The 83,887-nt window shown below is 54.3% G+C and carries 68 protein-coding genes; 35 read left to right on the top strand and 33 right to left on the bottom strand.

Annotated features, from left to right (window positions below):
- The first annotated feature begins 917 nt into the window (after positions 1-917).
- The 4 genes from FCN80_RS17265 to spt are packed head-to-tail and all read left to right on the top strand — an operon-like array spanning position 918 to position 5,019.
- Positions 918-2,657: a fatty acyl-AMP ligase gene (locus FCN80_RS17265; protein WP_136991416.1), complete on the top strand. Its 1,740-nt coding sequence runs from the start codon at positions 918-920 to the stop codon at positions 2,655-2,657.
- A gap of 14 nt (positions 2,658-2,671) precedes the next feature.
- Complete coding sequence (locus FCN80_RS17260; RefSeq protein ID WP_230492738.1) at positions 2,672-3,568, top strand: NAD-dependent epimerase/dehydratase family protein; 897 nt, start codon at positions 2,672-2,674, stop codon at positions 3,566-3,568.
- Positions 3,569-3,599: 31 nt separating this feature from the next.
- The gene (locus FCN80_RS17255) at positions 3,600-3,860 is read left to right on the top strand and encodes an acyl carrier protein (protein ID WP_136991414.1); all 261 of its coding nucleotides are present in this window, start codon (positions 3,600-3,602) and stop codon (positions 3,858-3,860) included.
- Positions 3,847-5,019 carry a serine palmitoyltransferase gene (spt, locus tag FCN80_RS17250; protein ID WP_136991413.1) on the top strand — a complete coding sequence of 391 codons (1,173 nt, stop codon included), beginning with the start codon at positions 3,847-3,849 and terminating at the stop codon, positions 5,017-5,019. Before FCN80_RS17255 ends, spt begins: the two co-directional genes overlap by 14 nt.
- Before the next feature lie 233 nt (positions 5,020-5,252).
- Here spt and FCN80_RS17245 read toward each other — a convergent pair whose 3' ends face one another.
- Entirely contained in the window at positions 5,253-5,987 is a 735-nt protein-coding gene (locus FCN80_RS17245) for a nucleoside/nucleotide kinase family protein (protein ID WP_306767893.1), read from the bottom strand.
- A gap of 351 nt (positions 5,988-6,338) precedes the next feature.
- On the opposite strand from FCN80_RS17245, the gene FCN80_RS17240 reads away from it, so the two are divergent.
- The 7 genes from FCN80_RS17240 (at position 6,339) to lptG (ending at position 13,149) form a co-directional block, all read left to right on the top strand.
- Positions 6,339-7,064, top strand: coding sequence for a nucleoside/nucleotide kinase family protein (locus FCN80_RS17240; protein ID WP_170975432.1), 726 nt, complete (start codon positions 6,339-6,341; stop codon positions 7,062-7,064).
- Between the two features lie 30 nt (positions 7,065-7,094).
- Positions 7,095-7,850: a nucleoside/nucleotide kinase family protein gene (locus tag FCN80_RS17235; RefSeq protein ID WP_136991412.1), complete on the top strand. Its 756-nt coding sequence runs from the start codon at positions 7,095-7,097 to the stop codon at positions 7,848-7,850.
- Between the two features lie 86 nt (positions 7,851-7,936).
- Positions 7,937-9,274 carry a lipopolysaccharide biosynthesis protein gene (locus tag FCN80_RS17230; RefSeq protein WP_136991411.1) on the top strand — a complete coding sequence of 446 codons (1,338 nt, stop codon included), beginning with the start codon at positions 7,937-7,939 and terminating at the stop codon, positions 9,272-9,274.
- On the top strand, positions 9,271-10,107 hold the full coding sequence (locus tag FCN80_RS17225) for a hypothetical protein (RefSeq protein ID WP_136991410.1): 837 nt from the start codon (positions 9,271-9,273) through the stop codon (positions 10,105-10,107). The genes FCN80_RS17230 and FCN80_RS17225 overlap by 4 nt, the downstream gene beginning before the upstream one ends.
- A 194-nt stretch (positions 10,108-10,301) precedes the next feature.
- Positions 10,302-10,925 carry a YtfJ family protein gene (locus FCN80_RS17220; protein ID WP_136991409.1) on the top strand — a complete coding sequence of 208 codons (624 nt, stop codon included), beginning with the start codon at positions 10,302-10,304 and terminating at the stop codon, positions 10,923-10,925.
- A gap of 77 nt (positions 10,926-11,002) precedes the next feature.
- Positions 11,003-12,073 (top strand): LPS export ABC transporter permease LptF, encoded by a 1,071-nt coding sequence (gene lptF, locus FCN80_RS17215; protein WP_136991408.1) that lies wholly within the window; start codon positions 11,003-11,005, stop codon positions 12,071-12,073.
- Positions 12,070-13,149: an LPS export ABC transporter permease LptG gene (lptG, locus tag FCN80_RS17210; protein WP_136991407.1), complete on the top strand. Its 1,080-nt coding sequence runs from the start codon at positions 12,070-12,072 to the stop codon at positions 13,147-13,149. Before lptF ends, lptG begins: the two co-directional genes overlap by 4 nt.
- A 44-nt stretch (positions 13,150-13,193) precedes the next feature.
- Here the strand turns inward: lptG and pdxT are convergent, their stop codons facing one another.
- Together pdxT and pdxS are read right to left on the bottom strand one after the other, a co-directional pair.
- Positions 13,194-13,769 carry a pyridoxal 5'-phosphate synthase glutaminase subunit PdxT gene (pdxT, locus tag FCN80_RS17205; RefSeq protein ID WP_136991406.1) on the bottom strand — a complete coding sequence of 192 codons (576 nt, stop codon included), beginning with the start codon at positions 13,767-13,769 and terminating at the stop codon, positions 13,194-13,196.
- Position 13,770: 1 nt separating this feature from the next.
- Complete coding sequence (gene pdxS, locus FCN80_RS17200; protein ID WP_136991405.1) at positions 13,771-14,658, bottom strand: pyridoxal 5'-phosphate synthase lyase subunit PdxS; 888 nt, start codon at positions 14,656-14,658, stop codon at positions 13,771-13,773.
- A 169-nt stretch (positions 14,659-14,827) separates the two neighbouring features.
- Between pdxS and FCN80_RS17195 the strand changes: the two genes are divergently transcribed.
- From FCN80_RS17195 to FCN80_RS17165, 7 genes are all read left to right on the top strand, one after another.
- Positions 14,828-16,243 (top strand): aminotransferase-like domain-containing protein, encoded by a 1,416-nt coding sequence (locus tag FCN80_RS17195; RefSeq protein WP_136991404.1) that lies wholly within the window; start codon positions 14,828-14,830, stop codon positions 16,241-16,243.
- 224 nt (positions 16,244-16,467) lie between these two features.
- Complete coding sequence (locus FCN80_RS17190; RefSeq protein WP_136991403.1) at positions 16,468-17,019, top strand: SIS domain-containing protein; 552 nt, start codon at positions 16,468-16,470, stop codon at positions 17,017-17,019.
- A 71-nt stretch (positions 17,020-17,090) separates the two neighbouring features.
- Positions 17,091-18,050 carry a sugar-binding transcriptional regulator gene (locus FCN80_RS17185; RefSeq protein WP_136991402.1) on the top strand — a complete coding sequence of 320 codons (960 nt, stop codon included), beginning with the start codon at positions 17,091-17,093 and terminating at the stop codon, positions 18,048-18,050.
- Between the two features lie 467 nt (positions 18,051-18,517).
- Entirely contained in the window at positions 18,518-19,468 is a 951-nt protein-coding gene (locus FCN80_RS17180; RefSeq protein ID WP_136991401.1) for a substrate-binding domain-containing protein, read from the top strand.
- A 77-nt stretch (positions 19,469-19,545) separates the two neighbouring features.
- Entirely contained in the window at positions 19,546-21,051 is a 1,506-nt protein-coding gene (locus FCN80_RS17175; RefSeq protein WP_136991400.1) for a sugar ABC transporter ATP-binding protein, read from the top strand.
- Entirely contained in the window at positions 21,041-22,003 is a 963-nt protein-coding gene (locus FCN80_RS17170) for an ABC transporter permease (protein ID WP_136991399.1), read from the top strand. Before FCN80_RS17175 ends, FCN80_RS17170 begins: the two co-directional genes overlap by 11 nt.
- A gap of 84 nt (positions 22,004-22,087) precedes the next feature.
- Positions 22,088-22,972 (top strand): sugar phosphate isomerase/epimerase family protein, encoded by an 885-nt coding sequence (locus FCN80_RS17165; protein WP_136991398.1) that lies wholly within the window; start codon positions 22,088-22,090, stop codon positions 22,970-22,972.
- Between the two features lie 74 nt (positions 22,973-23,046).
- Here FCN80_RS17165 and FCN80_RS17160 read toward each other — a convergent pair whose 3' ends face one another.
- From FCN80_RS17160 to FCN80_RS17120, 9 genes are all read right to left on the bottom strand, one after another.
- The gene (locus tag FCN80_RS17160; RefSeq protein WP_136991397.1) at positions 23,047-28,263 is read right to left on the bottom strand and encodes a WD40 repeat domain-containing protein; all 5,217 of its coding nucleotides are present in this window, start codon (positions 28,261-28,263) and stop codon (positions 23,047-23,049) included.
- Positions 28,264-28,548: 285 nt separating this feature from the next.
- Positions 28,549-29,715 (bottom strand): FAD-dependent oxidoreductase, encoded by a 1,167-nt coding sequence (locus FCN80_RS17155; RefSeq protein WP_136991396.1) that lies wholly within the window; start codon positions 29,713-29,715, stop codon positions 28,549-28,551.
- 71 nt (positions 29,716-29,786) lie between these two features.
- A complete protein-coding gene (locus FCN80_RS17150) occupies positions 29,787-30,758 on the bottom strand; it encodes a DODA-type extradiol aromatic ring-opening family dioxygenase (protein WP_230492736.1) in 972 nt (323 codons plus the stop codon).
- A gap of 191 nt (positions 30,759-30,949) precedes the next feature.
- A complete protein-coding gene (locus FCN80_RS17145; RefSeq protein WP_136991394.1) occupies positions 30,950-31,834 on the bottom strand; it encodes a fumarylacetoacetate hydrolase family protein in 885 nt (294 codons plus the stop codon).
- A gap of 26 nt (positions 31,835-31,860) precedes the next feature.
- Entirely contained in the window at positions 31,861-32,277 is a 417-nt protein-coding gene (locus FCN80_RS17140; RefSeq protein ID WP_136991393.1) for a RidA family protein, read from the bottom strand.
- 271 nt (positions 32,278-32,548) lie between these two features.
- Positions 32,549-33,487 (bottom strand): ABC transporter permease, encoded by a 939-nt coding sequence (locus tag FCN80_RS17135; protein ID WP_170975431.1) that lies wholly within the window; start codon positions 33,485-33,487, stop codon positions 32,549-32,551.
- A 41-nt stretch (positions 33,488-33,528) separates the two neighbouring features.
- A complete protein-coding gene (locus tag FCN80_RS17130; RefSeq protein ID WP_136991391.1) occupies positions 33,529-35,136 on the bottom strand; it encodes a sugar ABC transporter ATP-binding protein in 1,608 nt (535 codons plus the stop codon).
- 21 nt (positions 35,137-35,157) lie between these two features.
- Positions 35,158-36,246 (bottom strand): substrate-binding domain-containing protein, encoded by a 1,089-nt coding sequence (locus FCN80_RS17125; protein ID WP_136991390.1) that lies wholly within the window; start codon positions 36,244-36,246, stop codon positions 35,158-35,160.
- A 202-nt stretch (positions 36,247-36,448) separates the two neighbouring features.
- Positions 36,449-37,264 carry an alpha/beta fold hydrolase gene (locus FCN80_RS17120; RefSeq protein WP_136991389.1) on the bottom strand — a complete coding sequence of 272 codons (816 nt, stop codon included), beginning with the start codon at positions 37,262-37,264 and terminating at the stop codon, positions 36,449-36,451.
- Between the two features lie 201 nt (positions 37,265-37,465).
- On the opposite strand from FCN80_RS17120, the gene FCN80_RS17115 reads away from it, so the two are divergent.
- From FCN80_RS17115 to FCN80_RS26895, 5 genes are all read left to right on the top strand, one after another.
- Positions 37,466-38,173 carry a GntR family transcriptional regulator gene (locus FCN80_RS17115; RefSeq protein WP_136991388.1) on the top strand — a complete coding sequence of 236 codons (708 nt, stop codon included), beginning with the start codon at positions 37,466-37,468 and terminating at the stop codon, positions 38,171-38,173.
- Positions 38,174-38,373: 200 nt separating this feature from the next.
- The gene (locus tag FCN80_RS17110) at positions 38,374-39,666 is read left to right on the top strand and encodes a DUF2254 domain-containing protein (RefSeq protein ID WP_136991387.1); all 1,293 of its coding nucleotides are present in this window, start codon (positions 38,374-38,376) and stop codon (positions 39,664-39,666) included.
- A gap of 154 nt (positions 39,667-39,820) precedes the next feature.
- Positions 39,821-40,195, top strand: a complete 375-nt coding sequence (gene copC, locus FCN80_RS17105; RefSeq protein ID WP_136991386.1) for a copper homeostasis periplasmic binding protein CopC — start codon at positions 39,821-39,823, stop codon at positions 40,193-40,195.
- Between the two features lie 158 nt (positions 40,196-40,353).
- Positions 40,354-40,800 carry a hypothetical protein gene (locus FCN80_RS26900; RefSeq protein ID WP_230492735.1) on the top strand — a complete coding sequence of 149 codons (447 nt, stop codon included), beginning with the start codon at positions 40,354-40,356 and terminating at the stop codon, positions 40,798-40,800.
- Positions 40,775-41,035 carry a TonB-dependent receptor gene (locus FCN80_RS26895; protein WP_230492734.1) on the top strand — a complete coding sequence of 87 codons (261 nt, stop codon included), beginning with the start codon at positions 40,775-40,777 and terminating at the stop codon, positions 41,033-41,035. The genes FCN80_RS26900 and FCN80_RS26895 overlap by 26 nt, the downstream gene beginning before the upstream one ends.
- An 80-nt stretch (positions 41,036-41,115) precedes the next feature.
- On the opposite strand, the gene asrC is transcribed toward FCN80_RS26895, so the two are convergent.
- Genes asrC through asrA form a run of 3 tightly spaced genes read right to left on the bottom strand, consistent with a single transcriptional unit; the run spans position 41,116 to position 44,005 of the window.
- Positions 41,116-42,129, bottom strand: a complete 1,014-nt coding sequence (asrC, locus tag FCN80_RS17095) for a sulfite reductase subunit C (protein WP_136991385.1) — start codon at positions 42,127-42,129, stop codon at positions 41,116-41,118.
- A 10-nt stretch (positions 42,130-42,139) separates the two neighbouring features.
- Positions 42,140-42,958: an anaerobic sulfite reductase subunit AsrB gene (gene asrB / locus FCN80_RS17090; protein WP_136991384.1), complete on the bottom strand. Its 819-nt coding sequence runs from the start codon at positions 42,956-42,958 to the stop codon at positions 42,140-42,142.
- Between the two features lie 3 nt (positions 42,959-42,961).
- Positions 42,962-44,005 carry an anaerobic sulfite reductase subunit AsrA gene (asrA, locus tag FCN80_RS17085; protein WP_136991383.1) on the bottom strand — a complete coding sequence of 348 codons (1,044 nt, stop codon included), beginning with the start codon at positions 44,003-44,005 and terminating at the stop codon, positions 42,962-42,964.
- 418 nt (positions 44,006-44,423) lie between these two features.
- Between asrA and FCN80_RS17080 the strand changes: the two genes are divergently transcribed.
- The 8 genes from FCN80_RS17080 (at position 44,424) to FCN80_RS17045 (ending at position 53,316) form a co-directional block, all read left to right on the top strand.
- A complete protein-coding gene (locus tag FCN80_RS17080) occupies positions 44,424-44,915 on the top strand; it encodes a hypothetical protein (RefSeq protein ID WP_136991382.1) in 492 nt (163 codons plus the stop codon).
- Between the two features lie 447 nt (positions 44,916-45,362).
- The gene (locus FCN80_RS17075; protein ID WP_136991381.1) at positions 45,363-45,959 is read left to right on the top strand and encodes a hypothetical protein; all 597 of its coding nucleotides are present in this window, start codon (positions 45,363-45,365) and stop codon (positions 45,957-45,959) included.
- Between the two features lie 222 nt (positions 45,960-46,181).
- Positions 46,182-47,081, top strand: a complete 900-nt coding sequence (locus tag FCN80_RS17070) for an oxidoreductase (protein ID WP_230492733.1) — start codon at positions 46,182-46,184, stop codon at positions 47,079-47,081.
- A 349-nt stretch (positions 47,082-47,430) separates the two neighbouring features.
- Positions 47,431-48,474 (top strand): sialidase family protein, encoded by a 1,044-nt coding sequence (locus FCN80_RS17065; RefSeq protein WP_136991379.1) that lies wholly within the window; start codon positions 47,431-47,433, stop codon positions 48,472-48,474.
- Between the two features lie 90 nt (positions 48,475-48,564).
- A complete protein-coding gene (locus FCN80_RS17060; RefSeq protein ID WP_136991378.1) occupies positions 48,565-49,914 on the top strand; it encodes an MFS transporter in 1,350 nt (449 codons plus the stop codon).
- A 249-nt stretch (positions 49,915-50,163) separates the two neighbouring features.
- Positions 50,164-50,856: a hypothetical protein gene (locus FCN80_RS17055; RefSeq protein WP_136991377.1), complete on the top strand. Its 693-nt coding sequence runs from the start codon at positions 50,164-50,166 to the stop codon at positions 50,854-50,856.
- 1 nt (position 50,857) lies between these two features.
- Positions 50,858-52,123 (top strand): O-antigen ligase family protein, encoded by a 1,266-nt coding sequence (locus tag FCN80_RS17050; RefSeq protein WP_136991376.1) that lies wholly within the window; start codon positions 50,858-50,860, stop codon positions 52,121-52,123.
- 176 nt (positions 52,124-52,299) lie between these two features.
- Positions 52,300-53,316, top strand: a complete 1,017-nt coding sequence (locus tag FCN80_RS17045) for a LacI family DNA-binding transcriptional regulator (RefSeq protein ID WP_136991375.1) — start codon at positions 52,300-52,302, stop codon at positions 53,314-53,316.
- Between the two features lie 49 nt (positions 53,317-53,365).
- On the opposite strand, the gene FCN80_RS17040 is transcribed toward FCN80_RS17045, so the two are convergent.
- The 6 genes from FCN80_RS17040 to FCN80_RS17015 all read right to left on the bottom strand — a co-directional run bounded on the left by FCN80_RS17040 (position 53,366) and on the right by FCN80_RS17015 (position 61,117).
- The gene (locus FCN80_RS17040; RefSeq protein WP_136991374.1) at positions 53,366-54,457 is read right to left on the bottom strand and encodes an ABC transporter ATP-binding protein; all 1,092 of its coding nucleotides are present in this window, start codon (positions 54,455-54,457) and stop codon (positions 53,366-53,368) included.
- Positions 54,458-54,536: 79 nt separating this feature from the next.
- The gene (locus FCN80_RS17035; RefSeq protein ID WP_170975430.1) at positions 54,537-55,790 is read right to left on the bottom strand and encodes an ABC transporter substrate-binding protein; all 1,254 of its coding nucleotides are present in this window, start codon (positions 55,788-55,790) and stop codon (positions 54,537-54,539) included.
- A 54-nt stretch (positions 55,791-55,844) separates the two neighbouring features.
- Positions 55,845-56,690: a carbohydrate ABC transporter permease gene (locus tag FCN80_RS17030; protein WP_136991372.1), complete on the bottom strand. Its 846-nt coding sequence runs from the start codon at positions 56,688-56,690 to the stop codon at positions 55,845-55,847.
- Positions 56,687-57,616, bottom strand: a complete 930-nt coding sequence (locus FCN80_RS17025; RefSeq protein WP_136991371.1) for a carbohydrate ABC transporter permease — start codon at positions 57,614-57,616, stop codon at positions 56,687-56,689. Before FCN80_RS17025 ends, FCN80_RS17030 begins: the two co-directional genes overlap by 4 nt.
- A gap of 981 nt (positions 57,617-58,597) precedes the next feature.
- The gene (locus FCN80_RS17020) at positions 58,598-59,524 is read right to left on the bottom strand and encodes a DMT family transporter (RefSeq protein ID WP_136991370.1); all 927 of its coding nucleotides are present in this window, start codon (positions 59,522-59,524) and stop codon (positions 58,598-58,600) included.
- On the bottom strand, positions 59,525-61,117 hold the full coding sequence (locus FCN80_RS17015; RefSeq protein WP_136991369.1) for a B12-binding domain-containing radical SAM protein: 1,593 nt from the start codon (positions 61,115-61,117) through the stop codon (positions 59,525-59,527).
- Between the two features lie 136 nt (positions 61,118-61,253).
- Here FCN80_RS17015 and ftrA point away from each other — a divergent pair, with 136 nt between their 5' ends.
- Positions 61,254-62,285, top strand: coding sequence for a transcriptional regulator FtrA (ftrA, locus tag FCN80_RS17010; protein ID WP_136991368.1), 1,032 nt, complete (start codon positions 61,254-61,256; stop codon positions 62,283-62,285).
- Here ftrA and FCN80_RS17005 read toward each other — a convergent pair.
- The 12 genes from FCN80_RS17005 to FCN80_RS16950 all read right to left on the bottom strand — a co-directional run bounded on the left by FCN80_RS17005 (position 62,272) and on the right by FCN80_RS16950 (position 77,978).
- The gene (locus tag FCN80_RS17005; RefSeq protein ID WP_230492732.1) at positions 62,272-63,237 is read right to left on the bottom strand and encodes a D-2-hydroxyacid dehydrogenase family protein; all 966 of its coding nucleotides are present in this window, start codon (positions 63,235-63,237) and stop codon (positions 62,272-62,274) included. The genes ftrA and FCN80_RS17005 overlap by 14 nt on opposite strands.
- 135 nt (positions 63,238-63,372) lie before the next feature.
- Complete coding sequence (locus FCN80_RS17000) at positions 63,373-64,917, bottom strand: methyl-accepting chemotaxis protein (protein ID WP_170975429.1); 1,545 nt, start codon at positions 64,915-64,917, stop codon at positions 63,373-63,375.
- A 288-nt stretch (positions 64,918-65,205) separates the two neighbouring features.
- A complete protein-coding gene (locus FCN80_RS27265; RefSeq protein WP_136991366.1) occupies positions 65,206-66,879 on the bottom strand; it encodes a methyl-accepting chemotaxis protein in 1,674 nt (557 codons plus the stop codon).
- Positions 66,880-68,002: 1,123 nt separating this feature from the next.
- A complete protein-coding gene (locus FCN80_RS16990) occupies positions 68,003-69,052 on the bottom strand; it encodes a DMT family transporter (protein WP_136991365.1) in 1,050 nt (349 codons plus the stop codon).
- A gap of 61 nt (positions 69,053-69,113) precedes the next feature.
- Positions 69,114-69,503, bottom strand: coding sequence for a 4-amino-4-deoxy-L-arabinose-phosphoundecaprenol flippase subunit ArnF (gene arnF / locus FCN80_RS16985; RefSeq protein ID WP_136991364.1), 390 nt, complete (start codon positions 69,501-69,503; stop codon positions 69,114-69,116).
- A complete protein-coding gene (arnE, locus tag FCN80_RS16980) occupies positions 69,500-69,847 on the bottom strand; it encodes a 4-amino-4-deoxy-L-arabinose-phosphoundecaprenol flippase subunit ArnE (RefSeq protein ID WP_136991363.1) in 348 nt (115 codons plus the stop codon). The genes arnF and arnE overlap by 4 nt, the downstream gene beginning before the upstream one ends.
- Positions 69,844-71,523 (bottom strand): lipid IV(A) 4-amino-4-deoxy-L-arabinosyltransferase, encoded by a 1,680-nt coding sequence (gene arnT / locus FCN80_RS16975; protein ID WP_170975428.1) that lies wholly within the window; start codon positions 71,521-71,523, stop codon positions 69,844-69,846. Before arnT ends, arnE begins: the two co-directional genes overlap by 4 nt.
- Positions 71,520-72,425 carry a 4-deoxy-4-formamido-L-arabinose-phosphoundecaprenol deformylase gene (arnD, locus tag FCN80_RS16970; protein WP_136991361.1) on the bottom strand — a complete coding sequence of 302 codons (906 nt, stop codon included), beginning with the start codon at positions 72,423-72,425 and terminating at the stop codon, positions 71,520-71,522. Before arnD ends, arnT begins: the two co-directional genes overlap by 4 nt.
- Positions 72,422-74,404, bottom strand: a complete 1,983-nt coding sequence (gene arnA / locus FCN80_RS16965) for a bifunctional UDP-4-amino-4-deoxy-L-arabinose formyltransferase/UDP-glucuronic acid oxidase ArnA (RefSeq protein ID WP_136991360.1) — start codon at positions 74,402-74,404, stop codon at positions 72,422-72,424. Before arnA ends, arnD begins: the two co-directional genes overlap by 4 nt.
- Positions 74,401-75,384 carry an undecaprenyl-phosphate 4-deoxy-4-formamido-L-arabinose transferase gene (arnC, locus tag FCN80_RS16960; RefSeq protein WP_136991359.1) on the bottom strand — a complete coding sequence of 328 codons (984 nt, stop codon included), beginning with the start codon at positions 75,382-75,384 and terminating at the stop codon, positions 74,401-74,403. The genes arnA and arnC overlap by 4 nt, the downstream gene beginning before the upstream one ends.
- The gene (gene arnB / locus FCN80_RS16955; protein WP_136991358.1) at positions 75,371-76,525 is read right to left on the bottom strand and encodes a UDP-4-amino-4-deoxy-L-arabinose aminotransferase; all 1,155 of its coding nucleotides are present in this window, start codon (positions 76,523-76,525) and stop codon (positions 75,371-75,373) included. The genes arnC and arnB overlap by 14 nt, the downstream gene beginning before the upstream one ends.
- A 559-nt stretch (positions 76,526-77,084) precedes the next feature.
- Positions 77,085-77,978, bottom strand: coding sequence for an NmrA family NAD(P)-binding protein (locus FCN80_RS16950; protein ID WP_136991357.1), 894 nt, complete (start codon positions 77,976-77,978; stop codon positions 77,085-77,087).
- 512 nt (positions 77,979-78,490) lie between these two features.
- Between FCN80_RS16950 and FCN80_RS16945 the strand changes: the two genes are divergently transcribed.
- From FCN80_RS16945 to FCN80_RS16935, 3 genes are all read left to right on the top strand, one after another.
- Positions 78,491-78,778, top strand: coding sequence for a hypothetical protein (locus FCN80_RS16945; protein WP_136991356.1), 288 nt, complete (start codon positions 78,491-78,493; stop codon positions 78,776-78,778).
- A gap of 1,145 nt (positions 78,779-79,923) precedes the next feature.
- Positions 79,924-80,844, top strand: a complete 921-nt coding sequence (locus tag FCN80_RS16940; RefSeq protein WP_170975427.1) for a LysR family transcriptional regulator — start codon at positions 79,924-79,926, stop codon at positions 80,842-80,844.
- A 997-nt stretch (positions 80,845-81,841) separates the two neighbouring features.
- A partial coding sequence (locus tag FCN80_RS16935) for an inverse autotransporter beta domain-containing protein (protein ID WP_230492731.1) occupies positions 81,842-83,887 on the top strand: 2,046 nt, incomplete at its 3' end.

Below are 83,887 nucleotides of genomic sequence, written 5' to 3'. Positions count from 1 at the left end.
GCGATCTTGCGCAAACTAAAGCCATGTTTATTCAACAGTTGAATTTCCACACACACCTCGTTGGGTTTCAAGGCTGCTCCAAAAAGCAGCCATCTTCTCAAAGCGGTGTATCAAGTTTCAATCGCTGGCTGTATCACATTACAACCGCTGCTCACAACGTGCGCCGGTTTTGAACGCACAGTGTTAAAATCCCCCTATGACAAGTCCGGCGCCATGGGCAGGTGATGCCCGTGGTTTATTATGGACTGGCTCTGTTCGCCACTTGGCGCCGTGGGTTACCCACGCCCGAAGTCGCCTGCCCCGCTGAGCGATTCCGGCCGTGGCCTGCCTCCCGCGACCCTGCGTCAGCCGACATATTCCATGGCGAAGTTATCGGCCAAAACCAAGCTATGTAGACGCGGTTTGCCGTGTCAGAGATCACATTATTTGCGAGCAGGATCAAACTTGACCATTTCAGTTTACTGACTTTGATCAGGAGAAGCATGGCTATTTTTTATCACTTAATGCTTTTTTCAGGTTTTGAATGATTCAATCGTTCACTTTTACTGTCTTTCGGCATAGTGTTTATGAAGCGTTTAAGTTCGGAGATAGGTATGCGCAAGATCAGCTTATTCGGACCGGCGATTATTGTCCTTTGAAGGAGGGAGTTCAAAAGACAACGATATCCGGTTCTTACAACGGTATTTATAACCTCAAATATTCATCGTTTTCAGGTGAGGGTAGGTATTGCCCATTGAAAATATCCCGCCTTAGTTTAGCGCAGGAGGGGGATGGGTAACCGTCAAATACATTATTTTGGGATAGAAATGGTCGAATAATTAACTTATTCGAAGGTACTTCTTTATAGAAAATAGTGAATCTCTCGCCAATAATTATCTGTATTTTTGGTGTTTTTTAATCTATGGCTAAGTGTGTATATGTCTGAAACAAGCTCCACGCATTTTCTCCCCATGCGTTACGCGGACTTCTCCACTCTGGTGGAGGCTCTGGATTATGCAGCGCAGGGCAGCACTGGAATGAACTTTTACGATCGCCGTAATCAGCTCATGGCTGTTTTGGAATATCGCGCGCTAAGATCGCGGGCGATATCTGGCGCAAGACGCCTGTTATCCTTGAACCTTAAAAAAGGGGATCGCGTTGCGATTATCGCGGAAACCAGCGCAAGTTTCGTAGAAGCATTTTTCGCTTGCCAATACGCCGGCTTAGTGTCGGTCCCCTTAGCCATTCCCATGGGGGTGGGCCAGCGTGATTCCTATATCGTCAAGCTACAGGGGCTGATCAAAAGTTGTAAACCCGCGGTCATCATCAGCAGTGAAGAGTGGGTACCGCTTATTCGCTCCGCCGCCGTTGACACGTCGCCCATACATATTCTCAGTAACGCTAACTTCGACGCATTGCCTGAGCTGGACATTGAACTGCAAGCGCCTTCGCCTAACGATATTGCCTATCTCCAATACACGTCGGGCAGCACTCGCTTTCCACGGGGCGTGATCATTACCCAGCGCGCGGTGATGGCCAACCTGCACGTGATAAGCCATGACGGGATCAAGCTGCGCGCGGGCGATCGCTGCGTTTCCTGGTTGCCCTTCTATCACGATATGGGCCTGGTTGGATTTTTGCTTACCCCGGTGGCAACCCAATTGTCCGTCGACTATCTGCGCACGCAAGATTTCGCCATGCGCCCGATGCAGTGGTTAAAACTGATCGCTAAAAATCGGGGTACCGTGTCCGTGGCGCCGCCCTTTGGCTACGATTTATGCTTACGCCGCAGCAACGCAAAAGACATCGCCGAACTGGATCTCTCACGTTGGCGCGTGGCCGGTGTGGGAGCGGAGTCTATCCCGGCGGAATTGCTGAACACGTTTGGCGAGCGCTTCAGCGGCAGCAACTTCGACACAAAGGCTTTCATGCCCTGCTATGGTTTAGCGGAAAACACCCTTGCGGTAAGTTTTTCCGATAACGTATCCGGCCCGCAAACCCACGAAATCGACCGGGACATTCTGGAGTATGAGGGTAAAGCGGTTGCGCCCGGTAAAAAAACACGCGTCACGTCTACCTTTGTAAATTGCGGCAAGGCGCTGCCCGGCCATCATATCGAAATTCGCAGCGAAGACGGACTGCCTTTGCCGGAACGTCAGGTCGGCCATATTTACATTTCCGGCCCGAGTCTCATGAACGGCTATTTCTGCGATGATGAATCACAGCAGCAAATCCAGGTGACCGGATGGATGGATACCGGTGATTTGGGTTATCTGTCGGAGGGGGGCCTGTACGTTACGGGTCGCAAAAAGGATTTGATCATCATTCGCGGCCGAAATATCTGGCCACAGGATATTGAGTATGTCGCGGAATCCGAGCCGGAAATTCGCTTTGGCGACGTGATTGCCTTCGTGACCGAAGAGCACGGCGAGGGCGCCAGAATTATTCTGCAAATCCAATGCAGAATCAGCGCCGAGGAGCGACGGACGCAGATCGTCCATTCGTTGAGCGCCCGCATTCAAAGCGAGTTCGGCGTTGCCGTGCATATCGAGCTGTTGCCGCCTCATAGTATCCCCCGCACTTCATCGGGAAAACCCGCGCGCGCGGAGGCCAAGAAGCGTTGGTTAACCGCCTTACATTGTCCGCAAGTGCAACAACTGGCGGGCTTCGCGCAATGACAGGAACGGTGGCAGTGACTGGCGCAACCGGTTTTATTGGCCGGCACATCGTTCAGAATCTGCTTTCCCATGGTTTTACCGTGCGCGCCCTCACCCGGCGCGCGAGGGAAACCTCAACCGATCGCTTGATTTGGATTCCCGGCGAGCTGGAAGATCGGAACTCGCTCGCCGAGTTGGTGCGCGGCGCGGAATTCGTCGTTCATTGCGCGGGCCAGGTTCGCGGGCATTCGGAAGAAACGTTTACCCAATGTAATGTTAACGGCAGCCTGCGCTTGATGCAGGTAACCAGACAAACCGGTGGGTGTAAACGTTTCTTGTATCTGTCTTCTCTTGCCGCCCGCCACCCTGAACTGTCCTGGTACGCGAATTCAAAATATGTCGCCGAACAGCAATTAATCGCGCTGTCCGGAGAGTTTTCTCTGGGGATCTTCCGTCCAACCGCGGTTTATGGACCGGGTGATAAAGAGCTGAAACCGCTATTTAACGGAATGTTACGCGGTATTCTCCCCCGGCTGGGGTCGCCGGAGGCGAAACTGTCTTTTCTCCATGTGAGCGATTTGGCGGACGCGGTCAATCAATGGTTATCGGCCGAGAATCCGCGGTCGGGTATCTATGAGCTTTGCGACGGCGTCAGCGGGGGTTACGACTGGCGGCGTTTACAGGAAATTGGCGCGTCGGTACGCCGGGGTCCCGTGCATTTAGTGGGAATTTCCCCGCGGCTCCTTAATGTCATGGCGGATATCAGTATTCTGTGGAACCGTTTGGCCAAAACGGAACCGATGCTGACGCACAGCAAAATAGGTGAGTTAACACATCAGGACTGGTCCGCCAGCAATCGAAGCCTGTCCGAAAACATCCATTGGTTTCCCAAAGTGAGTTTGGAGCGCGCGCTGCGCGAGGGTTTATTTTAATTGTCTTGAGTAGAGGTTTGCCAACGTACTTATGCTAAATCGCGATACGGTGATGGATGATATTCTTGCCTGCTTACAGGATATCGTCGAAGGCGAATTAGAAATAAAACCTGATAGTGATCTCGTCAATGATCTTGGACTGGAGTCCATCAGAGTATTAAGCCTGTTGATGATGTTAGAGGACAAGCTGGATATTTCCATTCCCATCAATATATTACTCGATGTCAGAACGCCAGAGCAGTTGCTCGACGCGCTACTTCCCCACCTGGAGAATAGCCATGGGTCTTTATGATAAATTCACACGGCTTGCCAACGAGCGTCAGCAATTTCAGGCAACGGGCCTGAATCCATTCGGCGTCTGCATTGACGAGGTGTATTCCTCAACCGCGGGCCGTATCGGCAATCGGGAAATTGTGCTCGCCGGGACAAATAACTACCTTGGCCTGACCTTCGATACACAGGCTATCGCCGCGGGTCAGGCCGCATTGGCCGCACAGGGCACCGGCACGACGGGTTCCCGCATGGCCAATGGCAGTTACCGCGCCCACCTGGCTTTAGAGCAGGAGCTGGCGGAATTTTTTAATAAACCGACCGCTATCGTCTTTTCCACGGGATATACCGCGAATCTGGGCGTGATCAGCACGCTGGCGGGCCCCGGTTCGGTGGTGTTGTTAGACGCGGATAGCCATGCAAGCATTTACGATGCCTGTGCCCTTGGCGGCGCGGATGTTATCCGTTTCCGTCACAACGACGCCAACGATCTGGAGCGCCGTATGGCGCGCCTGGGCGAGCGGGCCCGAGACGCCATCATTATCGTCGAAGGCCTATACAGCATGCTGGGCGATGTCGCTCCCCTGGTTGACATCGTCGACATTAAACGGCGGTTTGGCGGGTATCTGCTCGTGGATGAGGCACACGCTTTCGGCGTTATGGGCGACCACGGCCGGGGCCTCGCTGAAGCGTTGGGCGTCGAGCAAGACGTTGATATCGTATTGGGCACGTTCAGTAAGAGCCTGGCCTCCATTGGCGGATTCGCCATCGGCGGCAAAGCCATGGAGGTGCTGCGTTACAGCAGCCGCCCCTACATTTTTACCGCTTCGCCATCGCCATCATGCATCGCCTCGGTGCGTTCATCCTTACGGAAAATCGCCCATCATCCCGAGTTGCGGGAGAAGCTCTGGAAAAATGCCCATCGACTCTATCACGGACTGGCCAAGCTGGGCTACGAGCTGGGTCCTCACATCAGCCCGGTGGTTCCGGTCATGATTGGCGCGAAGGAGGACGGTCTTCGTTTCTGGCGCGATCTGATAGCAAACGGTGTGTATGTCAATCTGGTGTTACCGCCGGCAGCGCCGTCAGGCATGACGCTTCTGCGTTGCAGCGTCAATGCCGCGCACACAGAGGACGATATCGATGCGATCATTCATGCTTTTGCGGTGCTCAAGAAGTAACGCTTTTCATACGGCCCAGAAGGGAAACGTGGGCCGCGTTCATGGGCGGTCTTTCTTGGCCTGTTGTCCACACTCGGCTGGCCGCGGGTAGCAGCCCAGCTAACGCTGTGACTGGGGTGAGCAAGCGCGGCCGACCAAGCGGCAACGTGCGGTAGGATGTATAATGTGCCGAAAAGCGCTCTCGGCACGGGTATGATGCGTTACTGAATCTTTAACGAAACAGCTATGTCCGGTTAGGAGTTCACCACCGACTCACTCTCGACAACGTAACGATATCCATGGGTTGCCATGAATTTCGCTACGGCCTCCTTTGCGGCGCAAAGCACTTCATCAATGGGTTTATTGGCGTCGATATCCACGATCTCCGCGCCGCCAAACGTCAGCAGCGGTGTTATCGCAATCTTTTTTTCCAACGAAGCTTTGCGGTGATCGGGCTTGCGCGCGCAGGCGACATCCACATCAACATGTAACTTTATAACCAAATCCGGCTTATGCCCGGCCATCCATTGGAAAGCGGCGCGCTCGCGATGGGCCAGCCATAGGACAAGGAAGTTTCCTTTGGCGTTGGCAGGGAATGCCGTGCCATCGTATGCGCCGGGGATTTGCGCCTGTGGGAAACGGTCGGTTAAAACGATGAAACCTTTTCGGCGGAAGGCCAGCATACGATGAAAACGCCGCAGCCGACGCAAAACGAAAGTGATGATCACCAACGCCGGCAGCAAACCAAGGCGGGATTTCGCGGATTTGACCTTTTGTGTATTACGATCGATGGCCTTGCCAAAAACATTGCCCATAAGCGGGAGCCGTGATACGGCGCGCCCGACATTGCCCGCCTGCTTCCCCAGATGCACCCTGACTGCCGGACCATATTTTTTCACATCGACGATCAGATTTTCACAGACAGTTGACTTACCAGAGCCGTCACTGCCAATAACCGCAATGAGCGGCGGTATTTTTGTACTCATCATGAGATTCTCTTCTTAGATATTTGAAAGATATACCCCTTCAAGTGTGAAATCGCTGAGTGTCGTTCTCATATTAGCGAAAACGAATTTTCTATTAGGATACGATTAAGCACAAAATATTAAGTATTGAGTAAAATAGTCGTTCCATAACCCCGGCTGCCACCATGGTTTATTAACATAAAAGGCGAAAATAAAAATCTTGTCAACGATCCGCACAAAAGAACAAGACAAGCATAAAAAATACACGTTCAAAATATTCAACGCAGCCTATTATTATCTTTGTGGCGGATAATAAATATCTTGAACCTAAGATGGATTAGAATACAATAGTTTTTTTACAATGGATCGATTATTATGAGCCAACGCATAAGATCCCTATCTCATCATCCTCCTGTGCGGGTAATTGCAATAACAGGCTGTGATGGTGCGGGAAAATCAACCCTGGCCGCCAGCCTGGTTGAGTGTCTGTCCGCACGAGAACCGACTAAGCTGTTTTATCTCGGCCAGTCTTCGGGACGCATAGGGAGAGGGTTACGGGGTCTGCCCATTATTGGCGCGCCTTTTGGTCGTTATTTGCTGGCCAAGTCCGAACATGTGCATGCGCATCCTTCAATGCCGCCGGACAATATAACGACGCTCGTAATCTTTTTACTGTCTTATTGGCGGGTTTATAAGTTTCGCCGAATGCTGGTGAAAAGCCGTCGGGGTCAATTGCTGGTTACCGATCGTTATCCTCAAGCGGAAGTGGCGGGTTTTCGTTTCGATGGGCCGCAGTTGGCAAAAACCGTCGGCGGTAATCGCTGGGTACGATGGTTGCGGAAACGTGAGAAGGCACTTTATCAGTGGATGGCGTCTTATCCGCCGTTGCTGTTGATTCGTCTCGCTGTCGATGAACAAACGGCGTACTCGCGTAAGCCCGATCACGCGTTGTCCGCTTTGCGTGAAAAGATTGCCGTTATTCCGTATCTGACTTTTAACGGCGCGAAGATACTCGATTTAGATGGCCGGGAGCCGGCGAGCAAAATTCTTGATAAATCACTTCGAGCGATTCAGACCTCGCTGATGACATCAGAAACGTAGTCCTTTGTTTATCGGTTTATATTGTGGCGAATGCAAAAAAATAAATTAACTACAGAACATGATCGATCTTCTGCCTGCGTCGCCGGCCTTATCGCGGTTGTGGGGAGTGACGGCACCGGTAAATCCACGCTTACCGCTGACTTGGTTAAAAATTTGCAAAAATACCGGGCGACGGAAAGACGTTATTTAGGGCTCATTTCCGGGGAAGATGGCGACAAGATTAAACGTTTGCCGTTAATTGGCATATGGCTGGAACGACGTTTGGCGGCCAAATCCGATAAGACTCAACGCATGACGAGTCAATCGCCACCCCTTTGGGCGGCGCTGATTATGTATGGCTTTTCGTTGTGGCGTGTGGCTAATTTACGCAAAGCCCGTCGCCTGGCGCGACGCGGCGTGCTGGTCATTAGCGATCGCTATCCGCAGGCGGAGATTTCGGGTTTTTATTATGACGGGCCTGGTATTGGCGTCGAACGGGCAAGGGGCTGGCTGACGAGGCGTTTGGCCGCGCGTGAGCACCGCTTGTATCAACGAATGGCCGTATATCGCCCTGAACTTATTATTCGTCTTGATATTGATGTAGAGACAGCTTTTTTACGTAAGCCCGATCATCGTTACGACGAGCTGAAGGACAAAATTTCCGCCATGGTCCGCTTACAATACAACGGTTCCAGAATTATTGAGCTTGATGCCAGAGCCCCCTATGATGAGGTCTTAAAAAACGCGCTCAGCGCCATTTGTTCCGTGGTCATGCCCGCTCAGCGGACGAATGTCCACCCCGGGTAGCGATGGGGTGTTATAGGCCTGTCACACTTCAAGTTGCCTCTTTGAGGGCTGCGTGCGCAACCAACAAGCAGGGTTGAGTTTTTACCATGAAATATGGGTTTTCCGATGGCGCTTTTCGTTCCATTCTCCGTAACGCCGCCTATTTAGGCTCCGGTAGCGTGGCAAGCGCTTTACTCGGGCTGCTTGCGCTTTCTTGCGCGGGTAAAGGCATGTCGCCCGAGATGTTCGGCGTGCTTGTCGTCATTCAAGCCTATACCAAAGCAATCAGTGATTTCATCAAGTTCCAGACATGGCAATTTGTCGTGCAATTCGGCACGCCGGCCTTGGAACATCAGAACCTTCAGCGATTCCGTGACGTGATTTCATTTTCATTCGGTTTGGATATCGCGAGCGGGGCCGTTGCCATACTGTGTGGCATGTTGCTGCTTCCTTTTCTTTCCCACGCCCTGGGGCTGAATGCACAAAGTTTTTGGCTTGCCATTCTGTATTGCACGTTGATTCCTTCCATGACCTCGTCCACCCCGACAGGGGTGTTACGGGCGTTTAACCGCTTCGATTTGATTGCCGTTCAACAGGCCATCAAGCCTTTACTGCAAGCATTCGGCAGTGTCCTATCTTATTACTTTAACTTTGGATTCCCGGGATTCATCATAACCTGGTATGCCGCGAACGTGATTGGCGGAACATTGTTCTGGTGGTTCACCGCACGGGAGTTGCGCCGCCGGGATATTCATAACGCGCTCAAGCCGCGTTTATTCAAGACGGCGCGCCGTATCGAAGGCGCCTGGAATTTTGTGTGGACAACCAATTTTGCGCACACGATCTGGGCCGCGCGTAACTCTTGCACCACCGTTTTGGTCGGTGTTGTCCTGGGGCCGGCCGCCGCCGGATTATTTAAAATCGCCATGACCTTCTTTGATGCCACGGGAACGCCGGCCAAGCTGCTGGAGAAGAGTTTCTACCCTGAAGTCATGCGATTGGACCCCCGCACGACCAAACCCTGGCTGCTGGGACTTCGGTCGGCATTGCTGGCCGGCGGCATTGGCGTGGTCGTGGTCCTTCTCGTCATCGTTGTTGGAAGACCGTTAATCTCGCTGGTATTCGGTAGTGCCTACTTACAAGCTTATGATTTAATCGAAATCATGCTGGGGGCCATTATTGTCTCCATGCTGGGCTTTCCTCAGGAGTCTTTACTGTTTATGGCGGGTAAACAACGGGCCTTTTTAATCGCCCAGACGTTTGCCTCGGCATCATATATTGCGCTTTTGGTCCTGATGTCGTCTGTCTTTGGTGTGCAAGGCGCCGCTTTCGCGTATTTAATCGGCCAATGTTTAGACGTTCTTTCGTCTTTCATACCGACAATAAGGGCTTACCGTAATCGCTGTTTATTAGGGTTTAAGGTGCCCAGAGAGAGTAATCAATGATAACTGGCAACAATTGGAAAACTTTTCCGGCTGAAACGACACGATTACTCTTTACCGCAGTAGAAGAAGATGACCGTGTTGAGGCAGATATCAGCCTGCCGCAACATATCGATTTGTGCTGCCCACAGAGAAGCATCGAAGATAATTATGCGCTATGTTTGCAGTTTTGGGAGGAGGGTGTTTCCCGCCTGGAACTATTACAACTGGTAAACGATTTTCTCAGAAACCCGGCATTGCCCGCAACCACGCACATGCGATACAAATATATTCGCGCGCGGTATAAACATTTACGTTTTGCCCAGCGGCTTTACGGCAAAAAACACCATTCCGGTCGTCTTTTCCACAGAACGACTGTTGTGCTCGGGCATTTTCAAGATGCTTATCGTAATGGCAATAAACGCCGTTTGAGATTTTACGGTAATATTCTTCGGGTTTTACTCAGTCATCCGATTTGGTCGCTGGTTCACCATGCACTGCGCCATATTCATCTGGAAACCGAGAACGGTTTTATCGCCTACCGTCAGGAACAAATGCGTTTACTGCAAAGGCTAATCGCTAACCCCGAGCTTACTGGAAAGCAGTTTCACGACGCGCGGAAGATCATCGGCCAGCAGGTTTCTTTCTATGATACGTTGCGATCCCTTGATCCGGACAACCGCGAGGCCCGGCAAATTTCCCGATTTCTGGCCGCCATCAACGGGTTGATGGGGGACCGGCATGATGTGATGGTGGCGGATAAGCTGGCCGGCGGTAATGCCTATGACCGCCCGGCGAGGTTGGATATTGATATCTGTCGGCGTCTGGAGTTATTGCTCAGGCGATATCCAACTTAAATGAAAGGAGCATAGCTCGCTATGTGACTGGGGTGAACGAGCGCAGCCAACAAAGAGGCAACGTGAAGTATGACGAGTATCTACTCTAAATAATTCACGTTGCATCGCGGCGGCAAGCGAGTGAGTCCCCAGGAGCATAGCTCACTATGTGACTGGGGTGAGCGAGCGCAGCCAACAAGGAGGCAACGTGAAGTATGACGAGTAGCGTTAAAAACTCAAGCGGTCAAACCACCCTCCAACATAAACACGGGACGGCTTTACGCGGGTTATTGATGATGTTGCTGCTGCTGTTCCCGTTAATATCATCGGCACATAATTTTATGCTCGGCCAATCCGTCGCGCCGGTTGTCATTACGGCGCGAGGGGAGTTGATTTTGAAGAATGGCCAATTCAGCTATAAGACATGGCGGAGTTCGGAACTGGCGGGCAAGGTTCGCGTTATGCAGTATATCGCCGGGCGCACGTCGGCAAAAAAGAAGAATCAGATGCTGATTACCGCCGTGAAAGAAGCGAATTTTCCAAGGGATCGTTTTCAGCCGACCACCATTGTCAATACTGACGATGCTATCCCCGGTTCGGGCTTTTTCGTGCGCGGTAAGATTGAGAAAAACAAGAAAAATTATCCTTGGGCGCAGTTCATTGTTGATAGTGATGGATTGGCCCGCAAGGCCTGGCGACTGCCTGAAGAAAGTTCAACCATTGTTGTGCTGGATAACTCCGGCCGCGTTCAATGGGCAAAAGATGGCGCCTTGTCGCCGAATGACGTTGATTTGGTGATCGCTTTGCTGCGCAAACTGATAAGCCGTGATCAACCATGAAGGGAAAGAGAAAACGGGCGGACGCCGGCGCCGTTCCGGGCGGGACTATGCTGGGTAACGAGGAGCGCGAGTAGCTTATGTATTTGATTGAGCGCTATATCATGGTTGAAATCCGCCGCTTGGTGATGATTATCGTGGGTTTTCTGATTTTCATGTATGCCAGTTTTTCTGCCCAGCGATACCTGACGGACGCGGCCAACGGGACATTGGCGTTAGCGGTCGTTCTCAAGGTTGTATTCTATAAGATATTAATTTCTCTAGATATTATTATGCCGGCGAGCCTTTATGTCTCGGTCGCGATTGTGCTGGGCCAGCTTTATCACGATTCTGAAATCACCGCCCTTCACGCGTCTGGCTTCAGCCCGTGGCGGCTTTACAAGGCGGTGATGATACTGGCCGCGCCGCTGGCCCTGTTTGCCACCCTGCTTTCCCTGTATGGCAGGCCCTGGGCCTACGCCAATATCTATCAGTTGAAACAACAGTCACAGTCAGTGCTGGACGTGGGCCATTTACAGGCCGATAAGTTCAATGCGAATGGCGGCGGCCGGATGATCCTCGCCAGGCATATTGATCCGGCATCGCAGCACCTTACGGATGTTTTAATCTATTCACGCTCTGAAAATAACACCGACCTCTATAGGGCGCGTTCCGTTGACGTTATCGATCCCTCTCCCACAAACCCCACCGTAATGCTGAAATCAGGCACGGCCTATGTGCTGGATCGCCAGGGCACAGATGACATTATGCAAAATTACACGCATTATCGCATGGCGCTTAAACCACTTAACCAAAGCATCGAAACTACCCATAAATCGGCATCGGTGGAAGCGTTATCCCACTCGTCTGACCCCGCCGATACGGCGGAATTGCAATGGCGGGAAAGCCGCGGAGTGATCACCATTCTTATGGTATTATTGGCTATTCCGTTAAGCCGCGCCAAACCCCGACAGGATCGTTATGCGACATTATTACCGCTGACGGTCTTGTTTACCGCTATTTTTTATGGCGGGAATATCTGCCGCACATTAGTCGCCAACGGTACTCTCCCTATTATTCCCGGCGTCTGGTCAGTTTCTCTACTTATGTTGCTGGGGCTTGCCATTCTGGTTGCGCGCGATCTCTCACTGTTGCGGAAACCCTTTTTATGAATATCTTCAGCCGTTATCTGATTCGGAATGTGTTCATGGGTTTTGCCGCCGCCGCCGGATTGTTAATCCCGCTGTTTACCACATTCAATTTGATAAACGAGCTCGAGGATGTCACTCCCAATGGATACCATTGGACTCAGGCCTTGCTGGTTGTGTTGATGACATTACCCCGAAGTCTTATCGATCTTGGTCCCTTTATTGCGCTACTGGGCAGCATCGCCGGACTTGGCCAATTATCCAAAAGCCTGGAACTGACGGCGATCCGTACCGCCGGATTGTCCATTTTCAGCATTGCGCGGGTTCTTTTTTATGCCGGTTTGCTTATGAACCTGTCATTAGGCATTCTGAATGAATGGGTCGCCTCGCCAATGCAACAATATGCCTTGCAAATCAAGGATACCGCTGTCGCTAAGGCGGGGGATGCCGGCAACACGGGCAACGCGTTGTGGGCAAGGCGCGGTAATGAATTCGTTACGGTAAAGTCCCTGGATGAACATCAGCAGCCCGTCGGAATTGAGATATTTCATTACCGGACCGATCTGTCGCTGGCATCTTATATCTACGCGGGGAAAGCCACTATTATCAATAACGGGGTCTGGATTTTGCATAACGTTATGCAGAAAAATTGGCAGGACAACAAAGAATCGGTACAAACACATGCCGATTTACGCTGGCAATCCCTCTTTTCCGGAATGAGCCTGAAAGCACTGACCCTGCCCGCCGATAGCTTCTCTATCAATCAGCTAAATCATTATATCGATTATCTGAAAAATACCGGGCAGCCCAGCATTGAATATCGAATTGCTTTATGGAAAAAGCTGGGCCAGTCTATTCTGGTTGTGGCCATGATGTTATTAGCAATCCCGTTTACCTTCAGTATTCCCCGCAGGCCCGGACTGGGCAGTCGCTTGGCCGTGGGGGTTATCGTTGGCCTTCTCACCTACATTGTCTACCAGATCATTCTCAACCTGGGGCTGTTATTTTCTCTGAATGTGCCATTAACGGCCCTGATTCCGCCGATTTTGCTTTTGATTATCGCGTTGGCATTGGTTTATCGTTTCGATAAACAACACTAGGTCGACCGGCCACGCGGGATAATGGGAAAACGTGGCCGGCGCGATTACCGGGTTGTTATTTTATTGACGAAATAGTTGAACACCGAATTGTCCGCCGTCAGTTCAGGATGGAAAGCGCACACCAGGATGTTTCCCTGCTCCGCCATCACAATTTTGTCTTCATAATGCGCCAGCGCCGTGACCTGGCTGCCCACCGACTGAATAAAGGGCGCCCGGATAAACACGGCGGGGATAGACTGGCCAAACGCCTCGACCGCAATCAGGGTTTCGAAGCTGTCTATTTGCCTGCCGAACCCGTTGCGGGTGACGCAAATATCAATCAACCCCAGGGGCGTGACCCGATTTTCACTGTCAGGCACTTCCCTGCTGCACATGATCAACCCGGCACATGTCCCCAACACGGGGCGATCGCGGGCAAAATCCTTTATGGGCGCAAAGAGGCCGCCGGTGTGTATCAGGCGGCTGATGGCGGTGGACTCGCCGCCGGGAATGATGAGCGCATCGACATTCCCTAGACCGGCGCGATTTTTCACCGCAACCGCGCTCACCCCCATCCCGCGCAATTTAAGCATGTGTTCGCTGACATCACCCTGCAACGCCAGCACCCCTACCATCGCCATATTACCACCCTCTTTCCTGCATGCGTTGCTCCGCCGTCAGCGCGGCGATATCGATGCCCTTCATCGGGGTGCCCAGACCTTTCGATAATTCGGCCAACAGGGGATAGTCTTCATAATGCGTGGTGGCCTGGACAATCGCCTTGGCAAATTTCGCCGGGTCGTCTGATTTGAATATCCCGGATCCGACAAACACGCCATCCGCGCCCAGCAGCATCATTAATGCGGCGTCCGCGGGGGTGGCCACGCCACCGGCGGCGAAATTCACCACCGGCAATCTGCCCGCTTCCTTGAGCTGTCGCAGCAGTTCATAGGGCGCGCCCAACTCCTTGGCAAGCGACATCAATTCTTCTTCGTTTTTGCCGGCGACAATGCGAATTTGTTCGTTGACTTTACGCATATGCCGGACCGCCTCCACGATATTCCCGGTACCCGGTTCGCCTTTGGTGCGCAACATGGACGCCCCTTCGCCGATACGCCGCAACGCCTCGCCCAAATCCCGGCAGCCGCAGACGAACGGCACGGAAAAGTCGCGTTTTAAAATATGGAACTCTTCATCCGCCGGGGTCAGGACTTCGCTTTCATCAATATAATCCACCCCCAGCGCTTCGAGGATTTTCGCCTCGGCAATATGGCCGATTCGGGCTTTTGCCATCACCGGGATGGTGACGGCCTCCATGACCTGCATAATGATCTGAGGGTCGGCCATCCGCGCCACGCCGCCGGCGGCACGAATATCAGACGGTACCCGCTCCAAGGCCATTACCGCGACCGCCCCCGCATCCTCGGCGATTTTCGCCTGTTCCGCGTTGACGACATCCATGATCACCCCGCCTTTTTGCATTCTGGCCATACCGCGTTTCACTTTCTCAGAACCTGTTGTCTTGTCCATTGCGACTCCCGTCAATTAGAAATAATCCCGTCTATATTTATCCCCGCGAGGAAGCAAAACCACCTCCAATTGGTTGTTATTTTACCATCCAATTTGCTACTATCCGTGCTGGCGTCCGTGGTCGAACGGCGCCGATCGCGACGATTGCGTCAAAAGGTGTCGTAAAGCCATGTGGTCATTACCGAAGGTTGCAGAAGAGAAAAAACCGTTATACCGGCAGATTATCGGGCTGGTGGAAGACGGTATCGTCAACGGTATGCTCAATGCCGGCGATCGCCTGCCCTCGGAGCGCCAGCTCAGCGCGTTGCTGGATGTCAACCGTTCGACGGTCATCGTTGCGCTGGATAAGCTGGTGGACCGGGGCGTCCTGGTCCGTAAGCAAGGCAGCGGCACTTTTGTCAATCCGGAAAAGTGGGGGCTGCAATCCTACCCGGTGCTTAATTGGTCCGCGGCGGGCCGTGACGGCAAACGCCAAAAGCCGGATGATTACGTCATCCGGGCCGACCGGTTAAGAAAAAAAGCCGCCATGGCGCATACCCCCGTGTGGGATTTGGCCAGCGGCAGCATTCCCGCCGACTTGCTGCCGGTTCAGACCTTTCCTGAACTCTCCTGGTATAACTTGTGCGCCCAAGAGCAGGATGCCGAAAATGCCTTGCTGGGGTTGTATTCTTTCCGTGAGACCGTTCGGCGCCATTTACAGAAAAGGCTTAATCTCGGCGTCGAAACGGAGCAGATTCTGATTACGTCCGGCGCCCAGCAGGCATTGTTTCTGATAGCGCAAACATTGCTTAAACCGGGCGATATTATTGGCATTGAGGCGCCGTCCTATTTTTATCTGTTGCCGATTTTCAGATCATCCGGATTGCGCATTTGCCGCTTGCCCGTCGATGAACAAGGCATCATCCCAGATAAGCTCACGCAGATGGCCGAGAAAAACCCGTTGAAGATGGTGTTCCTTAATCCCATCTTCCAGAATCCGACCGGTTATGTCATGGGCGAGGAGCGGAAAAAAACCTTATTGCAAATTTGCCGGATAAAACACATCCCCATTGTTGAGGATGACGCCTACAGCCTATTATCGTTCGATTCGAAAACCGATATCACCCCGTTAAAAAAATATGATCTGCACCAACAGGTTATTTATATCGGCTCGCTGTCAAAATATATCGGCAATAATATCCGTGCCGGCTGGCTGATTGCGCCAAAAACCATTGTGGCGAAATTAGCCGATGTCCGCCAGCAGATAGATGCGGGTCTGAGCGCGCTGCCCCAGCTTTTGGCCGAACACTATCTTTTGAACCATATTGATATGCATACGGCCCATCTCCAGACGCAACTCGCCCGGCGGGCCGAACAGATGCGGCATTGGCTGAAATCGAGCTATCCTAATGATTTTTCGTTAAAAAATGGTCATGGCGGGTTTTATCTTTATGGTAGATTCACCCCGTCGGCCTCTGGCCGAACCTATGATGGGATACTGATTGAGTTACTGGAAAAGAATATCATCGTTGCCCGAGGCAGGGATTTCGGCGATACCGCCGATGCCATCCGCCTCAATTATGCCCATTTTCCCCACCACGGGTAATCCGTGAGATCCCGTTGATCCGTGAAATACCCGGCGTGGCAAAAACGAGACATTGAATCGGGCCAAAATCCCTCGGCTTGTTTCGATAAAACCAAGCGGATCACAGTTACGTTATCGAATCGCTTATATAATTGTAAATATAAATTTACATATGCATATCGACCACAGGTCAAGCGGTCCCTTTAGCGGCGCCAGTGGTCGGCGATTCCGGCGGAGGGGAAGGCATGACCACATTTATTGAGCGGGCGCTGGGTGAACTGGCCGCTGTGCTGGCCAAGGTGGACGATGGCGCGATCGGACAGGCGGTCACGCGTATCCGACAATCGCGGCGCATCGCGCTGTATGGCGTCGGCCGGGAGGGATTACAAATTAAAGGCTTCGCCATGCGCCTTTATCATCTGGGACTGAGTGCCTCAGTGGTGGGGGATATGACCACGCCGCCGCTCGGCAGCGGCGACATGCTGATAGTATCGGCAGGCCCCGGCCGTTTCTCCACCGTGGAGGCACTGCTGGTCACCGCGCGACGGGCCGGCGCCGCCACGCTGTGCCTGACCGCGCAACCGGGCGGCGCATGTGCCGTCATGGCCGACCAGGTGGTGGTCGTGCCGGCCCAGACCATGGCCGACAATCCGGTTGCCGGCGGCTCGGTGCTGCCCATGGGGTCGCTTTACGAGGGCGCGCTCTATTTGCTGTTCGAAAGTATGGTGGCCCGCTTACAGCAAGCGCTCCGCCTTAGCGACACGGCGATGGCCGCCAACCATACCAATCTGGAATGATGGCTGAGGCAGGCCGTCGCGCCGGTGAAATATGCTATAGTGCTCTTCCCAGCGCGAACAAAGGAGCAAATGTGCCAGCCGATTTTAGCGGGGAAACGGAAAACGACCACCTACGGGCGCGTATCGCCTGGTTTTATTTTGTCGGCGGCCAGACACAGCAGCAAATCGCCGACAGACTGAACATCACGCGCCTGAGGGTCAATAAAATCATCGGGCAGGTGCGGGCCGAAGGCGGCGTGGTAGTCGACCTCCGGTTACCACTGGTGGACTGCATTGAGCTTGAGGAACGACTGAAAGGCAAATTCGGTTTGGCGGACGCCATCGTCACGCCCTCGCTGCCGGATTACATCGAACAGCAACGCACCATCGGCGAAGCGGCCGGCGCCATGCTCGACTCGCTGATACACGATTATAAAGGCATCGGCGTCGGTTGGGGGCGCACCCTGAGTTTCAGCGTGCGCCGCATCAGCGCCAAACAGCCCACCGGATCCTGGGTCGTCGGCCTGATGGGCGGCGTGACCCGCGGGTCGGGCACCAATACCTTCGAGGTGTCCACCGCGCTGGCCCAGGCGCTGGATGTGGAATGCCACTATCTTACCGCGCCCATTTATTGCCCTTCCAAGGAAAGCCGGGCCACGCTGCTGATGCACGAGGAATTGGCGGAAGTCATGCACCGGGCCGAGGAGGCTCAGGTTGTGCTGGTCTCCTGCGGTGATTTGTCGCACCGTTCGCCCATTACGCCGATTACCATCGTCCGCCATCATCTTGATGAACTGATAGCCCTCGGCAGTATCGGAGAAATTCTCGGCTGCTTTCTGGATAAAAACGGCAACGTCATCGCCCACCAGCTTAATGAGTCCATTATGGCGTTACCGTTGGCCAGGCTAAAAGAGAAGCCGGTGACGATCCTGGCGTCCGGCGGCGCCAATAAATATCCAATTATTCACGCTATTTTACAGGGCAAATACATTAATCGGCTGGTGACCGATGAAGTGGTGGCCCGACGCCTTCTGGCGGAGCCGGAAAACTAGCGGCCCCGGTCTTTTACGGCATCAAACGGTTCCCCCGCCGGGGGATTCCCCCATCCGAATCCCCGCCATCACGTCTTTTTTCCCAAAATGAGAATATCCATCGTGCCGGCGAAAACGCCTATCGTTTCCGCAAGGGCGAGCATTGGCCTTTTATCGGACAGATAGCCCAAGCGGAAGCGATTCACTTAACATTCTGACCGCTAAGCGGTTTTTGTCCAGCGTCCGAAAGATCTTTTCCTGGTTATCTCCTCCCGACTCAATGCGGTTTCTGTGAGCTCCGCCGCAGATAAAGATGTAAGAAAATGCGAAAAGAACGCCTGAGATAAGTGTATTTTTAATTTTACAAATGTACAGCGGTTATCTCATTGCGACTTGCCTTTGGGTTATGCCGGCGGGATCTGCCGCTTTCCAGCCAGCCTGCACGTGCCGACCCAAGGCGGTAAACGTTCGTATTTTTGGAGCTGATTATGAATAAAATGACTCTGGGCATGATGGTCGCCGCCGCGTTGTTGCTGCCGCTGACGGCGTCCTCGCAGGACAGCAAGGCCGGTCTCACCAAGAAAGACAGCTACCGTTTTGTCATTATTCCCAAGGTGGTCCACCCTTGGTTCGACAAGGTTAATAACGGCGCCAAGCAAGCGGCGGCAGTGATCAAAGCGCAAACCGGATCCGATGTACAAATTATCTATAGCGCGCCGCAACAGGCCGATGTCGTGATTCAAAACCAAATCCTGGAAAGCTCGATAGCCACCCGGCCGGACGGCATCGCTATCGACCTTCTGGATGAAAAAGGCAACCGCGCCTCGCTGGAAGAAGCGGTGTCGCAGAATATACCGGTCACGATTTTCGATTCGGTCCCGCCGAAGGACATGGCATTGACCAGCATCGGCAATGACTTTTGCGAACAGGCGCAAATCGCGTCCGAACGCCTGGCCGAATTGCTTAAGGGCAAAGGCGAGGTCGCCATCATGATGGGCGTGCCCAGCGCGCCCAATCATGCCATTCGCGCCGAATGCCATAAGAAAACCTTCGCCAAATACCCGGGGCTGAAAGTGGTCGCCACGGGCATCGATAACGATGATATCGAAACCGCCCAAAAGCAGGCCGCCGCCATTATGCAGGCCCACCCCAGTCTTAAAGGCTGGGTCGCCTCGGATGCCGCGGGCCCCATCGGTATCGGCCAGGCGATCAAAGAGGCCAATAAGACCCGCCAGGTCATTCTGGTGGGACTGGACGATTTAACGGAAATGCTGCAATTGATCCGCGACGGCGTGGCCGACAGTACCTCATCCACCAAGCCGGAAATGCAGGGCTATTGGGCGGTAATGACCATGTGGCAAAAAGCCATGGGCATTGCGACGCCGAAATATATCGATACCGGTATCGCGGTCATCACCAAGGATAATGTCGGCAAATAGCCGGCCGGCGCGACGACGGGTCAGCGCCGATGGTCCGGCGTGGGCATGAGCACTCTACTATAAAGGAACGTCATAGCATGGCCATTTTGGAAGTTGAACGCCTGGGCCGTGATTTCCCCGGCGTGACCGCGTTGAATAATGTCGACCTGGCGTTTGAACTTGGCCGCGTGCATATTCTGGCCGGCGAAAACGGCGCCGGTAAATCAACGCTGGTCAAGGTGCTTACCGGCGCCTACCCGCCGAGCCGGGGCAGTATCAGAATCGACGGCCAGGATCCGCTGGCCGATCGCCGGCTCTTCGAACTGGTGGCTTATGTGCCGCAGGAGCTAAACCTGTTCAGCCATATGAGCGTGGCGGAAAATCTTTTTATCCCTTACGCGCGTTCGGGGTTTAACGGCGGGATCATCAGCTACCGGGAGATTAATCGCGCGGCGCGACGTTACCTGGAGCAGTTCTCCATCGAGGCCCGGCCGGAGGAATTGGTTCGCAACATCTCGATATCCGATCAGCAATTGCTGCAAATCGCCCGCGCGTCCACCAACCGGCGAATGAAAGTCCTGATCCTGGATGAACCGACCTCCTCGCTGACCCAGACCGAAGTCGATCGGGTGTTTAAGGTCATCGCGGATTTCAAAGCGAGACAGCATGCCATTGTTTTTATTTCGCACAAGCTTGATGAAGTGTTTGCCATCGGCGATGACTACACGGTTTTACGCAATGGCGAAAAAATCGAAAGCGGCCGCATTCCAGACACCACCCCAGGGGGATTGATCAAAGCCATGTCCGGCGCGGCGATGCAACTGAATGCCCATTTCCGGCCAGCACCGACGCACGCTGCCCCGGCGCAACCCCTCATTGAGGTGAATAACCTGAGCGGACGGCGTTTTAGCGCGATCTCTTTTCAGGTCCGACGCGGAGAAATCGTCGGTTTTGCGGGACTGGTCGGCGCAGGACGTAGCGAAGTCATGCAAACCCTGTTCGGTTATCTGCCGGCCAGCGGCGGCGGCGCCACTGTGGGCGGCAAAGCCTGGAAGCTGGGCAGTCCGCCTTTTTCCGTCGCAAACGGCATGTTGTATCTCTCCGAAGAGCGCAAATTGCACGGCATTTTGCCTATGTTAAGCGTGCGGGAGAATATCGGCATTGCCATTTTGCGACACACCCTCTCCTGGTTCGGGATCTCAAAGCGCAAAGAGCAATCCCGCGTGCTGGAGGTGATAAAGGCTTATGACATCAAAACCCATAATATGGAAACCCGTATCGCCCATCTTTCCGGCGGCAATCAGCAAAAGATCATTATCGGCCGCGCCATGGCCACCCGGCCCGCGGTACTGATTTTTGATGAGCCGACCAAGGGCATTGATGTTATGACCAAGGCGGAAATATACAAGATCATGAAATCGTTATGTGAAAGCGGCGTCGGCATTATTCTCGTTTCCTCGGAAATGGAGGAGCTGTACAAATGCGCGAACCGCATTATCACTATGCATAACGGCTCGATAACCGGGAATTTCGTTACCGCGGATACCGATAACGAAACGCTGGTCAGGGCCATATTTGGTACGGAGAATTATAATGCAGCGTAGTCGTTTTTCCCTTCTGGCCTCAAACGCCATGGCCGGCGTTCTTATAGCTCTGGTGATTATTTTCGCGCTGTCATCGCTTATCTCGCCCTATTTTCTCACGCCCTACAACATGTCGGTGGTAGCCCGGACATTGGCCTTTATCGGCATGATTACCGTTGGGCAATCCATGCTGCTGATCCTGGGCGAATTAGACCTGTCACTGGGCGTCATCGGCGGGCTTTGCGGCGTCACCGCTGGTATTTTTATGGTCAACCTCGGCATTCATCCGGCATTGGCGTGTCTGCTGGCGCTGGCGCTCGGCGCCGGGCTGGGGCTGATAAACGGCCTACTGGTGACCAAGTTGCGACTGCATTCACTGGTACTGACCATCGGTACCGCCGGCATTTTTGGCGGCGCCAATCTGGTACTGACCAAAGGCGTGGCCATCACCGGCATACCGGCGAGCATTCAGTATCTCGGCCGCGGCGATGTGCTGGGCCTGCCCCTGCCGTTTATTATCATGGCGGCGATTTTGGCCATCGCCACCTTTATTACCTTAAAAACGCCTTTTGGGCGTTATATGTACGCCATCGGCAACAACGGCGCAGCGGCACGGATGCTGGGCATCAAGGTTGACCGGGTACGTATCCTGGTATTTACCTTTGCCGGTTTTCTGGCGGCGCTGGCGGGTATTCTGATGGTCGCCCGGCTTGGCACCGCCCAGCCCTCCATCGGCGAAAGCTGGGTGCTGCCGCCCATCGCCGCCTCGGTTATCGGCGGCGTGGCCACCACCGGCGGCGTGGGGAATCCGGTGGGCGCCATCGTCGGCGCCAGCATCATCGGCATTATCGAAAACATCATCGTCTTGTTCGGCGTATCGCCTTATTGGCAAGGCATCGTCAGCGGCGTGTTGGTGGTGGTCGCCATTTCGTTTGACGCCATTTCGCGACGCTATATCCGCAAGGAAGAATAATGGCGCCGCGGCGCCGTGGCTACCTTGCCGGCGCGCCGGGCAACGGGATGCGTTCTTGATTATTGCTTCAGGGGGAAGGGGCACATGCAACTGGGATTAAATCTTTCATTCGCCATTAAACGCTGGCTAAACGCGGAACAGTTGGCCGAGATCATAAAACAGGATTTGGCCATCGATCGTATCCAATTCACCTGGGACCTGGTCGATCCCTGGTGGCCGCAAGCGGAGCGGGATGCCGTGGCACGGGAATACGCCGAAGCCTTTCGCGCCGCGGATATCGCCGTTGAAAGCACCTTCGGCGGGCTGGCGTCCTATACCTATAATCACTTTCTCGCGCCCACCGAGACGTTGCGTAAGCTGGGTAAAGCGCACTTCCAGCGCGCCATAGACATGACCGCCGCCATGGGGGTGACGGCCGCCGGAATGCCGCTGGGGTCTTACTCGGCACGGGACGCCCTCAGTACGGCGCGCCGGGAGGCGCTCTACCAGCAGGCGCTGCAGGCGTTGACGGAACTGGCCGGTTACGCCAAACAGCGCGGTCTGACCATGCTGTTAATCGAGCCCGTCCCGCTCACCACCGAGTTTCCGTCATCGGCTGAAGACGCGCTGCGCCTGATGCGGGATCTTGATGGCGCCACCGATATCCCGATACGACTACTGGTGGACTGGGGACATGCGCTGTTTACGCCGATCTTTGGGCAAAATGCCAATATGGAACATTGGTCGCGCCTTTGCGGCGATTATATTGCCGCCTATCATATTCAACAAACCGACGGTGTGCTGGACAGGCATTGGAGCTTTACCCAGCCCGGCATAGTCACGCCGCAACGCCTTCAGACCTTTTGGCGCGACCATCGGCTAACAAGTGAGACGTATTTTCTGGAAATTCTTTATCCCTTTGAACAGCCGGACGCGCATGTGTTTGATGATATGCGCGCGGCAATAGCGCTGCTAAGGGATGCCGGCTGATTGCCGACGGCAGAGGCGCCGCGCAGCGACGGTTTAATCCGGAAAACCGTCTTATCCGGCATCAATGCCGGGCATCAGTCGTCATTTTCGCCGGGAATTTCATCCCATATAGGAGGGTCGGGCAGGTCGAATACCATTTCGGAAACGGCATAGCTGCCATTGCCCGGCTTATGGTTACTGAAAACCCCTTGATCGTGAAATACGATAAGGCGGTTGAAGGCGTTATCGAATTTGATGGCCATTTGCATCGGCTTGGGGTTGGTGAAATCCTCAAAATGCATTGAGCTAATGGGTAAGTGGAGATAACCCAGGGAAGCGGCGACGGGTCCGGCAATGGAACTGTCGATCCGGAAGATTTCGATATAGCCGTCCGAAAATCCCGTAGCGGCCATGATATTCAGCGCGGAGAAAGCCACGCTGGTCAAATAGCCCATGCCATGACCAAGGGTTTGCGGGGGCAGGCTGCGTATTAACCGCTTTGTCGCGCCGCTGCCCAGGTCAAATAACAGGATCTCCGCATCCCACATCCCCTGGCCGCGTTTCGTATAGCCTAGATAGCGTTGATCCAGACTGACGAAATTCGGCTGATAATCGGCCCGATGCAGGCCGGCGGACGCGGTGCGCGCGCCGTCCGGCCAATTGTCCTTTGGCGGGGCCAATAGTTGGCCGGCGTTGGTGACCCACCAGGCATTTTCAAAATGTCTATCGTAAGAAATTAACTGGTCGTCATAGGCGGAAATATTCCCTTGACCCACGCTCAGCCCCATTGACGGCAAGCGGTAAAACAATGCCCGCTGTTGTGAAGGCGCCGGCCTATAAATAAGCACGATAATTCTACCATCAGGCGACACAACGATTCTATCCGCCACGCGCGAAGGCGAATCGGCAGAGGGATTCAACCGTGTTTTATGCCCGTCCGGGGTTTGCGCCCAGAGAATTAGCGCGTTATCTATCCAGATGATAGGGTGAGAATGTCCCGAGAGATCCACTTTTGACACCGTGGTGGGCTGGGAATGCAGTTGATGCGGCAACCAGCGCCGCCACGCTTTCTCTTGCCGGACGGGAATAGCCCGAAGCTCGGTTGAGGTTATCCTGATTTGATAATCGTTATCAAATTCCTCAGACAAGGTATGATGAGTGCTATTCAATATGAATAATGTCTGCCGGTATCCCAGGGTAATAATCATCGGCGAAGGAATGCGCCACTGGCAATTATGTAGCCGCGCGACCTCACGGCACGTCCAATGCCGTTGGCCGGCCTGGCGGGCGAGACAGGCCGCTATCGTATATTCGGCCCTCGCCCATAAGGCCAAGACAGGGAATCCCGATGACCAAAGATAACCGCCGGCACTGTCCAGGGAAAACGTGCGCAGATGAACGCTGGAGGCCAACAGCGCTTCTTTGCGCCGGTCCTCATCCAGCCGTAGCAATAATGCCGCTTGTCGCAGACGGGAAACCATCGCGGGTTCCTGGATGTACTGTTTCGCGCTTTTATCCGCGTATCGGCATAACGCTTTTAAGGTGGGAAAATCCCGATAAGAAAAAATACGCTGGGCGAGACGCTCAAACCAAGAGGTTCCAGCCGGAGGACGCGAAATTTGGAACGAGTCCTCCAGGCCCACAAGCTCAAAACCGCCGGTAAAGAGTTCATAGCGCACCATCCATTCCGTTTGCTGTTCATCGCCAATAATCAATGTGTAATAGATGTCATCAACGGGCACCAGCGTAACGTAACGATCGCCGCTTTTCAGGTATAATCGGTCGCCGTAACGGAATGCGCCGCAAAAAAGCGGCGGAAGCAAGACGTGTGGAAAGTCATGTTCGACGGACCCCGCTTCGAAAGCCAGTTTATGCCGCAACAATTCCCCTAGGCGATGGGCATTCAATGATTCCACCGGCGCCACCAGAACAAAACCATCATTTCCCACCGTATAGGCGAGCCGATAGGCGGGGAAATGCGCTTGATCAGGATGGATTAATAAAAATCGGGAAGAATGGGACTGAGGGCTCAGGCGGTAGTAATCATCGCCGACACGTACCCGTAAGCTAAAATTATCATATAACGCCACCGGATGCTGCTCTCCCTCAGGCGCGGGGAGGATATAACTGGTTATCAGACGCTTCCAGTGCAGGTAATGGTTGGCCGTGTCCGAACGTTTTTTTCGCCGGCGAAAAGCCGTTAAACGCAACCGAAAAGAATGTGGCTCAATACTGGATTCAATCACGGAAATCAATTCACGCTGCCAATGGTGCGCCTCTCGCCATTCATCGGCATTATTGATAATTTTCAATGTACTGGTGCGATGGTCAAACCCCCAGCGCTGACCATTGATATCGAGCACTATCCAGAATTTATCTCTATAGATCAATTGGTTAAATGGATAAATGGTCATCATGTAAATGGGCGTGCGGGTGGTAAAATGCCATACACTGTCCCCTGTCTGGCTTTCATAAACGGTAGAGCCCAACACAGCGCGAAAGCGCGGCCGACGAAAAGCCGTGAAAACGCAAAGTCCATCGTTGTGATAGACGCAAAGAAATTTATTATACAAACCCGTTAAGCTGAGCATGTCGACTTGCGCATAAACCGGGATGCCATCAAATGTCGTCTCGCCGGTTTCAACCGCGACAAGGCTTTGGTTGTTCAAGGTAAAAATGGGAAAAGTGATCCCTTTGATATTCACAGTCAAAGGATTCATCTCCGTTCGCGCATACCCATAGGACACGGTAAAATTAAGCAGATCCATATCGAGCATGAATTTGGGGATCTCTTCGGCAATCTTTTTTAAACTTGGGATCAAAGAACCCGAAGCGAGCAATGCCCGCCCCACCATGGCCCGGTAAACCCCATTGCCAACAACGCCCATCGCATGCAAGGGGACGAAACCGGGATCGCAGGCCATCAGAAATTCTTTACCCACCACATTTAACAGTTGCACCGCCTGATCACGGGAGGTGTAAATTCCACCGGCTATTTGTGATGAGGAGGGAAAGGGTTTTTTGAAAATTTTATCTTCCGACGCCTTCCATGACACATTGACCACGGCTTTAGCCAAATTGATTGTTCCCTGGCGAAATAACGTCAGGCCGGCTTTGACGCCGGCAAAGCCGATAGGTATGCCGACAAATGCCGCGTCGGATAGACAAGAGACAAACAAAGCGGTTTTATCGTTTTCCAGGAGAGCATTGATGCAACCAAAAAACGGAATGACATAATCCGCAATGGTATGCGGTATTTGCCATGGCGATGTGTCGGGGCCGGCATAGCCGCGCGCATAAATTTTCTGGACATAATAGCGGTGATGAAGTTCGGCGAAGTTTTGCAAAAAAGACGCCAAAGCGTCATCATGGTGTTTGGTGATCGCCAATTCAGAAGGGCTTTCAATGACCAGTTGATGAAGCGTCGCGACATCGATTGTCGGCCAGGATTCCATAAATGGCGCTAAGGTCGTCAGATTGCGATCATGGATATCAACCCTTTTTACAAGATAACCTTCTTTGCTGGTGCGCAACACGTAGATATGCTCGGAGGAATGATCGTTCACCCGGAGAAAAACAGTGTCCGCTTTGCCCATATAATAAACGGGGGCATTTGAAAAAAACATTTCCTTCGGCTGGCGAATTTGTACGAGACGTAAGCGGACAATTTCGATCCTGGCGGCGTGGAGTAGCGCGATATCCTTAGATTGCAGGTTATCATCGTCGAAATCACTGGCGGTAAAGGCCACCTGCAACAGCGCCACATCCAGCTTTCTTATGGTATTGGCGAAAGTTTCCACATTCTGGCGATAGGTCAAGTCAAGATCAGGCAGCGCCATCTTGTTGGCGCCGCAATGCTTGCCTTGTGGTGAATGAAGGAAACTTTGTACTGGGTCATGAGTGAAGCTGTACGGATATCCCCTTGAAATAGCGTTTTCCCCCGCCAGGGGAGCGGAGATATTGCCGCAGAAACGCTGCAATAGCGCTTTAGCGGTGTCTTCCCGCGAGTACCAGCGCGAGTTATGGAAATCTTCTTCATATTCCACAAAACAATCATACAGCGTATGGGCAGTTGAATAGCGTATCTTGAGCTCTGTGTTAAACTCGGCAATCATGTTTTTTAATAACTGCGGGTCGTTAATCTCCGCTAAAGTAAACACAGGTTTAGCGCGCAGATAATAAATAATCAAACCCAGATAGAACAAAGATTCAATACCGGCAAGAATTTTACCCTGGATAAACAGTTGAACCAAATTCAAGCCGTATGCCATGACGTCATTCAGCGCAACGGCGCCCAGTTTTTCCGGCTGCTCCAGGGCGATATAGCGCGCACCGAATTGCAGCAACGTCCATGTCAAACTGCCTACCCAGAGCTTGTCCACATCGATATTTTCAATTGGCGCGGATGCGTTTTTTATCGGCCGGCAAGGCCCTCCCCGGTTGCTAAGATACAGAACCGGAATTTCCCATTTTTCATAATGTTTGCGCCACATGTTCTTGATTTTGCCATTGACATGCTCATTAGGCCACGTGTCCACCCATCGCGCTAATTCCCGTTGGGTAATATGGCGCTTGGCGGCAAACAGTTCCGCGATCCGCAGTTCGATGCTTTGCGCCTGAAATAACAGCTGGCAAAGCAACCGGCCGATCAGTCCTTTCTGCTGGGCGGCTGTGAGGGGCTCGCCTTTACGTTCGCCATATAGCCGGCTGCCGCCCAGCGATAAGCGCGCGATGTCCGTTGCCAATGCGGGCTTAGCCTCCAATGCCAGCAAGATGCCCTCAGCCAACTGCGTATCATCCCATTGCGTGGCGCTGATATTGGCTCCCCCTTGGTGATTGAGCAACCAGACAATATTGGTTTTCCAATCTTCATTCATGTCCGGGGGCGATAACGCGGCATCTCGCGGAGTACGTTTACCCCCCCGCGCCCGGTGCGATGACCAGACATGCTCCAGCGAATAAGGGGAAAGAAACGAATCTATAACAGGCCGATATTCCCCGAGGGGAAGTGGCCGGCGTGAAGGCGCCGCCCTCGACGCCGCGTCGACGCCGAGGGAATGCCAGGCCGTCAGGTAATAGAGGAAACGCTGCCAAACGTTGCGGGGCGGTTTTAAGGGCGCGGCCGCGGACGCCGCCAGGTTACGTTCAGACTGCAGGTCCTGCGCTAAAGCGTGAAGCGCCCGCCCCTGAGCGCGAATATGGCGAAGCTGATGCCTTTTGGCCAAACAAAGGCGTCGCCCGAACGCCATGGCACGGCATCCCATCGGGTTATGGGGGTCGCCCGTTATGCGCGATTGGGGAAAGACCGGCATGATCATACCTTCGGCTCCCATAGGCAGAAAGTTTAAGTGGTATGAGATCACGGGATGCAACTCGACGTATTCAGAGTAAGATATCCACTGCCGGTTATTTTAAAAGCAAATAACCTCAATGAACGTAGAATACCCTGGCTTAAAAATCACGCTAAAAATAAATAACACGTTAAATCACGCTTCATTTCGGCAGGGGCCCGGCGTTATTGCCGGTGGGTTTACGTGGTCTCCGGCGGGCAGTCACGCCGCGCCGGTTACGGCAACGGTTCGTTTATTTATCCCGGGTCACACACCGCACTGATAGCCATGCAGCCACGCGTAATGTTGATCGAGGTGATTCAAGGTTTCATTACGCTCCTCGCGCTCAGGGCCCATGGGCAGGTGCAAGCAGGCATTCGCCCGCCGCGATGCCCGCTGGATACGTTCGCCCCGCGCCTTGCGCTCCCCTTCATAGCGCGCGAGCCGCTCGGCCAGCGGAGCATGCGAAGCGTCATTTAAAATGTGGGCAAGCGCGATGGCGTCCTCAAACGAGGAAATCGCGCCCTGGCCGTGATGCGGCAGCATGCCGTGCGCGGCATCACCGATCAATACCGTGCGGCCGCGATGCCAACTGGCCATCGGACTGACCTGGAACAGCCCCCAGCGTTCGGAAAGGTTCACATGTTCAAGGAGTTGCCCCACCGCCGGATGCCAACCGGCGAATTCACCGATAATCTCCGCCCGTTCGGCGGGGATCCGCCAGGATTCATGCCGCCATTCTTCGGGGCCATCCATAAAAACCACGATCGTCGTATATGCGAAATCTTTTCCCACCGGGAAATTCAGCACATGCTTGCCGTCCCCCATCCAATCGGTAAACGATCTGGGTTCCGGCAGCAACGTCAAATCGGCGGTTTTCGCCAGGCCTCGAAACGCGCTGTTGCCGGTAAAGACCGGACCCGCCGTGGGGTTCACCGCCTCGCGCGCCACCGACTTGATGCCGTCGGCACCGACCACCAGGTCCGCGGTATCCGTCGTGCCGTCCGCCCAGTGTAGCGTCGCCTCGTTATCTGAATCATCCAGACGGACCAATTGCTTATTGAGGGTGATTTTACCGCTGCCGATGGACTCCAGCAGGGCCGCTTGCAAATCGGTGCGCAAGGCGCCGAAATAAGGGTGGCCATATTGACCGCGGTACCAGTTATCGCGCGCCAGCAATTGCAGCGCGGCGACGCTGCCATTCTCGTTGCGAAAATACGCCGCTTCGGTTTCGCATGCCCGTTCCGCCATACGCGCGGCGATGCCCATCTCGTCGAACAGACGTGTCCCGTTCGCCCACAGCGAAATTCCCGCGCCAAGTTCGTTCAGCGCTTGTGCCTGCTCATACACCCTGACCTGGTGCTTACTGTTGCGCATAGCGGAGGCGAACGCCAATCCGCCCATCCCCGCCCCAACCACTGCAATACGTGCCATTGTCTTTTCCCCGGTTTGTCTTGGCCTAAGATCGGATCCATGCCATCACGGCTTTGTTATTTCCGGTTGCATCAATGCTGTCCCGGATAGGTCAGATAGCTCATACCGGTTATCCATTCCGGCACGGACTCATAAGCGACATAATCGGGGCGCGTGCCTTTCATCGCGCCCATCAACGCCACCCAGTTCAATGCTTCGTGTCCCCCATGTCCGCCGCGCGTCTCAACCTCATCAAAGGTCAGCGCGCGCATATAGTCGATGTCGCCGATTTCAAAATGATGCAGCATCTCACGGTCCCATTCTTCATTGACCAGCGGATGGCGGTGGCCAATGGGCCATTCCATTTTGCTCATCATGTCGATTTCATACTGGGCGAAATCAGAATAGAGCGTCGGGTCGGTATTCAACGCTTCTTTTCCTATCGTTTGATAGACCTTCATTCGCTGTAGAAAAGTATCTTGTTCCGGGGCGCCCTCGGTCCACACCGGCGGCCAGTGGGAAAGCCCGCCCGTCGCAAGGAAATGCACGCGATACGCATCAGATAGCGAGTCGACGATTTCACGTACTTTCAACCCCAGGTCATAAGCGCGCCAATAAGGCATCAACGGCGGGGAAAAGACATTGATATAAATGGGCACCACCTCGATATCAAATTCAGGGCGGATGAACTTCAGGGGCATCATCAGGTTATTCCCGTACTCGATTTCCCCCATACGCGCCGCCTCAAATCCGCCGTGTATCAATTTTTCGTGCAGTAATTTCGCGATAGTGACATTGCTGGGGATAGGGTGCTGCGTATCGAATTTAAGCGCCTTCATCATATATTTCGCCGGGCCAATATGTGAATCGGCAATGGGCACGCCCAGGGTCGGCATTAACTGGCGAAAGTGATTTTCGAAATGATCATCAAGAAATGCAATGATCAGGTTGGGTTTAGTGTCGGTAATGCATTGTTTTAATTTGTCATGGATTTCGGCAAGGCGCTTGCGTTGATCGATAGCGGGCGCGTCGGCCCAACCTAACGCGCCAGGAACATGTGACATACTAATTGCACTGACAATTTTAGCCATAATATCACCTCGTTAATATATTACCCGGTTGGGAAATCTTCCGTTGCTAACGACATGCATCATAGAAATCGCACGCGGTCATAAGGCGGTCCGTCCTAATAAACTGGGGCGCTATCGGCCCGGCATGGGGATAGCCAATCCAGCGTGCGCAATAATTTCATCGTTCAAATAAGGGTATTGGTTAATTCGCCGATCTCGCGCATGGAAACGGTGACCTTATCGCCTTTCCCGAGATAACGGGGAGGATCAAAACCCAACCCGACGCCGGCGGGCGTACCGGTGGCAATCACATCGCCGGGTAACAGCGTGATACTCCGCCCCAAGGTTTTCAGTAAATCCGGAATGGCGAAAATCAGATCGGCGATGACCGCTTCCTGCCTTTTTTCTCCGTTAACATGACAGAAAATACGTTGGGCGCCCGGCTTGCCGAATTCATCAGCGGTGACCAGAACCGGTCCCATCGGGCAAAATGTGTCTATGCCCTTGCCCAGCAGCCACTGGCTATGTTGTTTTTGCAAATGGCGGGAGGTGACATCGTTCACCAGCGTATACCCGAACACAAACGACATGGGATCATCCGTTTCGGCGATCCGCCCCCTTTTCCCGACCACCACCGCCAACTCGGCTTCGTAATCTATCGTCCCGGATGGGTCGAGGGTACTGTCGATGCCAGCGCCGGGGCCGCAAATGGCGGTGGCCGGCTTGCTGAAAATAATCGGATACGTGGGTACGTTGCCCCCCGAAGCGCTGGAGTCATAACCGCTGTTGCCGAATTCTTCCGCATGGGCATGATAATTCTTCCCCACGCAGAAAATATTCCGTCGGGTATACGGGATCGGGGCAAGCAAACGGACGTCCCCCACGGGTACCGCGTGTTGCCCAGCCGATTGGCTGCGGGTTGTTAATATTTCCTTGTAGGTTGCAAACTCTTCAATGAGCACATTCATATCATTGGTATTCACCGTTGCGGTGACGTCGATAATTTGCCCCGCCGGGGTCATTACCCCGATTTTCTTTTCACCAAGGGATAAATAGGTTACTAGCTTCATAGGATACCCCGCGATAATTGCCCCGGTTAATCACGCGCCCTGACCACGGCTTCCACTTCGATAAGAAACGCTTCCTTAACCAGTCGGTCGACGATCAAGAGCGTATTGGGGGCATAATCCGTGCCGGCAAAGAGTGTCGGGAAAAGCGCCGCCCTATTCTTCATAAAATTATCAATATGCTGCGAAGCGACCAGGTAAGTATTGAATTTAACCACGTCGTTGAAATCGCATCCTACCGCCGACAGGACATCGCCAAGATTCTTGAACACTTGATCAAATTGTTTATCGAAATCCCCTTTGCCCACCACTTCGCCGTCAGCGCCCACCGAAAGTTGCCCGGCGATATAATAAAGATCGCCGGCGCTCACCCGGGTGAGATGCGAATAAAGGCCTTGCGCGGGACAGGCGGTTTCAGGATTGAGATATTGTACGTTTTGAGACACAGTCTTACTCCATTGGCTATTTACTCGTCATACTTCACGTTGCCTCTTTGTTGGCCGCAATCCTCACCCCAGTCACAGAGTGAGCTACGCGCCAGGAGAGGCATGAAAGACATTCTGTCTCTTACCGGAGGCCCGCCGCTGGCGGTTCAAATTCGTTCCCGACGAATTTGTCGCTCACGTGCCGCCGCGATGCAACTCGACGTATTCAGAATATAGATAAGCTACCCGATTCAGTTTGCCTGATGACGGCGGCAAGAGAATCAGGATGCATTTACAGAATTTCCCGGCGACGAAAACGATCGAGAATAACGGCAAGAATAATAACAATGCCCACGGTGAGCGTCTGATAATAGGCCGACACCCCTACCATATTCATCACATTCGACAAAAGCGTTAGTACGATAACCCCGGTGATGATTTGTCTCAGGTTGCCCGCGCCGCCGGTTAAGGCGACACCGCCGAGCACCACCGCCGCAAGGGATTGCAAGGTTAGGTTTGGCGCGGCGATGGGTTGCGCCGAGCTGGTCCAGGCCGTCAGGATAATCGCGCCGGTGCCGGCGCAAAGCCCGCTGACCATATAAACCGCCACCGTGTAGAATCTGACATTAATGCCTGATTTCGAGGCAGCGGAAATATTTGAGCCCATCGCGTAAACATAACGGCCAAATAAGGTGTATTTCAGCAGCACGCCGATAATAACGGTCAGCGCGATGGCTATCCATACCATCAGGGGCAGGCCGAGAAAGGTGCCGTAACCGACCGACTCAATGTAGGACGCCGGAATATCATAAAGGGGCACGCCGCCCGACATAATTAATGCCAAGGCCTGGGCCACCGACAGCATACCCAGGGTTATCACCAAAGGCGAGGTATTGAACACCGCTATCAGCATACCTGACACCGTTCCGGTCAAGGCGCCCGCCGCCAGCATTCCCAGCAGGCCCGCCGGCACGCCGAACCGATTCATCAGCAATGTCCCGGCCACGCCGGCAAGCGACATGGTGGAAGACAGGGAAAGATCAAGCCCCCCTCTTATCACCGTCACCGCCTGCCCCAAGGACAATATCAGCAACGGGGCCAACTGGCAGGCGAGATTGACGCCATTGCTTAAGGTAAAAAATCTCGGCTGAATCAGTCCCGCGACAATCGCGGTCAGCAGGATCAAAAGCGGCAGCATCCAATCAGAAAGCGAGAATTGACGCTTTTTCATATTCCGTTCCGATGAGACATCATCGGCTACTTTGCTTAAGCTCATGGGAGGACTCCGAAATCGTCTTTTTCGTTCCGTTCGTGTTCGGCATGGCGGACGCTTGTCTGGCCGACCACGTCCGCGATAATCGAGGCGCTGTCATCCTCTTCCGGTTTACGGTAAGTATTGACGATGCCGCCATGAAACAGGGTCCATACCGTGTCGCTCAAGGCCAGGGTTTCCGACAGATCGCTGGATAAGAGGATGACCGCCACGCCGGTTGAGGCGAGCGCGCGTATTCGCTGGTGTATTTCGTATTTCGCATCGATATCCACCCCGGCGGTGGGTTCCTCCAATACCAGCAGTTCCCTGGCGCCGGCCATGGCCCGGGCGAGCAGGACTTTCTGTTGATTGCCGCCGCTCAGATGGGTGAGCGGGTCCTGTTTATCGGCATATTTCACGCCGCATTGCGCAAGCCGCCGGTCAGCGGCCCGCTCGGCCCGCCGGGTACGAATAAACCCGGCGCGGCTGAAATTTACCCATTGCGTGATCATCAGATTCGCCGCTATGGACAAAGACGGATAGACGCCATTGGCCGCCCTGCCGGCCGGCAGCCACGCCACGCCCTGTTTCAGCGCGTCGGCGACGCTTGCCGGGCGCCAGGCGTATCCCTTCAGTTTGAAGCTGACAGGCGACGTCTTGACCCTGGGCGAGAATCCCACCAGGTTACGCAGCAGCGTTTCCGCCCCGCAGCCGACCACGCCATAAATGCCGACGACTTCGCCGCGTCCCACCGAGAACACGGAATTTCTTCCGCCGCGCACCGGAAGATTTTCAATATCGAGCAAGGGTGGGAAACGCCGGTCGCTTTTGCCGGTGATGCCGTGACTACCGGGCGGTTTGCCGGTCAATCGGGAGATAATGATGTCGGCGTCGATTTTCTCGTTGACCGGGAAGGCATCCACCACCTGGCCATTGCGCATAATGGTGACCCGGTTACTGACGGCAAGGACATCATCGATATGATGCGTCACCAGGACGCAAACCAGCCCCGATTCGCGCAGGCCATGCAACACGGAGAAAAACCGGTCTTTCTCCACCGCCCCCAACATCGCCGTCGGCTCATCGAAGATGATCACCCTGGGCCGGGACATGAGTGACTTGCCTATTTCAATAAGCTGTTGCACGGCGACCGGGAAACTCCCCACCGCCTGCTCCATATCAATATCCGTCAGGCCCAGTTGCGCCAGAACTTCCCGGACGCGGTGGACTTCCTGCGATTTAAGAACGAGGGAAAGAGGCCCTTTGCCCCGCTCCGCGCCCAGCCACAAGTTGGCGCGCACTGACAAACTCGGCGCCAGAGAAAGTTCCTGATACACCATCACGACGCCGGCGTGTCGGGCTTCGCGGGAGCTGTTGAAGGCGACCTGCTGATCGCCATACCAGATAACGCCTTCATCGGCGGTGTATAATCCGCTGATGATCTTGCCGATGGTTGACTTGCCCGCGCCATTTTCACCGAGCACGCAGTGAATTTCCCCTTCATGGAACTGAATGGAAACATTATGGAGCGCCTGTGTGGCGCCAAACCGCTTGGACAAGCCCGCCACCCGGAGCAAGGGCGAGTTTCCGGCCACCGCCGATGGTGCGACATACCGTTCTGTGCGCATTGCCCTCTCCTTCTCGCAAATTTATTGCAGCGCGGGAATATGCCAATCGGCGGGAGGAATCTCGTAGACTTCAAACGAATGCTTGTCCACGTTGTTTTTGTCGAGAACCTCATTGGGCACGTTGAAATGCGCATAATTCAGGCCATCGGTACCGGCCGGGGACAGATTGGGCATCGGTTTGCCTTCCATTGAGCGGATGGCGTACTGAACGATGAGCCGTCCCATGATAATGCCCGGCTCGGAGACGACCGCCAGCATTCTACCGTCCTTGATCATCGGTATCGCCTGCTTGATCATGGCCGAGCTCACCACCGAGGCCGCGCGGTGTTGCTGGCGGATAGCCTGAACCGCGCCCATGCCCAAGGTAATTTGCGGGGTATAGATAAAATTGACGTCGGGGTTGCGCAGCAGCAGGTCGGAAGCCTTGGTCAGGCCATCCTGCAAGCCGATGCCCCCGCCAAAACCGGTTTCCACAATGGAGACCGGCGTCGGGCACTTTTTGGCCTCGTCGTGGAATCCCTGATAGCGGAGTCTTACCCACTCAGCGCCAGCCGGTCCTGGGATCATGGCGACGTTTTTCGGTTTCACATCGGACCGGCAGACCGCATCGGCCATCACTTTGCCGATATTGGTATCATCTTGCAGCACGCCGAAATCGATATTTTTACTGTTGACCGGAATGCCCACGGAAGCGACTTTCATTCCGCTGGCTTTTAATGATTTGATAATGGGGTCGTAGCCGTCGAATGCCGCGGGGGCCAATATGGCCACATCGGCGCCAATACTTTTGAACGCCTCCAGTTGGGCAAACTGCTCGCGAACATTGCCATAGGCGCCGGCGACCGATACCTGAACGACATCAACGCCGGAACGTTTAGCCTCATCGGTAATGCCATAAATAATGCCTTTATAAAAATCATCGTTCAGGTGAACCACCGTCACGCCGATCTTAAACGGTCTATCCGCTTTTATCGGTTTAATCAGTCCCACCAGCCTATCCGCTTCCGCCTTCGCCGGGGAGGTCATGAGCGCCGATAAAGCCGTGGATGCCAGAAAATAGGTAAAAAATAATAGCGATACCTGCTTTTTAACTTGAGAACGCCATTTCATTATCATTTCCTCGCGTTGAGATATTATGAAAACGGAAAGCATAAACTTTCCCGAAAATACCAAAGTTAACGACGATAAACGGTTTATCATTGGGCTAATTGCCCTATTCACCACCTGCGACTTGCCATGTTATCAGCCACGTCCGCACGCCTTGCCACCGCGTTGGCCGCGCGCCGTAATACTGAAATAGCCGTAATAACCCCTACTGAAAAAGCTGGCGCGCCGCCGCAAGGAAAGCCCCGCGCCGCTCAAAAGCCACCGAATGGGAACATTCACTCAGTATTTGCAAATCGGCATGGCTGATTTTCGCCGATAAAATTTCCGAACTGCTCGGCGGAAAAGGAATATCGTGGCGGCCGTGCAACATGATGACCGGACAGTGGATGGCGGCTAACACCTCATCGCTGAGCGTGGTCTTTTCCACATAGGATTGCGGGTCGCCGGCAAACATCTCATCGAAATAGTCCCCATAGCCGGGAGCGAACACAACCGGCTCCCGGGCGCTGATGTAAGCATCATCGATAATCGAGGCGTCATGGATAAGCGTGGCGAGCGTCGCGACCAGCTCTTCCCGGCTTTTCGGGCAGCGCCAGATACGCTGGGTGGCCGCCGTCGCGGTAAATGGCGCGCCAATCGCCCCCGTGGTCAGCACAGCGGAAACACGGCGGTCAGCGGCGGCCAGTGTCAGCGCAATCGCGGCGGACAGCGAATGGCCGATGATGCCGACCTGGGACGCGCCGATATGATCAAGCATCGCGTTCGCCTGACGCGTCCATAGCGCAAAGTCGAAATAGGGTGTTGCCGGCTTGCGATCGCTGCTGCCGAAACCGACGAGATCCATGGCGTAAATCCGGTAATCGCCGGATAACGGCTCCAGAACGCGGCCCCAATTGCCCAAGCTGGATGCGCCAGGCCCGGAGCCGTGCAGCAGCAATAGCGGTTTCCCCTGCCCGGCAACGTAATAGCCGGCTTTCATGCCTTCGAAGATAAATGACGATGCTTTTATCGACGCATTCATGCTGTTCCCTGACAAACTGGCTTAACGGTAAGACTGATAATACATGTCAGAAATCATTTATAAAGTATAAAATGGATTTTTTTATGTATTATAGGTTTTCCATATGAATATCCTTTTCCACCCTGCTATGCTATGATGAGACGCGCTGGCGGGATTCATAAGAGCAATGTCCTGATTTCTAAGAAAATGCTGGAGAGGATAATGAAGGTTCTTAAAGAAGGAAAATCGTTGAATGAGACGATCTATTCTCGATTGCGGGAACTGATCCTCACCGGTCAGCTTATGCCTGGGCATAAATTGAAGATCACGGAACTGGCCCAGAGATTTGGCGTGAGCCTGAACGTCGTGCGCGAGGCGCTCAATCGCCTGACCGGCGAGTTTTTAGTAGATATCGCCCCGCAACAGGGTTTTAGCGTGCGCGGTCTCAATGGGGCGGAACTGATCGATTTGACGGAACAGCGCATCACATTAGAAAGCATCGCATTGCGCAAATCAATAGCCACCCAAGATGTCGAATGGCAGGCCCGTGTCGTCGCCGCGCACCATCGTCTTGTGCATACGCCGCAAACTTTGCCGGAAGCGCCGGATAGGCTCAATCCGGAATGGCATAGCCGCCATGAGGATTTCAACTTCGTCATGATGGAAAACTGCGGCAGCAACTGGCTGTTTCTCATGGTCAAGCAGCTTGCCGAAGCATTCGCCATTTATCAACGCGTGCTTTTGCCGGCGACCATCGGCACAGGCGAGAGCAGCAGCGAACATAATGACCTGTTGCACGCGATATTGAACGGTCATTCGGATAAGGCCGTACAGATTTTATCCAGCCATTTGGTCCATACCCGCGACGTTATGCTCAATGCGCTGGAACCGGCTGTCGAACCCACGCTTAAGCCCTCTTTTATGCACTGATCCTCTCGGGACGGATAAACCGCCCCGGACGTCCCGTCCCCTTGCCGTAACACCCCGTCGCCGGGGCAATGGGCCGGAGAGAAGTCATGGATACGCATCCATTCCCGCCAGGGCGCGATAGCGCCTGAGCTCCCGCTGTTACCCCTTGCCGGAATTTGCTGCAATACTTTGCTGAGTCCGTAAACACAAAGGAGAAGGGGATGAGGCGCTGGCAATGGTTAATCGCTCAGGTCATGAAACGCTTATGGGTAAAGGCGACGCTGATAGGCGCCCTCGGTATACTGGCCGCGCTGATCGCGGCTGTCATGGAGCGTTTCATCACCTGGAAAATTCCCGGCATCATCAGTGCCGAAGCCGTCGACAGTCTGCTGACCATTATCGCCTCCAGCATGCTTGCGGTCACGACATTCTCCCTGAGTATCATGGTTTCCGCCTACGGCGCCGCGACCAACAATGTGACGCCCCGCGCCACCAAATTGCTGATTGAGGACAGCCTGACCCAGACGGTGCTCTCCACGTTCATCGGTTCCTTTTTGTTCGGCATCGTGGGACTGGTGGTCTTACAAACCGGCGCCTACGGTGAAAGAGGCCGCTTCATTCTGTTTTTGGTCACCGTCAGCGTCATTATATTGATTGTCGTCGCGCTGTTGCGCTGGATCGACCACTTGACCCGACTGGGGCGGGTGGGAGAAACCACCTATCGCGTGGAGGATGCCGCCCGGCGGGCAATCAAGGCCAGGCTTGAGGCGCCTTTTCTGGGGGGCAGTCCGTATGATGAACAGGCACGGGCGGCCGCCGGCCCTACGCTCCCCGTGCTGATCGATACCGTCGGCTATGTGCAGCATATTGATATGCCGGCCCTTTCGGCGACATGCCGGGATAAACAAACAGTGGTCTATGTCGAAGCCATGCCCGGCACCTTCGTGTACCCCCACGTCCCTGTGGCAAGGTTCCGGGCGGCGGGCGATGACGAGGACAACGCCCTTATCGCGCAATCCCTAAGCACGGCGTTTTCCCTTGGCGACGAACGATCGTTTGAGCAAGATCCGCGTTTTGGTCTGGCGGTGATGACCGAAATCGCCTCAAGAGCCCTGTCGCCCGCCGTGAATGATTCGGGAACCGCGCTGGATGTGATCGGCCGGACCACACGCTTGTTGTTTCTGTGGGGCGAAGGCTACGACACCCCGGCCAAAGACGACATTGCCTTTCCCGATGTGCATGTCAGGGCCATCGACACCGACGATCTGTTTGAGGATGCTTTTATGCTCATCGCCCGGGACGGCGCGTCCTCGATAGAAATACAGTCGAGAATACAAAAGGCGTTGCTGGCCTTAAGCCAAATCGAGGACCCCGCATTCAAAACCGCGGCGTTACGCCAGTCGGATATGGCGTTCGAACGGGCGGCGGCGACCCTGACGCTGGCATCGGATATACAGCGTTTGCGTCTTATCAAAAATGCCTTTGCCCAGGCCGCGCCGCAATGGCATCACTGACGGTTTATTCGAAAATAAAAGTCACTTTCATTGGCATTTTCTTTTACACTGCATTATCAATGCATCCTAACCGGTCGGCAGCGCCGTGGACGGCCCCGTCCCGGTTGGGATGATGGATGTCTTCGTGACGAATAAGATGGACCAAGGAGCCAACATGACGTCTCGTTTGAAACCCCTGATGCAAGCGGCGGTCTTTATCGCCGGCGGCACGCTTTGCCAGCAGGCGCTGGCCCACGCCCACCTGGTTTCCTCATCGCCCGCGGACAAAGCCAGCGTGGCGGTTTCGCCGGATACGCTCACGCTCAGTTTTACCGAAGGGCTGGAATCGGCTTTTAGCGGCGTGAAAATCACCGACGCCCAGGGTAACGCCGTACCGATCAGTCAATCCGCCACAGAAGGCGCGGACAAAAAAACGTTGGACGTGTCCCTGGCGGCGCCCTTGAAACCGGGCCATTATCAAGTGGACTGGCACGCGCTTTCAGTGGATGGCCACAAGACCCACGGCAGCTACGGTTTCACCGTCGAGTAAATTTGCGCCTTCAGCGTCCCGTCGCTACCGGATCATGATGAAGACACGGCAAACCCTACGGCGGGAGCGATTGGCGGTATCGGCTGATAGGCAAAGCCAGCGAGGGAGACGGACAGGCCCGGACCACCAAACAGGAAAGTGGCCTTATCGCCCCGTCCTTGACCTGGCAGCCCTCAAGCAGGACTCGCCTGACGCTGGAAGCCCTTTATCAGGATCAACCCCGTCTGACGCCTTCAAACCCGCTGCCGCTGGCCTACCCGCGCAGCGGTTATGCCTCCGCACGGGATTATGCCGGCCATCACTGGAACGGGTTCAAGCAGCGGGAGGGCATGGCGGGCTACAATATTGAGCATAACTTCGCCAATGGCTGGGGGATCGTGCAAAAAGCCCGGTATTTTAAGGTCGATACCCACCAGCGTAGTGTCTACGCCACGGGCACCAGCGGCAGCGACACGCAGCTTTCCCGTTTCGGCTACACCACCGATGAAGATCTTAATAGCGTCAATATCGATAATCAGTTGAAAAAAACGACGCGGTGGGGCGACTATACTTTCGTATCAGGGTACACTCAACGGCCTGATGCTTGGCACCGGTTTGCGCTATAGCGGTAAAACGGAAATCTCCCCGGACAATACCCGCGGGACGCTGGGCGGCAATGTGCAATATGACATGGCCGCCAGTTACGATATGGCCGTCGTCGCCCCCCAGTTAGAAGGCCTGACGCTTAAGGCCGGCGCGCAAAACCTCACCAATCGATTTTCCTACACTTGCTATAGCGCCGCCTATTGCTGGATTTATCGCGACCGGACCTGGCAAGTCGGCCTGAACTACCGGTGCTAACCCTCGCTAGCGCCGGCGGCGTTTTCACGCGTTATGGCGCACCCGCCGGACAATGTCGGAGATGCGCCGGTGTCGATGGCTTATTGCGCGGCGGGTTTGAGGTGCATTCTGGCGACGGATTCGTCCTCCGCCCAATAAATACGCTCCGCGACCAGCGCTTCCGGGTTAAGGCTTATCCCCCTCAGCACCCGTTCCTTAAAGCGCGGATAGCCGCTTCTGTCGATTAAATGTCCCATATGCAAATAGATGGGTTTTCCACCCAGCATTTCTTTCTCGAATTCATAGAGATTGGCGATCATCCGGGTAATGACGTCCTCGGTGACCCAATTAAGAAAGATTTTGCCCACGCGCGGGGTTTTCTTGCTGGTGCGTCCGCCCAAACGCACCTGATAAAGCTGTTTTGGCTCACGCTGCCAGGCCAGTGTCGGACAGGCCAGTACGCATTCCCCACATCCGATGCAACTGGACGGCTGTTTGACCGCTTTGCCGTTCTTTAACGCCAGGCAGCCAACGGCATGATGTTCGCAGGCTTTCGCGCATGCGCCGCAACCGATGCACCGCTCGGCATTAAAACGTATTTTCGCCATGCCGATAATACCAAGATCGGCCATGGAGGCTTTTGCGCAATCGTTGGGGCAGCCCGCCAACACCACTTTCAAATGATAACGGCTGGGATAGACGATTTTTTCCAGGCGGCGGGCCATACCGGTGGTGTCGGTATTCGCTTTCTGGCAGATACGGCTCCCCTGGCAGGCGACAATGTTCCGTCCGCCGATTGCCTGATATCCCGCCCGCGTATCGGTGACCTCGACATCGCACATGCCCATCTCGATTTCACGGATAAACGGTTCCAGCGCCGCATTCACCTTGTCTATATCTTCATAGCGGATGCCCGGCATCGCCAGTTTCTGCCGGGTGGTCAAATGGATCTGTCCATTGCCGTAAGTCTGGGCGATGTCCTGGGCCACGGCGAGCAAATGCGCGGGCAGGATCCCGCCGGGGATCCTGACGCTGACCATTGCCTCGCCGCGCACTTTGGACAGCCGGTATTCATTGAGCGCGCGGGCTTTGATGATATCAATATCGATACTCATGCTTTCCTCCTTAATCCACAAAATGTTGCGCGATCGCATAATTGAACACCGGTCCGTCGACGCACACATACACATCGCCCATCCGGCAATGACCACATTTACCCACCGAGCAGGCCATTTTGCGTTCGTAATCGACCCAAATCTGTTCCGGCCGCAATCCTTTTTTCAGCAACATCTGTACCGTAAAACGGATCATGACCGGCGGTCCGACGACAATCGCCTGCGCCCGCCCGACCTTGGCGATGGCCAGCCCGTCGAGATGGTCGGTGACCCGGCCGATACGGTGCCGTTCGTCCGCTTCGCCCTCATCCAGGGTCAGGATCAGGTTATGCGCCTTTCCCCATTGCGCCATCTCCTCTTTGTACAGCACGCTATCCCGGTTCTTGTAGCCCAAAATCATATCCAGTCGCGCGATCTGGCCGGGATTTTCCGCAAAATAGCGCAACAACCCTTTTACCGGCGCGACGCCGGTACCGCCCGCCACCACAATCAGCGGCCGGTGCCGGAAGCGGTCCATGGGATAGCCATTACCGTAACAGCCCCGTAGCCAGACCTTGTCGTCCGCCCGCAAAGCGCACAACGCCGAGGTGACTTTGCCGACTTGGCGAATCAGCAAATCTATCCAGCCGTCGCCACAATCGGAAACGGAAATGGGCGCCTCGCCGACCAACGGCAATGAAACCTCGACAAACTGCCCGACCCGGGCGGGAAAATCCACGGCGACGCGGAAGTTCCACTCCAAAGACGTCTGGCGCGTGACGGCAAGGATAGGGTAAGCGGCGGGCAGCAGGCTGTGGGAGGCGTTATCGTGACAAACACAATCGGACATGGGTTAGGCCTCCTCTGCCAACGCCTGTTGTACGGCGGCGGTCATTTTGTTGATTATCGTGGAGAATTTAATATATTGCGGGCAGCGATCATCGCAGCGGCCGCAGCCGACGCACATGTGTTCAATGCCATTGCGCGCTTTATAATCATTGACTTTATGCAGTGCGCGATACCGCAATCTTTCTCCCGGATCGGCGCGGAATCCGTGCCCGCCAGCCATATCGCCAAAACCGGGCACCATACAGCTTGCCCACTGGCGCCGTCGTTCGCCCCGTCGCGGGCTTTCTTCATAGGCCACGTCAAAAACGCTGTAGCAGGTGCAGGTGGGGCATCCGGTATTGCAACGTCCGCAACCGATGCAGCGGCTGTCATATTCGCGCCAGAAAGAATGGCGGGTGATAATGTCGCGGATTTTCTGCGGATCGTCGCAGACCTTATCCGGCGTGACGACTTTTGTCGGATTGTCGTTGACAAACCGCGGCAGATAATCCGTGGGCCGGCCAAGATCTTGCAAGGCATTCTGGAATAACGGGTCGTTGGGCTGAATATCGGCCCCTTGGTCGCTGAAACGAATGGCGGCGACATAATTATCCGTTTTATTTGTCCCCATCGATACACAAAAACAGTTTTCAAAACTGTGCTCACACTCTATTAAAACAAAACGAATATGCTCGCGCACCAGGCGATAACTATAATCGGAATTATTCCCATTTGATAAATACATCTCATCCAGCCGCGACATGGCGTTGATATCACAGGCACGGGCAAAAATCAGAATGGGAGAAGTATCGACCTCGGCAATCTGAATGGTATCTCTATTGAAATAAAACAGTGTCTCGGTAATGGGTGAGATAACGCTATGGGGCGATGTGTGGGACTTTTCTTTCCAGACCACCTCTTGCCAGCTTTTAACCTGTTGATAAACAATGTTATCAGTATGCGCAAAACGCCCACCCCAATATTCCGCCGAGGGGGCGTATACACGCCACCGCTTGCGCAAACGCCCCAGCAAGAGATCAAATTCATTTGGTGTAATTTTGATGGCCATCACAAACTCCAGGTAAGATATCAGAGAACACACCTCAATTAAGCCTGTGTAAAATGAATAACCATGCTATCGCTAACCGCCGTGAACCGCTAACGAGAAAAAATCATTAGCGATATCGGATTCATCTATATGAACGCTGACTTCAACAAATTGCCCCATCGACGGCCGCGTTGGGGCGGGAATTAAGCAACACATATATGACCATTGTTCCATAAATAATTACCAATTAAAATTAATTTCACGAATCCAGGCAAATTCGTGTAAAGGCATTGCCGAATCCCGATGAATTCTTTATATTTCCAAAATACATTCCCAAGGGGAAAATCACCTTCACGCCACAGCGTCAACCCACCAATTATTAGAAAGAGAACCCATGATGAGTTTTTCGATAAGTTTACAACAAATAGTTTCCGGTATAATGTCATCTACATCTTCATTACCGGGATGGGTGCAACGTTTTACACAAGGGGCAAATGCGCCAACGGATAACGGGTATTATCGCGACGATCCGCCATACTTAACCGTGGGGAAAAAGCTGTACCAGTTGGCGCAAGACGAAAGCCTGAGGAATGCCACCCGCCATACCCTCATGCCGCCGGGCAAACTGCATATCCGTTCGGCGGCCCACGCCGTGACGGCCGGTTTGTACCTGTCTCAATCCCTCTCTCATACCTTAGCTTGTCCGGCGCCAATGACGGCCGGAGCCGGGGACGATAAACGCCCCGGCAGGTCCCTGGGCTATTCCCCGCATCAAGCGGGCCGGGCCGGAGGGGCGCTATTTTCAAACGATGTCGGCCCGCATTCGGTAAGGGAGAACGACGGTGAAATTCATTTCAAACTGGTTTATGTCTCGCCGCAAAACTATCCTAACTATAAGGGTTCGCGATTTATCGCCATTCCCGTTTATTGAAAAAGGCGTATATACCGCGACGTCACTGTTTTTCCGCCGAATGGCCATTAACAGCGACGGGCTGTCCCCCTTTATCGGCAGCATTATTTGAAACGCATTCATTATCCGGTCGCCTGTCGACCGTTGTTTACTCTACATGATTCAGGTTGCATCGCGACGGCAAGGGATCGCGTTCCCGGGAGCCCAGATAACCCCGTGACCGGGGTAAGCGAACGCAGCCAACAAAGAGGCGGCCTGGATAATGACGAGTATAAATGATGACTTGTTGCTCCTTGGTTATGAATGCCGCTTTATAATGTCTTTTACTCGATTAACAAAATGATTCATCGCCCCTTTACGGCATTGGCAAATGTTACGACGACATGGCCTTTCAACCCCCGAACCTTTTCTCTCCAACCCGGTAAGAAGCGGTCAACGGTAAAGTTACTCGACATTGGAGACATCATAATGAAAATATCGCAATGCATTCCTTGTTATCAAACAGCAACAGAGCATGAAGCCTATTACAAAGAAAATGCTCCGGTTGAAGAACGATATTGTTTTCTTGAACGATGGAAAAGCTGGGCGGAAAAACCGTGGAGCAGGGAAAACAAATATAACCGGCGTATTGCGGCGATACGCATGCGTATTGCGTTGAGCGATAGCGTGCAAACACTCGATCTCTCCGGCTTCGGCCTCACCGAAATTCCCCCCTTGCCGCAGCATATTCAATTTTTGGATTTGAGCCATAATCGGCTTAAGACATTACCTTATTGTCTTCCCCCGAAATTAAAGCGCATCAACCTGAGCCATAATCAGTTCACAGGCATGGTTAACTACCTGCCGCGAGCCGTTATCGTGGAAATCAGCGATAACCCGCTAACAACAAAAAATATCAACCGAATCATTCAAGGGCAGTTTCCTTACAATATCGTGCTTAACGGTTTGGTTATTTATGATAAATCCCCCGGTCAGTTTGAATTGACGGAAACGCTGCGCGAAAGCTGTTTAGAAAGTTTACAGGTTAGCCAGTTGCGGTCGGATGCGTTAAAAACGACTTTATAAGCCCCTGTATTCCATCCGGTGTGGGGCAACCGGAAACCGCCCCTCCATCGTTGTCCGTTTGCGGGATTCAATGTTATGCTCGGTTTACCCGGGGACGGCGGGTGACCGTGTCGCGTGCCTTGCCTTTGGCAATCCGGCGATCCGCTATCGCGGAAGGCTATTTATGGTTAACGCTGGCCGGGGCCGTATCGTAAGCGGTCGGCAAGCGGTAATGAGGGCGAGATGATGATGACACCTGAAAATCCCTCCGTCGCGCTGATTGGTCCCGGGGCCATCGGCACCACTGTAGCGGCGGCGCTGCATGAGGCCGGGCGCACACCGATAATTTGCGGACGTTCGGCGCACGAGCGCCTGGCGTTGCGGTTCGACGGCGGCGATATCGTAGTGCCGGGGCCGGTGCGAACCGATCCGGCCGGGGTGAAACAGACCGTTGACCTGGTTTTCGTCGCGGTCAAGTCGACCCAACTGGCGGCGGCGGCGCCCTGGCTCTCCGCGCTCTGCAATGACAGCACCGTGGTTTGCGCGCTGCAAAATGGCGTCGAACAAAAAACGCTGTTCGCGCCGTATTTATCCGGCCAGCCGGTGCTGCCCTCGGTGGTGTGGTTTCCCGCCCAACGCCAACCCGACGCCTCGGTATGGCTGCGCGCCGAAGCGCGCCTGACCGTGCCGGATACGCCGGCCACCGGCGTGGTGCTCGCGGCGTTGCGCGGCACACGATGCGCGGTGGAGGTCGCGGCGGATTTCACCTCCGTGGCTTGGCGAAAGCTGCTACAGAATGCGGTCGCGGGATTGATGGTTCTGGCGACCCGCCGCGCCGGCATGTTTGCCCGGGCCGACATCACCGCGCTATCGCTTTCTTATCTGCGGGAATGTCTTGCGGTCGCCCGCGCGGAAGGCGCCATCCTCGGCGACGATGTCCCGCAAGACATTATCGAGGGGTTCCACCGCGCCCCGCCCGATTTGGGGACCTCTATCCTCGCCGATCGGCAAGCCGGCCAGCCTCTCGAATGGGATATCCGCAACGGGGTTGTTCAGCGTTGTGGCCGGTCTCACGGCATTCCGACGCCAATAAGCGATCTGGTGGTGCCGCTTTTGGCGGCCGCCAGCGATGGGCCGGGCTGACATTGATATCGGCGGCCGCCCCAGGGCGGCCCCGCTTCCCTCCCTCCGGTCGCCCTCAAGGGCGCGATCATGGATTGCATTGCCATCTCTCCCTTAGCCGTCTCTCGCTTAGTCATCGTCTTGCATAGCCATCGCCATTCCGGCGCGGGGAAAGCGGTTACTGCGCCTATGCCGGTCCTTGAAACCGTGCCTGATATGTCCGTCGCTTTCCGCCCCTTGGCGTGATCGCCATCATGCTTCCAAAGCAAAACACTTGATCCTTAAAAAACCTTTAACTACATTAGCTAAGTCGAGTTAGCAAAATAAGTACCGGGCTATCCGCCAGCCTGTTTACACGTGAGTCACCACTATGCCATTGACACTATTAGACCGTGAATCGCTGGTGCCTTCCCCTTGGCCGGCTTTCGCCCAATGCCACGCCTCAACACTGGTATTGCTGCCTGACGGCGATCTGCTGGCGGCTTATTTCGCCGGTCGCAAGGAAGGCAGCGGCGACACCGCGATTTGGCTGTCCCATCGTCATCAAGGACAGTGGCTGGCGCCGAGGCGATTGATGGCCCAAGACGGGTTGGCGCATTGGAATCCGGTGCTGCATTACCAGCAAGGCCGGTTGTGGCTGTTTTACAAAACCGGTTCTGATGTGCATCGCTGGATCACGCGGTTTGCCGTGTCCGATGACGGCGGCCGTCAGTGGAGCGCGCCGCGGGAACTGGCGCCGGGCGAGGCGCGTCCCCGCGGGCCGGTGAAAAACAAGCTGCTGGCGGCCTCGGACGGCGGCTGGCTGGCGCCCGGCTCAATGGAAGGCCGACGGTATTGGGATGCTTTTGTCGACCGCTCCACCGATCAGGGCCGGCACTGGCAGTTGGCGCCGGTGCCGTTGAACCACCAATCCGGTGAACCGGCAAGCGGCGAAGCCCTTTGGCGGGGTCTGGCGGATAACGCGCTATGGGAAAGCGATATGGACACCGTCTTCCAGTGGGACGGCATTATCCAGCCGGCGTTGTGGGAATCGGCGCCGGGGCGCATCCATTTACTGGCCCGCAGCACCCGCGGCCGCCTATGGCGCAGCGATTCGGCGGACTACGGCCGCAGTTGGTGCGCCGCCTACCCCACCGAGGTGCCCAATAATAACAGCGGTATCGACTTAACCCGCGCCGCAAGCGGAACGCTGGTGTTGGCTTGCAATCCCGTCGGCGACAATTGGGGTAAACGCACGCCGCTGTCGCTGTATGAATCACGGGACAATGGCGACAACTGGCGGCCCGCCCTGGATATCGAACAACAAGACGGAGAATTCTCCTATCCGGCCGTTATCGCCGATGGCGATCGGCTGCATCTGACCTACACCTGGAATCGCAACAATATTATTTACTGCGCGCTACGTCTGACGTAACGTACGCGATTTTAGCCATAGAGACGTCACCCCAACCCTACGACGTCCGGCCGATGAAGCCGGCGTAAACCGTTTATAGCGAGGAATATCATGTCGATTTCCCTTGACCTTTCCGCACGGCAGGCGGCCGAACACAAATCCAATATCCGCCGTATCGTGATCTCCAGTTGGATCGGCAATACCATTGAGTTTTATGATTTCCTGTTGTATGGGCTGGCCAGCGCGCTGGTCTTCAGCCATCTCTTTTTCCCCAGCATCAGTCCGCTGGCCGCGACCCTGGCATCGTTCGCCACCTTTGGCGTCGGTTTCGTGGCGCGGCCGCTTGGCGGGATTTTCTTCGGCCATATGGGCGATACGCTGGGACGTAAGGCGACGCTATTGATCACCTTGGGCGGGATGGGACTGGCGACATTTTTGACCGGATGCCTGCCGGTTTATGATCAAGTCGGCATTTGGGCGCCGATTCTGCTGGTGATCCTGCGTTTTGCCCAAGGCTTTCTGGTGGGCGGCGAATGGGGCGGCGCCATGTTGATGGTCGTGGAAAGCGCGCCCGCCAACCGGCGCGGCTTGCTGGGCTCCATTCCGCAAACCGGCGGGTTTTCCGGCCAGTTGCTGGCCACCGGCGTCTTTGCGCTCATGACGTTGCTGCCCGAGGAAAAGCTCATGACGTGGGGGTGGCGGGTTCCTTTTCTGTTGAGTTTCGTGCTGGTGCTCCTCGGCCTGTGGATGCGACGCAAGCTGGATGAAACCCCGGTTTTCCGCGAAGTCCGCCAACGGGAACACTTGCAAAAAGGAACCGTTGCGGCCAAAAAGGAAAGTCCGGTGGTGGAAGTGGTGCGCAAACAATGGCGCAGCATCCTGCTAATCATGGTACTGCGTTTTGCCGAAAGCGTTCCGTTCTTTCTCGCCACGGTATTCGCGGTATCTTACGCCACAGGCCAGTTGGGCGTGGAAAAACAAACCATCCTCGGCGTGGTGATGGCCACCTGCGTGCTGGCGTTTCCAATGCATGCGCTGTTCGGCGCGCTGTCCGACAAGGTCGGCCGGCGGCCCATTTACCTGTTCGGCGCCCTGTTCGCCGCCGCGATGGCGTTTCCCTTCTTCAAATTGCTGGAAAGCGGCTCATTCGCGCTGATGGTGCTGGGCTATATTCTCCTTATCAATATCGCCCACAACTCCATCAATGCGGTGCAACCGGCGTTTTTCACGGAATTGTTCGGCCCGAAGGTCCGCTACAGCGGCGCGTCGATTGGCGCGCAACTGGGCGCGATTGTCGCGGGGGGGTTCACACCCTTTATCGCCAAGGGGCTGACCGTGCTGGATAATAATGGCTGGACGCTGGTCGCCTCCTACGTCACCCTTGCCGCGCTGGTGGCGGCCTATGCCGCCTGGCGCGCGCCGGAGACATCGCGACGGGATATGACCAGGGATATCGACTGACCTTATCCAAGCCGCGTTTCCCCGCCAGGACGGCGGGGATTGCCGCGGGATCATGGACACCCAGCAAGGGAACTCATAAAAATGTTTTCATTGACAACAGAAAAAGACATTGAAGTGTGATAAGTATTTCAAGATATTAGCTACGCCTTCCTTTTCTCCCCGATACCGGTATGATGTACGGCGCTTATATTCCAGCCCAGCGCTGCCGGGCTTATCAGCTCGGAAAATGGTGCCTTGCGGGGTTGTGTTATGAAAATTGTCTCGGTGCTGCGATCCGGCGGCGACTATGATGAAAGACATGTCAGATGGTTATATTCCCAGTTGCCGGGCGGCTATGAAAAAATCTGCCTGTCCGACGTGGCGATAAAGGGCGTCGAGACTCTTCCGTTGACCACAAATTTTCCGGGCTGGTGGTCAAAGCTGGAACTCTTTAATCCAGAAAAGATTGATGACGATATATTCTATCTGGACCTGGATGTCGTCATTGTCGGCGATATCACTGATATTCTTGAAAATGAAAAATTGACCATGCTGAGTGATTTCTATAATCCGCTGAAAACGCATAATTCGGCGATCATGCGTATCCCCCACCAGCATAAGTACCTTGTTTGGGAAACATTCAACCGCTTTCCCGAACTTTTTATGCATCGCTATCGGGACGCGGTGATCAGGAATTCTTATCGCGCCTCTTGCCGCAAACTCATTTATGGCAAGAACTGCTGCCCGGTCAAATCGTCAGTTACAAAAAACACGTGGTCAAAAAGAAGAAAAAGACACCCTCCATCGGTGATGGCACCGTCCCGCCCAACACCCGTATTGTCTGCTTTCACGGCAAACCCCGGCCATGGGATTGTGGCGAAATCTGGGTTCCTCCCCTGCAACCCCAGTTGGCCTTGGCCTGATACGCCAATGACGCATCATTCTTCCGAACAAGGACGTTGACATGACACTGCGGCAAAGGATGCAAGCAACATTCCCCGTCATCATCGTGGTGATGATGATCTTATCGTCATCCGTGGTACTGACCGATAAACTTTTCAGCCGCTACCTGTTCTACTTTGCCACCGTGTATACCCTTCTGTTTCTGGCCATGGGCGGCCGGTACAAAAAACCCTCGCCCGCCGAATGCCTGCTGGCGCTCGGCGCCTTGGCCGTCGGTCTGTCGCAATACCTCTGGTGGCATCGTTTTCCCGGCGGCCCGCACAGCCATTTCATGGCCGACGTCAACTACCGGACCACATCCCGGATCCTGTTGGCGGGGGTGGTATTGCTGTATTGCATATCGCCGCTGGTTAAAACCTGCGATAAACGCGCCGGTAAACCCCTTTGCGCGCTGATCATCATCGGCTTTTTGTATATTTCCGCTAATGGCGTCTACGATCATCTGATAGCCCCCGACCTCAGGCTGCGTATCGATACGGCGGCCACCACAACCGCCTATCTGTACATGCTGCAAACGTTTATCACCTTGCAAGCCGTGCGCGTGGCGAACTTCCGGTATCACAAGACGCTACTGGCGGCCGTCATCGTGATGTCCTTTGTTATCTTGTTGCTGACCGAGACCCGGACAGTCCTGTTCCTCTATCCGGTGTTGTTGCTGATTTTTCATTGCAACAAGCGCATTGTGTTCACCGCCAAAACACTGGCGACCCTGGTCGTGGTAATGGCGCTCGCGGTGATGGTGATAGACAATTACTTTCAGGATTCCGTTGAGCGCGTTAAAAGCACATTCTGGGAGATTTCCCAATTACGCGACAATAAAGACACGTCCCTGGGATCGCGGGTCATTCTCTGGGAGTCCGGTTGGGATGTGTTTACCTCGCGGTTGTGGGGACAAAGTACCCAACACCGCTACGACCGGGTTAAACACCAGATTATCACTCAGGAAAACGGCAGCCCCGAAGCGTTGCGCAACTCCGTGTTCCACTTGCACAATGACGTGATCGAGGCCGCTTCGCTGCAGGGCGTCACGGGATTGGCGGCATTGGTCTTTTTCTATCTATCGATCGCGGTGTATATCATCAAGAAGGGGATGTTCCGCCCCGCATTCTTATTCCTGTTTGTCCCCGTAATATTGATAGGCTTGGTGGATTGTCTGTTTATCAATGATCGTTTTGTCGTTTTGCTATTATCGCAACTGCTGATTTACCGATATCTGAGTGGTGTTGGCACAACCGAGGGCAACCATTTGCCGGCGGCGCACCCCTAGGTCTGTAAACGACCACGCCGACAAACCCGTCGCCAACCTTATCCGTTCAAGGGCCGCGCCCAGGGGAGCGGGTAGAGGGCCTGTTGCCGGCGTTCTTGAATTATTCATAAGCTATATCGAGTTAGCTTTTTATTATATACTGGATATCCCGTTAGTGATCGGACCGGATACCCTTTATGCCCAAAACCGTTGAACAAATCGCCGGCACGTTAAATTTATCCATAACCACTGTGCGACTGGTGCTAAATAATAAGGCCGATCAGTATCGCATCAGTCTTAATACGCAAAAACGCATACTGGATTACGTCGTTCAGCATGGGTATACGGTCAACCACGCGGCGCGCAGCCTGAAATTAAACAAAACCGATACGTTGGGCCTGATCATTCCCCGGCTGTCTAATCTGTTTTTTTCCACCCTGGCGGAAAAACTGGAATTACGCTGCCGAGAGGCCGGGTTTCAACTGATGCTCAGTTGCAGCTATAGTGATTTGCCCTACGAGGGTAAATTGGTCGAGGCGCTGGTCAGACGCAATGTTGACGGCTTGTTCATTATCCCGTCGTCGCTGGAATCGTGCAATCTGCACCTGAAAAATCTTCCCAAGCCGGTCGTGTTCCTGGATCGGGATTTCGGTAACCAGGGGGCGCCGCTGATTGTCAGCGATAATTCGCAGGGCAGCGCGCTGCTGACCCAGGCCATGCTAACCGCCAGCCGGCAGCCGCTGTTTTTTCTGGCGGGCGACATTCATCAGCCGACGATTAAACACCGTCTGAACGGCTATCGGCGGGTATTGGCGGCGATGAACATCGACGCCAAAGACCAATGGATCTTATCCGCCCGGCACAATCGTCGCATGGACGGCGAACAGATGATCGAGGATTTCCTGTCAAGACATACCCGGCCGCCCGCGGCATTTATCGCGTCTTCCCTACCGGTGCTGGAAGGCGCGCTGCATACGTTGCGGGCGAAACTGGGCCGTATCCCGCCGGAAATCAATATCGGCACCTTCGACGAGCATGCCATGCTCAGTTTCCTGCCCAACCGTGTCTGGTCGGTGCGGCAGAATGTCGAAGCCTGGGTGGAAAACGCGTTCAACGCCATGCAAAAGGCCATCGCCGGAGAAAGCCCGCCGGTCAAAACCGTCGTCCCCATGGCGCTGATTCAGCGCCAGGTGGCGAGAGCGCCCGAAGGCTGAGCGGGGAATACGCGCGCGCCGCCGGGCCATCGCCCCACCCGGCGGCGTTTCAATGCCGACGCGCGTTAGGCATCAGGCTACGTCCGGTTTGGGTATCGAATACCCGGATATGTTCCGCGCCGAGTAACAATGAGACCCCCATCCCTTCCGCCATGGGTTTGCGCGTATCCACCACCATGCAGACACGGCCCCAGGAGGTATCGATAAGTATTTGCGTCTCCGCGCCGGTCGGCTCGACCACCGCGACCTTACCGGTGAGCTGGGCCCCCTCGGCGACGGTCTGCAAATGATTGGGCCGGATTCCCGCCGTGACCCGTTGATCAGGCCGTACATCGGCCTGTGGCGGCAAGGGCAGCGCTTCGCCGCTGTCGTTCACCAGCCACGGGGAATTCTCCCGCAATTGCACCCGTCCTTGCAGAAAATTCATGGCGGGCGAGCCGATAAAACCCGCCACAAATAAATTGTCGGGATAATCATAAAGCTCGAAAGGCGTACCCACCTGTTCAATGTTACCGCCACGCATCACCACGATACGATCGGCCATGGTCATGGCCTCCACCTGATCATGGGTCACATAGACAGTGGTGGTCTCCAGCCGATGTTGCAGCGCCTTGATTTCGCTACGCATCTGCATGCGCAATTGCGCGTCGAGATTGGACAAAGGTTCATCGAATAAAAACACATCCGGTTCGCGGACAATGGCGCGTCCCATGGCCACACGCTGACGCTGTCCGCCGGAAAGTTCACGGGGATAACGTTGCAAATACGGATTCAAATTTAATATTGCGGCGGCGTTGTCGACTTTTTCCTTGATAGCGTCTTTAGCGACATTGCGTAAACGCAGGCCGAAAGAGATATTATCGTAGACGGTCATGTGCGGATACAACGCATAACTCTGAAATACCATGGCGATATTTCGGTCTTTCGGCGCCAACGCATTGACACATGCGCCGCCGATGGAAATCGTGCCGTCGGTGATGTCCTCCAGGCCGGCGATCATCCTTAATAAAGTGGATTTACCGCAACCCGAGGGGCCGACCAGCACCAGGAATTCGCCATCGGCGATATTCAGGGAAATGTCATTGATAATGCAAGTTTTATCATAGTGCTTGCGCACATTTTCAATCAATAAAGAAGCCATCGTTACCCCCGATAAAGTGTCGCCGTCCACTCCCCTCACGCGGCCGGTCGCCAGACAGCCGACCGGCCGCGGCGACGTGTTAGCGTTTGTGCTGGGCGTTATAGGCCGCGGCGGCCCGATCCAGCGCCTGTTTCGGATCGGCATTCTGCAAAAACACCTGCTGAAAGGCCGTTGCCAGCAATTGGGTCAATTTGCCGTAATCGGCCGGCAAATTGGCTATTCGCCCATAGGCATGGGCATAATCCGCCCAGCCCTTCATCTCCCGGCCGACAGGGTCCTGAGAGAAGAATGTATCCTGATAAATAATGGATCGGCTTGGCAGTACGCCGGCGCGGGCGAAAGCCAGTTGGGATGTGTTATTGGTATAATATTGGATGAAGGCCCAGGCCCCGTCCTTATGCTTGGAGTTAGCGCCGATGGTCAGGGTCTGACCGGCGATCCGGGCCGGCGTCGGCTTATCTTTTTCCCAACCGGGGATGGGCGCGGTGGCCAGCCGGTCACCGGCGGCGGCGGCGGCCCTGGCCGAGGAGACCCGGTAGCTGCCGTTTATGGTCATGGCGGTTTTGCCGGCTTGAACGCTGGATAACAGATCATCGGCGGTCATCGTGACAACGCTTGAACGCATCGCATTGTCCTTGATCATCTGATCTAGAAACTTCAGCACCCTGACACCGGCCGGGCTATTGAATATGGCTTTACCCTGGCTATCAATCACTTCGCCGCCGGCGCCCCAGATAAGCGGCGTGAACATTTCCGAGACCCCGGCGCCCAATTGCCCCGAAGACGCGCCCATGGCGAATCCCATCACCTGGCCGTTGGCCAGTTTGCGGGCGTCCTCGGCCATCTCAGGCAATGTGGCGGGCGGCATCAATCCCGCCTGCTGTAATAAATCCTTGCGGTACCACAATAGCCAGACACGGGTTTCCCATGGCACGGCCATGATGTGCCCCCCGTAGGAAAACAGCTTAAGCGGCATGACAAAACCATCGCGTTCCGCCGGCGAAAGTTTGGCGATATAGTGATCCAACGGGATAATGGTTTTAGCGGCCACATGCATGGCCAATTGATCGGAATAGACATTGAGAATATCCGGTCCCTCGCCCGCCGCCGTGGCTTGAATGACATTACTGTCGATACGGCTGTAGCTAATGGATTCAACCGAAACACGGTATTGCGTTTGCGATTGATTGAACCCCTCCACCACCTGTTTCAATGCTACCGTGCGGGGATCATTGCCGGTAATCGGCAGAAATGTCCACATTTTTAACGGCACAGGTTCCGCCTGCGCCCGGGAAATGGTTGTCGCATAAATGAGCGTAAGCATCATTCCCATGAGAAATAATCTCATTATTTTCATAGCAGCCTCTGAATGTTAGTGCTGTTGAACTTACCCCTTCACGGCGCCCGCGGATAAACCTTCCACCAAACGCCGTTGCAATAAAAAGAAGGCAACGGCGACCGGCACCAGGGAAATGACCGTGGCGGCCATCAACTGGCCCCAATCGATACCGTAATTAGAAATATAAGTATAGAGACCAACCGAAAGCATTCGATGCCCTTCGGATAGGGTCAGCGTGAACGCGATAATAAAATCATTCCAGACAAACATAATAACCATAATCGCAGCAGCCAAAAGTCCAGGCCGCGACATGGGCAACACGATTTTATAAAAGGCTTTTAACCTGCTACAGCCATCAATTAATGCCGCCTCTTCCATTTCCTTGGGAATACTTTCGAAAAAACCCTTTAACAACCAGACCAGAATAGGGACATTCCAGGCGGCGTACACGATAATCAGGCCGGCGAAGGTATCATACAAGTGAATATGTACCGCCAGGTCGTATAAGGGAACCAGAATCGCGATGCCGGGGATCATGGATGTCGCCAGCAAGCCGAACAAGATGGCGTTTTTGCCGGCGAAGTTGAACCTGGCCAACGCATAGGCGGCGTGAAGGCTCACCGCCAGACTCACCGCCAGTGCGCCGCAAGTGACGATGATGCTGTTGCGAAAATAGATAGGCAGGTTGGATTGGGTCCAAACGTCATAAAGGTGCTGGAATGTGGCGGGTGTGGGGATCCATTTGGGCGGAAACGCCATGATCTGCCCACTGGTTTTCAGGGCGGTCGATATTCCCCACAATACCGGGAATACGGCCATGGCCACCACCATAATTAACGCCAGGCTACTGAACAAGGCCTTGGGCGTGAACGGTATGAGCGCGGAATGTTTCACCGTGTGGTCCCCCGTAAAGCGCGTACATAGAATAGGCTCAGAGCAAAATTAATCAGGGTCAGGATAAGCCCCAGCGCCGCGCCGTGGCCGATGTCCCAGTCCTCGAAGCTCATTTTCAAAATACGCAGACCGAGCGTCTCGGTAGACTGCACCGGTCCGCCGCCGGTCATAACATAAATCAGCGTCACCATGTTGACATACAGCAAGGTCAATTGAATCACGATGACTTGCAGGGTCGGACGAATCAGCGGCAGGGTAATATAGCGGAACAATTTTACCGGCCCGGCGCCATCCACCCGCATCGCTTCATACAACTCCTGTGGAATGGTTTGCAACGCCGCGATAAATAATAATGTCGCCAGCGGATAACTGGCCCAGACATTCACCACGATCAATGCCGCCATGGCGCCGTGGGGAGAAGACAGTAACGGAAAATCAGCATGAAAAGTCTGTTGCAGAAAATACGTGACGGCCCCGAAGTCGGCATTGAGCAACCATCCCCACAATAATCCGGTAATCGTTTGTGAAAAAACCCATGGCAGTATGGCCAGGGTGCGTAAAACGCCGCGAAAAGGAATATTTTTCCCGTTTAACAATAACGCCACCAGCAAGCCATAAGGTAAAACCAGAATGAGAGACCCCGCTGTATAAATAACGGTATTAAAGAAATCAGAATGAATTGTTTGGTCAGACAAAATATCCACAAAATTTTGCAGGCCGACAAACGCCACCGTTTCGGCATATCGTGTCGAGAACAAGCTTAAATAGACGGCATCAATAATAGGATAAAGCGAAACGGCGGCAACCAGTAATAGAGAAGGGAAAATAAAAAAGAAAAAAAACCGCCGGTTCGCCGAACCGGTACGCTCTTTTTTTCGCACGTTTACAGCGAGACGAATATCCTTACCTATGGAAGGGAGCGTCATTTCGGGTATCCTCCGGCTTCACTAAATGAGAGATATACTCGTCATACTTCAAGTTGCCCCTTTATTGGCGGCACTCGCTCATCCCAGTCACACAGTGAGCTGTGCGCCTGGGGAGGCATGAGAGACATCCTGTCTCTCAACGGAGGCCCGCCGTAGGCGGTTCAAATTCGTTCCCGACGAATTTGTCACTCGCTTGCCGCCGCGGTGCAACTCGAATTATTTAGAGTGTAGAGTCAGTCTGAGTCAATATGAACGCATTGCAATTGGCATCTGGTTATATTCTTCATACTCCACGTCGCCTCTTGGTTGGCCGCCGCGCTGCAACGTGCATGATTCAGAGTCCATCTTCCTGCCGGCAATGGGCGGATAACTTAAAAAAACAGGCCTGAAGCCATCTGGCGTTATCGCTTATCAACCCGCGCGGCAGTGCGGCTATTCCAAATCGGTCAAACAGGCCCAAATGCCTCTACCACTGCGAATGTCTCCAAGGATTGTGATGCACACCGCTATCTTTCAAGCTGCCGGCAATCTGCCGTGGCGTTAAAGTAGGCAAACGCTTACTCTCACACCAGGTCTTTCCACCCTTGTTGCTCGTATTGTCGGCGCCCAACGCGAATCCGCCGGCGCTTAACAGGCAAGCGCACAAGCTAATTCGAGTTAGCAAATTATTATAATCAGACTAAAACAACAAGCGCCTTATGAGCGTTTTGTGAGCAATGTCAATATATATCAATAATATCGTTAATGATCAGTTAAATGTCATCATTTTGCTTTTGCCGGCCAGGAGGCCACGGGAGGTTTGGTGAGCGGGGATTTGCGCAGGCCGTACCACATGGGCGGCGCTATTCAGAGATCCGGCGCGCGGGGCAACCGGCTTTCGTCCGCCGTGTCTCCTTATCGCACCGAGGTTGACGGGGCTAACGTGCCGCGCGACGGCCGAAACGTCGCCGTCCGGCTTTGCCCGTCGCGGCGACGAATGCCTTATGGCTCCGTTGACGTGTCGGCATGCCTTTTGGCCAACGCACTGTGGTTGGACAGGAAGACCCCGGTGATAATAATGACCGCCCCCAACCACTTAAGCCAACCGGCGGTCTCCTTCAATACCAGCACAGAAAGCAGTACCGTAATAAAAGGCACCAGGTTGATAAACGAGGCGGCCTTGGTCGCGCCAATTTCGTCGATTCCCTGATTAAAGAACAGATAAGCCAGTACCGATCCGCCCACCGACATGAAGAGGATAGCGGAATAACTGACCAGGGTCGGCACCTTGCCGACCAGGCATAGCGAGGGCAAACGCGCCATATCGGCGGCGACCCAGGGCAGAAAAGCGAGGCTGCCGTAAAAAAACAGATAAAACATTTTCACCATACCCGGCACCGGGATGGTCCACCTTTTAATGAGCACATTATAAATACCGAAACACAAGGTACTGACCAGCAACATGATATCGCCCATATTATAGGAAGCGGTGGAGAAAACCCGCCAGTTCCCGCCGGTAATGGTCACGGTGACCCCCAGATAAGCGATAATCAGCCCCGCCAGTTGCCAGGGGTTGACATGTTCCATGCCGGACATGGCGGCAATCAATAATGTGATAAGCGGGATGGTTGCTTCAATGATGCCGGCATTGAAGGCCGTGCTACTGTTTAGCCCATTGAAATAAAAATAGTAGCAGAGCGTCACACCGAAGATGGCGGTGATAAACATGCGCAAATGGGTAAGCAGATCAATCTGGATAAGTTGTCTTTTATCCTTGACGCACCAAAGAATAATGATAGCCGCGATAAAAAACCGTAGAAAGGTGACCAATGAGGGAACGAATACCGCCAATGCATATTTACCGGCAATGGCCGATCCGCCCCAAAAAAAGGCCGATAGCGATAGCGCCAGATAGACTCGGATTTTCATTCAAATGACTCCAAAAGCCGTTGACAACTCTCTAATCATTTTCTCCAATCGTGGAATATAGTTATATTCTTCTTTCATAAATCGATCGGATATTTTACCGGTTGAACTTAGTTCATTAATCACTACCAATAAAAATTCTACTGTATTGGCCTGAATCAGTTCGATATATTTATCCAGCGCCTGCTCCTGTTCCAAATAGCCCACCATTCCCCTATTGAAGTTACTGATTTTGAGCTTATCGCGGATATCACGCAGGAAGCGGTCTTCCAGACGGATGATTTCGTAGCGATCGTTTATTCGTTGGACAAATTCATAGAGCTTGCCAACCCGGCTGTCACGGAAACGGTAATTTTTCACATCCCAGGGCGTATGCCTATCCTGCATGCGAGTTTGCTGATTCAGACGGATACCGGGTAATGTCTCCGCCCGCGATGCAATATTCCAAAACGAAGCCAGTCCGACGCCATATAAAAACAGAATGGTTTTTTGGATTTGCTCCAAGGTGACATCCTGGTAAAAAGTGATGCAGCCATTGGTGGAGCCGGCCATACCCTGCGATTTTAGGTAACGAAATACCTTCGTGGAATCGGACTGTTGTATTTTTTTGTTGTAGCTATCCAACTGCTCGTCATCCCCCGCCTCCAGCCCGAGGTAGGTGCTGATCATGCCGATATTACGCAAACGCAGCAAAAGCTCCCGATCCTTTTCTTTATCGATGTTAAAACTGTCCGCCCGGATGAAAACATCAAAGGGCAATGATAATTCTCTTCTTTCCATCTCATCGCAAAAAGCATTGACCCAGGCCCGGTTTTCTTTGGCGGGCGTGACAAAGGTGGCGTCGTAGATATGTAAATAATCCCGGCTCTGCCGTATCAACGGCTCCAGCGCGGCGATTTCTTTGGCGACATTGGCCGGCGATCGCATTCTAATGCCGGTGGATTCATTGCCCAGAAAACGCTGGGCATTACAGAAAACACAAGGATAAGGACACCCGCGATTGATCAATATCCCCACTTTTATCGGCTTGCCGTTTTTTATGGCCCGATGGGCGATATCATGGGCCGCGAAAGAAAGGCCGTCCAGATTGGTATTGGCCGCGCGGTTATTATTGATATGAATTTCGCCGGTTTTCCCGTCGCGATAGGTTATTCCATCGACGTCATTCAACGGGAATTCATTGCTTATGGCATCAATCAGACGTTGCAGGCTGATTTCCCCCTCGCCCCGGCAAATCGCGTCGATGGACTGATACGCGGTCAGGATGCCCACATCCTCGTAAGAGACATGCTCCCCGCCCAGGACAACAAAAGGTTTGGACTTGGCAAACAAATGCAACCGCTGACTTATGCGCAAAGCGGACGGCAGCGTGGCATAATTGACACTGAAAACCGCCAGGGTAAACCTGCCTTTGATGATTTTTTCCACCATCTCGTTTTCCGTTAGCCCGTCCACCCGCAAATCGAACAATTCCACGAGATAACCGGCTGAACGTAATTGCGCCGCAAACAGTCCTAACGCAAGATTTTCATGTTGCTCATAGAGTTCACGCATTTCCGGCGTTTCAGTTTCGGGATTTATCAAGGCAATACGCATGTTCCACCTCTTGGTTTACGGCAAAAAAATGCCAAGCGGCTATTCGAAACATGGTTAAATAGCCGTCGATTATTGGCTTGTTCCAGGCTATTATCCCTTTATGGAGATTTGTCTTAACAGAAGGCGAAGCGACAACATGCGTATAAATCCTGCCAAAAAATGTCACCATGTCGTGGCGGTGGCTTACGATCGGTTGCGAACTTTTGAATTTGGTTGCGTAGTGGAATTCTTTGCGGTGCAGCGGCCGGAGCTGAATGTCGACTGGTATGATTTCACGATTTGCACCGCCGATAAGCACCGTATCGCGGCGGTCGGCGGCCTGATTATGGAGATCGAACAGGGACTGGAAGCGCTGGAAACCGCCGATACCATCGTTATCCCGGCCTGGCGCGATCTGAACGAAACGCCGCCGGAACCGTTATTACAAGCCCTACGGGCCGCTTATCGGCGCGGCGCCCGCCTGTGCAGTATCTGCACCGGCGTGTTCGTTCTGGCGGCGGCGGGCCTGTTGCAGGGTAAAAGCGTCACCACCCACTGGCACCATGCGCGTCTGCTGGCCCAGCGTTATCCCGACACCCTGGTGCTGCCCACCGCCCTTTATGTGGACGAAGGACAAATCGTGACATCCGCCGGTTCGGCCGCCGGGCTGGACATGCTGTTGCATCTGGTGAAAACCGATTACGGCCACCGGGTGGCCAATATGGTGGCCCAACGCCTGGTTATCCCCTTTCACCGCGAAGGACGGCAACAGCAAGTGCCGCGAACCAAAGCGGTGGAAAAAGGCGAGAACCGGATCGCCAGCCTGGTGGACTGGCTTAAGGCCAATCTGGCGATGACCCATACGGTCGCCTCGTTGGCCAAGCGGGCCATGATGTCGGAGCGAACCCTGCAACGTCACTTCCAGGAAACGATGGGGCTGCCGATTATGCAATGGCTGGCGTTGTGCCGGCTGGAGTATGCCAAGGAATTGCTCAGCGAAGGGGCGTTTTCCATCGCCAAAATCGCCGAGGCGTCGGGTCACGCCTCGGAGGCGACGCTGCGTCACCAATTCAGGGTTCACGAAAAACTCTCGCCCACCGCGTTTCGTCGCCAGACCCTGGCCGGCGAAGACGACTCCGGCCTGATGTCCAACGCGGCCGCGGACCGGCCGGCGGTTATGGAGCGATAACGCGCATTGGCCGGCCGGCATGCCAGGCGAGGATATTTTCAACCATCTGGCCGTAGAAACGTTGAAAGTCCTCCCGCGTGACGTAGCCGATATGCGGGGTGGCCAGCACATTATCCAATGTACGGAACGGATGTCCGGCCGGCAAGGGTTCGGTATCAAACACATCCAGCGCCGCGCCGGCAATACGACGTTCCCGTAACAACGTCAATAACGCGTCTTCGTCCACCAGCGGACCGCGCGAGGTATTCACAAAATACGCCGTGGGTTTCAACAGGGCCAACGATGCGGCGTCAATGATGCCCCGGCTGCGCTCGCTCAGCACCAAGTGAACGGATATGATATCCGCCCGCCGAAACAACGCCTGCCTGGAGACGTATTCCACCCCATGGCGCGCCGCCAGCTCCTCGGTCAGGTTCGGGCTCCATGCCATAAGCCGCATACCGAACGCACGACCGTAACCGGCGATTTTCTGGCCGATTTTACCCAGCCCGAGAATACCGAGGGTTTTCCCATGCAAACCATCGCCCAGGCCGATTTGCCAGCCGCCGGCGCGGACATCGGCCGCCTCGGCGGCCAGATTGCGGGTCAGCGCCATGATCAAGGCCCAGGTCAGCTCGGCGGCCGCGAACTGACCGCTCTCGGTGCCGCAAACACAGATGCCGCTTTGCGCCGCGGCGGGTAAATCAATGGCCGCGTTACGCATGCCGCTGGTCGATAACAACTTGAGCCGGGGCAGTCGCGACAGCAAAAGCCGGTCGAACCGGGTTCGTTCACGCATGGCGCAAATGACGTCGTAAGGTTGCAATCGCTCGGCCAGCACGCTGGTCGGCGCGGGGTAATCAGGCAGGAAATCGACCTGGGCGAAAGAGGACAGCGGCGACCAGTCGGCCGCATCTTCAGCCACGGATTGCCAGTCGTCAATGACGGCAACGCGCAAGGTTGGGCTAGACAATGGCTTTCTCCTTATCACTGGCGGCGGCCATTGGCCGCGAAGGATAACCTAAGACCCGGATACCCCAGCATACAAGGAAGTCGAAACGGCTTGCCAGCCCTTTTGCGCGACCCGATGCAACGCTTGGCATAACGCTCAGGCCGAATCGGCCAAAGAGAACCGGCTGACACTGGATCGCAGCCGCTCGGCTTGCGTTATCAGCGAGTCGGAAGCCTGGGCGCTGGCGACGGTCAGATGGTGGCTTTCATGAATCTGTTCATTAAGCTGTTTGATCTCGCCGGCGATGGTATTGACCTGAATGCTTTGCTGATTGGCGTTTTGTTGCAATTCGCCGAGCATCTCCGCCACGCTACGCACCGATGTCATGATATCCAGATAAAAGGCATCCAGGTCCTTGACCCGGCTAAAACCACCATCAATATGGTGATAAGTGGAATGGATTAATTGATCGATTTCATGGGTGGAGTGGCCGCTTTTTTGCGATAGCAGACCTATTTCTTTGGCCACCACGGAGAAACTGCGTCCATGAACCCCGGCATGGGCCGACTCGATGGCGGCATTCAACGCCAATAGCTTGGTCTGCATGGATATCCCCTCAAGCAAAGTGATAATGCCAGCGATTTTTTCCGATTCGGCGACAATTTCATGCATTTTACGATCGACCTCGGTCACCATCTCGCCGCACCGGCGCGTCAGTGCCTGGGCATCACCCATTTGCCGTGTGGCCTCGCCGGCGAATTGCGCCGCGTTGTCCACATCTTGCGCGACGCTGTCCAGTTTTAGGCTAATGGCGTCGAACGCGGCGAGTTGCTGCTGATTATATTGGCGGTATCCCTGATTGTGCCGGGCGATGTCATCGGCGCTTCCCATCACCAAAGACGAGATATCGTTTATCTCGCTGATGATATGCCGCAAACCCTGCTGCATCTGGTCGATACCCTGGTTTAGCCGGCGTATTTCCCGCGATTGCCAGCGGGACGCCGGCAGGCGGTGGGCGATATCGCCGATGGCGATTTGCGCCAGATGGCGTAACGCGCGATGCAATGGGGTGACCACCGCCAAAGAGAGGGCGAGACAGGCCACCAGCAGCAAAACGATCAGCATGGCGGAAATGCTCAGGGAAATATTGCGGTTATGGGTGAGGGAGTTCAGGATGGCGCGATTAAAACGCGCGCTTTCGGCATTGTCTCGCGCCAGTCGCTGATAAAACAATTCGTTAAACTGTTCTTGAAAAGCCTGGATGGGCACCTCGAAGAAAGAATTGATGTTGTTGGTCCGCAAGCCTTTCAGTTGTTCATTGAGACCATCGAAAACCATAGCAAAGCTTTGCCGCAGATCGGTATCGTCATGACCCGGGCCATTGTCGTTGTAGGCGTCAAAATACCGCCGGGCGTTTTTCAGCGATGTGCCGGCGCTGTCCGCCAGCGGTTGCCAACTGCCCACCGAACCGCTTTGCTTATCCTGCATGAAATAGATACCGGCGCGATCGACATCATCGCTGGCGGTCAACAGTTCGATTCGGGATTTGTTCAAGAGCGCCTGGCGCTCAGTCATCATGCCGGCCGTGGCGACATTGGCCGACGTCTGATTGACAAGACGGGTGAGAAACAGGATGGACGCGCATTGCAGCACGCTGAATACCAGCATAAACAGTAAGAAACCGCCCCGCAGACTGGTCATCCATTCCGGCACCGGCCAACGGCCGAACCGGGATCTTAGGAATCCACGGGACCTTTTTTTAGCGAACGACATCATCTTATCCGTGCTAACCTGCCAAATAAAAGCGAGTATTCAAGCACAAGATGTCAGAAATGTGGCAATCGGCCAAGTCAGCCGGTAAACGGACGGTCCGTCGGCGATAAGTCAAATTATGGCGATAAACCTTTTTACTGTCCTGCGCCAACTGCCGTACAACGGGCCAGGCGGGCGGATCTCGCGCTACGACAACGCCGTGGCGCGGCTCCATGTTTAAAATGTCTGCCAGTTTTCCGCCGGCGGCGCGATAGCCGTTTTATTTTTTTGTGGTAGCAACGGCGCCGCGCTTTTTGCCGCCATCACCGCCGGCGCGGTATCGTCGGCAAAGGTTGCGCTATCCGGTAATTGGAAGATAGACACGGTTTCCGTTAAGCGCCGGGCTTGTTCTTTCAATGAGGCGGACGCCGCGGCGGACTCCTGCACCAAGGCGGCATTCTGCTGGGTGACGCCGTCCATTTCCGCCACTGCTTGGCCGATTTGGCTGATTCCCCGGCTCTGCTCCTCCGAAGCCGAGGAAATTTCCCCCATCAGACCGGTCACCCGACCCACGGCCTGCACGATTTCGTGCATGGTCTCGCCGGCCCGTGATGCCTGAAGCGATCCGGTATTGACCCTCTCCACCGACTCGGCGATAAGGCCTTCTATTTCCTTGGCCGCCTGGGCGCTGCGTTGCGCCAGGCTACGGACTTCGCCGGCCACCACGGCAAACCCCCGGCCCTGCTCTCCCGCGCGCGCGGCCTCCACCGCCGCGTTTAACGCCAGAATATTGGTCTGAAAAGCGATGCCGTTGATCACGCCGGTGATGTCGGCGATTTTTTTCGAACTGGTGGTGATGCTGCTCATCGTGGCGACCACTTCATCAACAATAGCGCCGCCTTGTTTAGCGGTATCGGCGGCGGCCAGCGCCATCTTATTGGCCTGCAGAACATTTTCGGTATTCTGTTTTACCGTCGCGCTAAGCTGTTCCATGCTGGCGGCGGTCTGCTCCAGGGCGGCCGCCTGTTGTTCGGTGCGGGACGATAAATCGCTATTGCCGTCGCTGATTTCCCCCGCCCCCTGATATATGGAGGCGGCGCCGTCGCGAATGGCCGTCACCGTGCGAATCAGGCTTTGCTGCATGCTCTGCAAATGGGGGATCAGTTGGCCAATATTATTGCGGCCGAACGCCACGATAACCTCGGCCAAATGGCCGGTCGCCAGCGTTTCCAATTGGGATTCGATACGTTCAAGGGGTTTGAGCATGAATTTCCGCAGATAGCGATCGGTAAACGCCAAAATGATAATGCCGACAATCAAAGCGCCAATAAGCAGTCTTTGACTGAGTTTCACCAGAGAATACACCTGCTTGATGTAAACATAGGAGGTGGCGGCGGTTTTGTATTTATCCGCTGCGGCGCCGAACGCCACACTCAAGGGCGGATAGACGATTCTGAATAATTGGCGATACCGATCGGCCTGCCTGGCCTGCGCGGCGGCAAACATCGGCTCAAGGCCATCGCTGATAAGCCGGGTCCAGCTATCCGTCATGACCTTGGTCAGCGCCGGGTCCAGAGAGGGATGCGGGCGCGCCTTGAATTCCGCCAAGGCTGCTTTGGAGATTTGCAAAGCGCCGGCCGCCGACGCGATGATTTTCGCGGCGTTATCGTTATCGCCGCTTTGCGCATAATCCATGGCTCTGGCCAGTCGCGTTACGGTCCGGAAGTATTGGTCGTTGCCGCGAGTGATGATATTGATATCAGCTTTTTGATCCTCACTGATCGTTAACAAATGAGTTACCCGGTCCAGAGAGGATAAGGTGAATGCTGAAACCCCACTCCACAAAACCAAAAAAACCCCAAGCGTAATGAGCAAGATAACTCTAATACTGGTATCTTTAAGCAACCTCATGGCCATGCTCCTGTTTGATGATATCTTTACCCGACGTAGTTCAAGCGGCATTTGCAAGGACGTAACGCGTTTGCGCCGGCCACCGTTTTCATCACCCGTCTTCACCCAAAAGCCCTCTTGGGGAAATTCGGAAAGCCACGATCACCGGTAATAAGCGTCATTGTTGTCGCACCCTTCATTGATATCGCCTGGGTGTAAGCTGATTTAGACGCCCGCAATGCCACTCGACATATTTAGAGTAAATAAATAATTAGCTAGCAATATATTTATGCCCACCTTGAATAATCCGCGTCCCAAGGCGGCGGACAGCATGCAACACATTTGTCGGAAACGAATGTGAATCACTCACAACGGACCGTGGGTGAGAAACAACATGTCTCTCATTTATCACCAAAAACGTAGCATGCTACATTTTAAGGTTGAGCTTATGCCGCCAACAAAGAAACAACGTCAATTATCACGGATTCAAACATTTCCACTCATGCTGTTTGCCGAACAACGGGCGACTGTTTTGTTATTCAACAACCGATATTTCCACTTCATGTAAAACGGTTTACTGCTTAGTTAGGGTTATCGACCCGATGTCGGGAAACTTTACTTATTCACCGTAAAAACAAGATCAAAAACAGAGAGTTAGAGATGAAATGGTCTGACCGTTCGCCACAAAACGCGTTGAGTAAAATCTGTAAATAGCAATGGACCCGGCGGGCCTGAAATCAGGCAGCCCCTTAATAAATAAAGAAATTAATCATTGAAAGGGGGTTCATATAATCCGCTATTTTTTCTTTTTTTTTGATACGTCGCCCTTTTTTCCCCCCAATGTTGTCCTAATATATAAGCTGAAACGCTTTTAGCCCTAATTAAGCAATTGTGCAAAATTCAATCAACACAAAGGCCTTCCCACAAGACCACCACATCCCTTAAGCGTGAAACACCCGAAAAGGCTTTCGCCTATTTTCCCTCGCCTTTTTGAACGTTAAAATGAAAGGCGGTATTCTCTCGCCACAGATTATAGGCCGACGTCACCCATCCGTTACGCGGATGGGTAAAATCGTTTCAGCGAAGCCAAATTGCGTTATCGCAATTCCCGTCGGCATCGTCCGTTATCGGCTGGCCCGGCCGGTTAATGGGAATGACGGTGATGCGCATCCGGGAAATGCGTATGATTGTGGGTGAGCGGCGGATGGTAATGGGGATGACTATGCCGGACGGCCGGATCGATGGGAAAAGGGTGGCTGTGCTGGTGGTGTTCGTCATGGCGGTGTTCATGATCATGTTCCAGCGCCTCGTGATGGTGGCGATGCTGATGGCGTTCGGTCAAATGCAGCCAGACGCCGACCCCCATCAGTAGTCCCGCCGCCGCCACACGCGGCGTCAGCGGCTCGCCCGACAAAATGGCCAGCAAGGCGCCGACGAAAGGCGCGACGGCAAAATAGGCGCCGGTGCGTGCGCTGCCGAGATGGCGCAATGCGACCACAAACAACGTCAAGCTCACGCCATAGGCCAAGAACCCCACGACCAGACCGCCGGCAATAATCGGCCATGGCGGCGGGATGCTTCCCGAACCCAGCGCCAGGCACAGATTCGCCACACCCGCCACCAGGCCTTTCACGGCGGCAAGCCAGGTGGCATCGGTCAGCGATACCCTGCGGGTAAGATTATTATCCACCGCCCAGGCAAAACACGCCGCCAGAATCAACAGCGCCGGCCGTAACCCGGCGAAGCGGAGCTCCCCCTGCCAGCCCAGCACTACCGCGCCGCCGGCGATGGCGACCATGCCCAAGGCGATTCGGCGATCGACATTTTCCCGGAATGCCAACCAGGCCAGTAATGCGGTAAAAACGCTTTCCGCGTTCAATAACAGCGAGGCGCCCGAGGCGGGCATGGCGCTCAGCCCGAACATCAGCAACAAAGGCCCGGCGACGCCACCCGCGCCGATAGCGCCAACCAGCCAGGGCACATCGTCCCTCGCCAGGATAACGGACGGCTTACGCCGCAAAAACCGGTAGGTAAACAGGCCCAGCCCGGACCCGAGATAAAGTAGCGCGGCCAGCAGCCAAGGATTGACGCTTTGCAGAAGCATCTTGGCCAGGGGCGTACCGGCCCCGAATAATACGGCGGCGCCCAGCGCGGCGGCCACCCCGGGCTGCCGTCCCCGTCTGAAAAACTCCACGTCGCCCTCCGTTTGCCGCCATGCCGCGTTTTGATCGCCGGCCCGGATACCGTTGCAATCGTTAGCCGGCGGACTGTTTGCCGTTGCGGTTAATCAGCCAGATACCGAAAAGAATCGAGAGAATACCCAAGGTTTTCGTCATACTGGCTGATTCATTAAACCACGGCAATAACACCGCGGCGATGTAGACGAGGGCATAACTGATGCTAACCAACGGGTAGGCCACGCTCAAGGGTAGATAAAGCAATGCGTAAAACCAGCACAACATCGACAGCGCGTAGCCCAAAATGCCCATCGCCACCGCCAGCAGCGGCAACGCAAAATGGCCTATTACCGCAGCGTTAACGATATCCAGCGGCAACAGCGGGAGTTGCGACATGCCGAATTTCATCGATAATTGCGCGGCGGTCACCAGTAAGACGCTGGCCGCCGCCCAGGCAAATCCTTTCATAAGTTCAGACCCATCAATGCGATTCCCGCTATCACAAAGGCCACCCCGCACCAATGGCGGAGGGTGACCCGCTCACGGAAAAGCCAGCGCGCGCAAAGCGTCACCAGCACAACATTCAGGCTGAGCATCGGATAGGCCAGGCTCAACGGCAATCGCTGCAATGCGCCCAGCCAGGCCAGCAAAGCGACCGCCATAAGGCCGATCGCCGCCGCCATCCAGGCCAAGGTGTTCTTTCGTCGGCAGCCCGCCTCACCGTTTTGCCAGTAAAGCGCCGCCTTTTTCTGGCACAGTTGCCCGCCCGATGTCAGCAGACTGGCGAAGAGCAGCAGCAGAAAACCGTTCATGGCCGGCGCCGGTAATAAAACAGGATCAGGCTGTCCATCTGCCGTACCGCATCCGCCGCCGGCAAACTGCGCGTCAGACTGGTGCTGCGATTCAAGCGCAGCACCAAAGTCACATCGCTCCGATGACGGGCCTGCGCCAGCCAGCCGGGAAAGTCGTCCCCACTGACGAAATGTCCCTGCGCGTCGGGGTAGGATAAACCGTATTTCAGTTCTCCCTTGTCGCGATAAATGATGATGTCGCTGCGTTGCAGCTCCCAGGCCAGGGACGTGGCCACGCCGATGCTATTGCTCAGTATATACCCACTGTGATCCAACAGATCGCTATTGGCCAGGATAAATTGCTGAGGTTGCTTGTTGTTGATGATATGTTGAGGCCAGGCGAAACCGATCAACAGGCCGAGCAGCAGCGGGCAGGCGGCGGTCCACGGCCAGCGTTGCCCATTGCGGCCGGCGGCATAGACGGCGAACGCTATCCAGCCGGCGAATATGACCAGACCGGTGATGATTTTAGGCCATTCATCGCGATTATAGAGTGCATGATGGGAGAACAAATGATCGGAAATCAGGCCGAATCCCATCCCCGCCAGGGCCACCATGCCGATCGCGCCGAACAGGATGTTTATGAGCATATTGGCCCGAAACGCCTTCATGCGTCCGGTCGCGAAGCCATCGCGGACGTAGGCGGCCATGAGCAGCGCCAGCGGCGCCATGCAGGGCAAAATATAGGTCAGCAGTTTGCCCTTGGCGAGACTGAAAAACAGCAACGGCATCAGCACCCAGGATAGCAGGAAAAACAATTCGGGTCTTGAGGCGCGCTCGCGCCAACCCTTCCATAGCGCGCCGGGCAGGAAACCAAGCCAGGGCAAAACCCCGGCGGCCAGCATCGGCAGATAATACCAAAACGGCGCTTTGTGCTGGGCATCGTTTTCGGCAAAACGCTGGATATGCTCTATCCAAAAGAAATAATGCCAGAAATCGGGCTCGCGCCGGGCGATGGCCAGCCCCCAGGGCAGGCACAGCAGTACCGCGGCCACGACCGCCAGCGGACCGTAGCACAGGAGTTGCCGGAAACGGCGCCGGTAAATGGCCACCGGCAAGACGGAGAGCACCGGTACCGCGAGGGCAAGAAATCCCTTGGTCAATACGCCCATGCCGCAGGCCAACCCCAGTAGCAGATAGGCGCCCGCCCGTGACGCCGCGCCTTCGGCACGCAGCGTCAGGAAATAGCACACCATCGCCGCGTTCATCCAAAGCGTAATCATGGGATCCAGCACGTTATACGTGCCGACGCCGAACACCAGGGCCATGGATAAGTAAATCAGGGCGGCGAGCAAGGCGGCGGCGCGCTGCCGCCACATCATCATCGCCAGCATGGCCACCAGCAATGCGGAAATGCCGGAGCTTAACGCCACGGCGAACCGGACGGCGAAGTTCGAATCACCCAGCAGCCACTGGCTTATTGTGTTGAACCAATAGCCGGCGATCGGTTTCTCGAAATAACGCAACCCCAGCAGATGTGGAACGATCCAATCCCCTCGTTGCAGCATTTCGCGGCTGATTTCGGCATACCGGCTTTCGTCGGGTTGCCACAGGGCGCGGCTGTTAAGGGGAAACAGATACATCAGTACATAAAATAGCGCCACGCCGGCGCCGAGATAGCGAAGACCCTGTTTCATCCGTTGTCCCCGACGCCGACCTGGCATCCCAGCCAGCCCTCGCGGCCGGGAAAAGGCGCGCGCGCAATGCGGCCCAAAGGTAACGACGCCACATCGTCCGGCAGCAATTCCCGCAAGGGGCAGAAAGCGATGTCGCGCTGGCCCGCTTGCGTTAGAAATTGTTCGAACAACACGGCCTGTGAACGCCCTTCCACTTCACTATGAATGGTATACACCGGTACGCCGGAATCTTTGAGGATCAGATCGCACAGGTAATCATTGTATTGATCGGCGCGAACCTCCCGGCCAATCACTTCATCAAAGGTGGGTAATGTCACGGGAATTTGTACCGTTCCAATGCGATTATCGCCAAGCAATGGACGAAACGGCCGGGTGCCGCGGCAATCGCTGTTGTAGTCGAAACCAAAGGCTTGCTTCACCTCAAGCACCCGCTGGTCGGCTCGCCAGCCCGCCGCCGCGGAGCAGGTCACCGGCCGGCCGGTACAGGCGTTAAGCGCGTCCACGCCCAACCTTACCTGCCGCTCCAGTTCACTGAGCGGCCAACGACCGACCCGCGCCTGCCAGCCCTGGTGATCCCAGGCGTGCAACCCGACCTCGTGCCCGGCTTCCGCGGTCCGCCGAATCACATCAGCCAGGGAATGGGCGATAAGCCGGCCCGGCCAGGCGGTGCCCGCCAGCAGAATATCCCAGCCATAAAGCGAGGCCGCGCGGGAGCGCAACATTTTCAGCAGAAACCGCGGACGCAACAGACGCCATAAATGACGTCCCATATTGTCCGGCCCGACGCTGAAAAAGAAACTCGCGGTGATACCAAAGCGTTCGAATAGGGTCAATAAACGCGGCACCCCGTCACGGGTCCCGCTAAAGGTATCCACATCCACCCGTAAACCGACTTTTTTCAACGGTGTGTTCCCTCGGGAACCGTGCTGCGCAAGAAAAAGTCCAGCGTATCCTCTACCGTCCGCCGCATGGGGACGGACGGCGTCCACCCCAACAGACGGCGGGCATTGCGAATACTGGGCTTGCGATGTTCCACATCCTGATAACCCTGTCCATAATAGATATTGCTTTCAACGCTCTGCATGCCGGCAAAGGGCGGGAAGCGGTCCCGTAGCGGATGGCTTTCGAAGCTGTCCAGCAGCATTTCCGCCAGTTCGCGGATACTGGCCTCGTTGTCGGGATTGCCGATATTGATTATCCGTCCGTCGCAGAGTCCGTCGCGATTTTCGATAATGCGGTAAAGCGCCTCTATGCCGTCGTGGATATCGGTGAAGCACCGCTTTTGCGCCCCGCCATCCACCAACTTAATGGGCGACCCCTCCACCAGATTGAGAATCAACTGGGTGATGGCGCGGGAGCTGCCGATCCGCGCGGCATTGAGATTATCCAGACGCGGCCCCATCCAGTTAAATGGCCTGAACAGGGTGAATTTCAGGCCTGCCTGGGCGCCATACGCCCATATGACCCTATCCAGCAATTGCTTGGAAACGGAATAGATCCAGCGCTGTTTGCTGATGGGGCCGACGATAAGGCGCGAGTGGTCCTCATCGAATTGCGGATCATCGCACATTCCATAGACTTCCGACGTGGACGGGAAAATGATCCGCTTATGGTATTTCACGCAATCGCGGACGATTTTCAGGTTTTCCTCGAAATCAAGCTCGAATACCCGCAACGGATTGCGGGTGTATTCGATAGGCGTCGCGATGGCCACCAGCGGCAGGACGACGTCGCATTTTTTGATATGGTATTCCACCCACTCCGAGTGAATACTGATATCGCCCTCGACAAAGTGGAAATGCGGATTATCCAAAAAACGTTCAATGGCGTCCGAACCGATATCCAGCCCATAGATATCGTAATCCCCTTCCTGGAGCAAGCGCTCGGTCAGGTGGTTGCCGATAAAGCCGTTAACCCCGAGGATCAATACCCGGGTGCGTCGCTGCTGCCCGGTCGTCAACTTGCCCGACAGGCACACACCGGCCATGATCCCCATTTCCTGCGCCAGCCTGGCGCCTTGCAGATACAGTCCGGACTCGCTTTGCCCGGTCAGGATCTCCAGCGCGCCCTCGCCGCAGGCGATGGTCAGCGGTTCGATATTCAATACCGTGCCAGGCCGCCGGTCATGGGCGGTATCCAACACGCGGGCGCGCCAAATGGTCACTTTGCGCTGGCCAAGATAACTGAACGCGCCAGGATAGGGTTCGGTCACCGCCCGCACCAGATTGCCGATTTCCCTCGCCGGCTTATGCCAGTGAATCTCACCGTCTGCCGGGGTGCGGCGGCCGAAATAGCTTGCCTCGGCTTCGTTTTGCACGGCGAAATCGACGTCGCCGTCTTTGAGCTTCGGCAGGATATGGGCCAATAGCGTCCCGGCGGCCTCGCGCAGTTTGCCATGCAGGGACAACGCGGTGTCGTCGTCGTCAATGGACACCCGCTTCTGACCCACGATATCCCCCGCATCGGCCTTTCTCACCATGCGGTGCAGCGTCACGCCGGTTTCGGTTTCGCCATTGACCAGCGCCCAGTTCACCGGCGCGCGCCCGCGGTAACGCGGCAACAGGGAGCCATGCAGATTGAAGCCCCCGCGCGGCGCCAGCGAAAGAATTTCCGCACCGAGCATTTGACGATAATAGAACGAGAAAATGATCTCCGGCTGCAACTTGCGTATTTGTTCGACCCATAATGGATGATTGACATCCTCAGGCGCGTAGACGGGCAGATTCAACTCCGCCCCCAGGCGCGCGACGGAAGAGAAAAAGCGATTCTCCCCCGGGTCGTCGGTATGGGTGAATACCGCCTGGATTTCAAAGCCGGCGGCGATCAATGCCCGCAGTCCGACACAACCGATATCGTGATAAGCAAATACGATGGCTTTCATTCTTCCTGTTCCTGAGTATGCCGGGGCTGCTGCTCGCCTATGACTTTTTGTACAAAATAGCGAGGCCGGGCGCGGACATCGTTGTAAATTCGGCCGATATATTCACCCAGTATCCCCATGCCGACGAACTGGGCGCCGATAAAGGTAAACAACACCGCGAACAGTGTGAAAACCCCTTCCGCCGCCCATTCCGGCCCAAGTATCAGGCGCATGGCGATCAAAATCACCGAGAGCGCAAAGCCGGAAATGGCGATCACGCTGCCGATCAGACTCAACAGCCGCAGCGGCGTGGTGGTCAGGCAAGTTATCAGGTCGTACATCAGATTGATTAACTTCAAAAAACTGTACTTCGAATCGCCGAATGCGCGTTCGGCATGCAACACGCTGATTTCTGTGGTCCGGCGAGCGAACGCATTGGCCAGAATGGGAATAAAGGTGCTGCGTTCGTGGCAATGCAACATTGCTTCCACCACCTGGCGCCGATAGGCGCGCAGCATACAACCGTAATCGCCCATGGCCTTGCCGGTGGAGCGCTGGATAAGCCCATTGATCATGCGCGAGGCGGTTTTGCGGAACCAGGAGTCCTGCCGGTTGGCGCGTACCGATCCCACCACGTCGTAGCCCTCTTCGGCGACGCTGACCAGATTGGGGATTTCCTCCGGCGGATTTTGCAAATCCGCGTCCAGGGTAATGATCAAATCGCCGGTGGCCTGGATAAATCCGGCCATGATGGCTGAATGCTGACCGTAGTTGCGATTAAGCAGTACCGCAATGATGCCGTTATCCGGCTGCTTCGCCGCCGCCGTCAATATATCGACGGATGCGTCGGCGCTGCCGTCGTCCACCAAAATGATTTCATAAGCCCTGTTGAGTTGTTTACAGGCCGCGGTCGTGCGTTCAATCAATGCGGGTAAACTTTCTTGCTCATTGAAAACCGGAATCACAACCGACACTTTTTCGATAGGTTCAACACGAGGCACTGGCAGACTCCGCTACAGAAAACAAAGCACGAACCACGCGTTCAACATCGTCATGGCCCATATCAGGGAAAAGCGGCAAAGTACACAACCGTTGCGAGTTCCATTCGGTGTTCGGCAACGACAGCGTTGGGTAACGTTCGCGGTAGTATTTTTGCGTATGCACGGCGCGAAAATGCAATCCGGTGCCGATACCCTGCTCTTGCAAACGCGACATCAATTGATCGCGGCTAAGCGGGCAACGTGATTCATCAACCCGGATCATAAACAAATGCCAGGCATGTTCATGGTCGTAATCCGGCAGACCAAGAGGGATAAACGGCGAGTCGGCCAGCGCCCGGCGGTAAAGATCCGCCAATGCCCGGCGACGGGCGTTCAGTTCCGGCAGGCGTGCCAGTTGCACCACGGCGATGGCCGCATGAATATCGGAAAGATTATACTTATAGCCGGGTTCAACCACCTCGGCCTGGGGCTTGCGGCCCTGCTGATTGCGATCGAACGCATCGACGCCCAGCCCGTGAAATTTCAATCTTCGCACCCGCTCGGCCAGTTGGTCGTCATCGGTGGCCACCAGTCCGCCCTCGGCGCAAGTCATGTTCTTTATGGCGTGAAAGGAAAATATGGCCGTGCCCCGGGCCCCCACCCACTGGCCTTTATAACGGGTGCCGACGGCATGGGCGGCGTCTTCGACAAGGGGGATGCCATGCCGGCGCGCCACGTTGCGCACCTCGTCAAGATCGAGAGGCGCCCCGGCGTAGTGTACCGGCACAATCGCCCGGGTCCGTTCGGTAATGGCGTGTTCAATCTGCGCGGCGCTGACCATCAGCGTTTGCCTGTCCACATCGATCATGACCGGACGGGCGCCCAGCAGTTCGATCATATTGACGGTGGAGACCCAGGTTTGCGACGGCGTGATAACTTCATCGCCAGGGCCGATGCCCAGCGCCATTAAGGCAAGGTGCATACCCGCAGTGGCGGAACTGACGGCAATACTGTGTTTACAGCCGAAAACCGCGCTAAAGTCGGTTTCCAGTTGCCTGCATTGCGGACCCGTGGTAATCCAGCCCGAACGCAAAACCCGCTGCACGGCGGCAATCTCTTCCTCTCCGATTGCCGGACGTGAAAAGGGTAACTGATAATCCATACTGTGACACCATCATGATGAAATGTATTTTACTTATAATTATAAGCTCACTTCATTAAACGAAGATTAAATTCAATTAGAATAAATGCATAAATTAGGACGATTAATAATCTTTTTCATTTGAAAATAAGATAATCCTTAACGCCGTCGCGCGGGCCGTTTTTATTCAACACCACGACGGAGGGCCGTATCGCCCGGCATGCCAGGGCATATATCCGTGTCATACTTCGCGTTGCCGTTTTTTTAGCCGTATTTATTCTCAAGAAAGAGGTTGTTCACTGATCGCCATAAAGTCACTTGCGTTATTGTCAGTATACAAAGGACATACCCTGTAAAAGAACATGTTTTCGTATGCCCGCGCCGGCGAATAAGCCTGCCGGAAATAGACTCTACATTCCTCGGGTCGCATTGCGGCGGCAAGCGGGCGCGGCCAACAAGGCGGCGACATGAAGTATGGCGGGTAGACACTCGCCATCAATGAGCCGGCAATAAAAGCCAACGAGGCCGGAAACGACTGAATATCAGCATACTTTGTTGAGGTTCCCTGATTGATGTTCCCTTATGTCTGCGCGTCGACAAACGGTACGGGGAATTCGATAAGGTGTTCGCGCAGCCAATCATCCACCGTCCGGGCCGGCCGGCCGATAAGCCCCGCCGTATCGCCGGTGGCGAAATCAAAATAACCGCGACGGATCATGTGATCCCGCTGCATAAGGGTCTCTATCCGGGCCGAACTTAAACCGGCCCGCAGATAAACCCCGCGCTGGTCCTCGGCACAGCGGCGATGATAGATGACGCGACGCGCCAGATTTTCGGCGAGGAAATCGGCTATATACCCCATGGTCACCGGGGCGGGACCGGTCAGATGGTAAACCTTGCCGGCATGGATGGCCGGGCCGTCAAGCAAGACCCGCGCCACGGCATCCGCCACATCGCGGCCATCCACCAGCCCCGCTCTTCCGTTGCCGGCCATACCGCCCCATTGCCCCAAAGACAGGAAATCCGCCGCCACCGTCAAAACCGCATTCATCTCTATCACCGGATGAACGCGGGTGGCGAGAACAGGCTGGCCACGAAGATACTCATCGATCTCGCTCCGCCCATTCAGCGCCGTCCGCCCCCGGCCCTCACCGCCGTCTCCATCGGACAGATTGACCAAATAAGGCACGCCGGCCCTGACCGCCGCATCAATTAGCGCGATATCGTAGCGGACCGGCCAATCCGGCCCTCCGGTACACAGCAGAACGCGATCACTGTCCTGGAAGGCCACCCGCAAGGCCAGCGGATCGTTCATCTCGATTTTCATGAACTCGACGCCGCCCTCGCCGCAAAGTTCCCGCGCCTGCCGGGGGTGGGTGGTCAAAACCCGGATTTTCGGCCCTTTGCCACTCAGGGGACCGGCAAGTTTAGCCACTGCCGCCCATCGATTGCCCGCAACGGTAATCCTGGTCATTGAAACGTTCCTTTAACCGCCCAATATGCCGCGTACCTGGTGATTCGCTGAAACCCGCCGTTTCGCAGCCACCCCCGCCCGACTCACGGCAACAGAATATGGCTTACCCGCGGCGGTGAAAAATAATGTGAATGATATCACTAAATGGGCGTACCGGCGCCAGGGATATGATCCAGGCGGCCAACCCGCCCAAGTCCCCTTACTTCGCGTTTCGCCCCAGCATTCATTTAAGGAAACCGGGGACGGTCCGTCTTTTGCCGTTGGCGGCGCACATGCGCCAAACAGACGAACAGGCCGTAACCGAGAATTGATAAATTTTATTAAACGGATCATGACACCATGTACGGATATTTATGTTTCCGTTTCTTTCCGCTTTACAGAAAAAACATGAATATTTGTTGTTTTTTTGATCAAATCCATCGTGATAGCACTGGAATTTATTCCTTGATTTCATTAATAAAAATGATAAATTCCCTGAAAGGGTTATCAGCAACGCTTCATGGATGCCAGCAATGGCATATTGCTTAGCCAGATTCGATTTGCTTTACATGGCGAAAACCGATTTAGTAATGATATTACCCATTGTGATTACTAATCAATTACCACAAAAAATGGGCGCGAAATCAGGAAAAAATAAGAGACAAAATAATGAAAATGGTCAGACAACAAAAGTGCTACATATATCACAACGTTTTAGGATAGCCATACGCACTTTTCCTAATTTTGACATTTCTAGACCAGATGATTTCCATAGTTTCCCGCAAGGGAAACGAAAATTAGCAACAAACACAACAATTTGAAATAATTGGTTTTTTTATCGATTAGTTAGCATAATTGATATTTATTAGCAACCTATTTTCCAGCATTATGCACAGGGAGTTTTATTAATAACCGTTGTTGAATGTTGAAAATTGGCATTGCCCTGGGTATGGTATTTCCTTTATTGTCAAAGTTGTTTTTCAACCGTGAGCTGGTTAACAATATTTGGCAATACTGATGATTTATTCAAACGAAACTCTTGTAAAGCTGTACCCTATAGTCGTACCTTTTATCAAACATCGGATTGTAATGATCCAAAAGCGATTGTTAACACGTAAAAAACTTTTAAGGAATTCAAATTTACTGGAGCATAAAAAAACATAACCACCTTAAATAATTTGGGTTGCGCTTTGACGGCAAATGAGGGACAAATTCGGCGAAAAACCAATGTAGACCGTCGGAAGCGAATCCCTTGGTGAAAGACAAAAATGTCACTCATTCATCCCAGGCGCGTAGCCGGCGAAGTGGCTGGGCGAAACGAGCGCGACCACCAGATAAGCGGTTTGATATATGTCGAATACAGCACAATTCGTCACTCGGTAGGGTATTACCTAATATATTTGCTATATACCCAATATTCTACCAGTATAACCCGTGAAGTTTGCAAAACCGACGTGACGAAGAAGCGCGACGACGCATTCATCCACACCGTCTGCCTCAAAAAGGAGATAAGGTATATTTATCAGTAAGTTATATGTAAATACACTATTGTTGTCCGAGTTATACTCCTAATAATTCAAGTGGTATTGTGGCGTTAAGTAAGTCCATCCCCAAAGCATAGATAACGATGCGGATGGGGGGTGAGCGAACGCTGTCACAAAGAGACGATTTGAAGTATGTGGGTATATAAGTTTCCAGGGAAATAGAATCATCAGATACCACAAAACATCGAGAGTGGCAGACATTGACCGTAGAGGTTAATCGAAACGAAGAATGAATAAATCATGTAAAGTTATTATGCGGACTTCAGACAAGTGAAATTTTCCATACGTTCTGATCGCTAATATTTTAATGAGGCTTCGATTTTCGTTAAGGAGCTATGACTCAACCTTGTCTAGAAGTTTTGTCTCTACGTTAGAAGCTATTTTCAATATCCTAGATAAGTATGTACAGTAGGAGGTTCAACATGATTCTGTTATCCAAGACATTAAGATATTTCATCGTTACCGCGCAAGAACAGTCCATTCGTATGGCGGCGCTCATCCTTTGTATCACGCCATCTCCACTTTGTCGGACCATCAAGCTATTCGAACTGAATTTGGGGCATAAACTTTTTACCCGTACCAGCACTGGATTGAAGCTGACCAATTATGGACGTGATCTCTACGCCACGTTATTGCCGCTGTACCAGGAAATCTGTGAAATCGAGAAAAAAGTGATCAAAAAAAATCATGAACCCAGAAACGGTAACATGAACATCAAAATCGGTCTGGATCATCATGATTATTCCTATATGTCTTCCATTTTTTCCTCCCCTGTGTTCAAAGACAGCAGGAATAATGTCTCCCTTGAATACTATTCGCCAAATGAAACCAATATTGACGATATCCTTGAGAGGGACTTGTGCCAAATGTTTATCACTCAAAAAAGCGTTAAGTGTTCATCCGAGGTCCTGCATCAAACGTTATCGGCCGATACCATCATGCTGGCGGTTAAAAGCGATCTGCGCACCAGTCTGCTTAAGCAAACGGATCTGATCAAAAACAATATTCTCCTACAGGATGCGCCATATCAGAATGACAGTACTTATGAGAAAATCGAAGAATATTTAGCGAAAAACAGGCTAACACCCAAAAGAGTGTTTATCCCGGAACTCTACGTCCAGCTGTCGATGATTGAAAAAGGCGATGCCATCAGCTTCATGTCGTCGTCCGTGAGCAATATCATCAATGAACGAAATTTTAAGGTAAAACTGATTCCTTTCGAGTACAATGGCGCAAAACTGTTTACTGAACGGCATGTGTATTATACCCGGCTTTATCAGGATTTTATTGAGGAAAAACTCTTGCCGCTCATAGTCAATCAAGACAAATGCCTGGCTTGCTGAAGCCAAGGCATCGTGCCTTGCTCTTGCGCCCCGTGACGGCAAAGCAGGTGTGAACGAAAGGATCCTCTTTCCTGCCGCCGCCCGGCGGCGCCTGGGCTTTGTCCGCACGGCTACGGCGAGTTTGCCGTTCCCACTCATTATGCCCTGGCATCCGGGCGCCCATCCTTGCTGAAAACCCTGCAGGTTAAGTCGCAATGGCGGTATCGCACTCAACCGCCCGGCTTATTCGCCCCGCCCTACCTCGCGACGTCTCTTGATTGTGCGCGAGGCAATGTGAAGCATGATGAATCGATATCCCTAAAGTCCGTCCGCTTGATACTGAAAGAGCATTGAATACTCGCCATAACTCATTAATAATAGATTTCAAATAACCAGCGGTCCGCCTTGTTCCAATCGGAACGTCGACATCTGTTCCCTCATCGCCTCCCCGCATTTCGCTTCGTCTTTGGCCCGCCTGCTTTTGCCGGCGGTGGGTGTTATGACCTTATCCCCTTATTGAGTGAAACCGTTTATTTTGGCGGCCTATTCGCTCCACCCGATCATAGCATGTCGATGCGTTTGACGATTATTCAAATAGTCCCTTTTCTCGACAAAAGCCTGCCGCTGCCGGTTAGGATTACCGCCATGTGTCTTTGGCTTTCCACTACGCCGCCACGCGAATTATGCCGGACGCATCGCCGGACGACGGGATAATGGAATTCTTTGAATATGTGAACTTGGTTAACCATCTTGCCCGGAGAAATATCTAAATTTTGCTAGTATCGCTAAAACAAATATGGCAATCTCGATATCATAAAAGTAAAACAGTGAGTGTTTTTCGCTATAAGATTAAGATTATTTATACGGTGAGGTCTTATTTATTTCATATAAATTATTTTTAGATATATAAACATTAACCATACGAATTAATGAACCAACGACATATTTAGCGTTATCAGCCCAAGCTGATAATAGCGGCTTGACTCATCCCGATAATTTATGCACCAGGGTCACAATAATGGTTAACAATCTCAATGATTATCTCAAAAGCTTATGGGTTCCGGCTGTCAGGGCGATTAAGCGCCTGCGGGGTTATTTTGTCCGCCGGTCTTCAAATAAATCGCGCTTAATCAAACTGATAGTCTGGATAAATATTGCCTTCCAGTTATTGTTTCCGCTGTGCGTCGTCTTTTCACCTGCCATTGCCGCCGCCATCGGCCAGCAAACCATCACCGTATCTGAACCCTATGTGCTAGGGCCGGGTGAAACGCCAGCCACCCTAGCGGAAAAATATCATATCAGTCTGGATAAACTAAAAAAGCTCAATCAGTTCCGCACATTTTCCAGACCTTTTGAACAATTAACCGTTGGTGACGAAATTGATATTCCTGCGCAAATTACCGATTATTCCGCCACGCCGGCACAGTTGAAAAACACCGCCGAAAATAACGGTCTGTCCCTCGCGCCATCAGCGCAAACGCGATATTCCGGCGCAATGTCCTCCTTCACCGACAACGCCGCCGTCGGCGCCCGCGCGCCACGGGACATGACCAGCGAGCAGGCCGGCGGCATGGTCCGCTCCACCGCCGCCGGGAAAGCCGCCCAGACGATTCAGCAATGGCTCGGCCAGTTCGGCACGGCGCGGGTACAGCTCAATGTCGACGATAATTTTCATCTGGACGGCAGCGCCCTGGATGTATTGCTGCCGTTACATGAACAGCCCCACGAATTGCTTTTCACCCAATTGGGCGCGCGGCGCCAGGATAGCCGCAATACACTTAATATCGGCGCCGGTTCGCGTACCTGGATTGGCAGTTGGATGCTGGGTATGAACGCCTTCTTCGATTACGACATTACCGGCGAAAACCGGCGCCTCGGTCTGGGTCTTGAAGCTTGGCGCGATTATCTCAAGCTTTCCGCCAATAGCTATATCCGCACGTCCAACTGGCGGGATTCACGGGATTTTGACGATTACCGCGAACGGCCGGCCAATGGCTACGACATTCGCGCCGAAGCCTATCTGCCGGCTTATCCCCAATTAGGCGGCGAGCTGATGTTCGAACAATATCGCGGCAGCAATGTGGCGCTGTTCGGCAAAGACAACCTGCAAAACGATCCTTACGCGATAACCCTGGGGATAAATTATACTCCCATCAGCCTGTTTACCGTCGGCGTAAATCACCGCCAGGGCAAGGGCAGCGCCAACGACACCACGTTTAACCTGCAAATGAATTATCGGCTGGGCGCGTCCTGGCAGTCGCAGGTAGACCCGGACGCGGTGGCCGCCACCCGTACCCTGGCGGGCAGCCGCTACGATCTGGTCAACCGCAACAACACCATCGTGCTGCAATACCAAAAACAGCAAGTGCTGGAGCTGAGACTGCCGGAACATGTGTCCGGCTATGAAAGCGACCAGACAACCATCGTCGCCCAGGTGACATCCAAATACGGCCTGGATCACATCGACTGGAACACCGCGGCCATCACCGCCGCCGGCGGGTCCGTCAGCCAGGCGTCAGCGGATACCCTGGTGGTGACGCTGCCGCCTTATCAGCGCGCCGCCACCGCCACCAATATCTATACCTTGAGCGCGGTGGCTTATGATACCCGCAAGAACGCCTCGAATCGGGCTTCCACCCGCATTGAGGTATTGCAAAGCCCGGCGCAGATCGCCGCCGGCGATCTGACGGTCACCCGCAATAACGCCCTGGCCAACGGCATCGCCAGTAATGAAGTGCGCGCGGTGGTCACCGATTCCGAGGGCAAGCCGCTGGCGGATCAGGTCGTCGCCTTCACCGCCACCAACGGGGCCGTCGTCACGACGGTTATCGGTACCACCGGCGCCGATGGCGTCGCCACCGCCACCCTGACCAACACTACCGCCGGTATCAGCACGGTCACCGCCACCCTCAACGGCGCCAGCAGCCGCTCGGTGGATACCACGTTCACCGCCGATGCGACCACTGCGCATATCGCGCAGGGCAATCTGACGGTCACCGCCAATAACGCCGCCGCCAACGGCATTGCCGCCAACGCGGTGCGCGCGCTGGTCACCGACGCCCAG

This window comes from Martelella alba (genome assembly GCF_005217455.1).
GTDB lineage: Bacteria > Pseudomonadota > Gammaproteobacteria > Enterobacterales > Enterobacteriaceae > Acerihabitans.
Note: the sequence above shows the minus strand (reverse complement) of the source record. Positions and strands in the feature narration are given on the sequence as shown.

Coding starts and splice junctions, on each gene's coding strand:
- FCN80_RS17265 (WP_136991416.1), top strand. CDS start 918: ATGTCTGAAACAAGCTCCACGCATTTTCTCCCCATGCGTTACGCGGAC.
- FCN80_RS17255 (WP_136991414.1), top strand. CDS start 3,600: ATGCTAAATCGCGATACGGTGATGGATGATATTCTTGCCTGCTTACAG.
- spt (WP_136991413.1), top strand. CDS start 3,847: ATGGGTCTTTATGATAAATTCACACGGCTTGCCAACGAGCGTCAGCAA.
- FCN80_RS17245 (WP_306767893.1), bottom strand. CDS start 5,987: ATGATGAGTACAAAAATACCGCCGCTCATTGCGGTTATTGGCAGTGAC.
- FCN80_RS17240 (WP_170975432.1), top strand. CDS start 6,339: ATGAGCCAACGCATAAGATCCCTATCTCATCATCCTCCTGTGCGGGTA.
- FCN80_RS17235 (WP_136991412.1), top strand. CDS start 7,095: ATGCAAAAAAATAAATTAACTACAGAACATGATCGATCTTCTGCCTGC.
- FCN80_RS17230 (WP_136991411.1), top strand. CDS start 7,937: ATGAAATATGGGTTTTCCGATGGCGCTTTTCGTTCCATTCTCCGTAAC.
- FCN80_RS17225 (WP_136991410.1), top strand. CDS start 9,271: ATGATAACTGGCAACAATTGGAAAACTTTTCCGGCTGAAACGACACGA.
- FCN80_RS17220 (WP_136991409.1), top strand. CDS start 10,302: ATGACGAGTAGCGTTAAAAACTCAAGCGGTCAAACCACCCTCCAACAT.
- lptF (WP_136991408.1), top strand. CDS start 11,003: ATGTATTTGATTGAGCGCTATATCATGGTTGAAATCCGCCGCTTGGTG.
- lptG (WP_136991407.1), top strand. CDS start 12,070: ATGAATATCTTCAGCCGTTATCTGATTCGGAATGTGTTCATGGGTTTT.
- pdxT (WP_136991406.1), bottom strand. CDS start 13,769: ATGGCGATGGTAGGGGTGCTGGCGTTGCAGGGTGATGTCAGCGAACAC.
- pdxS (WP_136991405.1), bottom strand. CDS start 14,658: ATGGACAAGACAACAGGTTCTGAGAAAGTGAAACGCGGTATGGCCAGA.
- FCN80_RS17195 (WP_136991404.1), top strand. CDS start 14,828: ATGTGGTCATTACCGAAGGTTGCAGAAGAGAAAAAACCGTTATACCGG.
- FCN80_RS17190 (WP_136991403.1), top strand. CDS start 16,468: ATGACCACATTTATTGAGCGGGCGCTGGGTGAACTGGCCGCTGTGCTG.
- FCN80_RS17180 (WP_136991401.1), top strand. CDS start 18,518: ATGAATAAAATGACTCTGGGCATGATGGTCGCCGCCGCGTTGTTGCTG.
- FCN80_RS17175 (WP_136991400.1), top strand. CDS start 19,546: ATGGCCATTTTGGAAGTTGAACGCCTGGGCCGTGATTTCCCCGGCGTG.
- FCN80_RS17170 (WP_136991399.1), top strand. CDS start 21,041: ATGCAGCGTAGTCGTTTTTCCCTTCTGGCCTCAAACGCCATGGCCGGC.
- FCN80_RS17165 (WP_136991398.1), top strand. CDS start 22,088: ATGCAACTGGGATTAAATCTTTCATTCGCCATTAAACGCTGGCTAAAC.
- FCN80_RS17160 (WP_136991397.1), bottom strand. CDS start 28,263: ATGCCGGTCTTTCCCCAATCGCGCATAACGGGCGACCCCCATAACCCG.
- FCN80_RS17155 (WP_136991396.1), bottom strand. CDS start 29,715: ATGGCACGTATTGCAGTGGTTGGGGCGGGGATGGGCGGATTGGCGTTC.
- FCN80_RS17150 (WP_230492736.1), bottom strand. CDS start 30,758: ATGTCACATGTTCCTGGCGCGTTAGGTTGGGCCGACGCGCCCGCTATC.
- FCN80_RS17145 (WP_136991394.1), bottom strand. CDS start 31,834: ATGAAGCTAGTAACCTATTTATCCCTTGGTGAAAAGAAAATCGGGGTA.
- FCN80_RS17135 (WP_170975431.1), bottom strand. CDS start 33,487: ATGAAAAAGCGTCAATTCTCGCTTTCTGATTGGATGCTGCCGCTTTTG.
- FCN80_RS17130 (WP_136991391.1), bottom strand. CDS start 35,136: ATGCGCACAGAACGGTATGTCGCACCATCGGCGGTGGCCGGAAACTCG.
- FCN80_RS17125 (WP_136991390.1), bottom strand. CDS start 36,246: ATGAAATGGCGTTCTCAAGTTAAAAAGCAGGTATCGCTATTATTTTTT.
- FCN80_RS17120 (WP_136991389.1), bottom strand. CDS start 37,264: ATGAATGCGTCGATAAAAGCATCGTCATTTATCTTCGAAGGCATGAAA.
- FCN80_RS17115 (WP_136991388.1), top strand. CDS start 37,466: ATGAAGGTTCTTAAAGAAGGAAAATCGTTGAATGAGACGATCTATTCT.
- FCN80_RS17110 (WP_136991387.1), top strand. CDS start 38,374: ATGAGGCGCTGGCAATGGTTAATCGCTCAGGTCATGAAACGCTTATGG.
- copC (WP_136991386.1), top strand. CDS start 39,821: ATGACGTCTCGTTTGAAACCCCTGATGCAAGCGGCGGTCTTTATCGCC.
- FCN80_RS26895 (WP_230492734.1), top strand. CDS start 40,775: ATGCTTGGCACCGGTTTGCGCTATAGCGGTAAAACGGAAATCTCCCCG.
- asrC (WP_136991385.1), bottom strand. CDS start 42,129: ATGAGTATCGATATTGATATCATCAAAGCCCGCGCGCTCAATGAATAC.
- asrB (WP_136991384.1), bottom strand. CDS start 42,958: ATGTCCGATTGTGTTTGTCACGATAACGCCTCCCACAGCCTGCTGCCC.
- asrA (WP_136991383.1), bottom strand. CDS start 44,005: ATGGCCATCAAAATTACACCAAATGAATTTGATCTCTTGCTGGGGCGT.
- FCN80_RS17080 (WP_136991382.1), top strand. CDS start 44,424: ATGTCATCTACATCTTCATTACCGGGATGGGTGCAACGTTTTACACAA.
- FCN80_RS17075 (WP_136991381.1), top strand. CDS start 45,363: ATGAAAATATCGCAATGCATTCCTTGTTATCAAACAGCAACAGAGCAT.
- FCN80_RS17070 (WP_230492733.1), top strand. CDS start 46,182: ATGATGATGACACCTGAAAATCCCTCCGTCGCGCTGATTGGTCCCGGG.
- FCN80_RS17065 (WP_136991379.1), top strand. CDS start 47,431: ATGCCATTGACACTATTAGACCGTGAATCGCTGGTGCCTTCCCCTTGG.
- FCN80_RS17060 (WP_136991378.1), top strand. CDS start 48,565: ATGTCGATTTCCCTTGACCTTTCCGCACGGCAGGCGGCCGAACACAAA.
- FCN80_RS17055 (WP_136991377.1), top strand. CDS start 50,164: ATGAAAATTGTCTCGGTGCTGCGATCCGGCGGCGACTATGATGAAAGA.
- FCN80_RS17050 (WP_136991376.1), top strand. CDS start 50,858: ATGACACTGCGGCAAAGGATGCAAGCAACATTCCCCGTCATCATCGTG.
- FCN80_RS17045 (WP_136991375.1), top strand. CDS start 52,300: ATGCCCAAAACCGTTGAACAAATCGCCGGCACGTTAAATTTATCCATA.
- FCN80_RS17040 (WP_136991374.1), bottom strand. CDS start 54,457: ATGGCTTCTTTATTGATTGAAAATGTGCGCAAGCACTATGATAAAACT.
- FCN80_RS17035 (WP_170975430.1), bottom strand. CDS start 55,790: ATGGGAATGATGCTTACGCTCATTTATGCGACAACCATTTCCCGGGCG.
- FCN80_RS17025 (WP_136991371.1), bottom strand. CDS start 57,616: ATGACGCTCCCTTCCATAGGTAAGGATATTCGTCTCGCTGTAAACGTG.
- FCN80_RS17020 (WP_136991370.1), bottom strand. CDS start 59,524: ATGAAAATCCGAGTCTATCTGGCGCTATCGCTATCGGCCTTTTTTTGG.
- FCN80_RS17015 (WP_136991369.1), bottom strand. CDS start 61,117: ATGCGTATTGCCTTGATAAATCCCGAAACTGAAACGCCGGAAATGCGT.
- ftrA (WP_136991368.1), top strand. CDS start 61,254: ATGCGTATAAATCCTGCCAAAAAATGTCACCATGTCGTGGCGGTGGCT.
- FCN80_RS17000 (WP_170975429.1), bottom strand. CDS start 64,917: ATGACCAGTCTGCGGGGCGGTTTCTTACTGTTTATGCTGGTATTCAGC.
- FCN80_RS27265 (WP_136991366.1), bottom strand. CDS start 66,879: ATGAGGTTGCTTAAAGATACCAGTATTAGAGTTATCTTGCTCATTACG.
- arnF (WP_136991364.1), bottom strand. CDS start 69,503: ATGAAAGGATTTGCCTGGGCGGCGGCCAGCGTCTTACTGGTGACCGCC.
- arnE (WP_136991363.1), bottom strand. CDS start 69,847: ATGAACGGTTTTCTGCTGCTGCTCTTCGCCAGTCTGCTGACATCGGGC.
- arnT (WP_170975428.1), bottom strand. CDS start 71,523: ATGAAACAGGGTCTTCGCTATCTCGGCGCCGGCGTGGCGCTATTTTAT.
- arnA (WP_136991360.1), bottom strand. CDS start 74,404: ATGAAAGCCATCGTATTTGCTTATCACGATATCGGTTGTGTCGGACTG.
- arnB (WP_136991358.1), bottom strand. CDS start 76,525: ATGGATTATCAGTTACCCTTTTCACGTCCGGCAATCGGAGAGGAAGAG.
- FCN80_RS16950 (WP_136991357.1), bottom strand. CDS start 77,978: ATGACCAGGATTACCGTTGCGGGCAATCGATGGGCGGCAGTGGCTAAA.
- FCN80_RS16945 (WP_136991356.1), top strand. CDS start 78,491: ATGGCATATTGCTTAGCCAGATTCGATTTGCTTTACATGGCGAAAACC.
- FCN80_RS16940 (WP_170975427.1), top strand. CDS start 79,924: ATGATTCTGTTATCCAAGACATTAAGATATTTCATCGTTACCGCGCAA.